We start from the raw sequence: 112,416 nt of genomic DNA, 5'->3' as shown, positions 1-112,416 counted from the left end.
CGGCCGGTGCGGGCTACTGGCTGTGGCGCGAGCGCACGAAGCCGGCGCCGCCCCCCAAGTCGTGGTTCGACGCTCTCGTCACACGTGGCGCGCCTTCTTGGCGGCTACGACTGCCAGCACGATGAGGGCGATGACGAGGATCCGCTTCTTCATGGTCGCGCAGCGTAGGCCGCGGTCCTGACGGGCCTGTAGGTTCGGCCTCCCCCGGGAGGTGTCCGAGTACCTGGTGGGCTCCGCCGCCTTCAAAGCGGTTGGGACGGGCGATCCCCGTCCGGCGGGTTCGATTCCCGTCCACCTCCGCCACTCTCCTCGCCGTCCACGCGGCCTGCGGACCTCCTAGTGTGGGTCCATGAAGAAGATCCTGCTGATCGTCGTCGCAGCGGCGCTGATCGCCCTCCTCGTCCGCAAGGTCACAGAGGTCTGATCCGCCGACCACGGCCCCTGCTTCCCCTCCGCAACTGACGCTTCCCCGCGACCAGCCAACGGAGAGGAGGCGACCGTGTTCGCCTGCTTCACAACGAAGGGAGGGTCGGGTTGCACCGTCTTCTCGGCCCTGACTGCACTCGCGCTCGCCCGTACCGGCGACGGTCCCGGCGTCCTGGCGGTGGATCTCGGCGGTGATCTACCCGCCGCCCTGGGCATCGCCGATCCGGCCGGCCCCGGCCTCGCTGAGTGGCTGGGGGCAGAGGAGGACCCACCTCCGGACGCACTGGCCCGCCTCGAGGTCTCCGCCCGCCCGGGTCTGTCCCTGCTGCCCCGCGGCGCCGTCGCCATCACGGTGTCGTCGCGCGCCGCGCTGCTCACCCGCCACCTCCTTTCCGATCCGCGCCCCGTGGTCGTCGATGTCGGCAACATCGCGTCGGCGGACCTGGCCGATGCCGCCGCCGCGCTACGGCGGGCCTTCGTGGCCGCCGCGTCCCGGGCCTGGCTGGTCACCCGACCCTGCTATCTGGCGCTGAGGGCCTCGCGGGGATCGGGGGCGGTCCCCGACGGTGTCGTGGTGATGTCCGAACCCGGTCGGGCGCTCGGCGCCGCCGATGTCGCCGATGTCATCGGCGCGCCGGTGGTCCTCGAACTCGACGTGGATCCGGCCATCGCCCGCGCCGTCGATGCCGGACTCCTGGGCACCCGCATCCCCCACGGGGCGCGACGCGTGCTCGAGCGGGCACTGGCGACGACATGAACGCGTCCATCGTCGCCGAGTTGCACGACGACCTCGCCGCCGAGCACGCGCCCGTGGACCCCGAACGGCTCATCTCGGAGGTTGCCCGGCGCCGTCCGCTGCTGGGAGAGGACGAACGGGCCCGAGTCGTGGCCGACGTCCTCGCCCGGGTGGGAGGTCTGGGCCCCCTCGAGGTCCTGCTCGCCGCGCCCGACGTGAGTGAGGTGATGGTCAATGGTCCGGGCCCGGTGTGGGTCGAGCGGGCCGGGCGGGTCGAGCGCACGTCGATCGAGCTCGACGCCGCGACGATCGGGATCGTGATCGAGCGGATCGTGGGACCGCTCGGGTTGCGCGTGGACCGCTCCGTCCCCATCGTCGACGCCCGCCTCGGTGACGGTTCGCGCGTGTGCGTCGTCGTGCCGCCGCTCGCCGTGGACGGGCCCTACGTGACCATCAGACGTTTCGCCCCGCTCCCGCTCACCGTGGCCGACTTCACCGGACCGGAGGTGGCCGCGCAACTCGGTCGGGCCGTGGCCCGACACCGCAACATCGTGGTGACCGGAGGGACCGGTGCCGGCAAGACCTCACTGCTGAACGCCCTCGCCGCGGAGGTCGACGACGGCGAACGCATCGTCACGGTGGAGGACGCGGCCGAACTCGCGCTGGACCACCCTCATGTCGTGCGACTCGAGGCCCGGCCGGCCAACGTGGATGGCGTCGGCGAGGTCTCCATCCGTCGCCTCGTGCGGACGGCGCTGCGCATGCGGCCCGACCGCTTCGTCGTGGGTGAGGTCCGCGGCCCGGAGGCGCTGGACATGGTCCAGGCGATGAACACCGGTCATGAGGGTTCGCTCACCACCTGCCACGCCAACAGTCCCACCGATGCCCTCCGTCGCCTGGTGACGATGATCGTCGCGGCCGACGCCAACCTGACCGTGGAACTCGCGACCGAGCACGTGCTCGCGTCGCTGGACCTGTTCGTCCACGTCGAGCGGCGCGGCGACGGGGCGCGCCGGGTGAGCGCCGTCGCCGAGGCGTCCCGGGAGCGGGGCATCCACGTCGTGTGGAAGGCCGACGGGTGAGAGCGCCCACCCCGCAGGTGCTGAGGGCGCACGTACGGGCCGGCTCCCTGGTCGACACTCTGCGCCCGGGTGCCGCCCGGGCGTCCACGCCGCGCACCGTGCTGCACCGGCTCGGGATCGAGACGGAACCACGCGAAGTGATCGTGACGGCCGGGGCCGCACTCGCCGCCGCCGGAGTGGTCGGCGCCGGCATCGCCGGCGTCCCGGGCGCGCTCGGCGGCGTCTTGCTCCTCATGGTCGCCGCCGTCATCACAGCCTGGACGCTGCGGGACAGGGGTGAGCGGCTGTCGGCGGCGGCGATCCCCGACCTCGTCGAGGCGATGGCGCGGTCACTGCGGTCGGGGGCCTCACCGCCGACCGCGCTCGTCGAGGCGCGCGCGGCGGTGTCTGCGCCGCTCCGCCGGGACCTCGACCCGGTCGTGACCGAGCTACGCGCAGGGGTTTCGTTCGCGGAGGCGCTCGCCCGGTGGCGTGACCGCCGACCGGGTGCGGAGGTCCGTCTCGCCGTCGCCGCGCTGACGCTCGGTTCGAGCGGCGGCGGTGATCGTGCCCGCGGTCTGGACGGTGTCGCCGCGACGCTGCGGGAACGCCAGGCGATCGATGGGGAGATCGGGGCCTCCTCCGCGCAGGCCAAGGCATCGGCCGCTGTGGTCGCGCTGTTGCCCCTCGCGTTCGCAGTGTTGGGATCGGTCGGCGGTTCCGGTGTCGCCGACACGCTGTTGGGCACCGCGGTCGGCAGGGTCTGTCTCGTCGCAGGTCTCGCTCTGGACGCGGCCGGGGCGGTGTGGATGCACCGGATCGTGCGGGACGCGCGGTGATCCCGTGGATCGCCCTGGTGGTGGTCGGGTGCGGCGCCGTGGTGGGCGTGCGCACCCGACCCGCCCCGGGACGCCGCCCCCCGCAGCGAACCGCGAGCGGCCCGACACCACCGAGGCCGGGTCTGGCGGCGGGACTCGGCCGCCGCTGTCGGCGCGTCGCCGGTCGTCCCCCGGATCCGGATGGGGACCGGCGGACCGGGAGGTCGGTGCTCGCCGGTGTCCTCGTCGCGCCGCTCGGCCTGCCCGCCGGCGCCGCTGCGGCGCTGGGGGTCTACGGGCTCGACGTCCGACGGCGCAGGCGCGAGGCGCGGCGCGCCGCCGACACCGTGCGCGCGGAACTACCCGACGTGGTGGACCTGCTCCTCGCTGCCGTCTCGGCGGGGCTGTCGGTCACGGCGGCCATCGAGGTGGTGGCCGGTCTCGCGGAAGGTCCCGTGTCGCGCGCGCTGGGGGAGACGGTGTCACGATCCCGGCACGGCGACGTGGTCTCCGCGCTCGAGGCGATCCCCGACCTCCTCGGCGAGTCCGTCCGCCCGCTCGCACGTGTCCTCGTCGACGGCCTGCGCCACGGGGCACCGGTCATCGCCGGTCTCGAGCGCCTCAGCCGTGACGGTCGCGCGGAGCGCCGCCGCCGCGGCGAGATCCGGGCCCGCCGTACGAGCGTGCGTCTCGTCTTCCCGCTGGTCGTGTGCCTGCTCCCCGCGTTCGCGCTCCTCACCGTCGTGCCGGCCCTCGTCGCCTCGCTCGAGGTCCTCGGCGCTTGAAGCCCTCGGCGCCCCCACTTCCCCGCGAACTCTCACAGCGAAGGGAAACACCTCGTCATGACAACCGAAGACTCACCTGCAATCCCGGACCGCCTGCGGCGCCTGCTCACATCGCTGCGGTCGACGTCGGCGCAGACCACCGCGGAGTACGCCCTCGTGCTTCTCGGTGCTGCCACCGTCGCGATGCTCCTCGTCGCGTGGGCGGGCGAGAGCAACCGCATCGGCGCGCTCTTCGATGCGGTGATGCGGTCCATCACCGGGCTCGTCGCGTGAGGCATCGGCGGGGAGGCGAGCGGGGGCAGTCCACCGTGGAGTTCGCGCTCGTTCTCCCCGTCGTGGCCCTGGCGGCGCTGCTCGTGGTGCAGGTCGGGCTGGTCGTCCACGCCCGGATCATGACCACTCACGCCGCGCGGGAGGCGGCCCGGGTGGTGGCGATCCACAATGATGCGGGCGCCGCCCGTTCCGCTGCGCTGGGTGCGGCGGACCTCGACCCTGCCCGGCTGACGGTGTCGGTCTCGGGTTCGGCCTCGCCCGGTTCGGACGTGACGGTGACGGTCACCTACCGGGCCCCCACCGAGGTGCCCCTCGTCGGAGCGCTGCTCGACGACGTCGTCCTCACCGACTCGGTGACGATGCTGGCCGAGGGGTGAGCCGGACCGCCTCAGTCGAGGATCCGGGCGAGTAGCGCGAGCGCGCCCGCCTTGTCCAACGGGTCGTTCCCATTTCCGCACTTCGGTGACTGAACACAGGAGGGGCAGCCGTCGTCACAGCCACAGGCGGCGATGACGTCGCGGGCCGCGGCGAGGTGGCGGTCTGCCGCCTCGTACCCCAACTCGGCGATCCCCGCTCCGCCCGGGTAGCCGTCGTAGACGAAGATCGTCGGGAGTCCCGTGTCGGGATGCAGGGCGATCGAGACGCCACCCACGTCCCAACGGTCACAGATCGTGAACAGGGGCAGGATGCCGATCGCCGCGTGTTCGATCGCGTGGAGGGTGCCGCCCAGGGCGCCGTCGCCCAAACCCGCCGCCTCCACGAGGTCGTCGTCGACCGTGTACCAGAACGCCCGCGTCGCCAGGCGCTGCAGGGGCAGATCGAGAACGTGGTTGCCGAGGATTCTGCGGCTGCGGACCTCGCGACGCTGATAGCCGGTGACATGGGTGCGGACCTCGACCGAGCCGAGGCAGAGTTCCGCCCGGCCCGCACGTCGGGTGGACTCGGTACCCGTCACGACGATGGTCGTGTCCGACCGTGCCTGGGTGTACTCGTCGCCGTCGCACGGTTCGACGACGGCCTCGCGCCCGTCGAGGTCGAGGGTCTGGACGCGGTATGTCGCTCCGCGGTGGAGGTAGATGGCACCGTCGTGCACCGAGGTGTGCGAGCGCGCCTCGTCGACGGTGCCGATCAGCGTCCCGTCGCTTGTGACGATCCTCACTTCGCCCGCGGAGCCGCTGCGCAGGCTCAGGTTGGTCCCCGGTCGGCCGTGTCCCGTCCACACGGCGAAGGGGCCGGCGGCGCGTCGCCTGGTCCGTAGCTGGTCGTCGCACACCAGGCGGCGCACGCCGTCGTCGAGCATGCCGGGCCACCAGCGTTCGTCGTCGTGGCTGAGCGGTGCCTCGAACGCGGCGCAGGCGAGGTGGGGATCGAGGACGAAGGGATTGGCGAGGTTGACGACCGCCGGCTCGGGTGGCCGTGAGAAGACCTCGTGGGGGTGCTCGACGAGCCACCGGTCCAGCTGGTCCTCGCCGGCGACGAGCACGGCGATGGACTCGCCGCTGGACCTGCCGGCACGACCGGCCTGTTGCCACATGGCGGCGATGGTCCCGGGGAATCCGTTGAGGACGCACGCGTCGAGGCCGCCGATGTCGACGCCGAGCTCGAGCGCGCTCGTTGCGACCACCGCGGAGACCGTGCCGGCGGCGAGTTCGTCTTCGATCGCCCGGCGCTCCTCGGCGAGGTAGCCACTGCGGTACGAGCGGACCTCGTCGGCGCGGCCGGGGATGCGACGCCGGATGTCGGCCGCAACGAGTTCCGTGCCCTTGCGGCTGCGACAGAAGGCGATGGTCCTGTGGCCGGCGTCGACCAGGTCCGCCACGGCGGCACCCGTCTCGCTGTTGGCCGAAGACCGCACGCCGCTGGCGGGGTCGAGGACCGGCGGGTCGAGCAGGGCGAACATCCGGGGTCCACGCGGCGAGCCGTCGCCGTCGACGGACGTGACCGCGTTCCCGCAGAGGTCGGCCGCGAGCCGGGCGGGTTCGCCGATGGTCGCGGAGGTGAACGCGAAGGTGGGCTCGGTGCCGTGCAGGGCGCAGATGCGGGCGAGCCGGCGCAGGACGTGTGCCGTGTGGGTCCCGAAGACGCCCCGCAGGACGTGGAGCTCGTCGACGATGACGTAGCGCAGCCGTGCGAGGAAACGCCCCCAGCGGGGGTGGTTCGGCAGTATCGACGAGTGGAGCATCTCGGGGTTCGTCAACACGACGTCGGCGTTGGTGCGCAGCCAACCCCGTTGTTCGCCGGCGGTGTCGCCGTCGTAGGTGGCCACCACGGATCGGGACGGCAGGATCCGGGCGAAGGACCGCAGCTGGTCCTGGGCCAGGGCCTTCGTCGGGTAGATCGCCAGAGCCGTACCGGGGTCGTCAGCGCCGACCGCCTCGGCCACGGGGATCTGGTAACACAGCGACTTGCCCGACGCCGTGCCCGTGGCGACGACGACCGAGGTTCCCGCGCGCAACAGGTCGACCGCCTCGGCCTGGTGGCTCCACAGCTCGTCGACACCGGCCCGGGCGAGCAGCGCGGGGTCGACCGGAGTCTCGGGGCGTCCGTGGCGCGCCGGTCGCGCGGGGAGGTGCTCGACGTGCACGAGACGCCCGTCGTCGGCGAGCCGGCCGATGACGTCGTCGAGGGTGCTCGTGGTGAGAGCCACCGGCCCTCCAGTCGCCGCGGGAAGTTCCGTCAGCGTAATTACATTCCCGGGGTTCCGCCCAGCCCGGCCCGCCTCCCCGGAGCCGGTACGGTTGTGCGGGCGCACATCGCGGCGCTGCCGGACACGGAGGACGGAGTGGACCCGACGTTCAGGATCTCGGAGAGTGGGCCGTGGACCGTCCTCCACGTCCACGGTGAGATCGACATGGCCAGTGCCCCCGCCGTGCGACGCGCGGTCGTCGACCTGGTCGGCGGCGGCATCCGGTGGCTCGTGCTCGATCTCGGCGACGTCGGTTTCGTGGATTCCACCGGCCTGGGCGTGCTCGTGGGTGCGCTCAAGCGGGTGACATCGGCCGCAGGGGAGATGACGGTCGTCTGTGGCCGCGAGAACATCCTCGAGTTGTTCCGCATGACCCGGCTCACCGCTGTCTTCGCCATCTACGACGACGTCGCCTCGGCCTGCGAGCGGGTTCCGAGCTCGCCCGACGCGGAGGTGCCACCGCGTTGAGTCACGTAGAGTTGCATGTTCCCGCCCGTCCCGAATACCTGTCGCTCGTGCGCGCCGTGGTGGCTGCCGCCGCGGATCTCGAACCGATGCGCCGCGACGAGCGCGTCGACGACCTGCGTCTGATCGTCTCGGAGGCCACGACGAACGCGATGGAGGCCCACACCCGGGTGGACAGCGACGAGCGGGTGCTGATCCGCCTCGACCTCGGTGAGGACCGGATCGAGGTGGAGGTCACCGATCGGGGGGCGGGCTTCGAGCCCGACGCCCTGGAGACCCTTCCCCACGTCAGCTCGCCGGACCGTCTGGACTTCGAACGCGGCCTCGGCATCCCGCTCATGCGGGTGCTCGCGGACCATCACGAGATCCGCAGCTCGGAGAAGGGGACGGCGGTTCGTCTCGTCGTCTACACCTCGCGGCACCGCCCTGAGCCGTCGACGATCGTCGATGGATGACGCGGCGCGCCCGGCGGCGCAACCGAAACCCGACGAGTTGCTGGCCCTCGACGGGGTGACCACAGAGCTCTTCGAACTCCTCCGTGACTGGTTCGCCGTGGAGTCCGTGGTGTCACTCGATCTGACGTCGATCGATTCGGCCGTGGCCGAGCTCGGCGATCCACAGATGATCGCCGCCATGGCGATGCGCAAACTGCAGGCTCTGAACCTGATCGCCACCCCCGGCGTGAGGACCTCCACCGACGTCGTCATCGCCATCATCCAGGACCTGGACCGGGCCCTGCTCCAGGCGCCGTCGATGGCGCTGAGCGTCCAGGCGTCCTCGACCGACTGGGACCGGGCCCTCGCTGACCTCGCCGATCTCGATGACGCGATGCCGGAGGCGCCGGGCGACGGAGATTCCGACGACAGCTCCGACGTGGACGACTTCGACCTGGCAGTGGTGCACTTCCGGGAACTGCACCATGCGGTGCACCTCGCGCTGGAGGCGGTGGTCAGGGGCTCGGACGGAGAGATCCGCTACTTCGAGTGAGACCGGTACCGTGTCGTGTCGACGCTGAGCGAGGCATGGATTGGCTGGCGAGACCCCACTTTCTGATCTGACGTTCCTCGGGCGCGACAGCGCGCTGGCCCGCTACATCGGGCGACCGGTCAATCGCTTCCTGGCTGTCGAGGCGGCCGGCGGCATCCTTCTCCTGGTGGCGACCGTGGCCGCGCTCGTGTGGGTCAACTCGCCCGCCCAGGGTTCCTACTTCGACTTCTGGGGAGCGTCGGTCGACATCGCCGTCGGCGGCGTCGAGGTCTTCGCCGATCCGCTCGGAGCGCTCGTCAACGACGCGCTCATGGCTCTGTTCTTCTTCGTCGTCGGACTCGAGATCAAACGCGAGCTCGTCACCGGTCAGCTCCGCAACCCCCGGGCCGCGGCACTCCCGGCCATCGCCGCAGTGGGCGGGATGATCGTCCCCGCGCTGATCTACACCGGCTTCAACATCGGGGGCGACTTCGCCGACGGCTGGGGCATCCCCGTCGCGACCGACATCGCGTTCGCTGTCGGGGTGGTGTCGCTACTCGGGACGCGGATCCCCCGGGCCCTGAAGCTGTTCCTGCTGACCCTCGCGATCGTCGACGACGTCCTCGCGATCCTCGTCATCGCCGTCTTCTACACGGACAACCTCGCGTTCGGCTGGCTGGCGACCGCGGCGGGTCTGCTGGTCCTTGTGCAGATCATGAAGCGCCTGCGCATCTGGGCCATCCCGGCCTACGTGCTCGTCGGCGCGTTCGTGTGGTGGGCGACGCTCAAGTCCGGCGTCGAGGCCACCATCGCCGGCGTCTCTCTCGGCCTCATGACCCCGGCTCGACCTCTGCAGACCGAGGACGAGGCCCGACGGGTGGCGGAGTGGCTGAGGGACAAGGCCGAGGTGTTCCTCGTCGACGTGAGGTGGGCGAACTTCAACATCGTCGAGTCACGATCGGTGGCCGAGCGACTCGAGACCGCTCTGCATCCCTTCACGGCCTACGTGATCATCCCGCTGTTCGCGCTCGCCAACGCGGGTGTCGTGCTCTCCAACGACGTGCTGCGGGGAGCGGTGTCCTCGCGGGTCACTCTCGGCGTGGCCTTCGGACTCGTGATCGGCAAGACCATCGGCGTCACCGCGTTCACGCTGCTCGCCGAGCGTCTCCGTATCGCCACCAGGCCTCGCTCGATGACCCGAATCCATCTCCTCGGTCTGGCCATCGTGGCGGGGATCGGCTTCACGGTCTCCATCTTCGTCACCACGCTCGCCTTCGAGGGCGACAGGGAGCCGATCGAGGCGGAGGTGGCCGCGGGCGAGGTCTTCGAGGTCGCCCGGGACCTCCCCGAAGGCGGGGAGGTCGCGGCGGGCGAAGAGGCCGAGCTGGCCCGCGCCGCCGACGAGGCGAAGATCGGGATCCTCGCGGCATCGACGGTCGCCGCGGTGGTCGGTCTCGGGGTGCTGGCGCAGGCGGCGAAGCGGCACGGCCACGCCGATCGTGAGGACCGCTGACCGCCACGCCTTGACATTTTCGTCCGGGTGCCTCATACCCTTCGACTCGTGCCAACCTCCCTCGTCATCGTCGAGTCCCCCGCCAAGGCCCGCACCATCGCGGGCTACCTCGGCGACGGTTTCGTCGTCGAGTCGTCGATCGGACACGTCCGTGATCTGCCCGGTAGCGCAGCGGAGGTCCCCGCCAGCCACAAGGGCGAGACGTGGGCGCGGCTGGGGATCGACACGGAGAACGACTTCAAGCCGCTCTACGTCGTCAACGCCGACAAGAAGGACCAGATCCGCAAGCTGAAGAAGCTGCTCGCCGACGCCGACGAGCTCTACCTCGCGACTGATGAGGACCGCGAGGGTGAGGCGATCGCGTGGCATCTCCTCGAGGTGCTCTCGCCGCCGGAGAAGGTCGTCGTCAAACGCATGGTGTTCCACGAGATCACCCCGGCGGCCATCCAGGAGGCCATCGCCTCCCCACGCGAGATCGACCGCCGCCTCGTCGACGCCCAGGAGGCCCGCCGGCTCCTCGACCGCCTCTACGGCTACGAGGTCTCGCCGGTGCTGTGGAAGAAGGTCCTGCCGGGGCTGTCCGCCGGCCGCGTGCAGAGCGTCGCCACGCGCATCGTCGTCGAGCGCGAACGAGAGCGCATGGCCTTCGTCTCGGCGTCCTACTGGGATCTCGATGTGACCCTCGACGCTGGAGAGAACCACGAGCCCCGCAGCTTCGCCGCGTCGCTGCAGGCCGTCGACGGGACCCGGGTCGCGAGCGGCCGTGACTTCGCTCAGGACGGTCAGCTCCGCAGCGACGACGTCGTCGTCCTCGACGAGGCGGCCGTGCGGTCGCTCGCCGAGGGTCTCGCCGACGCAACCGCCGTGGTCACGTCCGTGGAGGCCAAGCCCTACCGCCGTCGGCCCGCCGCCCCCTTCATGACGTCGACCTTCCAGCAGGAAGCCGGCCGCAAGTTGCGGCTCTCGTCGGCGATGGCGATGCGCTCGGCCCAGTCTCTCTACGAGAAGGGCTACATCACCTACATGCGGACCGACTCGACGACGCTGTCGGAGACCGCGGTCAAGGCCGCCCGGGCGACCATCGCCGACCGGTACGGCCGGGACCACATGCCCGACGCCCCACGCGTCTACAACCGCAAGGTCCGCAACGCCCAGGAGGCCCACGAGGCGATCCGCCCGGCGGGTGACTCGTTCCGGGACCCCGACGCGGTGCGCGCCGAGGTGCCCAGGTCCGAGGCCGACGTCTACGAGTTGATCTGGAAGCGCACGATCGCCTCACAGATGACGGACGCCACCGGTGAGACCGTCCAGGTGCGCGCCGACGCCCCCGCCACCACGGGGCAGGTCGCCACCGTGTCGGCGTCGGGCACGGTGATCAGCCACCAGGGATTCCGGCGTGTGTATGTCGAGGACGTGGACGGCGACGCCCCTGACGAGAACGAGCGGGCGCTGCCTGCACTCGTCGAGGGTGACACCGCCGGAGTCGGCGATGTCACCGTCGACGGTCACGAGACCCAGCCACCGGCGCGCTACACGGAGGCGTCGCTGGTGAAGCGGCTCGAGGAACTCGGCGTCGGTCGTCCGTCCACCTACGCCTCGATCATGGGAACCATCCAGAACCGTGGCTACGTGTGGAAGAAGGGCTCCGCCCTCGTGCCGACGTTCACGGCGTTCAGCGTGGTGACCCTGCTCGAACGCCACTTCCCCGATCTCATCGACTACGAGTTCACGGCGCGGATGGAGGATGACCTCGACGGCATCGCCGGTGGCCTGACCCAGGCCATCCCGTGGTTGCGCCTCTTCTACTTCGGCGAGAACGACGGTCCCGGTCTCAAGGCGATGGTGTCCGAGCGCCTCGGCGAGATCGATGCCCGCGACATCAACTCCATCCCGCTCGGCCTGGACGCCGAGGGGCGGCCGGTGGTGGCGCGGGTCGGTCGGTACGGCCCCTATGTGCAGCGCGGTGAGGACACGGCGTCGGTACCCGACGAGATCCCCCCCGACGAGTTGACGATCGCCCGGGCCGTCGAGTTCATCGAGGCCCCCTCTGACGAACGCGTCCTCGGAAACGACCCCGAGACGGACCTTCCGGTGATCGCGAAGGCGGGCCGCTTCGGACCGTATGTCCAACTGGGCGAGATGACCGACGACGGCCCCAAACCGAAGACCGCGTCGCTGCTGTCGTCCATGGAACTGCCGACGGTGACCTTCGAGGACGCGATGAAACTGCTGTCGCTTCCGAGGGTCGTCGGCGTGGACCCCGCGGACGGTGAGGAGATCACGGCCCAGAACGGCCGCTACGGGCCCTACATCAAGAAGGCGAAGGACAGCCGTTCCCTCGAGACCGAGGACCAATTGTTCACGGTCACGCTCGAGGAGGCGCTCGCGCTCTACGCCCAGCCGAAGCGCCGCCGTGGCCAGACCACCAAGCCACCGCTGCGCGAGCTCGGCGAGGACGGCGTCAGCGGCAAGAAGATGGTGGTCAAGGACGGCCGATTCGGCCCCTATGTCACCGACGGAGAGGTGAACGCCTCGCTGCGCAAGGGCGACACCGTCGAGGAGCTGACCGACGAGCGCGCCTCAGAGCTCCTCCAGATGCGGCGTGACAAGGAGGCGGCGGGCGGGGGCAAGAAGAAGCCTGCCGCGAAGCGCAAGCCAGCCGCGAAGAAGAAGCCGGCCGCCAAGAAGAAGCCGGCTGCCAAGAAGCCGGCTGCCAGGAAGAAGCCCGCGGCGGACAAGGCGCCCGCGGCGGACAAGGCGCAGGAATCCTCCTAGCCTGAGCGGGTGACGTCGGCCCACCCAGACGGCGCAGAGCCCCCGGTACCGCCCGACACGGGCGGCGCCGTTCCCCTCGACCCGGACGGGCTCTGGAGCAACATCGAGCGGCGTCTCTTCGCGACGAACGCGTTCTTCCGCCTCTGGGCGGCGCAGTTCACCACCGGCCTCGGCGACTGGCTCGGGTTCCTGGCCATCACGGTCACCGCTGCGCGCGTCGGCGGTGGGAGCCCGGAGACCGCCGTCGGGATCGTCATGGCCGCCCGCCTGATCCCCGGGTTCTTCTTCGCGCAGGTGGCGGGGGTGCTCGCCGACCGCTGGGACAAGCGCCGTCTGATGGTCGTGTGCGACATCTCGCGGGCGGCCGTGCTGCTCGTGCTGCCCTTCGTCGACACTGTGTGGCAACTCGTCCTCGTCTCGCTCGCGCTCGAGGCCTTCACGCTGCTGTGGATCCCGGCGAAGGAGTCGATGGTTCCCAGCATCGTCCCGCGTGAGCACCTGACGACGGCCAACTCGCTGTCGATGGTCGCCACCTACGGCACCTTTCCCATTGCGGCGCTCGTCTTCGTCGGACTCGCCCGGGGAGCCGACGCCATCGCCGATGTCGAGGCGTTGGACTTCCTGCGGATCGACCAGGAGTCGCTCGGCTTCTACGTCGACGCGCTCACCTTCGCCCTGTCGGCGGTGCTGGTGGCCTCGATCCCCTTCCACCACAGTGGCCGGGTCGACGATGGTGAGACACGCCGACTGGACTTCGTCGGCACCTTCCGCGAGATGGGGGAGGGCGTGCGTTTCATCGTGATCAACCCGACTGTGCGGGCGGTCAACATCGGTCTCGCCACCGCGCTGTTGGGCGGCGGGATGATGGTTCCGCTCGGGATCGTCTACTCCGAAGAGGTCCTGGGTGCCGGCCCGGCGGGATTCGCCGGGATGCAGGTCGCTCTCGGCGTGGGACTCGGGCTCGGCGTGCTGGTCCTCACACTGCTGAAGAAGCACGTCTCCAAACACCGCCTCTTCGCCGGGTCGGTGGTCGGCGCGGGGGCCGCGCTGCTCGTGGCGGCGTCGCTGGGCACACTCGCTCTCGTGATCATCGCAATCGGCGTCCTGGGCATGTTCGCCGGTGGCGTCTACGTACTGGGCTTCACACTGCTGCACGAGGAGGTGGACGAGGACCTACGGGGTCGTGTCTTCGCTGCGCTCTACAGCGTCGTGCGCCTGTGTGTCGTGGCAGCGTTCGTCATCGGGCCGCTGCTGGCGGCGGGACTCGACGGCGCCTCGCACCGGCTCGTCGACAGGGGAGTCGACGTGCTCGGTCTCGATGTCTATCTGCCCGGCGTGCGCCTCACCCTGTGGCTCGCCGGTCTGATCATCATGGGAGCGGGTGTCGGTGCCGCATGGTCACTGCGGTCCGGGCGTCCGGCTTCGTTGAGGGCGGTGCGGTGACGCGGGGGCACTTCGTGGTCTTCGAGGGGCCCGACGGGGGCGGCAAGTCCACCCAGGCCCGCCGACTGGCCGAGCGGCGCGGTGCCGTGTCCACCCGGGAGCCGGGCGGGACCGCTCTGGGGCTGGCACTTCGGGAACTGCTCCTCGATGCCGACGTGGACATCGCCGAGACCACCGAGGCGTTGTTGATGGCTGCCGACAGGGCCCAGCACGTCGCGGAGATCGTCGAGCCGGCGCTCGCTGCCGGGAGTGACGTCGTGAGTGACCGCCACACCGGGTCGTCGCTGGCCTACCAGGGCCACGGCCGGGAACTCGGCGTCGAGCCCGTGGCGGCTCTGTCGGCGTTCGCGACGGTCGGCCTCCGCCCGGACCTCGTCATCCTCCTCGACGTGGACCCCGGCGTGCGCGCGGTCCGCTCGGGGGCGGACCCGGACCGCCTCGAGGCCGAGTCCCGGGCCTTTCACGAGCGGGTGCGGGCGGGGTACCTCGCCCTGGCCGCGGGGGATCCGAGCTGGGTCGTGGTCGACGGGGCGGGATCCATCGACGAGGTCGCCGCACGCGTCGACGCGATCGTTGCCGAGAGGCTGGGCTGGTGACGGTCGCCGACGACGTGTGGGGCGCGGTCCCGGGGCAGACCGCCGCTCTGGCCGTGCTCCGCGGCGCCGTCGCCGCGCCGGTGCACGCCTACCTCCTCGTCGGGCCCCACGGTTCGGGGCGCACGGCCGCGGCGCGCGCCTTCGCCGGCGCGCTGTTCGCATCGGAGGCGGCGGACCCGGGCGCGGCCCGAAGGCACGTCGAGCTGACACGAGAGGGTCACCATCCCGACCTCGTGGAGGTAGAGCCCCAGGGCGCGCAGCTGCGAGATGTGGACGCGTCGGTCGTCATCTCCGAACTCTCCCGCTCGCCCACCGAGGCGAGCCGCCGGGTGGTCGTGTGTCACCGGTTCCACACCGCCAACCCGACGGCGATCGGGAAGCTGCTGAAGGTCGTGGAGGAACCACCCCGGACCGGCATCGTCCTGATTCTCGCCGAGGAGGTCCCGCCGGAGCTCACAACGATCGCATCGCGTTGTGTCCGGGTGCCGTTCGGGCCCGTCCCCGACGGGTTCGTGGTCGACCACCTCGTCGCGATCGGCGTCGATGCCGCGCGTGCCGAGGCGGTGGCGCCCGCGTCACTCGGTGACCTGCGCCGGGCGGAGCTCCTCGCCGCCGACGAACGTTTCGGCGCACGGGCCGATGCGTGGCGCAGCGTCCCGCGTCGCCTCGACGGGTCCGGTGCGACGGTCATGAAGGTGGTCGACGAGATCCGGGGTCTGATCGACGAGGCCCAGGGCCCCCTGGACGCCCGCCACGCGCAGGAGCGCGAGGATCTGGCCGAACGCGAGGAGAGACTCGGCACGCGGGGGTCGGGCCGCGCCGACATCGAGGCCCGCCACAAGCGCGAGACGCGACGCCTCCGTGGCGACGAACTGCGCTACGGGCTGAGGGTTCTGGCCAGCGAGTACCGCACGGCCCTCGACGGGCCCGGCGCGGTTGCGGCGGCCGCTGCGATCGACGAGTTGCGTGCCGCCAACGAGGCGATGGTGAGGAATCCGAACGAGGCGCTGCTGTTGGAGGCGCTGCTTCTAAGGCTGCCGTCAGTAGAACACCCGAGTTGAAATGCCGGGCGTAGGCATCGGATCACCAGTGGTGCGCTCCGCCTCTGTTTGAATCATCGTCGGGGTAGGTCGCCGGCGCTCGCGTCGGGGACAACGGGCGGATGATGTTCCGTTTTCCGATCGGAGTCCCGTGCCTGCCCGCGTTGTCGCCCTCATCGTGTCCGCTGCTCTTCTTGCCGTCGTGGCGGGTGTTTCCATGTCGCCCGCAGGCGCGACGGAACCATCGGTCGGCAAGGCGGTGTCTCTCGTCAACGCGGACCGTAACGGCGACGGGACATTCCCCTCGGGCGGCGAGGTCAACTTCGACGTCACTCCCAGCTGCAGCTTCACCACCGGTGGGCCCTCGGACTGCAACTCCTTCGACCTGCGCGACACGATTCCGACCTTCACCGACATCGACGGCGCAACCGCCAAGATGGTCTTCGTGGGGGCGACCAACGGTGGGGTTCCTGTCGCCGCCGCCGACGATGGGACCTATGTGACCATCGACGACTGGGTGGCGGTGTTCGGTGACGACAGCTTCGATGCCGGTGACAGCGCACTCCTGCGGCTCACCTTTCGCTTTCCGCCCGGAATCACTCCGGACAACACGATCGTCACCAACCAGGCGCAGTTCGGGGTCTTCGACGGGGGTCCGGTCAGTGCGGTCGCGGAGGTCGTCGCCACCGCGAGGGCCAAGACGGCTTTCGACACCCGCAAGACCGGGCCCGCGAGCGTGGAGCAGGACACCGACGCCACGTACACGGTGCAGATCTGCAACGTCGCCCCGGCGGACCCCTACTTCGGTCCCCTCGACGGTGATCTTCTAGGGGCGACGCTCACTGACACACTGCCGCCCGAGGCCCAGTTCGTGAGTGCCAGCGCGAACAACGCAACACCGACCACGCCGGCGGTGGGTTCGTCCGGAACGGTCTCGTGGGACTTCGGGGACGTCACCATCCCGGCTGCGACCTGTTTGTCCGAGACGGTCACCATCCGGTTCACCGGTATCGACCCGGCCGACCTCGTGCCACCCCTCGAGACGTCCAACGACGTCGAGGCGGGTGGCACGCCGCCGGCCGGGTCGGAATTCGACACGACTGCCTCCCGCTCCATCGAGGTCGTCAACCCGACGCCCGGTGTCGCGGACGTTGCGAAGTCGGCGTCGCGGGGCTACGTCGACCTCGACGACGCCGACGGGGAGGGCGACAGCGTCGTCACGTACTCGATCACGCCGGCGAACACGGGTGGAGGAACGATCCTCGACGCGACCCTGACCGACACCATCCCCGACCACTTTGCGGTGACGAGCATTTCGCTCGGCACCTGGGCGTCGGGCCCCACCGGACCTTCGAACGACGGCGACGTCCGCTTCACCTTCGATCTCGAGAGCGGCGGATCGCTCGTCCGCACATCCGACGGGACGGCGCCGACAACGGTGACGACGCCCGACATCGACCCCACATCGGCGGCCACCACGGTCGTCGACGTCACGGTCGAGTACGGCGATGTGCCTGCCGACTGGGATCCGACCACGGCGATCACCCTCACGGGCTACTTCATCGACCCGGGTCGCTCCGGAGGCACCTTCGACCTGGCGACCAACTCCAACGAGGCGGTTCCCAACACGGCCTGCTTCGGGGGGACCACCGTCGACGCGCTGGGCGACACGATCGACACCGATGACTGCGCCACCGTGACGGTGCGGGTGGAGGACCCCCAGCCCCACGTCTCGATCACCAAGGCTGTGACGAGCGTCGGGAACCGCATCGACAACGACACCGTGCGTCCGTCCAGCGCCGACGTCACCACCACGCTCACGTGGGCCATCACGATTCGCAATCTCGCCGGAGGAGCCAACGGGGGTACCGCCGTCCTGCCCGACCCGGTGATCGCCGACCTCGTCCCCGTCCTGACGGGCGCCGGCCTGAGTGCCCCGTACAACTTCACGGCAACGGCGCCCGCGGGGGTGAACCTCGACGTCGGGGCGACTCCCGGCACGGACGTGACCGACGACACGCAGGATCGCGGCGGCGAGCAGCTTCTCTTGTGGGAGTTCAGCGGTGACCTGGCGCTCGGCGAGGCGATAACCGTCACATTCGACACCGACGTGGCGGAGTTCACGCCGCCCCAGTCGTTCACGAACGACGCCTGGGTCACCACCAACGCGCTGGACGGAACGAGTCAGGGACAGCGGTTCACATCCACAGCGGGCAGTGGGACCTGGCAGACCGACGTCGACGACGTCGATGACGACACAGCGACCGACGACCAGGTGCGCAGGGCGTCCCGAACCGCCGAGATCGTCGACTTCGTCGTGATGAGCTCCGAGAAGCTCGTTGCCGGCCCGAATCTCCCCTCGGAGCCGACCTGTGAGATCTACGGCGACGCTCTCGTCGACAACGTCAGCTTCGGACTCGATCGCTGCACCCGACCGGGCGATCGCGTGGACTACCGGGTCGTGCTCACCAACGACGGGAATGTGCCTCTCGAGGACATCGTCGTGATCGATCTGTTCCCCCGGGTCGGCGACACGTTCATCGTCCCCAACCAGACGACGGGCGCCGTGTCCGCACGGGGGTCAGAGTTCGACGTGAACCTGGTCGGGGAGATCGATCCCGGTACCGACCCGCTCATCATCGAGTACACGACGGTCGACGAGCCATGTCGCGGCGAGGACTTCTATCCGACTGCCCCGCAGCCGCCGTTGCCCTCCCCGCCGGGCTGCCAGCCCGCCGGCTGGACCACGGACTTCCCGACGCCATCCACCGACATCACAGGTGTGAGGATCACCTATGACGGGATCCTCGCGGTCAACGACTCCTTCGACTTCACGTGGCCGATGCGCGCCACCACCAGTGCAGCGCCGCTGGACATCGCAACCAACGCTTTCGGGTGGGCGGCCAAGTCGACGGTGTCGGACGCCCGGAACCGCTCGGCGCCGCCACCGGTCGACGTTCAGGTGCAGGAGCTCCTCCCGCTGACGCTCGGCGACTTCGTCTGGTTCGACTACGACTACGCAGGCGATCAGGACCTCGAAGAGGACGGCGTCGCCGGCGTGCCTGTCGGGCTGTTCGTCGACGAGGACGCCAGCGGCGGGTATACCGCTGGCGACACGCTCGTCAGCTGGACCGTCACCGACGACCCGGGTGGTGACCTCGGTCGCTATATCTTCAACAACCTCCCCGAGGGGAAGTACGTCCTTGTTTTCGCGCCGCCGACCTCCTATGTGGTCTCGCCGAAGGACGCGACCGACGACGCCTCCGACAGCGACATCGCTCCGCTTTCGCCGATCGGGACTACCCTTGGCGACCTCGGTGACTTCGGTGACTTCGTCACAGCGCTCGGCAGCGAGTACGAGGAGCTGTGGGAGGTGCCGGTGGACCTCACCGAGTCAGACATCACCTTCGACGCCGGGTTGTGGCGGCCCGATCCGGCGATCGACATCACGAAGTTCGTCAACGGTGAGGACGCCAACGTCGCGCCGGGCGTCTACGTGCCGTTCGGGCTGGACGTTGGCTGGACCTTCGATGTCACGAACACCGGCAACGTCGTCCTCGAGAACGTCACGCTGAACGACGGCGACCTGGAAACGGAGTTCCCGGGCCTCGTTGCCATCGACTGCCCCGAGACGACTCTCTATCCCGCGAGCCAGGACACCGCCGACACGCCCCAGACCATGACGTGTCTTGCACTCGTCGACGGAGCCGAGACCGTCCCGACTCCCACCGAGGGCGTCTTCACCAACGTGGCCGACGTCACGGCCGACCCGGTGCTGCCTGAGATCCCCTGGGACGAGCGCACCTACGACCAACTCGTCCGGATCGACGGCTCGCCGTATTTCGACGGCGACGGTAACCCGATCCCGGTGACCGATTCGGACCCGGCCAACGTCTTCGGGGCGGTCGCCGACATCGACATCGAGAAGGCCACGAACGGGGTAGACGCCGACACCGCACCCGGCTTCTACGTGGAGCCGGGCGAGACGATCACGTGGACCTACGTCGTGACGATCCCCGCAGGCGCCAATGTCGGTCTCGATGACATCGTGATCGTCGACGACGCCGGCACACCGGGGGACACCGGCGACGATCTCTCCACGGGAGCGGGCACGATCATGCCCGTCACTTCCGGCGGCTTCAACGTCGGCGACACCGACACCGACGGGATCCTCGATCTCGACGAGACCTGGCAGTACGAGGCCGGCTCGACGGCGTCCGCGCAGGAAGGCCAGTACTCGAACGAGGCCGACGTCTCGGGCCGTCCCGTGACTCCCGACGGTGTCCCGATCGAGAACCCCGACTCGACGCTCATGGAGCGCCCGACCGACGCCGACCCCTCGAACTACTTCGGCGCTGCCACCTCCATCGACGTGGAGAAGGCGACGAACGACACCGATGCTGATGATGCGCCCGGCCCGTTCGTGGCGCCTGGTTCGACTGTGACCTGGACCTATGTGGTGACGAACACCGGCAACGTCGACCTGGCGGACGTCGCCGTGACCGACGACCGGCTCGACGACACGGACATCAGCTGCGACGCATCGGCACTCGGCGACACCGACGACGACAATCTCGTCGACCTCCTCGGCCCGGACGAGTCGGTGACGTGCACCGCCACCGCCGACGCCGTCGAGGGGGTCTACGAGAACCTCGCCGGCGCGACCGGTGATCCCGTGGATCCCGACGGCGCGCCGATTGGCATCCTCGAGGCACCCACCGACGAGGATCCGTCGCATTACTTCGGGTACACGCCGTCGGTCGACATCGAGAAGGCGACCAACGGCACCGATGCCGACGGCCGTTGGGAGGCGCCGATCGCCCGCGAGGGTTCGACGGTGACGTGGACCTATGTGGTGACGAACACGGGCAATGTGGCGTTGACCGGTGTGGTCGTGTCCGACGATGTGATCGCTGAGGGTGACATCTCCTGTGCTGCGGTGAACGACGACGCCGGTGGCGACAACGTGGTGGATCTGCTCGTGCCGGGCCAGTCGGTGACGTGTTCGGCGACGGGGATCGCGGTGGAGGGGCTCTATGAGAACCTCTCCGATGTCGAGGGTCAGCCGGCGTATCCGTCTGCTCCCGGTGAGGGGTTCGATCCGGCTGATCCGGGGACCTATCCGAGTGATCCGGCCGATTACGGCGACATCGTCGATGACGATTCCGGCGAGGTGTCCGAACCCGTTGTCGACGACGATCCGTCGCACTACTTCACTCCGGTGGCGTCTATCGACATCGAGAAGTCGACCAACGGTGAGGACGCGGACAACCCGTCCGGGCCCGTCGTCGCCCCCGGTTCCTCAGTGACCTGGACCTATGTGGTGACGAACACGGGGAATGTGGCGTTGAGCGCTGTCGTCGTGTCCGATGATCGACTCGACGGAGCGGCCATCTCGTGTGACCCGGTGAACGGCGACGCGGGTGGCGACAACGTGGTGGATCTGCTCCTGCCCGGCCAGTCGGTGATCTGCACGGCGAGCGCTCCTGCGGTGGTCGGCTCGTACGAGAACCTCGCCGACGTGATCGGATCACCCGCGCTGCCGACCGAGCCCGATCCCTCCTTTGACCCTTCGGACCCCGCGACGTACCCGACCGACCCCGGTTCCTACGGGCCGATCATCGACCCCGAGACGGAGACACCATTCGACGACGTCACCGACGAAGACCCCTCTCACTACTTCGGCGGATCCCCTGCCATCGACATCGAGAAGTCGACCAACGGTGAAGACGCGGACTCGCCGACCGGTCCCGAACTCGTCGTCGGTGAAACTGTGACGTGGACCTACGTCGTCACCAACACAGGCAACACGAATCTCTTCTCGGTGACCGTCACGGACAACCAGATCCCCGACGAGGACATCTCGTGCGATCCGCTCAACGATGATGACGACGGCGACAACGTGATCGCCGTCATGACCCCGGGTGAGACGGTGACCTGCGTCGCGACCGGCGTCGTCGTCGAGGGCCAGTACGCAAACATGGCCACGGTCGGCGCGATGGCGAGGTTCCCGCTGCTCCCTGTGCGTGACTCGGACCCGAGTCATTACGTGGGCGTGGTTGCCGACGAGCCCGCGCCGACTCCCTCACCCGAACCCGACGACGCCGTCGGGCCCGCCACCGACACCCCCGATGACCCGCAGGTCGCGCCGGGACCCGACGGCGACGTCGGCGGTGGCCTCGCCTTCACCGGCGCCTCGCCGCTGGCGGCCGTTACGCTCGCGGCGATTCTCATCGCCACCGGGCTCGCACTGTTCGCGCTCGGTCGACGTCGTAGGAGGCTCTTCGGCTAGCCCCACGCGAGCGGTTCCAGGTGGCCGTCGACGTGGCCGTGTCGTTCAGACTGCCGTCAGCCGGCGCAGCTGGCATCGGTGCTGCGTTGTAGGTTCGGGGCCTTGCAACTCCTCGTCGCGTCAGACCTGCACTACACGCTGCCCCAACTCGACTGGATCCTGGCCCAGGCCCCCGAGTTCGACGCGGTCGTCTTGGCCGGGGACCATCTCGACCTGTCGTCGTCGGTTCCGCTCGAATCCCAGATCGTGGTCATCCGGACCTATCTGGAGAAGATGGCGGCGGTGACCGATGTGATCGCCTGTTCGGGCAACCACGATCTCACGGCGCGCAACTCCCACGACGAGAAGAGCGCACCGTGGATCGAGACGGCCGACGAGGTGGGCGCCCACGTGGACTGGGGTCGCCTGGACCGCGGCGACGTCAGGGTCACGATCTGTCCGTGGTGGGACGGTCCGGCGACCCGGGCCGACGTCGACGCCCAGTTCGACAAGGACGCCGTCGACCGGCCACCCGTGTGGATCTGGGTCTACCACTACCCGCCCGACGAGTCCCCCGTGTCCTGGATCGGCAAACGCCATATCGGCGACAAGGACTTGAACGCCTGGATCGACAAGCACCAGCCGGATCTCGTTCTCACCGGGCACATCCACGACTCACCCTTCAAGGAGGGCGGGGACTGGGTCGGGCGGATCGGCGAGACCTGGGTCATGAACGCCGGTCGCCAGATGGGCCCACTGCCGGCGCACGTCGTGGTGGACACCGACGCGGGGTCCGCGGAGTGGTTCTCGTTCGAACGGCAGGGGACCGAACAGCTCTGGCCGCCGCGGGTGCCCGCCGGGGCCTGAGCCGGTTCAGTAGAGCGGGTCCGGGTCGCGCTCGGAGCCGGGCTCGACGGTGGCCTGCTCGCCGAAGGTGAGCTGCGACAGGACCTCGTCCACCAGACCGAGGTGGCCGTCCTCGCCGCCGTACTGGGCTTTGACGTCGGCGAGGTAGCCGACGAGACGGTTGAGACGTCGGGCGAGCACGCGTGAGATCTCGAGCAGGATCTCGCGGTCGCTGAGCAGGAACTCCGCGGCGTCCTCCACCACGTGGACCTTCGACGGTCGTGCGGCGGTGACCGTGGCCCCGTGCGGAGTGTCCAACAGGATCGACATTTCGGCGATGGGGGTACCGGCCTCGGTGATCATGGCGATCCGTGACCCGGCGAAGGAGACCTCGAAGGTGCCGTCGACCACGACGAACAGACGCCCCGTGCGGCCGCCCTCGGTCACGAGGGTCTCGCCTTCGGCGAGCTCGAGAACCGGAAGGCCCTGACAGCGTTGCAGCAGCGGCGAGGTCATCGCGGCGACGCTAGCGGTTCGCCCGTTCCACGACTGTCGAAGCTGACCCGAAGCTGTCGGCGGGCCCGCTCTTTGTCGCGTGTGAACGGGAGGGTCGGGCCGTGCGCGCGGCTTGGTAACGTGAGTCGCCGTCGCCCGAGTAGCTCAGTCGGCAGAGCAATTCACTCGTAATGAATAGGTCGTCGGTTCGATTCCGACCTCGGGCTCTCGACTCGACAGCTGTGTACCCTCCGGGACCGTCCGCCTGCCAGTTCCCCGGCGATCCGGCCGGGAATGGGGGTGCCCCGCTCAGCGGGGTGGGCGGCCGTGCCTCCCAGAGTTGCGATCCCGGGCTCGACGCTGAGCCCGGTTGGGGCCTGGAGTGGTGACCGGTCGCGGGTCGTCGAGGCGTCGTGCGGCCCTGGCGTGGCACGCGCAGAAGTGGGACGAACCCGGCAGCACCTGGAGGAAGTCTCCCTCGCCCGGTCTGCGCCGATAGCGCTCCGCCCAGAGATTCACGAGGTCACCGTCGAGGTGTCGGGGGTGGACCTGCACCAGCTCGACATCCAGCTGGGCGAGCGACCGGGCATCCGGTGGGGATCCCGTTTCCACGACCGTCGCGGCGATGGCCTGCACGAGCCTCTGTTGGAAGTCGGGCTCGACGTCGATGCATACCAGGTCGGGCTGGCCGCAGTTCTCGGCGAGGCCGATGGTGTAGGTCCACCCGGTGCCGTCGGGGTTCTCGACGCCGACCCGTGTGAAGCCGTGGACCCGGATGGCCAGGTCGAGTTCCCGCGTGAGTTCTTCATCGGAGTAGCCGTCACAGATTCTGCACATGAGGCCATGGTGTCGCCGGGGTGTGACGGTGTGCCGGGTGTCTGGCGACGGGCGGGGGACCTTGGCCCTTGCGGAAGTCACGACGCGGGTGGAGGATCGTCGCCATGGAACTCCTCCCCGACAGACTCGAGTGGTACATCACGGGACCGCTCCTCGGCCTACTTGTGGTTGGACTGTTCGTCGTGGCGAACCAGCCGCTCGGCGCCAGCGGCGCCTATCTCCAGACGATCAAGGCGGCCCGCCATGACGTCGACACCGTGTCGTGGCGGGTGTGGTATTTCGGGGGGATCTTCGCCGGGGGAATGCTGGCGGCGGCACTGGGTGCGGGCGTGGACGCCCGCACCGGCTACGACGCGATGAAGGAGGCAGGCTGGTCGAAACCGGTCATCGCCATCGTCGTCTTCCTCGCCGCCATCGTGATGGGGTACGGCGCCCGGATGGCCGGAGGTTGCACCTCGGGCCACGGGATCTGCGGCACGGCCCAGCGGTCACCGGCGAGTTGGGCCGCCACCGCGACGTTCGTCGGAACGGCCGTCGTCGTGACGTTCATCCTCACGTCGCTCACGAGCCTCGGCGATCTGGACCTCGTCGACGGTGTGTTGGTGAAGTCATGAAGCTGCGCATGAACCTCGTCGGTGGGGTCTTCGGCGCCGCATTCGGATTCGTCCTCGTCGCAGCCCAACTCCATGAGTACGACACCATCCACAAGACGCTGCGGCTCGACGAGCCCGACGTCTTCCTCCTCATGGGGCTCGCGATCGGCGTGTCCCTGCCGCTGCTGATGATCCTCGACCGGCGGTCCCTCAGGACGATCTATGGCGGGCAACTCAAGCTCTCGCGCTCGAAGGTCGAACGGCACCACATCATCGGCGGCGCCCTGTTCGGGACGGGATGGGCGCTCGCGGGGACGTGCCCCGCTCCGGCGCTGGCCATGCTCGCGTCCGGTGCGTTCTACGGCGGAATCGCGGTCGTCGGGTTGTTCGTCGGGCTGTACATCCGCGACGTCCAGACCTCGGCGGGGCTCGCTCCTGCCGGCGACGGGGAGCACCGCGAGATCGTCGCCTCGGGTCGCTGAGGGGGTCGCCGTCGTCGGTCAGCGCGTGTCCATGTCCTCCAGGAAGGAACCGATCGTGGCGGCCACCTCGACGGGATGGGTGAGCGTGGGGATGTGGGCCGCCCCGGGGATGGTGACGAGGGGACCAGCGCCTGTGAGCCCGTCGGCGAGTTCCGTGGCGCGTTCGGCGGAAATCCATCCGTCGTTCTCACCCCGGATGACGAGAGCGGGAGCTCTGACCCGCCGGAGATCCGCCCGACGATCCGGGCGGTTGAACAGTGCTTCGAACGCCTCGATGTAGAGACTGCCGTCGCGGGCCATCCAGTACTCGACCCAGGCCGGGTTGCCGGGGTGATCGGCCCCGAAGTTCATTTCGGCCATCCAGTGGGCGTGTGCGTGGTCGAGCCCCTCCGCCGCCCATCGCCGGACCGCCGCGCGTTGCGGCGGGATCACCTCCGGCGGTTCGGTCGCGGCCTGGCACGCGATGAGGACGAGGCCGGCGACCCGCTCGGCGTGGGCGAGGCCGAGTTCCAGCGCGACGAACGCCCCCTGGCTGACACCGCCCACCACCGCGGACTCGATTTCGAAGTGGTCGAGCACGGCGAGCAGGTCCCCAGCGAGGTCCGCGTAGGAGAATCCGCCCTCGGGGGCAGATCGTCCCCCGTGGCCGCGTGCATCCCAGGTCAGGACGTGGCGATCTCTCCCAAGGAGGACGGCGGTCGGTTCGACGGTGGAACGGTCTGTGGTCACAGCGTGGCCGAGGACGACGGGTGGGGCCCCGTTCCGCTCGCCGAACAGGGTGACGTGGTCGATCGCGTCGGTCATCGCCGCTCCGTTCGTTCACCTGTCAGGGCCCCCAGACGGTACCCGACCGCCCGGTCCGGAGATCCCGGGACCGGCTCCACACGCCGCCGTCAGGTCTCTGCGGTCCAGTCGGTCCAGTCCACGCCTGTCTCGGCCACGTACGCGCTGACCGCGGTGCCGATCGTCGGATGGAGTCTGTCCGGTCCGAGCTGGTCGATGACCCCGAACGCTGCGAGCTTGTCCTTGGCCGGTCCCTTGAGTTCGGCGAACGCGAAACCGACACCGATTCCCGTCAGGTGGTCGATCAGGTCGTTGAGGATCTCGGCGCCGCTCGAGTCGATGTCGGTGATGGGTTCCGCGGCGATGACGACGCGTCGGACCTCTGAGTCGGCATCGTCGACGATCCCGCGGATCCTCTCGTCGAAGTACTCGGCGTTGCCGAAGAAGAGAGGGCCGTCGAACCTGTAGAGAACCAGACCGGGAACCCGGCGGGCCTCCGGATGGCGGTCGACGTCGTGGTAGCCCTTCCGGCCCCGGATACGACCGAGGACGGCGTCGTAGGGCCGCCACGCCCGCCGTACGAAGGCGGCCAGTGACAGGCCCACCGCGATGACGATTCCCTCGAGGACACCCACGAACGCGACGCCGGCGGTGGCGGCGAGGGACAGCGCCGCCTCGGAGGGGCTGACGCGTGCGAGCCACCGCAGGGTGCCGACGTCGATGAGCGACACGGCCGCCACCATCACGACGGCGGCGAGGGCGGCCGAGGGGATGTCGGCCACCAGGTCGGCGCCGAACAGGAGCACAGCGGCCACGAGGAGCGCACCGACGAGGCCGGCCATCTGGCTGCGGGCCCCGGCCGCGGCGGCGACGGCGGTGCGCGACGAACTGGCGCTTGTGGGAAATCCTCCGAAGACTCCTGAGGCGATGTCGGCGATCCCGATGGCGACGATCTCGTCGTCGGTGTCGGTGCGTTCACCGACCTTCGGCCCGATCGAACGCGACAGCGCCGCGGTGTCCGCGATGGTCACGAACGCGATCCCGATGGCGGCGATGGCGAGGTCCCGTGCCTGTCCGCCGGAGACGTCGGGCCAGGCGGGCGTCGGTAGACCCGACGGGACGTCGCCGATCACCGACACGCCGCGGTCGGCGAGGTCGGCGCTCGAGACGACGAGCGTCGCTGTCACGATGCTCACGGCGAAGCCGACGGCGATGGTCCCCAGCGCCCGGGCTGCCTCGATCGCCGCGATGCAGCCGACCCCGATCACCGCCGATTCCCACACGACGCCGCCGTCGCGGAGTCCGTCGATCAGGCCGTCGATCAGTTCGGGCAGCACCTCCCCGCTGGTTCCGAAGCCGAGGAGCTTCGGCAGCTGCCCTGCGAGGACGACGAGCGCGATCCCGTTGAGGTAGCCGGTGCGCACGGGTCGCGAGAGAACCCCGGCGATGATCCCAACGCCGGCCAGGCCCGCGATCACACACAGCGCACCGGCGAACAGAGCGAGCATCGCCGCGAGCGCGACGGCCTCGGCGGGGCTCGCGTCGATCGCGACCAGGGGGAGGACAGCGGCCGCGATCAGCGGGGCGAGCGAGGAGTCGGGACCGATGACAAGGACCCTCGACGGCCCGAACACCGCGTAGGCCACGAGCCCGACGACGGTCGTGTACAGCCCTGTCACGGCAGGGAGCCCGGCGAGCTCGGCGTAGGCCACGCCCTGGGGGATCAACAGCGCGGCGAGCGCCAGGCCGGCGAGCGCGTCGCGGGGCGAGCCCCGGCCCTCCCTGCCGGCGAGGATGGCGAGACCGGGGAACCACCGGGTGGCACTTCGGCGCATCGGTGACCCGCTCATGGGCGCGTCAGGACCTCGGCACGACGATCCCCAGTGCGTCGCGGTCGGCCGTCTCGTCGGTGACGCCGTCGGCGCGCAGGAGGTGCTTCTGGACCCTGTGCGTCGGCGTCTTGGGCAGCGAGTCCATGACCCGGATGTAGCGGGGCACCGTGAAGCGCGGCATCGTCTCGATGCAGAACGCGAACAGTTCTGCGGCATCGAAACCGGTGGTGCTTTCCAGGACGACCGCGACCATGACGTCGTCTTCGGCGAGATCGGACTCCACGGCGTAGGCGGCGCACTCCGCCACGTTCGGGTGCGCACCGACAGCGGCTTCCACCTCGAAGCTCGAGATGTTCTCGCCCCGGCGTCGCAGTGAGTCCTTGATCCGGTCGACGAAGATCAGGTCGCCCTCGTCGGTGAGGTAGCCCCGGTCACCGCTGTGGAACCAGAGGTTCCGGAACGCGTTGATCGTGGCGTCGGGCATCTCCCAGTAGCCCGAGAAGATGCCGGACGCGACCGCTGGCCGCGCCACGATCTCACCGCTCACGCCGGGGGGGCACGGGTCGTCGTTCTCGTCGTGGATGGCGATCTCTACGTGGGGAAGTGCCGTGCCGTTCGTGCCGGCCTTGCGGTTGCCGGGTTCGGTCGCCGTTGCGATGCCGAGTTCGGTCGACCCGTACCCCTGGATCAACTCGAGTCCGAAGCGCTTCTCGAAGGCTTCCATGAGGTGTTCGACCGGTGCTGCGCCGAACAGGCGCGTCATCGGGTTGTCCAGGTCGTTCGGCTTCTCGTCCGCCGCCATCAGTACATGCAGCAGGGCACCCATGTAGATGCTCCACGTGGCGCCCTCGGAGCGCACGTCGTCCCACCACGACCCCGCCGAGAACGTCTCGCGGATGGCGACCTTTCCGCCCGTTGCGAAGGCCGTTGCTCCGATCACGTTGCGGGCGACGATGTGGAACATCGGGAACGGCGAGTAGGCCACGTCGCCGGGACCGACGCCCATCAGGTGGATCGCCGTGTTGACGGCCGCCTGGAAGATGGTCCGACTCGACTGCATGACGCCCTTGGAGGGCCCGGTGGTGCCCGATGTGAACAGTATGTAGGCGAGGTCGGTGGGGGTCCGTTCGATGCGGCCGGTCGGGTCCGAGGCGACGATCTCCGAGAACGGGGTCACGGGCCAGTCGAGGTCGACCCCGTCCGTGTCGCCGACGACGATGACGTTCTCGAGGGACGGCAGGTCGAGACCCGCGAGGCGATCGGCCCAACGGTCACGGACCACCATCGCTTTCGCCCCCGAGTTCGTCAGGATGTGGCGGAGGAACTCGCCCTTGTAGTCGGTGTTGACCGGCACCTCGGTGCCGGCCGCCCAGGCGATGCCGAACCACGACTCGAAGGTGTGCAGTGCCGGTTCGAGCATGGTGGCGACGCGGTCGCCCGGCTGGATGCCCAGTTCGCCCAGGGATCGGGCCACGCGCGCGGCCTTGTCACGCAACTCCCCGTACGTCAGCTCGCCGCTCTCGCTGTGGAGCGCCACCTCCTCACCCATCGAGGTGCCGCGATCGTCGATCAGGGCGGCGAGTTCGGGCGGTCCTCCATAGACGTGTCGCATGGCCCACTTACTAGTCGCTACCGGCGGCGTCCCGCTCGCCATCGGCCCGATACCGACTGCGATCAGGCGGAGGTCGCCGCTGTGGGCGAGGCTTGTGCCATGGACCGGAGGACTCGGTGAGGACGCTGTGGACGGGCCGTGACATCGCCGCACCGGCGTCGACGTTGTGGGACCTGCTCACCGATCTCGACGCATGGGCGCGGTGGGGACCGTCGGTGCGGTCCGCGACCCTCGTCGGTTCCGGGACGTTGCGGTCGGGCGCGCGCGGCACGGTGACCACCGCACTGGGCGTGTCGCTGCCCTTCGAGGTGACGGCGTGGGATCCGCCGTGGCGGTGGGCGTGGAGGGTCGCCGGAATCGGCGCGACCGATCATGTCGTCTCCGAGGTCCATGCCGGGTCGTGCAATGTCCGCTTCGGCGTGCCGTTCGTCGCGGCGCCCTACCTGGCGGTCTGCCGGGTCGCCCTCGGCCGACTCGAGAGTATGGCGCTCGAATCCTGACGGACCGACGCGACCTCAGCCGTCGCCGGGAGTCCCCGGCCCGACGCGTTCTCAGTCGTCGTCGGCCGTCGTCTCGGCGGTGTCGGCGGCGATGGTCTCGCGTCCTGTGTCGGTGACGGTGTCGCGGTCGGCCTCGGGGTCCATTCCCGGCATGACGGTGTCGCGGGTGGCCCGGTTCTCGTCGATGGTCGGGCGCACTGCTTCCGGGTCGTCCGGCCCGATGGTCTCGCGGCCTGTGTCGGTGACGGTGTCGCGGTCGGCCTCGGGATCCATTCCCGGCATGACGGTGTCGCGGGTCGCCCGGTTCTCGTCGATGGTCGGGCGCAGTGCCTCCGGGTCCATGGACTTCGTCGGCTCGTCGCGCTCGCCGTCGAGGACGACCGTGGCTCGGTCCCGCTCGGGATCCAGGTCGTCGCGTTCGTCTTCGTCGAGGTCCTTCGGCGCGAGCGTGAGGAAGTAGCCGACGCCGAAACCGATGAGCGCGGCGATGATCACGAGGGGTATCCACTGGGCGCCGGACATGGCGCGGAAGCGGAACAGCGACGAGGCGATAGCCAGCACCACGCCGACCTGGAGGCCGACGATCCCCAGACGCGTCGCCCTGACGAGGCGGTTGACCTCGAGACGTCGCCGGAGGATCGCGATGAGATTGCGCAGGACGACGACGGCGGCGAACACGATCAGCAGGTAGAAGACCGTGTTGGCCGCCGCGAACGCGTCGCCGCGGATGTCGAGTGTGAAGTCGCGGCTCGCGAGCGTGGAGTTCTCGCCGTCGAGGAGGCGCATCTCGGCCCGGAAGTACCCGGACGCCTGCCCCTCGACGCCGACGAAGTCGACCGGGAGGGTGACGGACTCGGACTCCCCCGGCTCCACGACGATCTGGGTGCGCAGCGCCTGGGTGAGGAACGTGAACGACAGGAGCTTCGACTCGATCCGGATCTGGCCCACCTCGACCGACTCGTCGCCGTCATTGGTGACCGTCAGTTCCAGGTCGATGATGTCGGCGGAGTCGACCCTCAGCGGGCTGGCGCTGTCGACGTCGTCGAGGGACCGATCCCCGAAGACGGCATCGAAGGTGACGTCGCCGTTCTGGGCGGCCGCGGGCGCGCTGGTCGCCAGCAGGCCGGCCGAAACGATGACGATGGCCGCGACGGCCGGGACCCAACGGCCCGCGGATGTCTGCTGCTGCCGCTGTTCTATCGGTGTCTTCAAGGAACTGAACATTATCTGACCGGCTCTGGCGGGGCGCTGTGCGCGGTCGGCTTCACGTCAGCGAAATCGGCGACACGAATCGAGGCTCGGGTCCTGCGCGGCGGCTAACGTCGCCGGGTAGGGGGCAACGTCCGCCCCCGGGGACCGTGGAGGCCTGTCGATGAGCCAGAACCTGCGCCGTTTCGTTCGTTGCGTCTACGCCCTCGACGCAGTGGTCAACCGCGTCGAGGTGGAGGCGTGGGACAACCCGTCACCGTGTCCCGAGTGGACCGCTCGGGAGGTCCTCGGACACGCCCTCACCGTCGTTCGGCTGGTCGGGGATACCGCTGCGGGCGCGCAGGCCCGGGGTCCGGGGCCCACCGAGACGGCGGGCGACGACCCGCTGTCCACCTGGGCGGCAGCTCGCGATCACACCCTCGAGGCGCTGGACACCCAGGGGGTTCTGCGGACGGAGCGTGACACGCCGTTCGGCCACATCTCCGTCGACAGCTTCCTCGCCGGAATCTACGTCGACCCGCTCACACACACGTGGGATCTCGCGGTGGCCACAGGTCAACCCCATGGCATCGCAGCGGACCTGGCGGCCGAGGCGCAGGCCACCGTCGTGAAGATCGGCGACGCCATCCGCGGCCCGGGACGGATGGCCGATCCGGTGCCGGGGGACTGGCACGATCCCGTGGCGAGCTTCGCCGCTTTCACCGGTCGTCGCCCCTGAGGGCTTCACGCCGTCGGCTTGGTCTGCCTACAGTGCGGCGCCGTGGACGTGGGGCGCAGGACGATCACTCACCGCCTTCTCGGTGGTGTCGCCGCGTGGGTCCTCGTCGCGGTCGTGCTGCGCGCCTTCGTCGTGCAGCCCGAGATGTGTCCGGTGGTGACGCCGGCCGAGGTCACCGCAGCGGTGGTCGAGACGGTGGGATGGTTCGAGCGCAACCAACTCGACGACGGCACCTGGCTCTACCGCTACGACAAGGACGACGACGTCGACCTCGGCGGCTACAACCTCACCCGGCATGCCGGCGTGACAATGTCGCTCTACCAGGCTGACGCCGCCGGGGTGTCGGGCGCCCGGTCCATCGCAGACGCAGGGACGGCCTTCGCCCTCGACAATCTGATCACCGCCGGCGACGGGCTCGCGTTCCATCGGGGCAGCGCCGACGTGCGGGTCGGGGCGACGGCGCTGCTCGTCGCCGGGCTGGTCATCCGGCGCGACACGACCGGGGCCGCCACCTACGACGAGGAGATGGTGGAGATGGGCGAGTTCCTGATCGGTCAGATCGAGGCCAATGGTGCCGTGCTCGCGGGGTGGGACCCCGACACGGGTCTACCGGTCCCTGACAGCTACTCGAAGTTCTTCACCGGTGAGGTCTTCTGGGCGCTGGCGAGTCTGGCCCGGGTCGAGCCGGACGGGCCGTGGCGCGACGCGGCTGAGTCGATCGGCATGTACATCGTGGAGGAACGTGACGAGGCCGAGGAGGTCTGGCCACCGTTGCCGGACCACTGGGCAAGCTACGCCTTCGTCGAGCTCGGGGGAGGAGACGCCGACTACATCGAACGCCAACAGGCGCTCTTCGGCGGCCAGGTCCGCTACGAGTCCCAACGCGACACGGACTGGTGGACCTATCTGACCCGCGGGCGAAGGGCCCTGGGTGCCGGCGTCGGCACCCTGGGCGAGGCGCTCGGGAACCTCTGGCAGGTGGCCCCCGACGACGATGTCGCAGCGCGCGGCGCCTGTCTGGCGGGGATGCTCGTCGAGCGTCAGGTCGATGCCGACGAGGCGCTCTCCGAGCGTGACCCGGGTCGCACCGCCGGGGCGTGGTTCCAGTTCGGCGTCACCCAGATGGACGACCAGCAACACGCCATGTCAGCGTTGCTCTTGACGATGCCGATCCTGGAGAGCCTGTCGTGAGTACCGCCGTCGCCGTTCTCGCACTCGCGTTCGGTCTCAACGCCTTCCGGCGTCGTCGCGAACTGCCCGGGACACCGTTGTACGTCGCCGTCGGAGCTGTTCTCGCGCTGGCCGGCTACCTGGTGCTCGCTGCGGTCGCGGATCCGCTCCTCGACGGTCTCGACATCTCCGCGCCCAACGCCCGTATCGGCGCAGGTCTCACGCTCGGCCTGGCCGCCGTGTTCGACCTCTTCCGACGGGCGCCGGATCCGGCATCGGTCCCTTCCGGCCCGCTCGCCTCTCTCGCGCCGGCGTTCTTCCCGGTGCTCTTCCGTCCCGATGTCGGGGTGCTCGCAATCAGCGCAGGCGCCGACAGGGGCGTCGGCGCCGTCGTTGTCGGTGCAGCGATCGGTCTCGCGGCGTGTGTCGGATGGGCGGCTGTCGTGGACGACGAAGCAGGTCCCGTCACGTTGCGCCTCGAGCGGGGGCTCGGTCACCTGGCGACGGCGTTCACGCTGTGGCTCGCAGTCGACGTGACCGTCGACGGTGTCATCGACGTGTGAAGGCCGCCTCCGCGCGCCACCGGGTCGGGAAGTCGCGGGTGACGGAGGGGTTTGCGCGCAACTATGTTACTGTTGTGTTCCGAAGTAGCTGATCCGTAACATCGGTGATTGTCGATCGAGGAGGTCGTCGGGTGGGCCCCGACGCAGCGCGACGGTGGTGGAGGGGCGCATCCGCAGCATCGCTGGGGCTGGTCCTGTTGACCATCGCGGTCGCAGTGGGAGTCTCCGCTGCGGGCGGAGACTCGGGCGCAGACGGCGACGCAACGCCCACCGTACTACCCCGGCTCGCCGCTGTGGCCAATGAGCCGACCGCGCCGACGACACCCACGCCTACGGCGTCTCCCTCACCGGATCCAACCGTGTCCGCGACGGCCACCCCCACGGCCACTGCAACGCTGACACCTACGCCGACCCCCACAGTGCCGGCGACCGTCGAGCCAACTGCGACCGCGCAGTCCACGCCACTGCCAACCGTCGAGGTGTCCACCCCGACGCCGATTCCCATGCCGACACCGCCACCGCCTCCGGTGACGGCGCAGACTCTGGCCGTGCCGACCGCCGCGCCGACGGCCCCGCCGCCCACCCCCACGCCGACGGCCCCGCCGCCCCCGCCACCCACCCCCACGCCGACACCTACGCCTTCGCCTCCGTCGAACGCGGGGTCCGAAGCTGCACTCGTCGCGCGCACGAACGCGGTACGTTCATCGGCCGGCCTCGGTCCGCTGACCGTCGACGGTTCGCTGACGGCCCATGCGAGGGCATGGGCGGCGCATATGGCCACGACAGGGGTCCTGGGGCACTCCGGCGGCGTCGCCTGGCCCAACTGGGGCGAGAACGTCGGCTACGCCTTCGACTCGGTGAACACGGTGTTCGACCTGTGGCTTGCGAGCCCCGGTCACCTCGACAACATGTTGCATCCCGGCGTGACCCATATCGGCATCGGTGTCGTCGTGGACGCATCCGGCCAGATCTGGGTCAGCCAGATCATGGGCGGCTGAGGGAACGGCGCTCCGGACCGTCGCAGCGGTGCCCACAGTCGCCGCTACCGTGAAGGTCATGGCTGATCCCACGACTTTCGCGGCGCAGGCGACGCCGTTCACCGATCAGCTCTACTCGACGGCGTTGCGGATGACCCGTAACCCCAGCGATGCCGAAGACCTGGTCCAGGAGACCTTCCTGCGCGGCTACCGGGGATTCGAGCGGTTCGAGGAGGGCACGAATCTGCGTGCCTGGCTGTTCCGCATCCTCACGAACACGTTCATCAACACCTACCGGCGCAAGCAGCGGCGTCCGGACGAGACCGACCTCGCGGACCTCCCCGACCTCTATCTGTACCGCCAACTCGACGATGGCGAGCGCGGCCGCAGTGCCGAGGACGAGCTGCTCGACCACCTCACCGAGGGCGAGATCGTCGACGCGCTCGAGGCTCTACCGGACCAGTACCGCCTCGCGGTACTGCTCGCCGACGTGGAGGGATTCGCCTACAAGGAGATCGCCGAGATCCTCGACATCCCGATCGGCACCGTCATGAGTCGCCTGCATCGTGGAAGAAAGCGCCTCCAGGAGCAGTTGTACGAGTTCGGCCGACGACGTGGACTCGTCGACGAACCGGTCGAAGCAACCGAGGACGACCCCCGACGCGATCGGGACGGCGCCGTGGCGGGTTCCGCGGCGACCAGCGTGACGGGAGGAGCGGAGTGACACACGAAGACTGCCCAGGCGTGCCCTACGACTGCGACGGGGCCATGAAGCGGATCACCGCGGCCCTCGACGGCAGGGTGACCGACCAGCGCATCAGCGAACTGCTCGCCGAGTTCGACGACTGTGCGCCGTGCGTCAGGGCCTTTCGTCTCGAGGTCCGGATCCAGCACACGCTGTCGGAGTCGTGCCATGAGCAGGCACCGCCCGAACTGCGGGCGAGGATCTCCGACGCGTTGACGCGTATCGACCTCAGCGGCATCGAGGTCACAGACCTCTGAGCTCCGGGTCCGTCCGGGTACCCGGGCGCGCCGCGCCGGCGACGCAACCGCGACGGAATAGCCGGACACCCCGGCTGGTTCCGCATCCGTGGCCTACGAAGCTGTGCGGGGCGAGCGCCCCACGAGCGAGACCAGAACGGCACCGCGTTCGGCGAAAGGTCGGGTGTGTGTCGAGGAGGACTGCGGCACCAGGTTGTCGATCTACAACGACCTGGACTACTGCGCCCATCACCAGCCGATGGTCGTCCAGCGGATGCGTGGACGGGTCATCGACGAATGAGATCGAGCCCGGGGCCGTGTGGGTGTGACGGCGCACGACGGCGACCCTAGGATGTCGCCCATGCTGATCGCAGTCATCTGGCACTGGTGGATCGCCCCTCTCCTCGCGGCGGGTGCCGTGCTGGCCGTCCTCGGGACGATCGTGGGCTATCTGAAGTCCGTGTCGTCGCAGCGGTATCCGAACCGGCGACAGCGAGCGGCCCGTAAGTCGTGACGACACCCGTCGACTGGGATTTCGCACAACGCGTCGCCGAGCGCTTCTCCCGCAGGGAGCAGGCCACCGACGCCTACCACCACGAGACGCTCGTCGCCGACTTCCACGAGCTGACGGCCGAGGCCGAGCAACTCGTCGCAGCGGAGACAGGCCTTGTGTCCAACGCGGGCCCGGCCCGTGCGAGGGTCGCCGACCGCTCCATGTGGATCGGAGCGAACATCGCTTCGTTCCAGCGTCTCCTGCGTCCGCTGACCGACAAGATGGCCGAGAAGTTCGACAAGCAGGGCCCTCTCGCCGGTCTGACCCGACGTGCGGGCGGTGCCGAGGTCGGCATCGTCCTGGGCTGGATGTCGACGCGGGTCCTCGGACAGTACGACCTGCTCATCATCGAAGAAGAACGGCCCGACGACCAGGACATCGTCTACTACGTCGGTCCGAACATCCTGGCTCTCGAACGCAAGCACGGGTTCCCGCCCCGTGAGTTCCGTCTCTGGTTGGCCCTGCACGAGACCACCCACCGCGCCCAGTTCACCGGGGTGCCGTGGCTACGGGGATATTTCCTCTCCCTCGTGGAGGAGACCCTCGACGAGATCGACCCTGACCCGCAACGACTTCTCGACGCCGCGAAGAAGATTCTCGAGGCACGCCGGCGGGGAGAGGACGCTCTCGACGGCGGTCTCGCCGTCCTTCTCGCAACCGAGCGCCAACGCGAGGTGCTCGACCGGATCTCGGGGATGATGAGCCTTCTGGAGGGCCACGGTGACGTCACGATGGATCGTGCGGGTGAAGGTCGCGTCCCCAACGCCGAACGTTTCGCATCGGTCCTGCGCCGTCGCCGCAACTCCGCCCGCGGAGTGAGTCGCCTGTTCCAGAAGCTCATCGGGATCGAGGCGAAGCTCAACCAGTACGCCGCCGGTGAGGCGTTCATCGCCGCCGTCGAGGAAGCCGGCGGGCCCGAGCTGCTCAACCGTGCGTGGGAGGGCCCCGAGAACCTCCCCTCGATGAGCGAGATCCGTGAGCCGGCGCTGTGGATCGAGCGGATTCGCACCGGGGCGGATCCCGCAGCCCTGGCGGGTTGACCCCGGCGGCGCTGAGGGCCGCCTGCGGCGACCTCGCGTCCCGTTGCCATTTCCCGGCACCCGGTTCGAGGGTGGTGTGTGCCGTCTCCGGCGGAGCCGACTCGGTCTCGCTCGCCATCCTCGCGGTGGCGTCCGGCCTCACCGTCACGATCGCCCACGTCGACCACGGGCTGCGCGCCGACTCGGGTGACGATGCGGCCGCGGTTCGTAGCCTCGCCGAGGACCTCGATGTCGCGTTCGTCGTGCACCGGGCGAACGTCGAACCCGGACCCGACCTCGAGGCGCGTGCCCGTGCGGCCCGGCACGCCGCCGTGGGGCCCGACGCGCTCTTCGGCCACACGGCCGACGACGTCGCCGAGACCGTGCTGTGGAATCTCCTGCGGGGAGCGGGACCCGCCGGTACGTCACCGATGATCGGGTCGGCGCGTCATCCGCTCATCGGACTACGCAGGTCCCAGACACGCGCCCTGTGTGCGGAGCTCGGCATAGAACCCCGGCACGACCCGACCAACGACGACCCGGCCTTCACCCGCAACAGGGTCCGCCACGAGGTGTTGCCCCTTCTCGACGACGTCGCAGGTCGTGACGTCGTCGCAGCGATCGTGCGCCATGCCGAGCTCAGTGCCGAACTGGCGGCGCTCGCCGATCACCTCGGCGGCGCGGTCGACCCGACCGACGCCGCGGCCCTGACCTGCGAGCCCCGGGCGGTCGCGCGCGCTGCGGTGCGTCGCTGGATCATGGAGACCACAGCTGACGGCTACGGACCCGACCTCGCCACTGTGGACCGGGTTCTCGACGTCGCCCGCGGGACCTGGCGGGCGACCGAGATCGGTGACGGCCGCAGCGTGGCGCGCACGGCGGGGGAACTCCGGATCATCGAGACCCGGACCGGTAGGCTCGTCGATCCGTGAACACCTCACATCCCCCACCCGACCCCGGACCCGTCCTGTTGCCCGCCGAGGTGATCAGCGGCCGGATCAGCGAACTCGGCGAGGAGATCACCCGCGACTATTCCGGGCGGGCCCCGCTGCTGGTTGGTGTCCTCAAGGGCGCCTTCATGTTCATGGCCGACCTCGCGCGGGCGATCGACCTGCCCGTCGAGATGGACTTCATGGCGGTGTCGTCCTACGGCGAGTCGACGAAGAGCTCGGGCGTCGTACGGATCGTCAAGGATCTCGATCTCGACCTCGGCGATCGCGACGTGATCCTCGTGGAGGACATCGTGGACAGCGGACTGACGCTCGCCTATGTCCGCCGCAACCTCTGGGCCCGCAACCCGGCGTCGCTCGAGATCTGTGCGCTGCTCGTGCGCGAGGGCCGACAGGAGACGAGCAACGAGCTCGCCTACGTCGGCTTCGAGGTCCCGCCGGACTTCGTCGTCGGGTACGGCCTCGACGTGGCGGAACGGTTCCGGAATCTCCCGGATATCCGCTCGTACGACCCGCTGTGAAGTCGATCCGGCCATCCTGCGAGCCGGGTCGTCCGAGCGACCCATTCGGCGGCCACCGCCGGGGTTCGGTCACGGCCGACCGGTAGCCTCGCGACCGTGAAGCTCCTCCGGCCACGCACCCGCGGCCAGGTCTGGACCGTCATCGCGGTCTGCCTGGTGATCGCAGGCGGTCTCTGGTGGTTCGGATTCCGCGACGGCGGGGTCGACCGGACCCCGTTGACCCTCAACGAGTTCCGGACCGCCATAGCCGACGCCGACGTGGATGCCGTCACGATCGACGACCGGGCCAGCGTGATCACGGGGGAGCTGGACGACGGCACCCTGTTCCGCGTCACCTACCCCCGGGAGTTCGGCGACGAGCTGACGGAGGACCTCATCGACGCCGGGGTCGAGACCCGCATCAGCAACGCCGGTGGGTCACTGCTGCTGGGGGTGTTCCTGTCCCTGCTGCCCGTCCTCGTCTTGTTGACGGTCTTCCTGGTGATCTTCAAGAAGATGCAGAGCAGCGGCGGCGGGCTGTTCCGCATGGGCAAGACCCAGGCGCGCAAGATCTCCGCCGACGAACCGACGGTCGGTTTCAGCGACGTCGCCGGCGCGGACGAAGCGGTCGAGGAGCTCCAGGAGATCAAGGACTTCCTGTCGAACCCGCAGCGGTTCCTCGCCATGGGCGCCAAGATCCCCAAGGGTGTTCTTCTCTACGGTCCGCCCGGCACGGGTAAGACCCTGCTCGCACGTGCGGTGGCCGGAGAGGCCGGTGTTCCGTTCTTCTCGCTGAGCGGCTCGGACTTCGTCGAGATGTTCGTCGGTGTCGGCGCGAGCCGGGTCAGGGACCTCTTCGCCCAGGCGAAGGAGGCCGCGCCCGCCATCGTCTTCGTCGACGAGATCGACGCTGTCGGCCGTCATCGTGGCGCCGGCGTCGGCGGCGGTCACGACGAACGCGAACAGACGCTCAACCAGCTCCTCGTCGAGATGGACGGTTTCGACGTCGCAACGGGTGTCATCCTCATCGCAGCGACGAACCGCCCGGACATCTTGGACCCCGCGCTGCTGCGTCCGGGCCGCTTCGATCGCCAGATCGTCGTCGACCGTCCCGACCTTCTGGGGCGTCGGTCGATTCTCGACGTGCACGGCGCGACCAAGCCTCTGGGCGACGACGTCGATCTGGAGACCGTCGCGCGGCGCACGCCCGGTTTCACCGGCGCCGACCTCGCGAATCTCATGAACGAATCAGCGCTCCTCGCCGCTCGGCGCGGCAGCCAGATCATCGAGACCGTCGACCTCGAGGCCGCAATCGACAGGGTCATCGCCGGTCCCGAGCGCAAGAACCGGGTGATGTCGGAACGCGAGCGGCGCATCGTCGCGTTCCACGAGGCCGGACACGCGCTCGTCGGCCACATCCTCCAGAACACCGACCCGATCCACAAGGTGTCGATCGTCTCGCGGGGCCGGGCGCTGGGCTGGACGCTTTCGTTGCCGGTAGAGGACAGGTACCTCAAGTCACGGTCCGAGCTCCGCGACGAGATGGCGATGCTCCTCGGCGGCCGGGCGGCTGAGGAGATGGTGTTCGGTGACCCGACGACGGGCGCCGCCGACGACATCGACCGGGTGACGAAGCTCGCCCGGACCATGGTCGCCGAACACGGCATGTCCGAGAGGATCGGCCCCCGCAGACTCGGGGCCCGCCGTGACGAGGTGTTCCTCGGCAAGGAGGTCGGTCACGACCGCGACTACTCCGAGGAGGTCGCGTCGGTGATCGATTCCGAGGTCGCCGAACTCGTGGACATCGCGCATCGTGAGGCGCGGGCCATCCTCGTGACCCACCGGGGCGCGCTGAACGACCTCGCCGCGGCGCTCATCGAGCACGAGACCCTCGACGAGGAGGATCTGGCGGAGATATTCGAGGGTCTCGAGTCCTGGGACCGTCAGACCCTCGGCGATCACCACCGTTCCGGCGTGCCCGAGGAGTCAACCGCGATCCTCGACACATCGCCGATGCTCTCGGAGGACATCGGTCACTCCGACCGGGGTGAGCGACCGACCAACCGGGGTTGATCCCACCGCCGTATCTCTTTGCGGCGGTCACGGGAGCCGAGCCACCGAAGCGGTAGAATCCGCCGCGTGACGGCCCCTGTACTGCGCCTCGACGCCTGCCAGAGCCGCGCGGGCGCCCTCGTGGCACCCGCCGCGGAACCGGGTGGCGAAGATGTTCTCCTCGTAGCGCCGGTGGGCGTGTCGACGCTGGCGGCCCTACCCCAGACCGTCGTGGGGATCTCGCAGCGGGTCGTGGTCGATCTCGTCGCCGTGGACCCGAGGGCACCGGGAGATGTCGTCGAACGCGTGGTCGACGGCGTGTGGTCGCTGGCGTGTGGCGCCGAGGTCCGGACCGATCTCCCCGACGACCTCGCTGCTGCGGCGTCGGTTCTGACGCCAGACGGTGGAGGGGTTGCGCGATGGTGAAGGGAAAGTGGGCCGAAGGGATCGTGCCCCGCAACTTCCACTGGGTGATCAAGGATCGCCTGGCGGTCTGTGAACGTCCGGGGGGCTACGGCGAGAGCCACCGCCGGGTGCGTCGTACCGAGGAGATCATCTGGATCCGCGAGAACGGCTTCGACCCCGTCGTCTCCCTCATCAACGCGCCATCCAACCTCCACAACTATTCCGAGCTCGACGTGGGTGCGATCCACTGTCCGGTGCCGATGCCGGAACCGTCCACCGAGACGCTGCGCCGCTTCTTCACGCTGGTCGGTGAGAACCTGCATCAGGGACGCCGCGTCCTCGTGCACCGTCAGTCGGTCGACGACGGCCTCGCTGGTCTGCTGGCCGGCCTGCTCGTCTGGCACGGGATCGTAAAGGTCGAGCACGAGGCGATCACGATCGTGGAGCGCCTGCTGGAACGACAGATGGGTCCGACCGGGCGGGCGATCGTCTCGCGCAGCTCCCGGCTGATCGCCCGCGCGGGCGACTGACCTCCTGTTTGTGATGGGCGACGCCATCCTCATACGGGACCTGCGGGTCCTCGCCCGTTGCGGCGCCCTCCCCGAGGAGCACGAACGGCCTCAGCCCTTCGACATCGACCTCGACGTGTTCACGGACATGGCCCGAGCGTCGGAGACCGACGATCTGGCGGACACGATCGATTACGGGGAACTCACCGCCGCAGTGGTGGAGCGGGTGACGACAGGCCACGTCACGCTCCTCGAGCGGTTGGCCGCGGTGATCGCCGAGGTCGTCCTTGTCGATGAGCGCGTGAGCGAGGTCACCGTCGAGGTGCGCAAGGTCCGGCCCCCGCTGCCCCACGACGTGGCGACGACCGGTGTGAGGATCACCCGGGACCGACCGTGACGAGGGCCCTTCTCGCTCTCGGCTCGAATCTCGGTGACAGGCGCGGGCATCTGGCCGACGCCCTCGCGTCGATGCCCGACGTGGTCGCCACCTCCGACGTCTTCGAGACGGCCCCCGTCGGTGGGCCCGACCGCCAGGGCCCCTACCTCAACATGGTCGCCCTGTTGGAGACCGACCTGTCGGCGCGTGAACTCCTCGGTGTCGCCCGCCGTCTCGAGCAGGCCGCGAGCCGCCGCCGTGAGGTCCACTGGGGGCCACGTACCCTCGATGTCGACATCTTGTGGGTCGACGGCGAGACCGTCGACTCCGACGATCTCGTCGTCCCGCATCCCCGGATGACCGAGCGGGCCTTCGTCATGATCCCCGTGCGCGATGTCGCCCCCGATCTCGCCACCGACTGGCCCTCCGAGTCCGCGGCCGTCGTGAGATTGGGGCCGCTGGAATCGCTCGCTCACGGGTGAGACGTCGCGTACGCATCGTCGGGGGCGGTCGTGCGGGCGGCGCGTTCGCGCTGGCTCTCGGATCGGTGGGCTGGAGCGTCGTCGGCGTCCTCGGTAGGGACGACGACCCGCGAGATGCCGCGAGCGACGTCGATCTCGTGCTGATCGCCACGCCTGACGCGGCGGTCGCGGTCACGGCGGCCACGATCGAGCCGGACCCCGAGACGGTCGTCGCCCACGTGGCAGGTTCACTGGGTCTCGGCGTCCTCGCCGGCCACCCGCGGCGGGGAGCGCTCCACCCGCTGATGAGTCTCCCGGATCCAGAGGCGGGCGCGCGCCTGTTGCTCGGAGGCGGCATCTTCGCCGTGGCGGGGGACCCCCTGGCGGGTGCGGTCGTCGATGATCTGGGCGGACGCACCGTCGAGGTCTCCGATGAGCATCGTGTCCTCTACCACGCCGCCGCGTGTGTCGCGTCGAATCATCTGGTGGCGCTCCTCGGTCAGGTCGAGAGGCTGGCCGAAATCGTCGGCGTCCCGTTCGAGGCCTACCTGGACCTCGTCGCCGGGACGGTGGCGAACGTGGGCGAAGTCGGTCCGGCCGCGGCGCTCACGGGGCCAGCCGCGCGCGGTGATGTCGATACGATCCGACGTCATCTCGCGGCTCTGCCCTTCGACGAACGGCCCGGCTACGAGGCGATGGTCGCCGAGGCCCGACGACTGGCGGGCGGCACCTCCGGAGGGGAGCGAGGATGAGGACCTTCGAGACGAAGCAGGCGCTGCGCGTCTGGCTCGACGAGGCGCGTGCGGACGGTGCGACGATCGGTGTGGTCCCGACGATGGGCTACCTGCACGACGGACACATCAGCCTGGTGCGACGGTCCGTGCGGGAATGCAACCTCACCGTCGTGACGATCTTCGTCAACCCGCTGCAGTTCGCCCCTGACGACGATCTCGAGGCCTATCCCCGGGACCTCGATCGCGACCGGGCCGCCTGCGCCGCGGCGGGCGCCAACGCCGTGTTCGCCCCTTCGGTCTCGGAGATGTACCCCCGCCCGATCGAGACGACGGTGAGCGTCGGTGGCGTGTCGGGGCCGCTGGAAGGCGAGTACCGGCCCGGGCATTTCGACGGGGTCGCGACGGTCGTGACCAAGTTGTTGTCGATCGCCGGGAGCTGTCGGGCCTACTTCGGCGAGAAGGACTGGCAACAGCTCGCGGTGATACGGCGGATGGCCACCGACCTGGACCTCCCCGCCACGATCGTCGGCTGTCCGATCGTGCGGGAAGCCGACGGGCTCGCGATGTCGAGCCGCAACGTCTATCTCGACGCCCCACAGCGGCGCGCGGCGGCCGTTCTCAACCGGGCGCTCGCCGCGGGAGTGGCGGCGGTCGAAGCCGGTGAGCGAGACCCCGGGGCCGTGCGCGCGGTCGTCGACTCGGTTCTCGCGACGGAGCCACTCGTCGACACGCCCGACTACGTGGCCGTGGTCGACGCGACCACGTTGCGGGAGCCGGCGACCCTGTCGGGATCGGTGCGGCTCCTCGTCGCGGCCAGGGTCGGCCGCGCCCGCCTCATCGACAACATGGGTGTGGTGCTCTCCGGAGACTCCTGAAGGCAAAGGGGAGAGCCGCGCGGCGGGCCGGTGACCGTGGGTCGCGCACCGTTATCCTTGCGCCCATGTCGAACCCGGCGGGATGGTTCCCCGACCCTTATGGTCGCCACGAGCTGCGGTACTGGAACGGAACGGAGTGGACCGAGCACGTGTCCTCGCACGGCCGCCAGAGCGTCGATGCACCTTCGGGCGTGCCGCCGGCCGTCACCGGTACCGCCACACCGGATCGCATCGCCGATCAACTCCGGCGCCACGAGGCGGCCACCGCCAGGGCGGGCGGGACGGCGGCCACATGGCAGGGGAGCGGACACCTCCTCGATGAGCCGGTGCTCGTGGTGAACCAGAAGGCCAAGATCATCGAGGTCAACGCGGAGTACGCCGTCTACGACGGAACCGGCACCCAGATCGGGGCGGTGCGCCAAGTCGGTCAGAGCGCCCTGAAGAAGTTCGTCCGGGTCGTCTCGAGCGCCGACCAGTTCATGACGCACACCTACCAGGTGGTCGACGCCGCCGGGAACGTCGTGATGGGGATCACCCGGCCCCGGAAGTTCGTCAAGTCCCGGGTCGTGGTCACCGACGGTCTCGGCGAGGTGGTCGGTGAGGCCCGGCAGGAGAACGCCATCGGCAAGATCCGCTTCGGGCTCTACGGCGCCGACGACGAACGCGTCGGGACCATCCGCGCCGAGAACTGGCGGGCCTGGAACTTCGACGTGGTGGATGCCGCAGACGAGTCGGTGGCACGGATGACCAAGACCTGGGAGGGTCTCGCCAAGACGCTGTTCACCACGGCGGACAACTACGTGGTGCAGATCCACCGTCCGTTGGCGGATCCGCTACGGACACTCGTCGTGGCGGCGGCACTCACCGTCGACACGGCACTCAAGCAGGACTCGCGGGGCTTCTCGTGAGAAGCCCGACACCCTTCGACCCTCCCGCAGGCGTGGTCGCCGATCGCGTCGCACTCGCTCTGGCGGAAGACCTCGAACCGCTCGGCGACGTGTCGGCAGCGCTTTTGGATCCGATGCGCCGTGTCACGGCGACCATCGCGTCCCGCGCCACAGGCGTCCTCGCCGGGGTGGCCTGCGCAGACGAGACCTTCGCACGCGTGGATCCCGCCATCGCCGTGACATGGCACGCGGTCGACGGCGACGCGGTCGAGCCCGGGACGCGCTGTGCCACCGTCGCAGGGTCGCTCGCGTCGATTGCGACCGCGGAGCGGACGGCGCTCAACTTCCTCGGTCACCTCTCGGGTATCGCCACCTCCACGCGGCTACACGTCAGCGAGGCTCTCGGGCAGGTCACCGTGTGGGACACTCGCAAGACGACACCGGGGCTGCGTGCGCTCGAGAAGGCTGCGGTACGAGCCGGTGGCGGTCGTAATCACCGGGGCAATCTGTCCGAGTGGGTGATGATCAAGGACACCCATCTGTCGGTGACGTCCATCGCCGACGCTGTGGCCGCGGCCCGTGACCGCTGGCCCGGCAAGACGGTTGAGGTCGAGTGCGACTCACTCGACCAGGTCCGGGAGGCGCTCGACGCCGGGGTCGACCTCGTCCTCCTGGACAACATGACTCCCGTGGAGACGCGTGAATGCGTGTTGGCTGCGGAGGAACACGCGGCCGGCCACGACCGTCGTCCACTGCTCGAGGCATCAGGTGGGATCAGCCTCGAGGTCGTACGGGCCTACGCCGCCACCGGGGTCGACCTCGTCTCGATCGGGGCTCTCACGAATTCGGCGCCCATCCTCGACCTCGGCCTCGACATCGACACGGACGAGGGGAGCCAGCCGTGCTCCTCGTAGTCGATGTCGGGAACACACAGACGGTGGTCGGTCTGTACGAGATCGACGGTGAGACGCCGCCGGAGCCGTCGGCCTCGGCGGGGCTCGTGGGGCACTGGCGGGCCGCCACCGAGCACCACCGCACCGACGACCAGTTGATGGTCCTGCTGAGCGGCATGCTCGAACTCGAGGACTGGGACATCACGTCGGACATCGAGGGCGTGGCCGTGTCCTCGGGTGTTCCCCGCGTCACCACCGCGCTGCGGGAGATGTCGGTGCGCCACCTCAACGTCGACCCCATCGTCCTGGGACCCGGCGTCAAGACCGGGATGCCCGTTCGCTATGAGAACCCCCGTGAGGTCGGCGCGGACAGGATCGCGAACGCCGTCGGTGCCTTCGACCTGTTCGGGGGACCGACCATCGTCGTGGACTTCGGGACCGGGACGACCTTCGACGCGATCTCCGGCGACGGCGAGTATCTCGGGGGTGCCATCGCCCCCGGCGTCGAGATCAGCCTGGAGGCCCTGTTCGAGCGCGCCGCGGCCCTGCGCGCCGTGGAACTCGTCGAGCCACAGAGCGTGATCGGGCGTTCGACGATGGAGTCTCTGCAGTCCGGTGCCGTGTACGGCTACGCCGCTCAGGTGGACGGGTTGGTCCGACGGATAGAGGCCGAGCTCGGAGAGGCCGCCGTACCCGCGACCGGTGGCCTCGCACCTCTCATCGCCCCACACTGCGAGACGGTGGAACGTGTCGAGCCGTGGCTCACGCTGCACGGTCTGCGACTCATCTGGGCGAAGAACGCATGACCCAGCCGTTCCGCTACGAGGTCGATGCGAGCGCGGCCTCACTTATCGAACGCCACGGTGGCATCGACGACGGTTCCGAGACCGGCGAGACAGCGACGATCGCCGGCCGGGTCGTGCTGCGCCGGGTTCAGGGGAAGCTCGCATTCGCGACCCTGCAGGACTCTTCGGGCCGTGTCCAGCTGTTCGCGCCGCAGAAGACCACCCCGGACTACGAGGCCTTCTGTGATCTGAACCTGGGCGACTGGATCGGGGTCACCGGCGAGGTGATGAAGACCAGACGGGGGGAGCTGTCGGTACGTGTCGACGCCTGGACCCGCCTCGCTGAGGCACGGCGCCCGTTCCCGGACAAGTGGCACGGGCTGACCGACGTCGACACCCGCTACCGCCAACGTGAGGTGGACCTGTGGGTGACGCCGGAGGCCGCTGAGGCCTTCCGTGTGCGCAGCCGCGTGCTGTCGCTGCTGCGGGCCGAGCTCGACCGTCGGGGATTCATCGAGGTCGAGACCCCTGTGTTCCATCCGATCCCGGGTGGCGCGCTCGCGAAGCCCTTCATCACCCACCACAACGCGCTGGACGTGGACCTGTACCTGCGGATCGCGCCGGAGCTCTACCTGAAGCGCCTGGTGATCGGTGGCATGGAGAGGGTCTTCGAGATCGCCCGCGTCTTCCGCAACGAGGGTCTGTCGACGCGCCACAACCCCGAGTTCACGATGCTCGAGCTCTACCAGGCCTACGCCGACTACACCGACATGATGGCGCTGACCGAGGAGGTGGTCGCCGGGCTCGCCACCGCCATCCACGGCACGACGACCATCACCTACGGGGGACGTGAGATCGACCTGGCTCCGCCGTGGCGCAGGGCGACGCTGGTCGAGTTGATCGCGGAGACCACGGGTCACGAGCTCTCGCTGGACATGGGCGTGGACCAGCTCTCGGCCATAGCCGGTCAGGTCGGGATCGAGCCGTCACAGCACTGGGGGCCCGGCAAGCTCCTCCTGGAGATCTACGAGAAGACCACCGAGGCAACGCTGTGGGGCCCGGTCTTCGTCACCGACTATCCGACCGAGGTGTCGCCCCTCGCCCGCGATCACCGCTCCGAGCCCGGCTTCGTCGAGCGCTTCGAGGGGATCGTCGCCGGACGGGAGCTCTGCAATGCGTTCTCCGAGCTCACCGATCCCGACGTCCAGCGGGCCCGCTTCGAGGCCCAGGAGCGCGACCGCGCCACGGGCGACGACGAGGCGATGGTCGTCGACGAGGACTACCTGCGGGCACTCGAGTACGGCCTCCCGCCGACGGGTGGTCTGGGTATCGGGATCGACCGTCTCGTCATGTTGCTCGCCGACGCCGGCTCGATCCGCGACGTCGTTCTGTTCCCCACCCTGCGCCCAGAGGCGGACTGAGCGTGGAGCGCGTCTTCGTGACCGGTCTCGGCGGCGAGATCGGGACGAGGGTCGCGCGCCGCCTGGAAGCTCTCGCCGAGGTCGATGCCATCTGCGGTGTGGATCTGGAGCCGCCCCGCCGTCGGCTCCAACGCACGGAGTTCCATCTGGTTCGTCCCGGTGATGCCGACGGCCTCGTGTCGCTCGTGCACGAGTTCGCGCCGACCGCCGTCGTGCACTTCGGCATCTACGAACCGAACGCCCGCTCGACGCCCGGCGAGGCAGTGCAACGGACAGCCGCTCTGACCGACGCGCTCATGGGCGCGGTGATCGGTGTGCGCACGGTGCAACGGATCGTCGTGCGTTCGGGACTGGAGGTGTACGGCCGCGGCGGGGGTCGTGCCGACGTCCCCGACGAGACGGCGCCCCGTGACCCGACCTCGGGTTTCGGCCGGATCGTGGCCGCCGCCGAGGCCGAGTGCGAGAAGGTCGCCGGGCGGATGGGTGCACCCCTCGCCATTCTGCGTTTCGCCCCCATCGCGGGTGCACACATGCCGAGCCCGCTGGCGCGCTACCTCCGTCTGCCCGTCGTCCCGGTCACGCTGCGGCGGCCGCTGTTCCAACTGGTGCACCTCGACGACGTCGCACGTGCGACGGAGTCGGCCCTCCTGCGGGGATTCGACGGTCCCGTGAACATCGCCGCAGCGGATGCGGTCGACCCCTGGTATGCCACCTGGTCCGCGCGCCGGTTGCCGGTCCCGCTGCCGGCGGCCGGGTTGCTGCTGACCCGATCGGTGACGGAGATCGTCGGGAGTCCACTGCCGGACCACGTGCGTGAGCTCCTGCGACGGGGTCGTCGCGCGACGACCGCGCACGCGACGAGCCACCTCGGTTTCACGGCCCGGTACTCGACCCGCGAGATCGTGGCGGATCTGCATGCGTGGGAGAGCCGCGACCACGTCTCCGCCCCCTGATGGCGACGGCGCGGGCAGCGGACGGAACCGAGATCTCCTACCGGGTCTTCGGGGCGGCCGATGGCGAGCCCCTGGTCCTGATCATGGGCCTCGGGGCGGACCGGTGGGGTTGGGTGCGCCAGTGGCCCGCCCTTCGCCGCCGGTTCAGGTTGGTCGCGCTGGACAACCGTGGCTCGGGTGCGAGCGGCGTCCCGGCAGGCCCCTACGACCTCGAGGTCATGGCGGCGGACGTCATCGCCGTGATGGACGCCGAGGGGATCGGTTCCGCGCACGTGATGGGGGCGTCGCTCGGCGGGGTGCTCGCCCAGATCGTCGCCATCCGACATCCCGCACGGGTTCGTTCCCTGGTCCTGGCGTGCACGGCCTCTCGGATGAAGTCCTGGAGGCGCGCGCTGTTCACCGAGTGGATCGAGATCGCGCTGACCGAGGGTTCGCGGGCCCTTGCGCAGGAGAACATCCGCTGGGTGGTGGCGGCGCGGCACCTGCGGCGCCTGTGGCCGATCTCGCCCGTGGTGGCGCCCCTGATCATCCGTGCGCCGGTGCCCGGCGTGGTGGCCCAGTTGCAGGCGTTGGTCGACGCCCCTGAAGCGGTCGGCGGGTATCTCGGTGAGATCGCCGTGCCGACCTTCGTGATCGTCGGCAGCCAGGACATCCTCACGCCGGTCGCCGACTCCGAGGAGTTGGCCGAGGCGATCCCCGACGCGCGTCTGGAGGTCATCTCGTCGGCTGCGCACGGGTTCATGGTCATGCGTGCGGGTCGCTACAACGACGCGGTGGGCGGGTTCTACGACGAGATCCTCGGGTCCGCTGCAGCGGCGAAGCCATGATCAGCGTTCGTCGCTGGGTGGATCGCGTCGAGGCGACCGAGCGGGCCCGGGCATTCCGGCAACAAGTACCACCGCGCCCGTCTGGCACTCCTGGATGTACTCGGGGGGCATTGAGATTGCGGCCGGTCTCCGCGGGTCGGCCGAATAGCCCCAGTCGCGAAACGGCCCTGATGTACGCAATCGCGTACATCAGGGCCTGCGGTCGGAGACGAAGAGTGCCGCCGGTGTTCGTGCGGCGTCACCGCTGCGAGTGCAGAGGTGAAGTCAGACCGGCGAGGTGAGGGGGATGCCGTTGGCTTCGGCCGCTTCGGAGAGTCGGGAGTCATAGGCGACGAGACCCTCGAGGTCGTCGCCCAGGTCGAGCGCTGCCGCGATGTGGACCGCATCGAGCGTCCGCAGGGAGGTCGGATCGACGCGGCCTGCCCGGTCGAACGTGGGCGAAGGCACCTCGAGGACCGTGACGGCGTCGAGCACCAGTCGGGCGCGCACCATCGCCTCCGGTGCGCGGCGACGTACGGCCCGCATCAACTCGGTGCGGGCCAGTTCGCAGGTCACCGGGTTCCGTTCGGCGGCGGCCAGCCATTCGCGGAGCGCCTCGGTTTCGGCTTCGGCGACGACGAGTTTCACGAGGGCGGAGGTGTCGAGATAGAAGGCCACTCAGTACCTGTCGTCGGTCCGCATGCGATCGAGTTCTTCGGACAGAGCCGGGCCGGGTGCCGGGCCTGGCAGAGCTGTGATGTCACCCCGTGCCATTCGTGCTCGTCCGGCATCGACCAGCGACTGCAGCCGGGAGGTCGGAATCGCTGTCATCTGCGCCACGGGACGGCCCCGATGTGTGATCGTGACGGTCTCCCCGGCGGCGGCCCGGTCGACGACGGCCGACGCGTTCTGCTTCAGGGCGCGGATCCCGACCTCACTCATGTGCTACAAAGTAGCACATCACGATCCGATCTCAGATGATCGGTGCCGACACCCGTTCGACGAGGTGATCGCCCGCGGCCCGCAGTGCGTTCGCGGCGTCGTTGTCGGGCAGCGACGTCAGTGACCCGGCCGCTTTGTCCGCCCACGCCTGGGCCGTCTCGAGCGCCTCGGCCACGCCGCCATCGGAACGGACGATCTCGCGTGCCCGGGCCCACTGCTCGTCGGTGAGCGGGCCACCCAGGATCGCCCGGAGCTTGTCACCACCGGGGTTCCGCATCGTGTTGATGACGGGAAGCGTGTAGTTGCCCTCGGCGAGGTCGTTGCCCGAGGGCTTTCCGAGTTGCTCGTCGGTGGCGACGACGTCGAGGATGTCGTCGACGATCTGGAACGCCATGCCGTAGCTGTGCCCGAACTCGGTGAGCGCCTCGACGCCCGCCCGGTCGACGCCACCGGTGAGTGCCCCGATCCGACACGATGCCGCGAGCAGCGACGCCGTCTTGCCGGTGATTGACGCCTCGTAGTCGCGCACGGTGCGGTCGACGTTGTAGTTGTCCTGGAGTTCGCGTATCTGGCCCTCGCACAGGGCGGCGATCGTCGACGCGAGGATCTGGGAGACCTCGGTGCCGAGGCCGGCCGCGATCTCGGACGCGCGGGCCAGTAGGAAGTCCCCGGCGAGGATGGCCCGGTGGTTCCCCCAGGCCGCGTTCACACTCGCGACGTTGCGCCGGGTGGTGGCGTCGTCCATGACGTCGTCGTGATAGAGCGATCCGAGGTGCACCAGTTCCACAGCGGATGCCCCGCCGATCACGTCGTCGTGGACGGGCCGCGTCGGCGTGTAGGCGGTGGCTGCGGCGGCGATGGCGAATCCCGGCCTGATGCGTTTGCCCCCGGCGGTTATCAGATGGGCCGCGACCTCGGTGAGGAATGGCAGGTCACTGCCGACCTCGGCGTGGAGGCGGTCTTCGACGCGGGCGAGGTCGTCGGTGAGGTCCGGTAGGAGCCGCAGTGGGTCGGCCTGTTGCACGTCCCTGAGGATAGGTGCCACCCGGGTCCGCGCCGAGTCCAACGGTCGGGGCGGTGCGATGACGGCCTGGGAACAACGTGTCGTCCCGGTGCGTTGGTTCTTTCACGCGCCACCCCCCAGGACGGCACCCCCATCGAGATGCGCCGATCCGCGAGTGAGCCGTCGGGCCCCCGGCCCGTGGGCAAAACCCCCTCGGGGTTACACTCGGAAGCCACCGTCTGCGGCGCCGGAGGTCCAGCGATGTTCGAGAGATTCACCGACCGGGCGAGGCGGGTGGTCGTCCTTGCACAGGAGGAGGCCCGCCTCCTCAACCACAACTACATCGGCACCGAGCACATCCTGCTCGGGCTCATCCACGAGGGCGAAGGCGTCGCCGCGAAGGCGCTCGAGTCGCTCGGCATCTCCCTGGAGGCCGTGCGTAACCAGGTCGAGGAGATCATCGGCCAGGGTGGTTCGTCGCCCAGTGGGCACATCCCGTTCACGCCACGTGCCAAGAAGGTGCTGGAGCTGTCCCTGCGGGAGGCGCTCCAGCTCGGTCACAACTACATCGGCACCGAGCACATCCTGCTCGGGCTCATCCGCGAGGGCGAGGGTGTCGCCGCGCAGGTCCTCGTCAAGTTGGGCGCGGATCTCTCCCGTGTGCGTCAGCAGGTCATCCAGCTCCTGTCGGGCTACAGCGGCCCCGGCGGCCAGTCCTCCGGTGACCGGCCCGAGAAGGCGGGCGCCACATCGGGCGGCTCCGGGGACTCCGGCCCCAGTGGTTCGCTCGTGTTGGACCAGTTCGGTCGGAACCTCACCCAGCTGGCCCGCGAGAAGAAGCTGGACCCGGTCATCGGGCGTCAGCGCGAGACCGAGCGGGTGATGCAGGTCCTCTCACGCCGCACCAAGAACAACCCGGTCCTGATCGGCGAACCCGGCGTGGGCAAGACGGCGATCGTGGAGGGCCTCGCCCAGCGCATCGCGGACAACGACGTCCCAGAGACGATCACCGACAAGCAGCTCTACACGTTGGACCTCGGGGCGCTCGTGGCCGGTAGCCGGTACCGCGGTGACTTCGAGGAACGCCTCAAGAAGGTCCTCAAGGAGATCAAGACCCGCGGCGACATCATCTTGTTCATCGACGAGCTCCACACCCTGGTGGGTGCCGGCGCCGCCGAGGGCGCGATCGACGCCGCGTCGATCCTCAAGCCCATGCTCGCGCGCGGTGAGCTCCAGACGATCGGTGCCACCACGCTCGACGAGTACCGCAAGCACCTCGAAAAGGACGCCGCTCTCGAGCGCCGTTTCCAGCCGATCAAGGTCGAGGAGCCCACGGTGGCCCACACGATCGAGATCCTCAAGGGCCTGCGGGACCGCTACGAGTCGCACCACCGCGTGACGATCACGGACCAAGCCCTGGTCGCCGCCGCCAATCTGGCCGACCGCTACATCTCGGACAGGCACCTGCCGGACAAGGCCATCGACCTCATCGACGAGGCGGGCTCGCGTCTGCGCATCAAGCGCATGGAGACGCCTGCGGAGTACAAGGAGATCGAGGCTCAGATCTCCGAGGTCGTGGACCGCAAGAACGCGGCGGTCGAGTCCCAGGACTTCGAGGAGGCCGGTCGCCTGCGCGATCGCGAGAAGGAGCTCCTCGCCAACCGCGAGCAGATGGAGAGTGACATCCGCGCCACCGGCGTGGACCTCTTCGACGAGGTGGACGAGGAAGCGGTCGCCGAGGTCCTGTCGATCTGGACCGGTATCCCCGTCTACAAGCTCACCGAGGAGGAGACAGCCAAGCTCCTGCGGATGGAGGACGAACTCCACAAGCGGGTGATCGGCCAGGAGGACTCGATCAAGGCCGTCAGCCAGGCCATCCGCCGCACACGTGCCGGGCTCAAGGACCCCAAGCGTCCCAGTGGTTCGTTCATCTTCCTCGGCCCGTCCGGTGTCGGTAAGACGGAGCTCGCGAAGACGCTCGCGGAGTTCCTCTTCGGCGACGAGCAGGCCCTCATCAGCCTCGACATGTCCGAGTACATGGAGAAGCACACGGTCAGTCGCCTGGTCGGTTCGCCTCCGGGTTACGTCGGCTACGAGGAGGGCGGCCAGCTCACCGAAGCGGTGCGGCGCAAGCCGTTCTCGGTCGTGCTGTTCGACGAGATCGAAAAGGCCCACCCCGACGTGTTCAACACGCTGCTGCAGATCCTCGAGGAGGGCCGGCTCACCGACAGCCAGGGCCGCTCGGTGGACTTCCGCAACACGGTGCTGATCATGACGTCCAACCTCGGTACCGAGAACCTCCGCAAGGCCAATCTCGGCTTCGCCAAGACCGACGAGGCAATCACCTACGAGCGGATGAAGGAAAAGGTCAACGACGCTCTCAAGGCGCACTTCCGGCCTGAGTTCCTCAACCGCATCGATGATGTCATCGTCTTCCACGAGCTCACCAAGGCCGAGGTCACCCAGATCGTCGACCTGATGATCAAGCGGGTCGCGTCCCAGCTCGAGAGCCAGGGAATCGGCCTGGAGTTGACGCCTTCGTCCAAGGTCCTCCTCGCCGACAGGGGTTACGACCCGTCGCTGGGTGCACGGCCGCTGCGCCGGGCGATCCAGCGTCTCGTGGAGGATCCGCTCTCCGAGCGGCTCCTCTGGAAGGAATTCCGAGCTGGTGAGCTGATCACCGTCGACACCGAGCCCGACCCGGACAACCCGGGTCAGGACCGCATCGTCTTCACGGCGAAGGAGGGGTTCACGCCCCCGCCCGTCGAGGAGATGGTGACAGCCGACTGACCGTCGATTCCGAGCCGCCGCGGGCGTCAGCCCGCGGCGGCCTATCGTGTCCGGCCGTGACCGGCCGGATCCGTCTCCTCCTACTCGGGCTCCTCGTCGCCATCGTGGCGGCGGGGTGCAACGTGACGACGACGGTCGACATCCGGGTGGACGAGGACGGCTCCGGTGGTGTCGCCGTGGGCGTCGGTCTCGACGACGAGGCCCTCGCCGTCGTCCCCGACATCGGCTCACAGTTGCGGATCGACGATCTCACCGCCGTGGGGTGGGTGGTCTCGGGCCCCGAGGTCGAGTCCGACGGGCTCACCTGGATCAGGGCGGCCAAGGAGTTCTCCACCCCCGAGCAACTCCAGGACGTCCTCGACGAGGTGACCGGGCCCGACGGGGCCTTCCGTGACTTCGTCATCGTGCGCGAGGAGGTCTTCGCCGAGCTGAGGTGGCGCGTCGACGGTGTCGTGGACCTGTCGGCGGGTGAGGACCTCTTCAGCGATCAGATGCTCGCCGACGTCCTGGGCGGTTCCGCCTTCGGACCTGTCGGGGAGGACCTCTCCGGCGACCTCGGCCCGCTCGCCGACGCCGTCGATCTGAACGTCTCTGTGCGACTCCCCGCGGACACCCGGGGGGTGACGACGTACTCGCCCTCGTTCGACGACGAGGCTCCGACCACGATCTCGGTCACGTCGGTACGTGAGGACCTGGGTCCCACCCTGTGGCGCTGGGTGGGCCGGGCCGCGCTGGCACTGTTCGTCCTCGCGGTCGTCCTCGCCGTGGGGTCCACCCTCTACGAGCGGCGCGTCCGCGCCCGACGTCCCGCTGTGCGGACGCCCGAGCCTCTGCGCGCGCCGACGCCGGCGGGCGTCGCGGCGTCGGCCGGCGCTGCCCGAGCCGGTGGAGCCGGAGCGGCGCCGCATCCGCGAACGGCGTCCCGCGGCGCATCCGCGCGCGGGCCCGAACGCCGACTACGTCTCGTCGTCGTGGACGCCCTGACGGTGTTGCACCGCGTCGGGGACGAACCAGCCGATGCACTCGTGCCGTTCGCGCGCGAACAGGGGTCCGAGGTGTCCGAGGTCGACATCGCAGAGGCGCACCGCCAGGCGACCCTGGGGCGGATCGGTACGGCCCAACTCTGGGAGGCCTGCGGTGTGGCCGGGGACCCGAGCGTCCTCGACGGCCAGTATCTGTCGCGCATCCCGATGACGCCCGGGGTGCGTGACTTCCTCAGCCAACTCCACCGCATGGGTATCCCGGTCGCCGCGGTCACCAACGACGTAGCCGACTGGTCGCGGCGGCTCCGGGATCGCAGCGGCCTCAGCCAGGTCCACCCGTGGATCGTCAGCGCCGAGGTCGGCGTGCGGAAGCCCGATCCCGGCATCTACGAGGCCCTCCGCCGTTCGACCGGGGTCCCGTTCGAGAGTTGCCTGATGATCGACGGCCGCACCGCCAGCCTCGACGCGGCCGCCACCCTCGGGATGTCGACGGCGTGGTTCACCACAGACGAGTCCGCGGACGACGGCGGTGGACACACCCCGGTCGTCGGCTTCGCCGGTTTCTTCAAGCGCAGGCGCTGAGGTCCATCGCCGCCACTGTCACCGCCGCTGTCTAGGGTGGAGGTCGTGTCGAACGCCTGTTCGGCGCCGTGCGCCGAGGCACGGAGACCAGCGTGAGAGGAAGGGTGGGGAGGTTGGCCAAATCGGGTCCCGGATTCGAGTGCGTCTCGTGTGGGGCGCTTCTCGCCAAGTGGGAGGGTCGCTGTCCCCGTTGTGAGGAGTGGAACACCGTCGTGGAGGTGGCGTCGGGAGCCCAAGGCCGGCCCGCCGCAGGTTCGGCGGCGGCGGTCGAGTCGCTGGCCTCCGCGAGCACGAAGGGCGATCGCGCGACACCCACGGGATTCGGTGAGGTGGACCGCGTGCTCGGTGGTGGTCTCGTCGACGGGTCCGTGACCCTCGTGGGCGGCGAGCCCGGGGTCGGCAAGTCCACCCTGCTGGTGCAGCTCGCCGCCTCGCTGTCCGGGCCGGACCGCCCGGTCCTCTACATGGCGGGGGAGGAGTCGGCCGCGCAGGTCGCGGCGCGGGCCCGGCGCGTCGGAGCGGACGGCACCCACGTCCTGTTGGCGGCGGAGACGGATCTGGCGGCGGTCGTGGCGACCATCGCAGAGCACCGTCCCGGCCTGGTCGTCATCGACTCCATCCAGACCATGGTCGACGCAGATCTCGGGTCCGCTCCCGGTTCGGTGGCCCAGGTGCGCCACTGTGCGCAGGTCCTGACGGCGGTGGCCAAGGCCACCGGTGTCGCGATGGTGCTCGTCGGCCATGTCACCAAGGACGGCGCGGTCGCGGGCCCGAAGATTCTCGAGCACGTCGTCGACACCGTGGTCCTCTTCGAGGGGGACGGCCGTGACGGTCTGCGGATTCTGCGGGCGGTGAAGCACCGCTTCGGCCCCACCGGTGAGATCGGCCTGTTCGAGATGCGCGAGAGCGGACTCGTCGCAGTGGAGAGTCCCTCCGAAACCCTCCTCGGCGGCCGGCGCTGCGGCGTGAGTGGGTCGGTCGTCGCCGTCACCCGGGAGGGCCGGCGGCCGGTTCTGGTGGAGATCCAGGCGCTCGTGGTCGGAACCACGGCGCCGTCGCCGCGGCGCTCGACGCGTGGCCTCGACGCTCCCCGCCTCGCGCAGATCCTCGCGGTGCTCGAACGCCACGGTGGGATCGCCCTGTCGAAGTCGGACGTCTACTGTTCGGCGGTCGGCGGAGTCCGCCTCGTGGACCCGGGGGCTGATCTCGCGCTCGCGGTCGCCCTCGCCTCTGCGGCGGATGAACGGGTCGTCGCCGACCATGTGGCGGTATGCGGTGAAGTGGGGCTCGCAGGTGAGATCCGCGGCATCCGAGACCCGGACCAGAGGGTCGCGGAGGCCGCCAGGCTGGGCTTCACCCGGGTCGTCGGGCCGCTCGCCGGTGCCCGCCGGCCGCCGGGGGTGGAGGTGGTCGTCGTGGAGACCGTGGCCGAGGCCCTTGCCGCCACCGGTGTCGGAGCGGTCGCTGCACACAAGCCGCGTGCGGGGGCCGATGCCCGTCAGCGTCACCGGCCCACGCGTCCGATCGGCTAGAACGACGTCGTGGCGACACGACCGGAACGACGAAAGCCATGACCACCCCGCAGGTCGCCGTCGTGGTCGTCGCCGCCGGGTCGGGGACGCGTTTCGGCGGCCCGAAGCAACTCGAGATCCTCGGCGACGAACGCGTCGTCGACCGCTCGGTGCGCGTGGCGGCGGCCGATGGACGCTCTGTGGTGGTGGTCGTTCCTGCAGGGCGCGAGGACCTCGCGGCGGAATTCGTGGCCCGTGGACACGATGCCGTCACCGGCGAGGCGACCAGGTCCGGCTCGGTGAGGGCCGGGCTCGCCGCGGTGGGCGCGGGGGTCGAGATCATCGTGGTCCATGACGCCGCCCGGCCACTGGCCACCGAGGCACTGTTCTGCGCCGTCACCGATGCGGTCGTGGCCGGCGCCGACGGGGCGATTCCCGTGATTCCCGTGACGGACACGATCCGTCACGTCGACGGACACGCCGTCGACCGGGCCACACTGAGGGCGGTGCAGACACCCCAGGCGTTCAGAGCCGACATGTTGCGGGCGGCCCACGCCGCCGGCGGTGAGGCCACCGATGACGCATCTCTGGTGGAATCGGTGGGTGGTGTGGTCGTGGTGGTGGACGGGGAGACCCGCAACATCAAGATCACGACCCCCGACGATCTCGCCGTCGTGCGGACGATGGCGTCGTCATGAGGGTCGGCTTCGGCTTCGACGTCCACGCCTTCGACGCGGCTGGGTCCACCCGGCCTCTGGTCCTGGGTGGGGTGGTCTTCCCCGGTGAGGTCCCCCTCGTCGGCCACAGCGACGCCGACGCGGTGGCCCACGCCGTGGCCGACGCACTGCTCGGCGCGGCCGACCTGGGTGACATCGGCGGCCTCTTCGCCGACGACGACCCCCGCTGGAAGGGTGCGGACTCCATCGTGTTGTTGGCCGACGTCGCTCGCCGAGTCACCGACGCCGGCTACCGCATCGGTAACGTCGACTGCACCGTGGTCGCGCAGAAGCCCCGTATCGCGCCCCGGCGCGACGAGATGAGGGCCCGGCTGTCGGAGGCCGTCGGCGCACCGGTCAGTGTCAAGGCGACCACCTCGGAGGGTCTCGGGGCCATCGGACGCGTCGAAGGGCTCGCCTGTTGGGCGATCGCCGCAATCACGACAGAGGAGATCGGGTGAGTCGACCAGGTGGTGGCGGACGTGACCGCGGACGCGGCGGTGGACGCGGCGGCGGATCCCGGTCCGGCCCGAAGCGGGGCGGACGTGGTCCGGGCGGCCCGCAGCGGGGTCGGCGCGACGCCGGCGGCCAGCGCGGGACCACACCCGTGCGCCGCTCGAGCGAGGACGGCCTCGGCGGCGATCAGGTGGAAGGGCGCCACGCCGTCCACGAACTGCTCCTGGCGGGGAACCGCCGGGTGCGCGAGGTGATCCTCGAGGCCGGTCTCGACGATGCGCCGATCCTCGAGCAGATCATCGACCTCGCGGACGAGGCGAAGGTGCCTCTCAAGGAGTTGTCAGGAAGTCGTTTCGACGCGATCGCCCGCACAGGCGCCCCTCAGGGGGTGGTCGCCCTCGCCGCACCCATTCCCGAGACGTCGCTCGCCCGGATGGTGTCGAGCCGGCCCAACCCGTTCCTACTGGTCGTCGACGGGGTCACCGATCCCGGCAATCTCGGCGCCCTGCTGAGGACCGCCGAGTGCGCCGGGGTCGACGGTGTGGTCCTCGCCCGTCACCGCGCCGCGCGGATAACGCCGACGGTGACGAAGGCCGCCGCAGGCGCGATCGAGCACCTCCCGATGTGTCGCGTCCCGGGGATCCCGAACGCCATCTCCGACCTGATCGAACGCGGGGTCTGGACCGTCGGCCTCGACGTCGTGGCCGACACCGATGTCGGGGACCTCGCGGTGGCTGCCGACCCCATCGCTCTGGTCGTCGGCGACGAGGGGCGGGGGCTGTCGCGTCTGGTTGCCGAGCGCTGCGACGTCGTCGCCACCATTCCGATGTACGGGCGTCTCAACTCCCTCAACGTCGCCGCGGCGACGGCGATCGCGTGTTTCGCGATCGCCCGCCGCCGCGGAGTGACGGAGAACCCGTCGTGACGAGCCGGCAGTGGGATTCGAACCCACGACCTGCTGTTTACAAGACAGCTGCTCTGGCCAACTGAGCTATACCGGCGAGGCCCTCAAGACTACGGCCTCATTCAGGGTGCTTCAGTACAGATAACGGCCACAGACCGGCCAGTGGCCCGGCCCGCCGACGGCGTAGAGCGTGTAGGCCATGAAGTCCTGATCGGCCGGCGAGGCCGCTGCGGGGTCGACGCCCACCAGTTGGGGCGCGTGGTCGGCGGCGATCCAGTTCCAGGTCTGCTGGGAGAACTGGTAGGCGCCCCGGAAGGTGCCGGTGGGGTTCACGACGGAGTAGTTGCCGCTGGACTCGCAGAAGCGCAGGGCTGCCCACTGCTCGGCGCTGGGGCCGGCCGCGGGTGCCACGGGTGCCACGGGGGCTGTCTCCGCGGGCGCAGGAGCAGCATCGGGGGCGGCGGGTTCGGGTGCGGGAGCGACCTCGACCTGGGCGGCGACGGGCGCTGATTCGACCAGCGGCGGCGCCGCGGGGGCCGCGGCGGTGGCGGTGGGGCCCGACGGGACCGTCTCCCCGGGGCTCGTGGCGGCCGGGTCCTGGCCGAGCTCCACGAGGGCGGCCCGGTGCGCAACCGCGGTGGCCGGTCCGTACAGGCCGTCGACGAGGTCGACGTCGATCATCGTCTGGAGCAGCGCGACGTCGGCTGAGGTCTCACCCCATTCGCGGGGCTGGACGAGGCGGCTCGCCGCGTGGATCCCGTCGGCGAGCGCGTTGCGGACCTCTGCCGTGGTCACCAGGATCATGCGGCTCACGACGTCAGGAGACGTGAGGATCGCCGCGATCGTCGGGTTCGTGTCGATTGCCGGTTCCGTCTCGACCGACGGTGGTGCGGGGTCGGTCTGGGCGGCTGCGGGAGCCACGGTCGTGGCGAGAGCGGAGGCAACGATGAGTGTGGTCACGAGCGCGACGAGCGCGCGTCGAACGGGATTGGTCTGCATGGTGTCTCCTCAAACGTCGGCCCATGGGGCTGCGACGGTCGGAGTCGGGGAAAGGGGGTCTGATCGGCATCTGTGGCCGACCGGGGAGAAAGGGTAACGGTCGCCGGGCGAAAACGTGACAAACACGTTACGAACTTCATCCATGTCGTTCGTCGGGTCCGGCACCGCACCCGCGTCCGGGTGGGTGCCCGACCGGGGAGCAAAGGCACCTGTAGGGTGAGGGTCCTTGAATCCGACCCCCGGGTCGGGAAACCTGTACCCGATGTCGCTGAGTGAACGTGAGCGATCGATACTCGATTTCGAGAGAACGTGGTGGACCCAGCCGGGGCCCAAGGCCGAGGCGATCCGCGCGCGCTTCGACCTGTCGAGCACGCGTTACTACGAGCTCCTCGGGCGGCTTCTCGATTCTCCTCACGCCGTGGCGTACGACCCCCTCGTCGTCCGCCGTCTCCGCCGTCACCGCGCGCGCCGTCGCCGGGCCCGTTACGAGGGGCCCGCAGTCGGCGGACGTCCCGTGCGATGAAGTGTCGGTGATCCGGTGAACAACACAGCGGTTCGCGGTGCGGTGCTCGTCGTCGTGATCGTCCTGATCGGCGTTCTCGTACTCGACCAGGGCCTCGACGACGCGACGATCGACCCGTCCGATCTGACCACGACCACCACCGCACCCCCGGCCGGGGGTGACGACGGAGGTGGCGACGACGCGGCCGTGACCGACGACGGCGCCACCGGCGACGACGGGTCCACCGCCGATGACGGCTCGGCCACCGATGCCGGTTCGGCCGACGGTGGCGACGACTCCGCCGCCGGCGACGGTTCCACCACCACCACGGTGCCACCGGCCACGCAGGTCACGAGCCCGCCCAACGAGGTGGCGGTACTCGTCCTCAACGCAGGTTCGGGCGTGAACGGCGCCGCCGGCACCCTCACGACCAACCTCGCCGCGCTCGGCTACGCCACGCTCCCGGCCGCCAACGGTCCTGAGCAGACCCGGTCCTTCGTCTACTACGAACCCGGTTTCCAGGCCGATGCCGAGGCCATCGCGGCCGCGCTGGGCGCGCCCGAAGGATCGGTTGCGCCCATGCCCTCACCGGCGCCCGCCGAACTGCAGGGCGCCGACATCCTGATCCTCATCGGCCCGGACTCGCTCGCCCAGTCGGGCTGACCTTCGCCCACGTCGGCCCACGCCGATAGCCGGCGGGCCGGACGTGCGTGAGACCATGACTCCGTGACGACCGCCGTCATCGCCGTCGACAAGTTCCGCGGAACCGCGACCGCGACCGAAGCCGTCGACGCGCTCGCCGCGGGTCTCGAAGCGCTCGGTGTCACCTGCCACCGTGCACCGATGGCCGATGGTGGCGAGGGCACGGTCGAGGCCTTCGGAGGGCCGAATCGCACGACCACCGTCACGGGGCCGCTCGGCGATCCCGTCGTGGCCGCCTGGCGCCTGGACGGTCGTCTCGCCGTCATCGAGATGGCGGCGGCCTCGGGCCTGGCTCTCGTCGGTGAGGCGAATGACGCCGTCGCCGCGTCGACGGAGGGGACCGGAGAGCTGATCGATGCGGCCGTCGGGCGTGGCGCGCGTCACGTGATCGTCGGGCTGGGTGGATCGGCGACCACCGACGGGGGTCTCGGCGCTGTCAGGGCGCTCTACCCCCATCACCGTCTGCGGGGCGTTCGCCTCGACGTCGCCTGTGACGTCGAGACGACCTTCGTCGAGGCGGCGGCGGTCTTCGCCCCGCAGAAGGGGGCGACGCCCGCCCAGGTGGAGCTGCTGCGGCGCCGCCTCGAGCGCCTGGTGGACGTCTATGAGCGCGACTACGGCGTCGACGTTCGCGACCTGTCGGGTTCCGGCGCCGCGGGAGGGCTCGGTGGGGGACTGGCGGCGCTCGGAGGCAACCTCGTCTCGGGGGTCGAGTTGATCGCTGACGAGACCGGCCTGCCGGAGCTGGTGGAGGCCGCCGACATCGTCGTGACCGGCGAGGGTCGTCTCGACCGTGAATCCTTCGAGGGCAAGGTCGTCGGAGGGGTGGCGCAGATCGCCGAGGACGCCGGTGTGCCCGTGATGGCGGTGGTCGGAGAGGTCGCCGACGGCGTCTCGGCGCCCTTCCCGGTGTTCTCGCTCTCGGACCGTTACGGACGCGAGCGGGCGGTCACCGAGACGTTGTGGTGCCTGCGTGACCTCGCGGCGACGCTGGTGGGCTGAGAGTGGGTCCGCTCACGCCGACAACGTGGTGGGCGGTCGGTGACGAAGCGCCACGAGGGCCTCGGCCACGGCACCCAGGGCACGATCGGGATCGGTGGGGGGTCGACGGCGGAGTTGGGGCGCCGCGGCCGCGACGCTGGGCCCGGGTAGGCCGGTGAGTTCGCTCACGAGCTCGACGAGGCGCTCCTCGGGGGGAGTATCGGAAACTGACGACATCGACTCTGTTGCGTCGGCGATGACCACTACCTCCGATTTCCGCCGTGGTCCCAACATCGGCACTCTCAGCGGTTGCTTGAACAGAAAATCCCACCCGTTGTGATACCAGCGAGCGGCGGTGCCGGGGGTGATGGTGCCCGTTAGCCTTGAGACCATGAGTGTCACCGTTCGAGTCCCCACCACCCTGCGCACGTTGACCGGCGGCGCCGCCGAGGTCGCGGTCGAAGGCGACACGGTTGGTGCCGTGCTCGCGAACCTCGACGACGCACACCCGGGTTTCCGAGATCGGATCCTCGACGACGACGGCAATCTGCGCCGCTTCGTGAACGTGTTCGTCGCCGATGATGACGTGCGTTTCATGGATGGAATGGGCACCGCCGTCCCGGACGGGGAGACGTTGTCGATCATCCCGGCGGTCGCCGGGGGCTGATCAGCCGCTGCGGTGCCGACGCGTCGGGTCGATAGGCCCGGTCCGGGGGTTGTGTCCGGGGCCCTCGCGGACGTACGATCTAGCAGTCTCACATCGAGAGTGCTAGCTCACGGAGGGCACCAGCAATATGGCCAAGACGATCAGCTTCGACGAGAAGGCCCGTCGCTCGCTCGAGGCGGGCATGAACCAGCTCGCCGATGCCGTGCGTGTGACGCTCGGACCCAAGGGCCGCAACGTCGTTCTGGAGAAGAAGTGGGGCGCGCCCACCATCACCAACGACGGCGTCTCGATCGCGAAGGAGATCGATCTCGAGGATCCGGTCGAGCGCATCGGCGCCGAGCTGGTCAAGGAGGTCGCGAAGAAGACCGACGACGTCGCCGGTGACGGCACCACCACAGCCACCGTCCTCGCGTGGGCGATGGTCCGAGAGGGCCTGCGCAACGTGGCGGCCGGTGCGAACCCCATGTCGCTCAAGCGCGGCATCGAGTCCGCCGTCGAGGTCGCGGTGGAGGCCATCCGGGACCAGGCCGTCGAGGTCGACTCCAAGGATCAGGTCGCCCAGGTCGCGGCCATCTCCGCCGCCGACACCGAGATCGGTCAGCTCATCTCCGAGGCGATCGACAAGGTCGGCAAGGACGGTGTGATCACCGTCGAGGAGTCCCAGACCTTCGGCATGGACATGGACCTCGTCGAGGGCATGCGCTTCGACAAGGGCTACATCTCGCCCTACTTCGTGACCGACACCGACCGGATGGAGGCCGTCCTCGACGACCCCTACATCCTGCTCGTCGGCTCCAAGATCACCGCCGTACGCGACATCGTCCCGTTGCTCGAGAAGGTCATGCAGTCGGGCAAGCCGCTGCTGATCATCTCCGAGGACGTCGAAGGTGAGGCGCTGGCCACCCTCGTCGTGAACAAGATCCGGGGCACCTTCGCCTCCGTGTCCGTCAAGGCTCCCGGCTTCGGCGACCGCCGCAAGGCAATGCTGCAGGACATGGCCATTCTCACCGGTGGCCAGGTCATCAGCGAAGAGGTCGGCCTCAAGCTGGAGAACACGACCCTCGACCTTCTGGGCAAGGCCCGCAAGGTCGTCGTGACCAAGGACGAGACGACCATCGTCGAAGGCGCCGGCGACCACGCCGACGTCGAGGGCCGCATCTCCCAGATCAAGTCCGAGATCGAGAACACCGACTCCGACTACGACCGTGAAAAGCTCCAGGAGCGCCTCGCCAAGCTCTCCGGCGGCGTCGCGGTCCTCAAGGTCGGCGCAGCCACCGAGGTGGAGCTCAAGGAGAAGAAGCACCGCATCGAAGATGCCGTCTCCACCACCAAGGCCGCCATCGAAGAGGGCGTCGTCGCAGGTGGCGGCGTCACCCTGCTGCGGGCCCAGGCCAAGGTCTTCGCCGCCGCCGACGCGCTTGGTGACACCGACGAGGCCACCGGCGCACGTCTGGTCGGCAAGGCACTGGCCGCTCCGCTCACCCAGATCGCGGTGAACGCCGGTCTCGAGGGCGGCGTCGTCGTCGAGAAGGTCCGGAACCTGCCGGGCAGCGAGGGTCTCAACGCCGCGACGGGCGAGTACATGGACCTGGTCGCCGCCGGCATCATCGATGCCGCCAAGGTGACCCGCTCGGCGCTGCAGAACGCCGCGTCGATCGCAGCCCTGTTCCTGACCACCGAGGCAGTCGTCGCCGATACGCCCGATGATCACGGTGACGGTGGCATGGGGGACATGGACTTCTGATCCGAAGTCGACAGCCGCAGCGCCTCCCGGTGCCACGGTTCTGAACCTGCGAGCGGGTGGCACCGGACCGGTGCCACCCGCTTCGTGGTTTTCAACCATCTCCCGGGAAGCCATGCTGGTCGCATGTCCGACGTCCTGCATCCGCAATGTGAACCCCTCGCGATGCTTCTCGGGACATGGCGTGGTCGGGGCCGGGGCGACTATCCGACCATCGCACCGTTCTCCTACCTCGAGGTCGTGACCTTCGGTCACGTCGGGAAACCGTTCCTCACCTACACCCAGCGGACCCGCGACGCCCTCGACGGCACTCCCCGCCATTCCGAAACCGGCTACTGGCGCTGCGTCGGCGCCGGGCGCCTCGAGGTGGTCCTGGCCCACCCGACCGGCGTCACGACCGTCGAGGACGGGCGTATCGACGGCGCGGAGATCCGGTTCGTCACGACGGCGATCGGCCTGACATCGACCGCGAAGCCCGTGGAACGACTCGAGCGGGTCTTCCGGGTCGACGGCGACCGGCTGACCTACTCCGTCGACATGGCGGCGATGGGGCGTCCACTCACGCGCCACCTCGACGCAGAGCTGGAACGGGCCTGACATGCGGGCCCGTACCACGTCGGTCTTCGCGCAGAGCCACGACGCCGCGGGCGCGGCGCGCACGCCGGTGGAGTTGATCGTCGAGGAACCGATGACGATCCGCCTCGACGGGGTCGACATCGCGACCACGATGCGCACCCCCGGTGACGACTTCGATCTGGCCGTCGGGTTCTGTCACGCGGAGGGCGTCCTCGGCGGCGCACCGGTGGAGCGGATCCGGTACTGCGCGACGGGCTCCGCGGTCGACACCCTTTTCAACGTCGTCTCGGTCGAGACGGGTGGGCGGGCCCCCGAACCCCGCCCGAGGTTGGGAACCACCACCTCGGCTTGCGGCCTGTGCGGCGCCGAGGCGATCGAGGCGCTCTGCGACCGCCTCAGTCCGCTGGTGGATCCCCCACGGTTCGCCGCCGATCTCCTCGCGGCCATGCCAGAGCGCCTGCGTCCGTATCAGAAGCTCTTCGATGTGACGGGCGCCCTGCACGGCGCGGCGGCCTTCGACGCCGCCGGCGAGATCGTGGTGGTGCGCGAGGACGTCGGACGCCACAACGCCGTCGACAAAGTGGTCGGTCACCTTCTGTTGGAGCGTGCTCTTCCCGCGACGTCGCTCGGGTTGTGCGTCTCGGGCCGGGCCAGCTTCGAGATGGTGCAGAAGGCGTGGGCGGCGGGCTTCGGGGCGGTCGTCGCCGTGAGTGCACCGACCGCCCTGGCGGTCGAGACGGCGCGCGTCGCGGGCCTGCAGCTGGCGGCCTTCGCCCGGGGCGACAGGGTCACGGTGTACTCGCCCGCTCCCGGTTGAGCCGCCCGGGGTCGCGGCGCGCCCGGGTCGGCCACGTCGGGCGGCCGTAGACTGCGGCCCGTGACCGAACCTGTGACCCCCTCCGTCGGACTCGGCGTCGTCCATCTGTTCTGGAAGGTCGGTCCCCTCAGCGACCGCGCGGAGATCGAGGCGGCGTTCGGTGCCGCCGAGGAGGCCGGTGCCCAGGTGATAGCGGTGGCGGTTCTCGGCCACAAGGCCGACCTCGCGGTCATGGCGCTCGCCGAGGACCTGTGGGTCCTGCGGGACCTCCAGAGTGCGCTCGTCGCCGCGGGACTCGACCTCGTCGACAGCTACGTCTCGCTCACCGAGATCTCCGAGTACGCCGCGGGGGTTCCCGAGGAGATGCGCCAGGCCCGTCTGTACCCTCAGCTGCCGCCGGCCGACAAACCCGCGTGGTGCTTCTACCCGATGTCGAAGCGGCGTGACGTCGGGCAGAACTGGTACACCGAAGACTTCGAACGCCGTCGGGACATGATGTACGAGCACGGAGCGTCCGGCCGGAAGTTCTCAGGGCGGGTGCTGCAGGTCATCACCGGCTCCACGGGGATCGACGACTTCGAATGGGGCGTGACGCTGTTCTGCGTGCGACCCGACGACCTCAAGGAGGTCGTGTACACGATGCGCTACGACGAGGCGTCCGCTGTCTACGCGGAGTTCGGTCCCTTCTACACCGGCATGGTGGCGACTCTCGGGGAGATCTGTGACCGTCTCGGGATCGGTTGACCTCGACGGCCGTAGCGTGGCGCCGGCCCTCGCGTCGCTGCGGGAGCTCCTCGCCGACCTCGGCTCGGTGATCGTCGGGTTCAGCGGTGGTGCCGACTCGGCATTGCTCGCCTACGTGGCCCATGACGTGCTCGGACCCGATCGGGCGACGGCGGTCACGGCGGTCTCCCCGTCGCTGCCCGCCGACGAACGTGACCACTGCGCCCGGCTCGCATCGGCGTGGGGTCTGTCGTGGGTGGAGGTCGAGACCCACGAGATGCTCGAGGCGGCCTACCGACGCAACGACCTCGACCGCTGCGCCCACTGCAAGGACGCGCTGATGGACGCCGTCGCCCCCCTCGCCGGGCCGGAAACCACCGTGACCCTCGGGGTCAACCTCGACGATCTCGGCGATCACCGGCCCGGCCAGAGTGCGGCCGCCGCACGAGGCGCGCAGTTCCCGCTCGTGCTCGCGGGGTTCACCAAGGAAATGGTCCGCGCGACGTCCCGGGAGCTCGGACTGTCGACGTGGGACCGCCCGGCGGCAGCGTGTCTCGCCTCACGCCTCCCCTACGGGACCCCGGTGACCATCGAGCGGCTCGGGCGCGTCGAATCGGCCGAAGCGGCCCTGCGCGCACTCGGCTTCGAGTCGTTGCGTGTGCGCGACTACGGCGACACGGCGCGCATCGAGGTCCCCCTCGACCGTCTCGGTGGCGTCGTCGCGCGCCGCGGCGACGTGGTGGAGGCTGTACGGGGAGCGGGCTTCGGCTACGTCACGCTGGACCTCGAGGGGTTGCGGTCCGGCAATCTCAACCCGTGAGTGGCGCTTCGCCGCCGGACCCGACGGGCGCCGAGACCTTCGCCCGCATCGGCGAGGAACTCGCCGCTGCAGCCGAGGCCGTCGTCGCCGACTGGATCGTCGGTTGCGTCATGCGCCGCCACCCCGGGCCGCCTCCGCCCGACCTGATCGTCGCGGCACGTGAGGCGGGTGCCGCCGCCGCGGTCGAGGTCGGTCGCGAACTCCGGGCGCTCGCCGGCCTCGACGTGGACGAGCAGGCCACGACACCGCTCGCGATTCTGCGCCGGGCATCCCGACACGCCACGGCGGTCCTCGCCGGGGCGGGCGTGGTCCATGTCCCGAGGGACCCGGTCGATGCCGCCAACCTCCCCGCCGACGTCTACGCCATCGCCCCCGCGCACTTCGCCGATGTCGACGAGTCCCTGGTCGGGCCGGGGATCTCGTGGGGCGCCGCCAAGGCGCACCTTCATCTTCGTCGACACGGCCCGTCGGGCCGGACGTGACCGTCCTCGTCGAGTCCCACCTCCAGGCCGACTGACGTTAGGTTTAACGACATCCCCGCCACACTCGACCGCCAGCAACTGTTCGCCGACCGCTCGCTCGTCGGCACGGTGTTCTGCCGCGCCTACAGCCGCCGGGTCGACGAGTGGCTCGAGGCGGTCTTCAACGACGCGGTGGGCAATACCGACGGCCTCGCCCTGGTTGCGGTGGGTGGATACGGACGCAACATCCTCAGCCCCCAGAGCGACCTCGACCTGTTGTTGATCTGCGAGGACCGTGACGACATCGCCGAGGTCGCCGAGAAGCTCTGGTACCCGATCTGGGACGAGGGCATCAAGCTCGGTCACGCCGTCCGCACCATCCGCGAGGGCCTCACGCTCGCGAAGACCGATCTCGACACGGCGACGTCGCTGTTGCACCTGCGCCACATCGCCGGCGACGACACCGTCTCGGCCCGGTTGCGCGAAGGCGCCCGCAATCAGTGGCGGCGCAGCGCCAAGCGTTGGCTACCCCGACTCGCCGAGGCCTCGGGAGAGCGGCGCGAACGCCACGGCGAGGTCGCCTTCCTCCTCGAGCCCGATCTGAAGCAGTCCTTCGGCGGCCTGCGTGACGTCCATGCCATGCAGTGGGCCGCCGTGGCCGACCCCGACCTCGTCGAACCCGACGACGGTGTCATCCGCGACGCGTCGGAGATCCTCACCGCCACGAGGGTGGAGCTGCACCGGGTCACCGGTCGGATCGGCGACACCTTGCGCCTCGACACCCAGGACGAGGTCGCCGCGGCGCTCGGGATCGGTGATGCCGACGAGTTGATGGCCCGGGTGGCCGCGGCCGGCCGGTCCATCGCCTGGTTCGGTGGTGAGACCTGGGCGCGTGTGCGTAACTCGACCGGTGCGCGTTGGTGGAACCTGTCGTCGCGGCTCGGGGACGGTAGGGAGGTCGCCGAAGGGGTCCTCCTCGACGGCGAGACCATCCGCCTGGCCCACTCTGCCGATCTCACGGACCCGCTGACGGTGCTGAGGGTCGCCGCCGTGGCGGCGGAGAACAGCGCGCGGATCGATCGCGGGACACTCGAGGCGCTGTGCCTCGAGACGGTGCCACTGCCCGATCCGTGGCCGGCGGAGGCCCGGAGTCTCTTCGTGCGACTGCTGGCCACGGGCCATGACGCCATCGACGTCATCGAGACACTGGATCAGACCGGTCTGTTCGTCGGGATCCTTCCGGAGTGGGAGCCCAACCGTTCGCGCCCCCAGCGCAACGCATACCACACCTTCACCGTCGACCGGCACCTGATGGAGACGGCTGCGCTCGCCGCCGGACTGGTCGACCGCGTCGAGCGGCGGGACCTCCTCCTCGTCGGCGCGCTCCTCCACGACATCGGCAAGGGCTACCCGGGTGACCACACAGAGGTCGGGATCGACCTCGTCACCACCATCGGTCGGCGCATGGGGTTCGACGAGGCCGAGGTCGCCACTCTGACCGCACTCGTCGAGTTCCACCTGTTGCTGCCCGACGTCGCCACCCGCCGTGACATCGAAGACGACGAGACGATCTCGGCGGTGGCCGTCAAGGTCGGGGACGTCGGCACCCTCCGCCTTCTCCACGCACTGACAGAGGCCGACTCGATCGCCACCGGCCCCGCGGCGTGGAGCTCGTGGAAGGCCTCACTGGTGGAGGACCTCGTCCGGCGCGCCGAGCACCTCATCGCGGGCGGTGCTGTGGCAGAGCTCGAGTCGACGTTCCCGACGGCGGAGCACCTCGCAGCCATGGAGGCCGGTCTCAGCAGCGTCGATGGCAGCGGGGACACCCTCACCGTCATCACGCCGGACAGCCCCGGGATTCTCAGTCGTGTCGCGGGCGCGCTCGCGCTCAACGGACTCGATGTTCTCCAGGCCGCCGGACACTCCGAGTTCGACATGGCGGTCGAGCGGTTCGAGGTCACATCATCGTTCGGGACGATCGACTGGAGGACGGTCGTCGCCGACGTGGAACAGGCCCTCGCCGGACGGCTCGCGCTGGAGGCCCGACTCGCGGACCGGTTGGTGACCTACCGCCAGGCCGCCGATCCGCCCGCGCCCCAGCCGGTCGTCGAGACCTACGTGAAGTTCGACAACGAATCGTCCTCGGTGGCGACGGTCGTCGAGCTCGGCGCGGCCGACTCCATCGGTCTTCTCTACAGGGTGACGGCGGCGCTCGCCGCGCTGGGTCTCGACGTCAGTCGCACCAAGGTCCAGACTCTCGGCGATCACGTGGTCGACAGTTTCTATGTCCGCGACGGGAACGGCGAGAAGATCGTCGACCCGGAGTTCCTCGAAGAGGTCCGGCGCTCGGTACGCCACGCCATCCCGCCCCCGGTGGTGGTCCGATGACCGGCGGAGAGGAGCGCGTCGATCGCGCGCACGAGGCCGATCTGCTCCGTTGGAGCGAGGCGCTCGCGGGCGTCGCCCGTACGGGCCTCGGGTTCACCGACAGCCTCTACGAGCGGGAGCGCTTCGAGGAGATCCTCCACATCGCCGCGGACATCCGGGCGTCTGTGACCGACGACTCCGACAACGCCGACTGGGTCGAGGAGTGGGTCGACGGGATCGGCGAGGGTGTGGCGGGCTATGCGACGCCGAAGGTGACGGTGGGAGCCGTCGTCGGCAACGACGCCGGGGAGCTGCTGCTCGTTCAGCGTGCCGACTCCGGCGTCTGGCTCTACCCGACCGGTTGGGCCGACATCGGCTATTCCGCATCGGAGGTCGCCGTCAAGGAGGTGTTCGAGGAGACGGGCATCCACTGCGAGCCGGTGCGGCTCATCTCACTGCTCGACGGCATGCGCCTGGGTTTCACGCGTATTCCCCTCTACTCGGTGATCTTCCACTGCCGCGCGATCGGCGGCGAGTTGCGCGCCCACCCTCTCGAGTGCACCGAGGTGGGCTTCTTCGCGCGGGACGCGCTGCCGTCACCTCTGACCGGTGCCGACAACTGGGTCGATCACGCCTTCGCCGCGATCCGCGGGGAGCCCATGGCCACCCGGTTCGATCCGCCGCGGGACCCGACCTGGCGGGGAGATGCCGGGTCAGTGTCGTGAGCGACCCGATCATCGACTTCGGGACCACGCGTGACGGTCTGACCCAGCTCCGGCGTCGCTGGGAGGCCGACACGACGGCACGCGGTGCGGTGCTGATCGTCCACGGGATGTCCGAGCACAGCGGCCGCTACGATCACGTCGCCCGCAGGCTCAACGCTGACGCTTTCCACGTCGTGGCCTTCGACCACCGTGGGCACGGTCGTTCGTCGGGGGCGCGCACTCATGTGGAACGTTTCGGGGAGTATGTCGACGACGTCGCCGATCATCTCGCCGCTGTCGTCGGGCTCGGTCTCCCGACGGCGGTCATCGGGCACTCGCTGGGCGGTCTCATCACGCTGTGTCATGCGGTGTCGGACCGCCCCCAGCCTGGTGCCTATGTCCTCAGCGGTCCGGCGCTGGGTCACGGTCGTCCCGTCTGGGAGACGGCGATCACGCCGCTCGCGGATCTCGTGGCACCCCGGTTGTTCCTGCCCACCGCCTTCGACGCTTCGATGCTGTCCCATGACCCGGAGGTGGTCCGCGCCTACGAGCAGGATCCACTCATCCGGTCCGGTGCAACTCCGCGTTTCGGTGCGGAGGTCCTCGCTGCCATGGACGAGGTCCGGAGTCGACTCGACCACCTTCGACGCCCCCTCCTGGTGCTCCACGGCGCCGACGACGAGATCGTGCCGGCGGCCTCCACGCGGGTTCTCGAGCAGAGCCCGTTCGTCGACCGACTGGAACTGCCGGGCATGCGCCACGAGATCTTCAACGAGGTCGGCGGCGCCGCTGTGCTCGACAGGGTCGTCAGCTTCCTGGAGCTCGAGTTGTTCTGAGCGGTCGGGCGTGGCCTATTCGCGCATGTCGCGCAGGAACCGCTCCACCTCTTCGACGAGTCGGCCGGGATCGTCCATCTCGACGTGGTCGCCGGCGTCGTAGCGGCGCTCGAGTTCGGCCACGAAGTCGGCCGTCTCGTCGTCCTCCGCCACCAGAGCGCTGACCTCGGCGTCGTACTCCCGCGTCTCTTCGAGCAGGTCCCGGGTCGTGACGTCGACTTCGAGGAGCCGCCCGATCCGCTCGACGAGCGCGAGCGCGGCCTTCGGCGAGGTGGCGCCGGGTACGTAGGTGGGTACAGCCGCCCACAGCGATGCCGAGGCGATGCCGGCGTCGCGCAGCGCGGCGTGCAGAACACCGACGATGCCGGTCGGACCCTGATAGGTGGACGCCTGCATGTCGAGTCGTTCCCGCACGTCCGGGTCCTCGCTCGCGCCGTAGATCACGACGGGACGGCTGTGAGGCACGTCGGCGAGCAGTGCGCCGAGGGTGAGGACCATCGAGGCGTCGAGAGAACGGACGGTCCCGACGATCTCCTCTGCGAACCTGCGCCACCGCATCTGTGGTTCGATCCCCGAAAGGGTCACGATCTCGACAGGGGCGCTGCGACATACCGAGAACGTCGACGTCGGCCAGACGATCCTACGACGGCCGTCGGGTCCGAACTCCACCGAGGGCCGCGTGACGTTGAAGTCGTGGAACTCCTCGGGGTCGATGGTCGCGAAGGCCTCGCCGTGCCAGAGCTCCTCGAGGTGTCGCAGGGCGGAGGTGGCGGCGTCGCCTGCGTCGTTCCAGCCCTCGAAGGCGATCACGACGACCGGGTGCTCGACACCTGGGTCGCCGTGGACGCGCACGTGAGTCCGATCCCGGTCCATCGCCACCCACGCTACCGGCGTCGTCGGGTGGCTCTAACCTGCCGTCATGGTCGCAGTACGTGAGATCACATCGCCCTCGGAGGTCGACGACGCGCTGGTCGCAGCTTTCGCCCGCCTGATCCCCCAACTCTCGTCTTCGGCTCCCCCGCCCGGGGAGGCGGAGTTGACGGCCATCGTCGCGTCGGATGCTTCCGTGCTGTTCGTCGCCGAGGTGGACGGCGAGGTCTCCGGGAGCCTCACGCTCGTGCTGTTCCGGATCCCGACCGGTGTCCGGGCCTGGATCGAAGACGTCGTGGTGGACGAGGCGGCACGCGGCGGGGGCGTGGGAGCGGCGCTGAACCGCGCGGCGCTGGAGCGCGCCGCCGCAGCCGGCGCGACGACCGTCGACCTCACGTCACGACCGAGCCGTGAGGCCGCCAATCGGCTGTACCGACGGCTCGGTTTCGAGGTCCGAGAGACGAACGTGTACCGCTACCGGGTGTCGTGAGGATCGGTCACCCGGCGACTATCCGGTGGATCCGGCCGTCGCTGCCGAGGGTGAGCAGCTCGCCGTCGCGATCGAGGCCGAACGAGATGAGCGACGCGCCGAGGGCCCGGAGGTTCAGGGGCGCCACACCGAGACCGGGCGCGTAGCCGCGGACGACCCCGTCGCAGAGGTCCCCGAACACGTAGACCCCGTCGAGCGCGGGGATGGCTTCGCCCCGGTAGACGAACCCACCGGTCACCGAGCACCGTCCGGCACTGTGGTCGTAGACCACGACCGGAGCGATGTGGTCCTCCGGTGCGGTCTCGGCCGCGAACGGCTGATCACCCTCGAGGTCGTTCCAGCCGAGGTTGGCGCCCCGTCCGCCGCCGTCGGCAGCAGGTAGCAGGTCGATCTCCTCGTACAGGTTCTGCCCGACATCGCCGATCCAGAGGTCGGCGGTGGCGGAGTCGAAGGAGAAGCGCCAGGGATTGCGCAGGCCGTAGGCCCAGACCTGGGGGGCGCCGCCTCCCGCGACGAAAGGGTTGTCGGGCGGGATCGAGTAGGCACGGTCGTCGTCAGGGGTGGGGTCGATCCGCAGGAGGGTGCCCAGCAGAGTCGTCGGGTTCTGACCGTTGCGCTCCGGGTCCCCACTACCGCCACCGTCGCCGAGCCCGATGTAGAGGTGGCCGTCGGGTCCCCGGTGCACGTCGCCACCGTTGTGGTTTGAGAACGGCTGGTCGACCCGCAGGAGCTCCCGTCTCGTCGGCAGGTCGACGAGGCCGTCATCGTCCAGTGCCCATTCGGTGACGACCGACGTGCCGTCGAGGTCGTTGTGCATCGTCCACACGAGGGCGCCGTCGGTGGAGAAGTCGAAGCCGAGGAAGCCGCGTTCGCCGTCGGTCGAGACCTCTCCGGAGATGTCGAGAACCGGTGTGGTCCGGGGAACGAGGTCGTCACCGGCCAGCTCGACCAGTCGCCCGGCCCGTTCGGCCACGTACAGCGAGGTGGACCCGGTGCGGGTGCGGACCGCGGTGGGGGCGTCCAGGCGGGCGACCTCGACGAAGCTCAACGCGATCGCCGGCAACTCCGTGGGGACCGCCACCGGCTCCGCCGTGGTCGACGGCGTGGGGGTGGGCTGGTCCGCCTCTCCGTCTGGTCCATCCGGCGTGGGCTGGTCCGCCTCTCCGTCCCCTCCATCCGGGGTGGGTGGGTCCGCCGCAGGCGGCGAGGACACAGCAGGCGGCGAGGACACAGCAGGCGGCGACAACACCGTGAAGCCCTCTTCGGGAACGGCCGGAGCGGCTCCGTCGTCGCCGGAGCATGCAGCCGCCATGAGTGCGCCTGCGAGGACGAGCGGTGCGTAGCGCCTCATCGGTCCTCGACAGGGCGGATGAGTCCCTCCTGCACGACCGAGACGACGAGGTCGCCCTCCCGGGTGAAGACGGATCCGGTGGCCAGGCCCCGGGCGCCCGATGCCGACGGGGACCGTTGGTCGTAGAGCAGCCAGTCGTCCATCCGGAACGGTCGGTGGAACCACATGGCGTGATCCAGGCTGGCCATCTGTACGGACGGGTCGAAGGCGCCGCGGCAGTGGGGGAGCGTCGTCGTGTCGAGCAGGGTGAGGTCGGAGGCGTATGTGAACAGGCACGTGTGCAGGACCGGGTCGTCGCCCAGTTCCCCGTCGGCGCGCAGCCAGACCTGGACGTGCGGCTCGTGCGGTTCGTCGCGTGCGGTCATCGACCCCTTTGCGTACCGCACGTCGATCGCGAGGTCCCTGTCGTAGAGCGCCCCGAGTTGGTCGCGGTAGGGCTTCCATTCCTCCTTGAAGGTCGGCACCTCCTCCGGTGGGGGAGCTCCGGGCATCGGATCCTGGTGGGTGAAGCCCTCCTCGTCGCGGTGGAACGACGCCGACATCGTGAAGATGGCCCGGCCGTGCTGGATCGCGGTCACCCGGCGGGTGGTGAACGAGCGGCCATCGCGGGTGCGCTCGACCTCGTAGAGGATCGGGACGGCCGGGTCGCCGGCCCGCAGGAAATAGGCGTGTAGCGAATGGACGAGGGAGTCCTCGACGGTGCGCGCCGCCGCGACCAGCGCCTGACCGGCCACCTGCCCCCCGAAGACACGTTGTCGGTTCTCGTCGGGGCTCACACCACGGAAGATGTTGACCTCGATCGCTTCGAGGTCGAGCAGGGCGATGACAGCGTCCAGAGCGGGTTGCACACCGGGGATCCTATGGAATCCGGGCGGACGGTAGTGTCGCGGTCCGGGCAACGACGGACCACCGGGGAGACATGCCAGATGAGTGACGCCACGATCGGGACGTTCGAGGACGAACGCCGGGAGTTCCCGCCCCCCGCGGACTTCGCGTCCTCGGCGCTGGTGTCGGACCGGTCGCTCTACGAGGAGGCGACCGCCGACTTCGAGGCCTTCTGGGCACGTCAGGCTCGCGAACTGGTCAGCTGGTACGACGACTTCTCGACCGTGCTGGAGTGGGACTGTCCCGACGCGCGCTGGTTCGCCGACGGGACGCTGAACATGTCCTACAACTGCCTGGACCGCCACGTCGAGGCCGGTGGGGGCGACCGGGTCGCCTTCCACTGGGAGGGCGAGCCGGGTGACACCCGCACGATCACGTACTCAGGCCTTCTCGCCGACGTCTGCCGATTCGCCAACGCGCTGAAGGGGCTCGGCCTGGTTCGCGGGGACCGGGTCGCGATCTACATGCCGATGATCCCCGAGTTGCCCGTCGCGATGCTCGCCTGCAGCCGGATCGGCGTGGCTCACTCGGTGATCTTCGGCGGATTCTCGCCCGATGCGATCGTCGACCGCTGCGCCGACGCGCAGGCCAGGCTGATCATCACCGCAGACGCCGGCTACCGCCGCGGCGCCCCGTCGGCGCTCAAGGTGAACGTCGACGAGGCACTGGCCTCGGGCGGCGCGCCTTCGGTGGAACACGTCGTCGTGGTGGACCGGTGCGGCACCGCCCCGACGATGGTGGAGGGCCGTGACGTGTGGTGGCACGACGTCGTCGCCGACGCGGCGGAGACGTGCGAGCCGGAGCGCATGGGCGCCGAGGACCTGCTCTACCTGCTCTACACCTCGGGAACCACGGCGTCTCCCAAGGGCATCATGCACACAACCGGTGGCTACCTGACCCAGGTCGCCTTCACCCACCGCTACGTGTTCGACCTGCGCCCCGACACCGACGTCTACTGGTGTGCCGCCGACATCGGCTGGGTGACCGGCCACAGCTACATCGTCTACGGTCCGCTCGCCAACGGTGCGACCTCGGTGATGTACGAGGGCACCCCGGACACCCCGCGGACCGAGATGCGCGACGGCTCCGACCGCGGGGAGTGGGCCAAGGACCGGCTGTGGGACATCGTCGAGCGGTACGGCGTCACACAGCTCTACACCGCGCCGACCGCCATCCGGACGTTCATGCGCTGGGGCGCGCACTGGCCGGCGGGTCGTGACCTCTCCTCCCTGCGGGTCCTCGGCACGGTCGGCGAACCGATCAATCCGGAGGCGTGGATGTGGTACCACGCCAACATCGGTGGTGAATCGTGCCCGATCGTCGACACGTGGTGGCAGACCGAGACCGGCGGTCACATGATCACCCCCCTCCCCGGTGTCACCACGACTCGGCCCGGTTCGGCGTGTGAACCCATCCCGGGGGTCTTCGTCGAGGTCGTCGACGAGTTGGGTGAGAAGGTCGAACGCGGTGGTGGCTACCTGACGATCACGAAGCCGTGGCCGTCGATGCTGCGCGGCATCTGGGGTGACCCGGCCCGGTACCGCCAGACCTACTGGTCACGCTACGAGGGCCGCTACTTCGCCGGTGACGGGGCGAAGATCGACTCCGACGGGTACCTCTGGCTGCTCGGACGCGTCGACGACGTCATGAACGTCTCCGGTCACCGCATCTCGACGACGGAGGTCGAGTCGGCGCTCGTCGACCACCCCGCTGTCGCAGAGGCGGCCGTCGTGGGCGCCAGCGACGCCCGGACCGGCCAGGCCATCGTCGGATACGTGATCCTGCGCGGCGGCAACGAACCGTCCGATGAACTCGGTGAGGAGATCCGGTCCCACGTGGCCCACAAGCTCGGTGCGATCGCCCGGCCCCGCACGGTCGTGATCGTTCCGGACCTCCCCAAGACCCGCTCCGGCAAGATCATGCGACGGCTCTTGCGCGACGTCGTCGAGGACCGTGACCTCGGTGACACGACGACCCTCGCCGACAGCGGTGTCGTCGACGAGATCCGGCGGCGGGCCTCCTCACCCGGGGACGGCGGATCCTGAGCCCCGACACTCCGGACCACTGGATCTGGGCCGACGGGGCTCTCCGAGGTGGGCCCGCGATCGTCGTCGACATCGACGGCGTCGTTGCCGATGCCACCCACCGGCAGTGGTATCTGCGCGCGGATCGCCGCGACTGGGACGGGTTCTTCGCGGCGTGCCGTGACGATCCACCCATCGACGCGACGGTGTCGTTCCTGTCGGTGGTCGATGCCGATGTCGCGGTCCTGTTGTTGACCGCGCGGCCGCACTGGGTCGCCTCGATGACCGCCGACTGGCTCGTTCGCCACCACATCCGCTGGGACCTGCTCGTCACCCGCTCACCTGCGCAGGCCTTCATGCGCTCGTCGCAGTTCAAGCGTGACGAGGTGGCCGCGATGCGGGCGCGGGACTTCGACCTTCTCCTCGCGATCGACGACGACGAACGCAACGTGGAGATGTTCCGGGCTGAGGGCCTGCCGACGATGTACCACCACTCCGGCTACTACGACTGAGGTCGGCGCCGGGACGGACGACAGTTGCGATTCCGGGCGCGACCGGGAACAACACCGGTCTCGGTTAGCGTTGTAGAGGTCCGAAGGAGGACCCCCGACCGACCATGAAGAACACGTTCAAGACCTTCGTCCTACTGGCGGCCCTCGGTGGCCTCTTCATCGCACTAGGCGGCGCGATCGGCGGCTCCAGCGGCCTCGTCATCGGTGCCGGCCTCGGTCTGGTGCTGGTGGGCGGCTCCTACTGGTTTTCGGACAAGTTGGCCATCCGCTCCGCCCGCGCGCGTCCCGTCGAGCGTGCCGAGATGCCCGAGTACTACGAGATCATGGAGGAGTTGACCGCCAAGGCGGACCTCCCCATGCCCAAGCTCTACGTGGCGCCGGGAGATCAGCCCAATGCCTTCGCCACCGGCCGCAACCCGTCGCATGCGGCGGTCGCCATCACCGAGGGGCTGGTCCGCCACCTCGAATGGAGCGAGATCCGCGGCGTACTCGCCCACGAGCTGATGCACATCCGCAATCGCGACATCCTCATCGGGTCGGTTGCGGCGGCCATCGCCATGGCCCTCACGCTGCTCGCCCGGATGGCGATGTGGGGGGCGATGTTCGGCAACAGCCGCAACCGTGACCAGAACCCCATCGTGATGCTCGTCACCATCATCGTGGCGCCGCTCGCCGCGATGGTGCTGCAGTCGGCCATCAGCCGGACACGTGAGTACAAGGCGGACCGCACCGCCGCGCGGCTCATCGGCGACGGCGAACCGCTCGCCCGTGCGCTCGAGAAGCTGGGCTACCTGTCGGGCCGCATCCCCGCTGCCGTGGCGAGCGAGCAGGCCTCGCACTACATCGTGAACCCTCTGGCCGGCCGCCGCGTGCAGTTCGCGAACTGGTTCAGCACGCACCCGCCGCTCGAAGACCGGGTGGCCCGGCTCCGCTCGGGTGAGTGGGCCCGCAGCATCTGACCGGTCGCGCTCCGGTGGGACTCAGGACGTCGAGGCGGCGTCGTAGACCGGTGCGAGAGTGCTGACCACTTCGTCGATCTCGTCGGGGTACGCCGCCACGGCGATCACGGTGTCGTCGCCGATCGCGATGTCCCATGTGGCGCCGGGCGCTTCGACCCGCCAGCGGTCATAGGTCTGACCGTCCGGGGTTGTCAGCGGTGTCCGGGGCCGCGGCTCGCCGTCGACGCCGAACGACGAGAGCGTCAACTCCAACGTGGCCTCCCGGTCGATGGCGAACGGGAACGCGAACTGGGCCAGCAGGGACGGATCGGCGAGTGAGTCCGAGCGGGCCCACACGCCGAGTCCCTGGTTGTCCCACTCGACCGGTGCCAGCGTCTCGAGGGTCGCCAGCCCCGCCCCCGACACGACGACGGGTTCGAGGGTCAGCTCGCCGACGGGTCGCCGGACGAAGACGGGTGGTTCCGCGTCCGCACACTGCGCTGACGGAGCCGACGTCGGGGCGTCGAAGAACTCTCTGATGATCGATGAACCGCATTCGTCCGCGCCGGGTCCGTGACCCTCCCACCGGAACCGCACACCGAAGCTCCGCGAGAATCCCTCGGCGACGTCGTCGATGGCACTCGGCGGCGTGATGGGATCCAGCGCACCGCCCATCAGCAGGGTCGGTACGTCGCTCGTCACCGGCTCGTTCTCGACCGCGGGCGCGCTGCCGGCCGGCCACCGTTCGCACGTCTCGTAGAAGGGGCGGGCGTTGGCGCTGTCGGCGAAGCGGTCGTAGTAGGGGTCCCCGGTGAGCGCGGTCTCGATGTCGGCGGGGTCGCCGAAGGAGATCTCTTCGTGGCATTCGACACTGATGAGCATGCCGACCGATGTGAAGCCGAGGTTGGTGACCTCGATCGACAGGAACGACGACAACAGATCGGTGGTTCCCTCCTCGAGTTCCGCGACGAGTTGGGGTATCGCCGCGAAGAGAACGGGGGAGTAGAGAGCGCCGAATGTGATCTGGAGGAGCGACTCGCCGTCGACCACCACGAGCGGGTACGTCTGGCCCGTCAGGTTGTCGGTGGCCGGTGCGCCCACCGGGTCCGCGTCGAGAGCGTCCACCAGCGCGAAGAAGCGGTTTCGCAGGTCGGCGTAGGTCCGGGCACAGTCGGCGAGGGCCTCGCAGGCGTCGAACAGCGCCTCGAAGGCGCGCGCGGCGTTCGGGGTGAAGACGGATGCCGTGTCGGCGGCGACCGGGAGGATCGAATCGAGAACGAGCGCCCGCGCAGCGTCGGGGTACATCCGTACATAGGTCTGTCCCAGCCGGGTCCCGTACGAGATGCCCAACACGTTCCACGGCCCGTAGCCGAGCGCCAGGCGCATGGCCTCGAGATCGTGGGCGCTCGCGACGCTGTGGTAGCTGGTGAGATCCACCCCGTCGTCGAGGAGTCTGTCGCGACACGCGGTCTCGGCCGCCGTGTCACGTTCGGTCAGTTCGTCCTCGTCGACGTCCTCGTCGAGGAGGTCGCGTGCGAGTTCCAGGGCCTCGTCGCACTGAAGCGACGGGTTCGACAGACCGGCCCCCCGCTGGTCGTAGATGATGACGTCGCGGGTGTCGCGGTAGGGCGCCACGAGGACGTCGTAGGAGAATGCGATCGTCTCGACCGCATGCCCTCCCGGGCCTCCTTCGAGATACACGACCGGGTCGTCGAGGGCTGTGCCGGTGGCGTCGAAGACCACCACGGGAATAGTGACGGTGGCGTCGGCGTCAGGGTCCTCCCACGTCTCGGGAACGGTGAACAGGCCACATGACGGCGGCGGTCCCGTCGCCAGATCGGCGAGGTCGAAGGACGCGCAGTCGACCCGGTCGAACTCTCCGAGGTCGGTCAGGAGCTCAGCGGACGCCGCCTCGCCCGGCACGGGTCGCGTGCGGTCGGCGGGCTCGGGGGTGCCTCCGCTCGCGTCGGGTGTCGGGGTGGGGGTGGGGATGGGGTCTTCAGCCGAGGGTGTCGGCGTCGCGTCGGCGGGAGGGTTCGCCTGTTCGGCGAGGTCGATCCCGGGGTCCACCGTGCACCCCGCGGCGACGAGTCCGACGACGACGGCCATCGCCGCCAGCGATCTTCTCACGAGGCCACCTTGGCAGAGGTGACGGGGCAGAGGCGCGCGGTCGGTGAGGTCGGTGGGGAGTTCGGGGCCACTCAGTCCCTGAAGTTCCCGAACTGCAGCGGAATGCCGAAGTCGGCTTCCTTGAGCGCGGCGATGACGTCCTGGAGCTGGTCGCGCTTCTTGCCGGTGACCCGCAACTGGTCGCCCTGTGCCTGGGACTGGATCCCCTTCATCTTGAGGTCCTTGATGAAGCGGTTGAGCTCGCGTGCCTTGTCGGAGGAGATCCCGGCAGCGAGGGTGGCTTTCTGGCGGACGGTGCCGCCCGAGGCCTCTTCGACGGTCTCGTAGTCGATCGCCTTGAGCGAGACCTTGCGCTTGACGAGCTTCTCTTCGAGAACCTGGCGCAGAGCGCTCAGGCGGTCCTCGTTGGCTGTCGCCATCAGGATCTCGCCGTCGCCGAGTTCGATCGTGGTGCCGGTGTTCTTGAAGTCGAACCGGTTGACGACCTCACGGCTCGCCTGGTCCACGGCGTTGCGGACCTCCTGGAGGTCGACCTCGGATGTGACGTCGAAACTCGGCACGGTCTCTCCTTCTCGTCGGAGTCGGCGTCGTATCGCCGATCCTACCTGCGGCGCGGACCACGGCCCGCGTGCGATCCTGGGAGGGCCGCCGAGTCAGGGGACACGATGCGACCCGCCAACGATCAGCCCATGCCCGCCATCACGGTGTTCGACCAGGAGGGTGCGCCGGTGACGATTCCCGACGCGGTGGCGGGCCGCTGGGCCGCCGTCCTCATCTACCGTGGCCACTGGTGATCGTTCTGCCGTCGGCAGTTGGTCGACTTCGCTGAACACGCGGCACTTCTCGACTCACTCGACGTCGGCATCATCGCGGCGTCGGTCGACGACGCGGCGACCACCGCCGACCTCGTCGCAGGGCTGCGGTTGACCGGCTACCCGGTGCTGCACGGCCTCGACCCGGAGGCCGCCGCGTCGACTCTCGGGGCGCACCTGGCGCCGGATCGCAGTTTCGTGCACGCGACCGGGTTGCTGTTGCGACCCGATTCCACGATCTATCTGAGCGTGTACTCGACGGGACCGCTGGGGCGGCTGGTCGCAGCCGACGTCGCCCGCACGGTCGAGTTCCGCCGGCGCACGTCCTAGCGCACGCTTCGTCGAGTTCCGCCGTCGAAGGCCCCAGCGCACGCTTCGGTGTCGGCATGCGCCCGGCCGACGATCCGGGCGCTACGCTGCGTCGCTGCGGGTCGGTGCCCGAGCGGCCAAAGGGAGCAGACTGTAAATCTGCCGGCATTGCCTTCGGAGGTTCAAATCCTCCCCGGCCCACGCTCGTTTTCCTGTCATCACGTCCCCGGGTCGCAGGGTCCCGCCTCAGCGGGGCGGCGCGGGGGCGTGACCCAGCATGTGTTGCATCTCGACGACGTCGAGCCACCGGCCGAACTTCCGGCCCACTTCGCGTTCGATCCCGACGTGCTCGAATCCACATGCCTCGTGCAGCCTCACCGAGCCCGCGTTGGAACCGGCGATGCGCGCGATGACCGTGTGGAAGCCGTGATCGGCGGCCACGCGCAGCAGCTCGTCGAGCAGCGCCTTGCCGACGCCGCCGCCACGGTGGTCCCGGTGGACGTATACCGAGTTCTCCACCGTCGTGTTGTAGGCGGGGCGGTCCCTGTAGGGCGACAGCGAGGCGAAGCCGATGACGGAGCCGTCGAACTCCGCGACGAGCACGGCGTGGGCGCCGGAACGATCGACGATCCAGCGTCGTTGGGCATCGAGGTCCCGGGGGCGGATGTCGAAGACGGCGACTCCGCCGGTCACCTCGTCGTTGTAGATGGCGCGGATGGCCTCGGCGTCGTCGACGTCGGCCCTACGGATCAACATGCCGGGAACGGTAGCGGTCGTCCCGGCACCGCCGGAGGGGGTTGGGAGACTGCCACCGGTCGTGGCATCATCTCCTTCCCCGCACGACACACCGGGCGGGGTCCCGCTCCCTTAGCTCAGTCGGCAGAGCGTCTCCATGGTAAGGAGAAGGTCGAGAGTTCGATTCTCTCAGGGAGCTCGGCCGGACTGATCCGGCGCACCCGGTCAACCGGGTGTTCGGGGCGGCGTAGCTCAGTTGGTGAGAGCGCTCGACTCATAATCGAGAGGTCGCCAGTTCGAGTCTGGCCGCCGCTACCAGACGACGCGGGGATGTAACCCGAACTGTGAATCACAGGTCCGATATTCCGACAGAGGGCGACACCGGTGCGGCCTGACCGCGTCGGGCGTTCCGCTCGCGGAGACGACGAGGCCGACCTCGTCGCGGCCGCCAAGGCGGGTGACCGGTCGGCCTTCGACGAACTCGTCAGGAGGACCTACCGCGACGTGTACACCCTCGCCCACCGTCTCAGCGGGAACGTCCACGATGCTTCGGACATCACCCAGGACGTGTACCTGCGGGCTTACCGGAGTCTGGGTCGGTTCCGCGGCGACTCCCGCTTCTCGACGTGGCTCTACAGGATCGCCGCCAACTGCGGATCGACGCACCTGACCCGGCGCCGGCGCCGGCGCGCCGAGGAGATCGACGAGGACAGCTCACCCGTGGTGGACGACCGTCCCGGGTCCGATCCGGCTCTGCGGGCCGAGGCGTCGCACACGTTGGGCCAGATCGAGGCGGCGGTCGCCCGACTGCCCGAACGACTGCGCTCGGTCGTCGTCCTGCGCGACGTCCACGAGTTGCCGCACCGGGAGGTGGCCGATGCGCTGGGCATCACCGAGTCGGCTGCGAAGGTGCGGCTCCACCGCGCGCGGCGCAAGCTGACCGAGTACCTCTCGACCGACGACGAAGAAGTCGTACGGTCCGCCGGAGGCGGCGAGGATGAAGCCCGTGCTGTTTGAGACGGTGGGACGGTCCGCCGGAGGCGGCGAGGATGAAGCCCGTGCTGTTTGACACCGGTGGGACGGTCGTCGACGGCGGCGAGGATGAAGCCCGTGCTGTTTGACACCGGTGGGACGGTCGTCGACATGGCGGACCTGTTCGGCGCGCGCGCCGGTGGTCCGTCCCCCGAGTTGCGCCGGGCCATCGCCACGTTGCGCAACGGCGGGGCCGAGCCGCCGGACTGGCTGCTCGAGGCGATCCTGGACCGTATCGACGCCGCCGAGCGTGGCTTCCTGCCGCCGATGGGTCGTATCGCGGCCTACGCGGGGGGTCTCGCCGCCGGAGCGGCCGGGGCGCTGATGATCGCCAATCGCGCCAGGATCCGTCATACCGGGTCCTGAGCCCGCGCGAAACCGCGGGTCGGGCCGCCGGGGTCGGGTGGTATCCTCGCCGTGCCATCGGGCTCGCCCCGATGTCTAGGGCAGTGGCTCAATTGGTAGAGCACCGGTCTCCAAAACCGGCGGTTGGGGGTTCGAGTCCCTCCTGCCCTGCCGCCTCCATGGGCCCCGACGCGCGGTCGCGGTGACTGGACGCGCAGGCGTCCCCCTAGGCTGGACGTCTCTCGGGCGCCGAAACCGCCGGTGCCGACGAAACGAAGCGATCAGGACGTAGGTGCCGACATGGCGATGAACCGACAGTACAGGCGCATGGCACAGCGCTCTGGCGAGGTCGACGCCGATGGCGCGCCCATCGCGCAGCGCCGCCAACAGCCGAACCAGCGCCAACGTGAAGACCGTGCCACGCCGGCGGAGTTCATGCGCGAGGTGCGCGGGGAACTCCGCAAGGTCGCATGGCCCTCGCGCTCGGAGGTCATCAGCTACTCGACGATCGTGTTCGTGCTCGTCGTGGCGCTGACGCTGTTTATCGCCGGTCTCGACTGGGGCTTCGGCGAAGCCATCCTGAAGCTGTTCGAACGATGAGTGACGTGACCGATACCGACACCGACACCGACGCCACAACCGACTCCGGTACCGACGAGGAGACCGCGCAGGACGCCGTCGAGTCGTCGGCAGCGGAGGCCCTCCCGACGGGCCCTGTCGATCCCACCGAGGTCGAGCCCCATCCGGTGGATGCCGCCGAGGCGGTCCAGGCTCAACAGTCGCGTGAGGAGGCGATCGCGCAGGAAGCCGCGTCAAAGACCAGCGGTGACGACGCCGACGAGGAAGAAGCGGACGTCGACGGCCTCGTCTACGAGCACGACGCCGAGACCGACGAGGACGTCGAGGCGCCGGCGCCCGTCGAGAGCCCCTATGACCGACCGGGTCGCTGGTATGTCGTGCACACCCAGTCCGGCTACGAGAAGCGCGTCAAGCAGAACCTCGAGGCCCGCACCCAGTCGATGAACATGGAGGGGCGGATCCACGAGATCGTCATCCCCATGGAAGACGTCGTGGAGTTCAAGAACGGCAAGAAGGTCGTCGTACAGAAGAAGGTCTTCCCCGGTTACCTGCTCGTGCGCTGCTACCTCGACGACGACTCCTGGTACGTGATCCGCAACACCCCCGGTGTGACGGGTTTCGTCGGTGCGGGCTCCAAGCCGACCCCGTTGCCTCGGCGAGACGTGGAGGCGTTCCTTCAGGTCAAGCCCGAGGGCGACGAGGTCCAGAAGCGCAGCCGTCCGCGTCTGCAGTACGAGATGGGCGAGACGGTCCGCGTCAAGGAGGGCCCGTTCGCGGACTTCTCCGGCGAGGTGATCGAGATCAACCCCGACCAGCTCAAGGTCAAGGTTCTCGTCAACATCTTCGGCCGCGAGACTCCGGTCGAGTTGGAGTTCGCGCAGGTCGCCAAGCTCTGACATCGCCCGCAGGGGTCCGCGGCGTTGCCGCCGGGCTCCGGCGGCGGCACACTGTTTCGTCGCCTGCGCGCGCTACGCGCACGGCCCACTGTTCACCCACCCACTGATATCGAGGCGTTGCGAGATGGCAAAGAAGAAGGTCTCCGCCGTCGTGAAGATCCAGATCCCCGCGGGCCAGGCCTCTCCTGCGCCGCCCGTCGGCACCGCTCTGGGCCCCCACGGCGTGGCGATCATGGACTTCTGCAAGGAGTACAACGCCCGCACCGAGGATCAGCGCGGGCAGATCGTGCCTGTGGACATCACGATCTTCGAGGATCGGTCCTTCACCTTTGTGACGAAGACGCCTCCGACGGCGTTCCTCATCCGTCAGGCCGCAGGCCTGGAGAAGGGTTCCGGCGAGGTCGGCCGTGTCGAGGCCGGCACGATCACCGACGCCCAGGTCACCGAGATCGCAACCACGAAGCTCCCCGACCTCAACACCGACGACATCGACATGGCCAAGCGTCAGGTCGCCGGCACCGCCCGTTCCATGGGCGTCAAGGTCGTCTGAGCGACTGAGCATCACGCGGGAGACCTCCCGCACCGACCTCCGTCAGGGGTACCTCACCGCGGGGTCGGCCGAATCACGAGACGAGGGAGCCGAAATGGCGAAGAACGGTAAGCGCTATCTGGACGCATCGCGACGGTTCGACCCCGAGCGACTCCACCCTGCCGGCGAGGCACTCGACCTGGTTCGTACGCTCGCCACGGCCAAGTTCGACGAGACGGTCGAGCTCGTCGTGCGGCTGGGCGTCGACCCCCGCCGTGCCGAGGAGATGCTCCGTGGCACCGTCGCGCTGCCCGCAGGCACCGGCAAGGACGTCAGGATCGCTGTCTTCGCCGAGGGCGATGCTGCGGCGGCCGCCCGTGATGCAGGCGCCGACTTCGTCGGCGGTGACGACCTGGCTGCCGAGATCGACGGCGGGATGATGGACTTCGACGTCGCCATAGCGACGCCCGACATGATGCCGACCGTGGGTCGCCTCGGGCGGGTGCTGGGCCCCCGTGGGCTCATGCCGAACCCCAAGACGGGCACCGTGACCGACGACGTCGCGAAGGCCGTCGAGGAGTTCAAGGGCGGTCGCGTCGAGTACCGCACCGACAAGCAGGCCAACGTCCACGTCCCGATCGGCAAGGTGAGCTTCGAACCGGCCGACCTCGACCGCAACCTGCGGGCGGTCATGGACGAACTCGTGCGGGTTCGTCCCGCAGCGGCCAAGGGTCGCTACGTGAAGAAGATGGCGCTCAGCTCGACGATGGGTCCCGGTGTCAACGTGGATCCCGGCGAGTTCGCGGTGGCCTGAGCGCGACGAGTGGTTGGTCCGTGGTCCCGGGCCGCTAGCCTCGGGCCCACAACAGATCTGATCGCCGCAGACATCCGGTGCTCGAAGAGCTGAAAGGGCCGATGGCCCGCCCGACGAGGTGACGAGGCAGAGCCCCACCGGCTCTCGTCGTGTCCCCGTGGGCGTCGCCATCGCGACGCCTTCTGCGCTTTTCGCCCACCACGGGTGACGGTGCGATCGCAATGACGACACACGACACGAGACGAGAGGAGGTGGGCATGGAGAATCCACGACCGGAGAAGGTCGCAGCGGTGCAGGAGGTGCGTGAGCGCCTGTCCGAAGCGAGCGCGGTGGTCCTCACGGAGTACCGCGGTCTCGACGTGCCATCGATGGCGACGCTGCGTAAGTCGCTCGCTGAAGCCGGTGCCACCTACAAGGTCTACAAGAACACCCTGGTGCGCCTGGCTGCGCGTGAGTTGGGCCTCGACATCGAGGAGATGCTCACGGGTCCGACGGCACTCGCCTTTGCGATGCCGGCCGAAGAGGGCGGTCGCGGTGACGCGGTCGGGATGGCCAAGGCTCTGCGTGAGTTCGCGGACGGCAACGACCTGCTCATCATCAAGGGTGGCCTCCTCGACGACAAGTTCCTGAGCACCGAAGAGATCATCGCTCTGTCGAAGCTCGCGTCCCGCGACGAACTGCTCGCGCGGCTCGCCGGTGGGCTCGCCGCACCGATGCAGCAGTTCGCTGCGCTTCTGGCGGCGGTGCCGTCGAAGTTCGCGTACGCGCTGCAGGCCCTCATCGACGCGGGTGGCGCCCCCGGTGCCCCGGTCGATGTTCCCGTAGCCGAAGGCGGCGACGACTCTGCCTCCGGCAGCGACGACACAGCCGAAGGCGGCGACGACTCTGCCTCCGGCAGCGACGACACAGCCACGACGGGTTCTGACGAGCCCGAAGAGAACGACCAGACCGAAGAAGACCAGGAGTGACAGAGATGGCGACCAAGGAAGAAATTCTCGACGCGATCGGTTCGATGACCGTTCTCGAGCTGAGCGAACTCCTCTCGGAGTTCGAGGAGAAGTTCGGTGTGACCGCAGCCGCCCCGGTGGCCGCCGCGGCCGCCGCTCCGGCCGGTGACGCCGCCGCAGCCGAAGAGGAGAAGGACAACTTCGACGTCGTTCTCACCTCGGCCGGCGACAAGAAGATCCAGGTCATCAAGGAGGTGCGTGGTCTCACGAGCCTCGGTCTCAAGGAGGCCAAGGAGCTCGTCGAGTCCGCGCCGAAGGCCGTGATCGAAGGGGCGTCCAAGGAGGACGCGGAGAAGGCGAAGGAGGCCCTCGAGGCCGCCGGCGCCACCGTCGAGCTCTCCTGAGCCGACGTCATCGCCACATCAGTTCGTTGCGGGACCCGCGCCGGTCGAAACCTTGACCACGCGGGTCCCGTCCCGTACTCTGCTGCGCATCCGACCCGGGGTCGGCGATTCGTCGCTGCCCGAGGTTTGATCGTCGCGGCCCTGACGCCTACACTGCGTCCTGTCGTGTCGCTCGCGTTGTCCTCCGTCTCCGTACGGCTGTTTCCGCGCCCGCGCACGTCCCCACTGTCCGTCGGTGCCCCCGACTGGATCGACCCCGGCCGACCCCTGCCCAGGAGTACGACGTGTCTTCACGCTCCGCCGTCCGCGAGCGCTACTCGTTCGGCAACCTCGACGATGTTCTCGAGCTTCCCGACCTCATCGCGATCCAGCGAAAGTCCTTCGACTGGCTGTTGGCGGAGGGCCTGAGCGAGGCCTTCCGCGACATCAGTCCGATCAAGGACTTCTCCGAGACGCTCCAGCTGGAGCTGGAGTTCGACCCCACCGATGAGGATCTGCGCCCGCCGCCGAAGTTCTCGGTGGAGGAGTGCAAAGAGAAGGACATGACCTACTCCGCGCCCATCTTCGTGCGGGCCCGGTTCATGAACCAGGCCACCGGGGAGATCAAGGAGCAGACGGTCTTCATGGGGGACTTCCCGATGATGACCGACAAGGGCACGTTCATCATCAACGGCACCGAGCGTGTGGTCGTGTCCCAGCTCGTACGGTCACCGGGCGTCATCTTCCAGCCCGGTGAGCGGTACCGGCTGCGTAACCTCACCAAGCACCAGCTCGTGACCGGCACCATCCACCCCTACCGGGGTGAGTGGATGGAGTTCGACGTCGAGCAGAAGCCCGGTAAGGACGTGACCGCCGGTACCCGTGTGGCCCGCAAGCGTCGCCTCAGCATCTTCGTGCTGTTGCGGGCGCTCGGCCTGGACGAGGAGAACGAGCCCGGTTTCCTGCAGCGCTTCGTGGATCACTTCGACTTCCTCGAAGGCCAGTGGGAGAAGGACCGTGACCTCGCTCCCACCCAGGACGAGGCGCTGCTCGAGATCTACAAGCGTGCGCGTCCCGGTGAGCCGCCGTCGACGGAGTCCGCACGGTCGTACTTCAAGAACGCCTTCTTCGAGTCGCGTCGCTACGACCTGTCACGGGTCGGCCGCTACAAGCTGAACCGCAAACTCAAACCCGAACTCGAAAAGATCGAGAAGCTCTTCGGCATCGAGGTCGACCGTCCCGAGTCGGACCAGTCGGTGCTGTCGACGGGCGAGGTCCTCGCGACCTGTACCTACCTGCTCCATCTCGCCAAGGGCGAGCCGGGCTACCGCCTCGACGACCAGGATCACTTCGCGAACCGCCGCATCCGCTCGGTCGGCGAGCTCATCCAGAACCAGGTCCGCATCGGCCTGTCGCGCATGGAGCGGGTCGTGCGTGAGCGCATGACCACCCAGGACGTCGAGGCCATCACGCCCCAGACCCTGATCAACATCCGCCCGGTGGTCGCCGCCATCAAGGAGTTCTTCGGGACCAGCCAGCTGTCGCAGTTCATGGACCAGGTGAACCCGCTGTCGGGGCTCACCCACCGTCGTCGTCTCTCGGCGCTCGGCCCGGGCGGCCTGTCGCGTGAGCGCGCCGGCTTCGAGGTCCGTGACGTCCACTTCTCGCACTACGGGCGCATGTGTCCGATCGAGACGCCCGAGGGTCCCAACATCGGGCTCATCGGAGCACTCGCGACCTATGCCCGGGTCAACAGCTTCGGGTTCATCGAGTCGCCGTACCGAACGGTGCGCGACGGCAAGGTCACCAACGAGATCGTGTATCTCGCGGCCGATGAGGAGGAGGAGTACGTCGTCGCGCAGGCGAACGCCCCCCTCGACGACGAGGGTGACTTCATCAACGACCGGGTGCTGGTGCGCCGTTCGCCCCAGGCTGCGTCGCTGTCGGATCTGAAGCTCCAGCTCGAACAGGACGTCTTCTTCGGAGCCACGACCGAGATCTCCTACGCGCCGCCGGCCGAGGTCCAGTTGATGGACGTCTCGCCCAAGCAGATCGTGTCGATCGCCACGGCGCTGATCCCGTTCCTCGAGCACGATGACGCCAACCGGGCGCTCATGGGCGCCAACATGCAGCGTCAGGCGGTGCCGCTGCTGCGGGCCGAGGCCCCCTACGTGGGCACCGGTGTCGAGTCACGGGCGGCCTCCGACGCCGCCGACATGGTGATCGCCGATGACGACGGTGTCGTCACCGACGTCGACGGCACGTCCATAAAGGTGACCTACGACAACGGCACCAAGCGGGTCTACCGCCTCTTGAAGTTCGAGCGTTCGAACCAGGACACCTCGATCAACCAGAAGGTGCGGGTCTCCGAAGGCGACAAGGTGAAGAAGGGCCAGGTCCTCGCGGACGGCCCCAGCACCGACAACGGCGAACTCGCGCTCGGCAAGAACCTGCTCGTGGCATTCATGCCCTGGGAGGGCTACAACTTCGAGGACGCGATCATCCTGTCGGAGCGTCTCGTGCGCGACGACGTTCTGACCTCGATCCACATCCACGAGCACGAGGTCGACGCCCGCGACACGAAGCTCGGCCCCGAGGAGATCACCCGGGACATCCCGAACCTCTCCGACGAGATCCTCGCGGATCTCGACGAGCGGGGGATCATCCGGGTGGGCGCCGAGGTCGGCCCCGGCGACGTGCTGGTCGGCAAGGTGACGCCCAAGGGCGAGACCGAGCTGACCCCCGAGGAACGCCTCCTGCGGGCGATCTTCGGTGAGAAGGCCCGCGAGGTCCGCGACACCTCGCTGAAGGTCCCCCACGGCGAGACCGGCAAGGTAATCGACGTCAAGGTCTTCAACCGCGACGAGGCCCACGAGCTCCCGCCCGGCGTGAACCAGCTGGTGCGGGTCTATGTGGCCCAGAAGCGCAAGATCTCGGTGGGCGACAAGCTCGCCGGGCGCCACGGGAACAAGGGCGTCATCTCGAAGATCCTGCCGCTGGAGGACATGCCCTTCACCGCGGACGGCAATCAGGTCGACATCATCTTGAACCCGTTGGGCGTTCCCTCACGGATGAACGTGGGCCAGGTCCTCGAGGCGCACCTCGGCTACGCGGCGCGCTGGGGCTGGGAGGTCGACGGCGAGAACGTCGGCCACGACCCCATCCGCAACACCGAGACCAAGACGCGTCCGACCACCACTCCCTCGACGCTCGTCGGTACACCCGTGTTCGACGGTGCGCACTGGGACGAGACGGAACGGTCCGGTAAGCACCCCACGATTCAGAAGATCCTGGAGAACCTCCACCCCGAGACGGTGGACGGTGAGCGCCTGATCGGTCGTGACGGCAAGACCCAGCTCTACAACGGACGTACCGGCGAGCCCTACGACAACAGGGTCATGGTCGGCTACATGTACATCTTGAAGCTGGCCCACCTCGTGGACGACAAGATCCACGCCCGCTCGACGGGCCCGTACTCGATGATCACCCAGCAGCCCCTGGGCGGTAAGGCCCAGTTCGGTGGGCAGCGCTTCGGGGAGATGGAGGTGTGGGCCCTCGAGGCCTACGGCGCCGCGTACTGCCTCCAGGAGCTGCTGACGATCAAGTCCGACGATGTTCTCGGCCGGGTCAAGGTCTACGAGGCCATCGTCAAGGGCGACAACATCCCCGAGCCGGGTATCCCCGAGTCCTTCAAGGTGCTCATCAAGGAGATGCAGGCTCTGTGCATCAACGTCGAGGTCCTGTCCGTGGACGGTCAGGAGATCGAGATGCGTGAGCTCGACGAGGACATTTTCCGAACCGCCGAGGAACTCGGTATCGATCTGTCCCGACCCGAGCGTGGGTCGGACGAAGAAGACGCCCGCCGCGCGGCTCAGCGCAGCGGTGTCTGAGGAGGCGACCCAGCACATGCTCGACGTCAACGACTTCAGCCAGCTACGGATCGGCCTCGCCACCGCGGACTCGATCCGCACGTGGTCCAACGGTGAGGTCCGCAAGCCGGAGACCATCAACTACCGCACCCTCAAGCCCGAGAAGGACGGACTCTTCTGCGAGAAGATCTTCGGTCCGACCAAGGACTGGGAGTGCGCGTGTGGCAAGTACAAGCGCATCCGCTTCAAGGGCATCATCTGTGAGCGCTGCGGCGTGGAGGTCACCCGCTCCAAGGTCCGCCGCGAGCGGATGGGCCACATCGAACTCGCCGCTCCCGCGGTGCACATCTGGTACCTGCGCGGTACCCGGTCGTGGCTCGCCTACCTGCTCATGGGCACCGAGCCCCGCGAGGAGCTCAAGGCCAAGCAGCTCGAGAAGGTCATCTACTTCGCCGCCAACCTGGTCACCTGGGTCGACGACGACAAGCGCGACGAGGATCTCGCGAACCTCGAGGCGGAGATGCTCGAGGAGCGCGACGCCATCGTCGACGAGCGCGAGCTGCGACTAGCGCAGCGCATGGAGGAGCTCGAGACCGAGCTCGCCGAGCTCGAGTCCGACGACGCCAAGGAGTCCGAGCTGAAGGCGCGCCGCAAGGCCGCCGAGAAGGACCTCGAGTCCATCCGTGAGCAGTACGAGTCCGAGATCGATCTCGTGGGTCGCGCCTTCGAGGAGTTCAAGGGCCTGTTCTCGCGTCAGATCATCGAAGACGAGATGCTGTGGCGGGAGCTCTACGACCGCTACGGCGAGTACTTCGAAGGTGGCATGGGTGCCGCCGCTATCGCGCAGCTGATCGAGCGGATCGACTTCGACGAGGAGGAGATCAAGCTCCGCGAGGCGATCGACCCGACCGAGGGTCAGCGCCCCCTGTCGGCCCAGCGCCGCCAGAAGGCGATCAAGCGCCTGAAGATCGTGAGCGCGTTCAACCGCCGCGACGAGAACGGCCGTCGGGTCAACGACCCGCGCGCCATGATCCTCGACGTCGTGCCTGTCATCCCGCCGGAGCTTCGTCCGATGGTCCAGCTCGACGGTGGCCGGTTCGCCACGTCGGACCTCAACGACCTCTACCGCCGCGTGATCAACCGCAACAACCGCCTGAAGCGGCTCCTCGACCTCGGGGCTCCCGAGATCATCGTGAACAACGAGAAGCGGATGCTCCAGGAGGCCGTGGACGCCCTCTTCGACAACGGCCGACGTGGTCGTCCCGTGACCGGTCCGGGCAACCGCCCGCTCAAGTCGCTGTCGGACATGTTGAAGGGCAAGCAGGGCCGGTTCCGCCAGAACCTGCTCGGCAAGCGCGTCGACTACTCGGGTCGTTCGGTCATCGTGGTCGGCCCGACCCTCAAGTTCCACCAGTGCGGCCTTCCCAAGATCATGGCGCTCGAGCTCTTCAAACCGTTCGTGATGAAGAAGCTCGTGGAGCACGAGTACGCGCAGAACATCAAGTCGGCCAAGCGCATGGTCGAGCGGCGTCGCCCCCAGGTCTGGAACGTCCTCGGAGAGGTCATCCAGGAGCATCCCGTGATGCTGAACCGGGCGCCGACCCTGCACCGCCTGGGCATCCAGGCCTTCGAGCCGGTGCTCGTCGAGGGCAAGGCCATCCAGATCCACCCGCTCGTGTGCACGGCTTTCAACGCCGACTTCGACGGCGACCAGATGGCCGTCCACCTTCCGCTGTCCGCCGAGGCCCAGGCCGAGGCCCGCGTGCTGATGCTGTCGGCGAACAACGTGTTGTCGCCGGCTCACGGTCGCCCGCTCGTCACCCCCACCCAGGACATGATCATCGGTGCGTACTACCTCACCGAACTGGACGAGGACGTCGAGGGCGCCGGCCGGGTCTTCCGCGATCTCGACCATCTGAACCGTGCCCTGGAGTCCGGCGTCGTCAAGTTGCACGCACGGATCACCTACCGCGACGTGAAGCGGTTCCCGGATCTTCTGGCCGCTCCCGCGAACGGCGCGGCGGCCCAGTACGTCGACACGACGCCGGGCCGGATCCTGTTCAACTCGGCACTGCCCGAGGACTTCCACTTCGTCAACGAGGTCGTGGGCAAGCGCCAGATGGGCGACCTCGTCGACCTCCTGGCGAGCAACTGGCCCAAGGCCGAGGTCGCCCGCACCCTCGACGCTCTCAAGGACCTCTGCTTCCACTACGCGATGCGGTCGGGTCTGACGGTGTCGATCGACGACGTGAAGACGCCGTCCAACAAGCGTGCGCTCCTCGACGAGTACGAGGCCCAGGCCGACAAGGTCGAGACCCAGTTCCGTCGCGGCGTCATCACCGACGGTGAGCGCCGCCAGATGGAGGTCGAGATCTGGACGGAGGCCACCGAGCAGGTCAAGCAGGCCATGGAGCGCGAGCTGAAGGCCGAGAAGTTCAACCCCATCGACATGATGGTCGCATCGGGTGCCCGAGGGAACATGATGCAGGTCCGTCAGATCGCCGGTATGCGTGGTCTGGTGGCCAACCCCCGTGGTGACATGATCCCCCGTCCGATCAAGTCGAACTTCCGCGAGGGCCTCGCGATGCTCGAGTACTTCATCGCCACGCCGGGCGCCCGTAAGGGGCTCGTCGACACGGCGCTGAGGACCGCCGACTCCGGCTATCTGACGCGGCGTCTCGTCGATGTGGCCCAGGAGGTCATCATCAACGAGGAGGACCCCTTCGCCACCGACGGTCCCGTCCCCTCGGTGATCATCGAGAACGTCAAGCCCGACGAGTCCGGTCGCCGGTACTACCTCGAGACCAAGCTCTACAGCCGGACCCTGGCCGAGGACGTCACCTTGTCCGACGGCACGGTGCTCGAGCGCGGGACCGTCGTGCGTGAAGACGAGCTCGCGCTGCTGCGAGACGACCCCGCCGTCGAGCGCGTGCGCTGTCTGTCGCCGTTGACCGACGACTCCGAGCTCGGAATCTCCGGTGCGGCCTACGGCATGTCACTCGCCACGGGCAAGGCCATCGAGGTCGGCGAGGCGGTCGGTGTCATCGCCGCCCAGTCGATCGGTGAGCCCGGTACCCAGCTGACGATGCGTACCTTCCACACCGGTGGTGTGGCGGGCAAGGACATCGCAGGCGGTCTGCCCCGCGTCGTGGAACTCTTCGAGGCCCGCAGCCCGAAGGGCAAGGCGACTCTCGCCCGCGCGTCGGGCGTCGTACGCATCGGCGAGGACGACGGCCGCGGCCGTACGGTCACCATCGTCGACGACGACGGTGAAGAGGAGAACTACCTCATCCCGTCCATCGCCCGCCTCGAGGTGGCCGACGGTGACGAGATCACCGCCGGCGAGCCCCTCGTCGAGGGTCCCCGTGACCCCAAGGAGCTCCTCGAGATCAAGGGCATCCGTGAGACCCAGAAGTACCTCGTCGACGAGGTCCAGAAGGTCTACCGCGACCAGGGCGTGTCGATCCACGACAAGCACATCGAGCTGATCGTGCGGCAGATGACGCGTCGGATCGCGGTCCACGAGGCAGGCGACTCGCCGTTCCTGCCCGGCGAACGCGTCGACGCGCGGATCTATCGCGACGTCAACCGTGAGCTGGTCAAGGAGAACAAGAAGCCCGCCGAGGGTCGCCCGGAGCTGATGGGTATCACCAAGGCGTCGCTGGCGACCGAGTCGTGGCTCTCCGCGGCGTCGTTCCAGGAGACCACCCGTGTTCTCACCGAAGCCGCGATCGAGTCCAAGAGCGACTCGCTGCGTGGCCTCAAGGAGAACATCAGCATCGGCAAGCTGATCCCGGCCGGCACCGGTCTGGCCCGCTACCGCGACATCGAGACCCACGCACCGGACTACACCCCGATGGCCTTCTACTCCTCCGACGACGAGGAGCAGGATCTTGCCGAATGGCTGGCGACCGGGACCGACCTGGGTGGCGCCGACGCGGATGTCATCGACCTCCCCGCCGGTGACGGCGCGGTCGGTGGTTGACGTGCGCGGTTGTAGCCACACCGTGCCGGCCCTAGGCTTTGCAGTCGGCCCGGCGTCGCCGGGTTCTGTCCGGTGCCGCCTGGAATTCCCCGAAACATCTGAGAAGTAGGTTCGCGTGCCCACGATCCAGCAACTCGTCCGCAAGGGACGGAAGTCGAAGTTCCGCAAGGAGAAGACACCCGCCCTCAAGGGCGCGCCCCAGCGTCGGGGTGTGTGCACCCGCGTCTACACGACGACGCCGAAGAAGCCGAACTCGGCGCTGCGCAAGGTGGCCCGTGTGCGACTGACCAGCGGTGTCGAGATCACGGCCTACATTCCCGGGGAGGGTCACAACCTCCAGGAGCACTCCATCGTGTTGGTACGCGGTGGTCGTGTGAAGGATCTCCCGGGTGTGCGTTACAAGGTCGTCCGCGGAACTCTGGACGCGGCCGGTGTCGACACCCGCCGCCAGGCTCGCAGCCGCTACGGCTCGAAGAAGGGCTGACGATGCCGCGCAAGGGAGCTCCACCGCGTCGCGAGGTCCCGGCTGATCCGGTCTACCGGTCGGTCGTGGTCACCCAGTTGATCAACAAGGTCCTCGAGCGCGGCAAGCGTTCGACCGCCGAGCGCATCGTGTACGACGCGCTCGAGATCGTCGGCGAGCGCACCGGTGACGACGCCATCGGCACCCTCAAGCGGGCGCTCGACAACGTGCGCCCCGCGCTCGAGGTCCGCAGCCGCCGCGTCGGCGGCGCCACCTACCAGGTTCCCGTCGAGGTCCGGCCGCGTCGCTCGACCACGCTCGCCATCCGCTGGGTCGTCGAGCACTCCCGTTCGCGTCGCGAGCGCACCATGCGTGACCGCCTCGCCAACGAGATCCTCGATGCCGCCAACGGTGTCGGCGCATCGGTGAAGCGTCGCGAGGACCTCCACAAGATGGCCGACTCGAACAAGGCGTTCGCCCACTACCGCTGGTGAACCAGACCGGTCATGATCCGGTGCCCCGGATCGTGGCCCGTGCGTCGGTGTGAACCGACGACGAACCGACAGCACCCCCCTGTTCTGCGAGAAGGTACGACGATGGCACGAAAAGGACTCGAGCGGACCCGCAACATCGGGATCATGGCTCACATCGACGCGGGTAAGACCACGACGACCGAGCGGATTCTCTACTACACCGGTGTCAACTACAAGATCGGTGAGGTCCACGACGGCGCGGCCACGATGGACTGGATGGAGCAGGAGCAGGAGCGCGGGATCACGATCACCTCCGCCGCCACGCACTGCATGTGGAAAGACCACCGGATCAACATCATCGACACGCCCGGCCACGTCGATTTCACGGTCGAGGTCGAGCGCTCGCTGCGTGTCCTCGACGGTGCCGTCGCCGTTTTCGACGGCGTCGCGGGTGTGGAGCCCCAGACGGAGACGGTGTGGCGCCAGGCCGACAAGTACCGGGTCCCGCGGATGTGCTTCATCAACAAGATGGACCGCACTGGTGCCGACTTCTATTTCTGCGTCGACTCGATCCGCGAGCGCCTCGGCGCCAACATCGCGATCCTGCAGCTGCCGATCGGCCGTGAGGCCGACTACGCGGGCGTGATCGATCTGATCAACATGAAGGCGCTCATCTGGCAGGGTGAAGATCTCGGCGCGTCGTGGGACGTCGTCGACATCCCCGAGGACCTCGTCGAGGAGGCCGAGACATACCACGCGGAACTCATCGACGTCCTGTCGAGTTTCGACGAGACGATCCTCGAGAAGTATGTCGGCGAGGAGGAGATCACCGCTGACGACATCCGCTCCGCCATTCGCTCGGGAACCGTCGCCAACCAGATCGTGCCGGTGCTGAACGGCACGGCCTTCAAGAACAAGGGCGTTCAGCCGCTACTCGACGCCGTCGTCGACTTCCTGCCGTCCCCGCTGGACCTTCCGCCGGTCGAGGGCATCGACCCCAAGACGGGCGAAACCCTCACCCGGGCGCCATCCGACGACGAGCCGTTCGCTGCCCTCGCCTTCAAGATCGTCGCGGACCCCCACGGCAAGCTCGCCTACTTCCGCGTCTACAGCGGCAAGCTCGCCAAGGGTGATCAGGTCCTCAACACCCGGACCTCGAACAAGGAGCGCTTCGGGCGCATCCTCGAGATGCACGCCAACGACCGCGTGGATCGCGACGAGGTCGCCACGGGCGACATCATGGCCGCGGTCGGGGCGAAGGACGTCCGTACGGGCGACACGCTGTGCGACCCGGGCCATCCGATCACGCTCGAGGAACTGGTCTTCCCCGATCCCGTCATCCACGTCGCCGTCGAGCCCGCCTCGAAGGCGGATCAGGACAAGCTCGCCAAGGCTCTCATGTCCCTCGCCGAGGAGGACCCGACCTTCCAGGTCCGCTCCGACGAGGAGACGGGCCAGACGATCATCGCCGGCATGGGTGAGCTCCACCTCGAGGTCCTCGTGGACAGGATGATGCGCGAGTTCCGCGTGGATGCCACGGTCGGCAAGCCCCAGGTCGCCTACCGCGAGACCATCACCGCCCCGGTGGTCGAGTACACCTACACCCACAAGAAGCAGACAGGTGGTTCCGGCCAGTTCGCCGTCGTGACTCTCACCCTCGAGCCCAACGAGGTCGGCAAGGGCTATGAGTTCGAGTCCAAGATCAGCGGTGGTGCCATCCCGCGCGAGTACATCCCGGCCGTGGGCAAGGGTGTCGAAGAGGCGCTGACGAGCGGCGTCCTCGCAGGATTCCCCACAGTCGACGTGAAGGTCACGCTGACCGACGGCAAGACGCACGACGTCGACTCGTCGGACATGGCCTTCAAGATCGCCGGCAACGCCTGGTACCGCGAGGCGGCCACCAAGGCGCGTCCGGTGATCCTCGAGCCGATCATGGCCGTGGAGGTCGTCACCCCCGACGACTATCTCGGCGACGTGGTCGGTGACATCAACAGCCGTCGCGGGCAGGTGCAGGGAACCGAGCAGCGCAGCGGAAATCAGGTCATCACCGCTCTCGTGCCGCTGTCGGAGATGTTCGGATACGCTACCGACCTGCGGTCACGCACCCAGGGACGGGCGAACTACACGATGCAGTTCGACTCGTACCAGCAGGCGCCGGGCAGCGTCCAAGAAGAGATCGTCGCCCGTATCCGCGGCGTCTGATCCCGTTTCGAGTCCAAAAACCAACACGTCCATCCGAGGAAGAGAGCAATGTCGAAGGCGACTTTCGAGCGCACCAAGCCGCACGTGAACGTCGGCACCATGGGTCACATCGATCATGGCAAGACAACCCTGACCGCGGCCATCACGAAGGTCCTGTCGGACAGGAATCCGGACTCCACCTCGTTCACGGAGTTCGCGAACATCGACAAGGCTCCCGAGGAACGCGAGCGTGGTATCACGATCAACGTGAGCCACGTCGAGTACGAGACCGACGCACGCCACTATGCGCACGTCGACATGCCGGGTCACGCCGACTACATCAAGAACATGATCACGGGCGCGGCCCAGGTCGACGGTGCGATCCTCGTGGTCTCGGCGGCCGACGGTCCGATGCCCCAGACCCGTGAGCACGTTCTGCTCGCCCGTCAGGTCGGCGTCCCCAAGATCATCGTGGCGCTGAACAAGGTGGACATGGTCGACGACGAGGAGCTCATCGAGCTCGTCGAACTCGAGGTGCGCGAGCTTCTCAGTGAGTACGACTTCCCCGGCGACGACACGCCGATCATCCCGGTGTCGGCGCTGAAGGCACTCGAAGGTGACGAGGCTGCCGCCGAGCAGATCGTGACCCTCATGAACGAGGTCGACTCCTACATCCCCGAGCCCGAGCGTGAGATCGACAAGCCGTTCCTCATGCCGATCGAGGACGTCTTCTCCATCACCGGACGCGGCACCGTCGTCACCGGCAAGATCGAGCAGGGCATCGTCCACACCGGCGACGAGATCGAGATCGTGTGCATCAAGCCCACGCAGACCACGACGTGTACCGGCGTCGCGATGTTCCGCAAGCTGCTGGACCAGGGCCAGGCCGGCGACAACGTCGGAACCCTGCTCCGTGGTATCGACAAGGAGCAGGTGCAGCGTGGCCAGGTCCTCGCCAAGCCCGGCTCGATCACGCCGCACACCAAGTTCGAGGCCGAGGTCTACGTCCTCAACAAGGAAGAGGGCGGCCGTCACAAGCCGTTCTTCTCCAACTACCGACCCCAGTTCTACTTCCGGACCACCGACATCACCGGCACGATCGACCTGCCCGAGGGCACCGAGATGTGCATGCCCGGTGACAACACCCAGATGACGGTCGAGCTGATCGCTCCGATCGCCATGGACGAGGGTCTGCGTTTCGCCATCCGCGAAGGCGGCCGCACCGTGGGTGCCGGCGCCGTCACGAAGATCCTCGAGTAGTCGGAGACACGACGAACATGGCAACCGGCCAGAAGATCCGCATCCGCCTGAAGGCGTACGATCACGAGATCATCGACCAGTCGACGAAGAAGATCGTCGAGACGGTCAAGCGCACCCAGGCGATCGTCAAGGGGCCGGTGCCGCTGCCCACCGACAAGCACCGTTTCACGGTGATCCGGGGGCCGTTCAAGGACAAGGACAGCCGCGAGCACTTCGAGATGCGGGTGCACAAGCGTCTGTTGGACATCCTCGAGCCGTCGCCCAAGACGGTCGATTCACTCCAGCGGCTCGATCTGCCTGCCGGCGTCGACATCGAGATCAAGATCCAGCAGGCCTAGCTTGTCGCACACATTCTGATGTGAAGGGCGTCGCCTCCGGGCGGCGCCCTTCGCCGTTCTGTCGCCGCCTTCGGCGGACCGTCCCGCCCCGACGGCGCCATGCCGGGCGAGGTTCTGTCGCCGGTTGGTGTGGCGGGGCCCGGGCGCTACAGTGAACCGGTCCACCGGGCGAGCCGCTCAATCGGCAACCTGCGTCCGGACGACGAAGCGTCCAACCGACGTCCGTGCAGGCCTCCGGGCACCACACGGCACAACCGATAAGCGCTCCGCCAGGCATGCCTGTGCGGAGCGTTCGCGTGAGCGGGTTCCAATCAGCCCGCCCGAGTCAACTTCGAACGAGGAAGAGCCCGAGATGGCGACCAGAGCGATCGTCGGCGAGAAGCTGGGGATGACACAGATCTGGGACGACGAGAACCGCGTCGTCCCGGTGACGGTTCTCCGCGTCTCGCCCTGCCGCATCGTCCAGATCAAGCGCCCCGAGACCGACGGCTACAGCGCCGTGCAGGTCACCTGGGGCGAACGTGATCCGGGCAAGTTCAACAAGCCCGAGATGGGCCACTTCGACAAGGCGGGCGTCGACCCCGGCGTCGGCCTGGTGGAGCTCCGTCTCGATGACGTCGGTGGCTTCGAGGTCGGTCAGTCTCTCTCGGTCGACGTACTCTCCGACGGCGATCTCGTCGACGTGACCGCGGTTAGTCGCGGTAAGGGCTTCACCGGTGCGATGAAGCGTCACGGCTTCAGCGGCGTAGGCGCCTCCCATGGCGTCCACAAGACCCACCGCAAGCCCGGCGCCGTCGGCCAGTGCGCCACCCCCGCCCGCGTCTTCCGTGGCAAGAAGATGCCTGGTCGTTCCGGTGGCGAGAAGGTGACCACGCTGAACCTGACCGTGGCCCGCTCCGATGCCGAGAACAGCCTCCTGCTGGTCAAGGGGTCGGTCCCCGGCCCCCGTGGTGGCACCGTCGTGGTCCGCGATGCGATCAAGGGAGTCCGCTGACATGCCCAGCGTCGCCGTGAAGTCCGCCAGCGGTTCCGACGTCGGCACCGTCGATCTCGATGAGGAGATCTTCGGCATCGAGCCGAACATCCCCGTGATGCACCAGGTGGTCACCGCTCAACTCGCCGCCAAGCGCAGCGGTACCCAGTCCACCAAGACCCGCGCCGAGGTGCGTGGTGGTGGGGCGAAGCCCTGGAAGCAGAAGGGCACCGGTCGGGCCCGTCAGGGTTCGATCCGGTCGCCGCAGTGGCGTGGTGGTGGCGTGGCCCTCGGGCCCAAGCCCCGCAGCTACGCCCAGAAGACTCCCAAGAAGATGAAGCGCCTCGCGCTGCGCAGCGCCCTGTCGGACCGTGCCGCCGACGGCAAGGTCGTGATCATCGACGACTGGGGCTTCGACTCGCCGAAGACGGGCGAGGCGCGCAAGAAGCTCGCGGCGATCGGCGCCGAGGGTCGTGTGCTCGTGGTGATCGACCGCAGCGACGAGACCGCGTGGCTGAGCTTCCGCAACATCCCCGAGGTCCATGTCCTCACGGCCGACCAGTTGAACACCTACGACGTCCTCGTGAGCGACGTCGTCGTGTTCACCCGGGCGGCGCTACCGACCTCGGATGTCGCTGCCACTGCTGCGCCGGCTGTGGCGGAAGCGGTGATCGAGGAGTCCCCCGACCGAGGGGAGACCGGTGGTGACGACACCGCCGATGCCGAAGGTGACGACGAGTTGGGCGGGTCTGCCTCCGGCAGCGACACCGCCGATGCCGAAGGTGACGACGAGTTGGGCGGGTCTGCCGAAGGCGGCGAGGACACCGGGGATTCCAGCGACAGTGAGGATGACGAAGAGTGAGAGACCCACGCGACGTCATCCAGGAGCCGGTCGTCTCCGAGAAGTCCTACGGGCTGCTCGAGGCCAACGTCTACACGTTCCTCGTCCACCCCGACGCATCCAAGCCCGAGATCCGCGACGCCGTCGAGACGGTGTTCGGCGTGTCCGTCGTCAAGGTGAACACGGCCAACCGCAAGGGCAAGCGAATCCGCAACCGGCGCGACGGCACCTTCGGCAAGCGCCGGGACACCAAGCGCGCCATGGTCACCCTCGTCGAGGGTGACTCGATCGAACTGTTCGAGGTGTAGTGATGGCCATCCGACGGCGTAAGCCGACCAGCCCGGGTCGCCGGTTCCAGACCGGTCACGACTTCTCCGATGTGACCCGGGACAAGCCCGAGCGTGGACTTCTGGAGCCGCGCCACCGCACCGGTGGTCGCAACAACAAGGGTCGCAAGACCGCCCGCCACCGTGGCGGCGGACACAAGCGTCAGTACCGCCAGGTGGATTTCCGTCGTAACAAGGACGGCGTGCCGGCGTCGGTCGCTGCCATCGAGTACGACCCGAACCGCACCTGTCGGATCGCGCTCCTGCACTACCACGACGGCGAGAAGCGCTACATCCTCGCCCCGGCCAACATCACCGTCGGCGACGTGCTCGAGAACGGCCCCGCCGCCGAGGTGAAGCCCGGTAACGCGCTGCCGCTGCGCTACATCCCCGTGGGTACCGTCATCCACGCCGTCGAACTCAAGCCGGGAGCGGGCGCCAAGATGGCCCGCAGCGCCGGTGTCAGCGTCCAGCTCGTGGCCAAGGAGGGCGATCACGCCACCTTGCGCCTCCCCTCGTCGGAGATGCGTCGCGTTCCGATCGACTGTCGCGCCACCGTCGGTGTCGTCGGCAACTCCGAGCACGAGCTCGTCAAGATCGGTAAGGCCGGCCGCAACCGCTGGAAGGGCAAGCGCCCCCAGACACGCGGCGTGGCCATGAACCCGGTCGACCACCCCCATGGCGGTGGCGAAGGCAAGACGTCCGGTGGTCGTCACCCGGTCTCGCCGTGGGGCCAGCCCGAGGGCCGGACCCGCAACCGCAAGAAGCAGTCCGAGAAGATGATCGTCCGTCGTCGCCGTTCGCGCGGCAAGCGCCGGTAGGAGTCGAGCCGATGCCACGCAGCCTCAAGAAGGGTCCGTTCGTCGACGGGCACCTGCTGAAGAAGATCGACGCACTCAACGAGTCGGGCGAGAAGCGGGTCGTCAAGACCTGGTCGCGCCGTTCGACGATCATCCCCGACATGGTCGGGCACACCCTCGCCGTCCACGACGGACGCAAGCACGTGCCCGTCTACATTACCGAGTCGATGGTCGGTCACAAGCTCGGTGAGTTCGCCCCGACGCGGACCTTCAAGTTCCACGCCGGCCAGGAGCGAGGGGGTCGGCGCTGATGACCGGTCCCAAGACCAATGAGCGACCGGGCACCCGCTCCGTCGTACGCCACGCGCGGGTGTCGGCCTACAAGGCCCGTGAGATTCTGGACCTCATCCGTGGGGAGTCCTACGGACGGGCCAGCGAGATCCTGACCTTCTCGGAGCGCCGGGTCTCCGATGTGATCGGCAAGTGCCTGGACTCAGCCGTCGCGAACGCCGAGCACAACGACGGGATCCCCGCGGAGGAACTGTTCGTCGCGGCGTGCTACGCCGACGAAGGACCGACCCTCAAGCGCTGGCGTCCCCGTGCCCGCGGCCGCGCCACCCGCATCCGCAAGCGGACCTGTCACATCACGATCATCGTCGCCCGCTACACGCCCGAGCAGCTCGAAGCGCTCTCCGAACGTGAAGGCAGCAGAGGTGCGAGCGTCGCGGCCGCCGAGGCGCGACGTCAGCGCGTCGCCCGTAGCCGCAAGCGTGACGAAGATCGCGAAGCGGCGGCTCACGACCACGACCACGACGACGAGGCGGACGAGTCCGCCGAGGACGCCGAGGTGGATGTCGAGGCGCAGGCCCAGGAACTCGCGAAGGAACTCGTCGAGGACCGGGTGACCGAGGAACGCAAGGCGACACTCGCGGAGATCGACGACATCGACGTGAACCTCGACGACGACACAGTCGACGAGGAGGGTGAGACCGAGGCGGGCGGCTCCGCCGAAGGCGAAGCCGACGTCGAGGCCTCCGCCGAAGCCGAATCCGAGGCCACTGAGGACGACACCGAGGACGAGAAGTAATGGGACAGAAGGTCAATCCGTACGGCTTCCGCCTCGGTGTCACCACGGACTGGAAGTCGCGGTGGTTCGCCACCCGGCAGGAGTACCAGGACTTCGTGATCGAGGACTGGAAGATCCGCGACTACCTGATGACGCAGCTTCCGCACGCCGCGATCAGCCGTATCGAGGTGGAGCGAACCCGTGACCGGCTCCGGATCGACGTGCACACAGCGCGTCCGGGCATCGTCATCGGTCGCCGTGGCAGCGAGGCCGACCGCCTGCGTGCCGGTCTCACCGAGATCACCGGCAACCACCGCGTCCAGCTGAACATCCAGGAGATCAAGCAGCCCGAGCTCGACGCCGCGCTGATCGCCCAGGGGATCGCCGACCAGTTGGCCGGCCGTGTCGCCTTCCGACGTGCCATGAAGCGCGCCGTGCAGAACGCACAGAAGGCCGGCGCCCAGGGCATCCGGGTCCAGTGTTCGGGTCGTCTCGGCGGTTCGGAGATGTCGCGCACCGAGTGGTACCGCGAGGGTCGTGTCCCTCTCCACACGCTGCGCGCCGACATCGACTACGGCCTGCGTGAGGCCCACACGAGCGCCGGTCGCATCGGTGTGAAGGTCTGGATCTACAAGGGTCAGATCCTTCCCTACAAGACCCAGGCCGAGGACAAGATCTCCATGGAGGCCGCGATGGCCGTCGGGGAGACCTCGGGGCAGACCAAGCCGCGCCCGGTCGTGTCCTCGGCGGCGCGTGGGCGCCCCGAGACGAACAAGGACGAGGCCCCCGAGCAGCCCGACGCCCCCACCGAGGAGCCGGAACTCAAGCCGCTCGTCAAAGAAGCCGACGCCGAATTCGAGCGACTCCTCGAGCAGGAAGAGGAGATCGAGCGCGCCTCCAAGGACAAGGGCGAGACGCCGCACTTCCGCCCAGGGGAGGCCGACTGATGCTGATGCCGAAGAAGGTGCGTCACCGCAAGCAGCAGCGCGGTCGCATGAAGGGTGCCTCCAAGGGGGGTACCGAGGTCACGTTCGGCGCCTACGGGATCCAGGCTCTCGAGCCGGGGTGGATCACCGCCCGCCAGATCGAGGCCGCGCGTATCGCCATGACACGTCACATCAAGCGTGGCGGCAAGGTCTGGATCAACGTGTTCCCGGACAAGCCCGTCACCCAGAAGCCCGCCGAGACCCGGATGGGTTCGGGCAAGGGCAACCCGGAGATGTGGGTCGCGGTCGTCAAGCCCGGCCGGATCCTCTTCGAGCTGGACTACAACGACCCCGCGGTGGCTCGCGCCGCAATCGAGCGGGCGATTCAGAAGCTGCCGATCAAGGCCCGTTTCGTCGAACGTCGGGAGGGTTTCTGATGGCACGCTCCAACGCACTCGAGTCGATGTCGGACGCGGATCTCGTCGCCGCACTCGATGAGGCCAAGGACGACCTGTTGAACCTCCGGTTCCAGAACGTGACCGGTCAGCTCGACAACAACGCCCGTCTCGGCCAGGTCCGTCGCCACGTCGCGCGGCTCATGACCGAGCTGCGCGAGCGCGAGATCGAGGCGGCCGAGGCCGTCGAGCACGAGGAGATCAGCTGATGGCTTCCGAAGCCGCCGAGACGCGGCCGAACGCGCGCAAGGTCCGTGAGGGGGTGGTCGTGTCCGTCAAGATGGACAAGACCGTCGTCGTCGCGACCATCGACCGTGTCCGGCACCGTCGTTACAACAAGACAGTCCAGCGCGAGAAGCGTCTCTACGTCCATGACGAGGAGAACACGCTGCGCGAGGGCGATCGTGTCCGTGTCGCCGAGACCCGTCCCTTGTCGAAGAACAAGCGCTGGCGTCTCGTCGAGATCCTCGAAAGGGCACGGTGATCTCCCGATGATCCAACAGGAGACACGCCTGCGCGTCGCCGACAACTCCGGCGCCCGCGAGGTTCTGTGCATCAAGGTTCTCGGTGGCTCCAAGCGCCGGTACGCATCGATCGGTGACATCTTCGTCGCCACGGTCAAAGACGCCCTGCCCGGCGCCGCCGTCAAGCGCGGTGACGTCGTGAAGTGCGTCGTGGTGCGGACCCGCAAGGAACGCCGCCGCCCCGACGGCAGCTACATCCGCTTCGACGACAACGCCGCCGTCCTCATCAACGACCAGAGTCAGCCGCGTGGCACGCGCATCTTCGGCCCGGTCGGTCGTGAGCTGCGTGAGAAGCAGTTCATGCGCATCGTCTCACTCGCTCCGGAGGTGCTCTGATGGCGAAGATCCGCAAGGGTGACCGCGTCATCGTTCTCGCCGGCAAGGACCGTGGCCGCGAAGGCGTCGTGTCCGCGGTCGACCCTCGCGCCGGCACCGTGATCGTCGACGGCGTCAACGTGGTGCGCAAGCACCAGAAGCCGGGCGCCGCCGGAGCACGTGACGCCATGCAGGGCGGGATCATCGACAAGGACATGCCCATGCCCGTCTCGCGGGTGGCGGTCGTGAGCCCCGGTGACGGCAAGGCGACCCGCGTCGGCTTCCGCTTCGACGGCGACGGCACGAAGGTACGCATCTGCAAGCGCACGGGGGTGGACATCCCATGAGCACCGCAACCGAGCGCACGCCGCGCTACAAGGAGCGGTTCGTCAACGAGATCCGTCAGCAACTCAAAGACGATCTCGAGATCGCCAACATCATGCAGGTCCCGACGCTGACGAAGATCGTCATCAACATCGGCGTCGGCGAGGCCACGCAGTCCGCCCGGCTCCTCGAAGGCGCCGTCGCGGATCTGACCAAGATCACCGGCCAACAGCCCATCCAGACCCGGGCAAAGAAGTCGATCGCCGGCTTCCGACTCCGTGAGGGTGTGCCGATCGGTGCCAAGGTCACGATGCGCGGGACACGCATGTGGGAGTTCTACGACCGCCTCGTGACGCTCGCCATTCCCCGTATCCGGGACTTCCGTGGTCTGCCGAACCGGTCATTCGACGGGAACGGCAACTACACCTTCGGTGTCACCGAGCAACTGATCTTCCCCGAGATCGACTACGACGATGTCGACACGACCCGGGGTATGGACATCACTCTCGTGACCACCGCCACGACCGACGACGAGGGCCGGGCTCTGCTCACCGCTCTCGACTTCCCCTTCCGCCGAGACTGAGGACGACGCCCGAGATGGCAAAGAAAGCCCTCATCAACAAGCAGCAGCGCACACCGAAGTTCAAGGTCCGCGCGTACAGCCGGTGTCGCAAGTGCGGCCGGTCACGTGCGGTGTACCGCAAGTTCGGACTGTGCCGGATCTGCCTCCGGGAACTCGCCCACGCGGGCGAATTGCCCGGTGTCACCAAGGCCAGCTGGTGAGGAGGTCGCGCTGATATGTCAATGACTGATCCCGTCGCCGACATGCTGACCCGCATCCGCAACGCCAATGTGGCGATGCACGATGACGTCACCATGCCGTCCTCGAAGCTCAAGGAATCTCTCGCCGAGGTCCTCAAGCGCGAGGGTTACATCACCGACTTCCGCACAGCGGACCGCACCGACGGTCCGGGCAAGACGCTGACCATCGACATGAAGTACTCGCCCGAGCGCGAGCGCGTCATCTCCGGTATCAAGCGGATCTCCAAGCCCGGCCTGCGGGTGTACACCAAGGCCGACGGCGTGCCCCGCGTCCTCGGTGGCATCGGTGTCGCCGTCGTCTCGACCAGCAGAGGACTCATGTCCGACCGCGAGGCGCGCAAGCGCCGCGTGGGCGGCGAAGTCCTCTGTTACGTCTGGTAGGTCGCCATGTCACGCATCGGTAGAGCACCCATCCCCATCCCTTCGGGCGTCAAGGTCGACGTCACGGGCGCGCACGTGAAGGTCGAGGGCCCGAAGGGGTCACTCGATCTGGACGTCGCGCCGACGATCGTCGTGCGCGTCGACGAGGACACCGTCGTCGTCGAGCGCTCGGTGGAGGAGCGCGAGGCACGCGCACTGCACGGCCTGACCCGTGCCCTCGTCGCCAACATGGTCACCGGCGTCTCCGAGGGGTTCACCAAGAACCTCGAGATCCACGGTGTCGGTTACCGGGCGCAGGCCAAGGGTTCCGACGCCCTCGAGCTCCAACTCGGCTTCAGCCATCCGGTGGAGATCAAAGCCCCCGACGGGGTCACCTTCGAGGTCCCCCTCCCGACCCAGATCACCGTGGTCGGCATCGACAAGCAGAAGGTCGGCCAGGTGGCCGCCGAGATCCGTTCGCTGCGCAAGCCCGAGCCCTACAAGGGCAAGGGCATCCGCTACGCAGGCGAGCGGGTCATCCGTAAGGCCGGCAAGGCAGGTAAGTGAGCGTCATGAGTGACATCTCCGCAACCCGACGTCAGAGCCGACTGCGCCGTCACCGCCGTGTCCGCAAGAAGCTGCGGGGCACGCCGGACCGTCCACGTCTGTCGGTCTACCGCTCGAACCGTCACATGGTCGTCCAGATCATCGACGACATCGAGGGTCGGACCCTCGTGTCGGCGTCGACACGTGAGGCCGCCCTGCGCGACGGTCCCACCGCCACCCTCGAGGGAGCGACACAACTCGGCACCCTCGTCGCCGAGCGGGCCAAGGCCGCCGGTATCGAAAAGGTCGTCTTCGACCGGGGCGGCTACCGCTACCACGGCCGTATCGCAGCACTGGCCGACGCGGCCCGTGATGCCGGACTGGAGTTCTGATGAGTAACAGAGACATCCCCAACGAGGGACAGCTCCGCGACTCGCGGGTCATCAACATCAACCGCGTCGCGAAGGTCGTCAAGGGCGGTCGTCGTTTCTCGTTCACGGCGCTGGTCGTGATCGGTGACGGCGCCGGACGCGTCGGCCTCGGTTACGGGAAGGCCAAGGAGGTGCCCCTCGCGATCCAGAAGGGCACCGAGGAGGCCAAGCAGGAGCTGTTCGCGGTTCCGATGGCCGGTTCGACGATCGTGCATCCCGTCATCGGCGAGCTCGGTGCGGGCCGGGTCATGCTCAAGCCCGCCGCACCGGGTACCGGCGTCATCGCCGGTGGTGCGGCCCGCGCCATCCTCGAAGAGGCCGGCATCCACGACGTCCTGTGCAAGTCGCTCGGTTCGGCCAACCACATCAACGTCGCACGTGCGACGATCGCCGGCCTGCGTGCGCTCAAGCGTCCCGACGAGATCGGTCGACTGCGCGGACTCGACCCGGTCGAGTTCATTCCCAAGGGCCTGCTCGACGCCTACCGTGAGTCCGAGCGCGAGGCCCGCGCGGCGCGGGGGGCCTGATCATGGCCCTGCGTGTCACCCAGATCCGGTCGGCGATCGGGACCAAGCCCAAACAGCGCGGCACGCTGCGGGCCCTGGGTCTCGGCCGCATCGGAAAGAACAACACACTGCCCGACCGTCCCGAGATCCGCGGGATGATTCGCAAGGTCCGGCATCTCGTCGAGTCCGAAGAGGTCGAAGACTGATGAAGATCCACGATCTGGTGCCCGCCGAGGGTTCCCGCAAGCGGCCCAAGCGGGTCGCGCGCGGTATCGGCGGAAAGGGCGGCAAGACCGCCGGTCGCGGCCACAAGGGACAGAAGGCGCGTTCGAAGGTGCCCGTCGGCTTCGAGGGCGGCCAGATGCCGCTGTTCAAGCGCGTGCCCAAGCTGCGCGGCTTCACCAACCCGTTCCGCGTCGAGTACCAGGCGATCAACCTGGACACGATCAGCGAGTCGGGCCTCGACGACGTGACGCCCGAGGCGCTGCGTTCCAAGGGCCTGATCGGCAAGGACGTCCTCGTCAAGGTGCTCGGCCGTGGCGAGATCGACCGGGCCGTCACCGTGAAGGCGCATGCGTTCTCCGCGTCGGCCGAATCCGCCATCACCGCGGCGGGGGGTACCGTCGAGGTGCTACCCCTGCCCTGGGGCGATCGCCGTCCGCCAGCCAAGGGAAACGCCCACACCAACCGCTGACCCCGGGGCTTCCGGGACCACAGCAGAGGAGTTCTTCGAGTGCTCACGACCTTGCGCAACGTGGCGAACGTCGGTCGGATCCCCGACCTGCGCAACAAGATCCTGTTCACGGTCGGCGTGATCGTGATGTACCGGATCGGGGCGTTCATCCCTGCGCCGGGTATCAACTTCGACGCGATCCGACCGTTGCAGGAGCAGGCCGAGGACGGCGGGGTGCTCAACTTCCTCCAGCTGTTCTCGGGCGGGGCGCTCACGCAGTTCGCGATCTTCTCGCTGGGGATCTTCCCCTACATCACCGCGTCGATCATCATGCAGATTCTCGGCGTCGTGATCCCCCGCGTGGAGCAGTGGCAACAACAGGGAGCGGTCGGCCAGCGCAAGATCAACCAGTGGACCCGCTACGGCACCATCGGCATCGGGCTCGTGCAGGCGACGGGATTCGCATTCCTCTTCCACGAGGGGGGCGGCGGGCTCGGCGGATCGGGCGGTCTGCCTGACCTCCTGCCCAACTTCACGGCCCCGCGCGTCGCCCTGGTCGTGTTCACGTTGACCGCGGGGACGGCGCTGCTGATGTGGATGGGTGAGCTCGTCACCCAGCGCGGCATCGGCAACGGGATGTCCATCATCATCTTCGCGTCGGTCGTGGCGGTCCTGCCGAGCCAGCTCAGCCTGGTGCAGGCCAACTCCGGTTGGGACGCCCTCGTCGGTGTGCTGGTGATGTATGTCCTGCTGCTCGTGGCCATCGTGTTCGTCGAGCAGGGTCAGCGCCGCATTCCCGTGCAGTTCGCGAAGCGGGTCGTCGGTCGACGGATGACCACCGGTGGTTCCACGTACATCCCGCTCAAGGTCAACCAGTCGGGCGTCATCCCGATCATCTTCGCCAGCTCGGTGCTCTACCTGCCTCAGCTGATCGCAGTGGTCCTTCCCAACGACGGGTGGGGTG

The 112,416-nt window shown here is 68.8% G+C and carries 120 protein-coding genes, 7 tRNA genes and 1 pseudogene; 109 read left to right on the top strand and 19 right to left on the bottom strand.

The features are described from left to right. Positions 1 to 207: 207 nt before the first annotated feature. From RIE08_18235 to RIE08_18205, 7 genes are all read left to right on the top strand, one after another. Positions 208 to 303: transfer RNA gene (locus tag RIE08_18235), tRNA-Sec, on the top strand. 196 nt (positions 304 to 499) lie between these two features. After that, complete coding sequence (locus RIE08_18230; GenBank protein ID MEQ8719545.1) at positions 500 to 1,183, top strand: hypothetical protein; 684 nt, start codon at positions 500 to 502, stop codon at positions 1,181 to 1,183. Further along, positions 1,180 to 2,244, top strand: coding sequence for an ATPase, T2SS/T4P/T4SS family (locus RIE08_18225; protein MEQ8719544.1), 1,065 nt, complete (start codon positions 1,180 to 1,182; stop codon positions 2,242 to 2,244). Before RIE08_18230 ends, RIE08_18225 begins: the two co-directional genes overlap by 4 nt. Beyond that, complete coding sequence (locus RIE08_18220) at positions 2,241 to 3,062, top strand: type II secretion system F family protein (protein MEQ8719543.1); 822 nt, start codon at positions 2,241 to 2,243, stop codon at positions 3,060 to 3,062. Before RIE08_18225 ends, RIE08_18220 begins: the two co-directional genes overlap by 4 nt. Before the next feature lie 206 nt (positions 3,063 to 3,268). After that, complete coding sequence (locus RIE08_18215) at positions 3,269 to 3,826, top strand: type II secretion system F family protein (protein ID MEQ8719542.1); 558 nt, start codon at positions 3,269 to 3,271, stop codon at positions 3,824 to 3,826. Between the two features lie 57 nt (positions 3,827 to 3,883). Beyond that, a complete protein-coding gene (locus RIE08_18210) occupies positions 3,884 to 4,099 on the top strand; it encodes a hypothetical protein (protein MEQ8719541.1) in 216 nt (71 codons plus the stop codon). 35 nt (positions 4,100 to 4,134) lie between these two features. Continuing rightward, positions 4,135 to 4,476 carry a TadE/TadG family type IV pilus assembly protein gene (locus tag RIE08_18205; protein ID MEQ8719540.1) on the top strand — a complete coding sequence of 114 codons (342 nt, stop codon included), beginning with the start codon at positions 4,135 to 4,137 and terminating at the stop codon, positions 4,474 to 4,476. 11 nt (positions 4,477 to 4,487) lie between these two features. Here the strand turns inward: RIE08_18205 and RIE08_18200 are convergent, their stop codons facing one another. Next, complete coding sequence (locus RIE08_18200; GenBank protein MEQ8719539.1) at positions 4,488 to 6,746, bottom strand: DEAD/DEAH box helicase; 2,259 nt, start codon at positions 6,744 to 6,746, stop codon at positions 4,488 to 4,490. A gap of 135 nt (positions 6,747 to 6,881) precedes the next feature. Here RIE08_18200 and RIE08_18195 point away from each other — a divergent pair, with 135 nt between their 5' ends. From RIE08_18195 to RIE08_18150, 10 genes are all read left to right on the top strand, one after another. Then, positions 6,882 to 7,253 (top strand): STAS domain-containing protein, encoded by a 372-nt coding sequence (locus RIE08_18195; protein MEQ8719538.1) that lies wholly within the window; start codon positions 6,882 to 6,884, stop codon positions 7,251 to 7,253. Beyond that, a complete protein-coding gene (locus tag RIE08_18190) occupies positions 7,250 to 7,705 on the top strand; it encodes an ATP-binding protein (protein ID MEQ8719537.1) in 456 nt (151 codons plus the stop codon). The genes RIE08_18195 and RIE08_18190 overlap by 4 nt, the downstream gene beginning before the upstream one ends. Further along, positions 7,698 to 8,237, top strand: a complete 540-nt coding sequence (locus RIE08_18185) for a hypothetical protein (protein MEQ8719536.1) — start codon at positions 7,698 to 7,700, stop codon at positions 8,235 to 8,237. The genes RIE08_18190 and RIE08_18185 overlap by 8 nt, the downstream gene beginning before the upstream one ends. Positions 8,238 to 8,277: 40 nt before the next feature. After that, positions 8,278 to 9,729, top strand: a complete 1,452-nt coding sequence (gene nhaA, locus RIE08_18180) for a Na+/H+ antiporter NhaA (protein MEQ8719535.1) — start codon at positions 8,278 to 8,280, stop codon at positions 9,727 to 9,729. Between the two features lie 48 nt (positions 9,730 to 9,777). Then, positions 9,778 to 12,504, top strand: a complete 2,727-nt coding sequence (topA, locus tag RIE08_18175) for a type I DNA topoisomerase (GenBank protein MEQ8719534.1) — start codon at positions 9,778 to 9,780, stop codon at positions 12,502 to 12,504. Between the two features lie 9 nt (positions 12,505 to 12,513). Next, a complete protein-coding gene (locus RIE08_18170) occupies positions 12,514 to 13,947 on the top strand; it encodes an MFS transporter (GenBank protein ID MEQ8719533.1) in 1,434 nt (477 codons plus the stop codon). Next, entirely contained in the window at positions 13,944 to 14,543 is a 600-nt protein-coding gene (tmk, locus tag RIE08_18165) for a dTMP kinase (protein MEQ8719532.1), read from the top strand. Before RIE08_18170 ends, tmk begins: the two co-directional genes overlap by 4 nt. Then, the gene (locus tag RIE08_18160; protein ID MEQ8719531.1) at positions 14,540 to 15,604 is read left to right on the top strand and encodes a hypothetical protein; all 1,065 of its coding nucleotides are present in this window, start codon (positions 14,540 to 14,542) and stop codon (positions 15,602 to 15,604) included. The genes tmk and RIE08_18160 overlap by 4 nt, the downstream gene beginning before the upstream one ends. A 130-nt stretch (positions 15,605 to 15,734) precedes the next feature. After that, positions 15,735 to 21,875, top strand: coding sequence for an SdrD B-like domain-containing protein (locus RIE08_18155; GenBank protein ID MEQ8719530.1), 6,141 nt, complete (start codon positions 15,735 to 15,737; stop codon positions 21,873 to 21,875). Between the two features lie 102 nt (positions 21,876 to 21,977). Continuing rightward, positions 21,978 to 22,721, top strand: a complete 744-nt coding sequence (locus RIE08_18150; GenBank protein ID MEQ8719529.1) for a metallophosphoesterase family protein — start codon at positions 21,978 to 21,980, stop codon at positions 22,719 to 22,721. 6 nt (positions 22,722 to 22,727) lie between these two features. Here RIE08_18150 and RIE08_18145 read toward each other — a convergent pair whose 3' ends face one another. After that, positions 22,728 to 23,216, bottom strand: coding sequence for a cyclic nucleotide-binding domain-containing protein (locus tag RIE08_18145; GenBank protein ID MEQ8719528.1), 489 nt, complete (start codon positions 23,214 to 23,216; stop codon positions 22,728 to 22,730). 133 nt (positions 23,217 to 23,349) lie between these two features. On the opposite strand from RIE08_18145, the gene RIE08_18140 reads away from it, so the two are divergent. Continuing rightward, positions 23,350 to 23,422, top strand: a tRNA-Thr gene (locus RIE08_18140). An 82-nt stretch (positions 23,423 to 23,504) separates the two neighbouring features. Here the strand turns inward: RIE08_18140 and RIE08_18135 are convergent. Beyond that, positions 23,505 to 24,032, bottom strand: coding sequence for a DUF4262 domain-containing protein (locus RIE08_18135; protein MEQ8719527.1), 528 nt, complete (start codon positions 24,030 to 24,032; stop codon positions 23,505 to 23,507). A 104-nt stretch (positions 24,033 to 24,136) separates the two neighbouring features. Between RIE08_18135 and RIE08_18130 the strand changes: the two genes are divergently transcribed. Continuing rightward, positions 24,137 to 24,646 (top strand): YeeE/YedE thiosulfate transporter family protein, encoded by a 510-nt coding sequence (locus RIE08_18130; GenBank protein MEQ8719526.1) that lies wholly within the window; start codon positions 24,137 to 24,139, stop codon positions 24,644 to 24,646. Further along, a complete protein-coding gene (locus RIE08_18125; protein ID MEQ8719525.1) occupies positions 24,643 to 25,107 on the top strand; it encodes a YeeE/YedE thiosulfate transporter family protein in 465 nt (154 codons plus the stop codon). The genes RIE08_18130 and RIE08_18125 overlap by 4 nt, the downstream gene beginning before the upstream one ends. A gap of 18 nt (positions 25,108 to 25,125) precedes the next feature. Here the strand turns inward: RIE08_18125 and RIE08_18120 are convergent, their stop codons facing one another. The 3 genes from RIE08_18120 to RIE08_18110 form a co-directional block, all read right to left on the bottom strand. Beyond that, positions 25,126 to 25,911 carry an alpha/beta hydrolase gene (locus RIE08_18120; GenBank protein MEQ8719524.1) on the bottom strand — a complete coding sequence of 262 codons (786 nt, stop codon included), beginning with the start codon at positions 25,909 to 25,911 and terminating at the stop codon, positions 25,126 to 25,128. A gap of 89 nt (positions 25,912 to 26,000) precedes the next feature. Continuing rightward, entirely contained in the window at positions 26,001 to 27,725 is a 1,725-nt protein-coding gene (locus tag RIE08_18115; protein ID MEQ8719523.1) for a SulP family inorganic anion transporter, read from the bottom strand. 22 nt (positions 27,726 to 27,747) lie between these two features. Next, positions 27,748 to 29,334 (bottom strand): AMP-binding protein, encoded by a 1,587-nt coding sequence (locus RIE08_18110; protein ID MEQ8719522.1) that lies wholly within the window; start codon positions 29,332 to 29,334, stop codon positions 27,748 to 27,750. A 116-nt stretch (positions 29,335 to 29,450) separates the two neighbouring features. Here RIE08_18110 and RIE08_18105 point away from each other — a divergent pair, with 116 nt between their 5' ends. Continuing rightward, positions 29,451 to 29,834 (top strand): SRPBCC family protein, encoded by a 384-nt coding sequence (locus RIE08_18105; GenBank protein ID MEQ8719521.1) that lies wholly within the window; start codon positions 29,451 to 29,453, stop codon positions 29,832 to 29,834. A 51-nt stretch (positions 29,835 to 29,885) separates the two neighbouring features. Here the strand turns inward: RIE08_18105 and RIE08_18100 are convergent, their stop codons facing one another. Continuing rightward, positions 29,886 to 31,046 (bottom strand): hypothetical protein, encoded by a 1,161-nt coding sequence (locus RIE08_18100; protein MEQ8719520.1) that lies wholly within the window; start codon positions 31,044 to 31,046, stop codon positions 29,886 to 29,888. A gap of 160 nt (positions 31,047 to 31,206) precedes the next feature. On the opposite strand from RIE08_18100, the gene RIE08_18095 reads away from it, so the two are divergent. The 24 genes from RIE08_18095 to RIE08_17980 all read left to right on the top strand — a co-directional run bounded on the left by RIE08_18095 (position 31,207) and on the right by RIE08_17980 (position 49,652). Continuing rightward, positions 31,207 to 31,761: a TIGR03086 family metal-binding protein gene (locus tag RIE08_18095; protein ID MEQ8719519.1), complete on the top strand. Its 555-nt coding sequence runs from the start codon at positions 31,207 to 31,209 to the stop codon at positions 31,759 to 31,761. A 42-nt stretch (positions 31,762 to 31,803) separates the two neighbouring features. Continuing rightward, positions 31,804 to 32,952 (top strand): hypothetical protein, encoded by a 1,149-nt coding sequence (locus RIE08_18090; GenBank protein MEQ8719518.1) that lies wholly within the window; start codon positions 31,804 to 31,806, stop codon positions 32,950 to 32,952. Continuing rightward, positions 32,949 to 33,494, top strand: coding sequence for a hypothetical protein (locus tag RIE08_18085; protein MEQ8719517.1), 546 nt, complete (start codon positions 32,949 to 32,951; stop codon positions 33,492 to 33,494). The genes RIE08_18090 and RIE08_18085 overlap by 4 nt, the downstream gene beginning before the upstream one ends. A 503-nt stretch (positions 33,495 to 33,997) precedes the next feature. Further along, positions 33,998 to 34,492, top strand: coding sequence for a CAP domain-containing protein (locus tag RIE08_18080; GenBank protein ID MEQ8719516.1), 495 nt, complete (start codon positions 33,998 to 34,000; stop codon positions 34,490 to 34,492). Positions 34,493 to 34,550: 58 nt separating this feature from the next. Next, entirely contained in the window at positions 34,551 to 35,195 is a 645-nt protein-coding gene (locus RIE08_18075; GenBank protein MEQ8719515.1) for a sigma-70 family RNA polymerase sigma factor, read from the top strand. Further along, complete coding sequence (locus tag RIE08_18070; protein ID MEQ8719514.1) at positions 35,192 to 35,473, top strand: hypothetical protein; 282 nt, start codon at positions 35,192 to 35,194, stop codon at positions 35,471 to 35,473. The genes RIE08_18075 and RIE08_18070 overlap by 4 nt, the downstream gene beginning before the upstream one ends. 88 nt (positions 35,474 to 35,561) lie before the next feature. Next, the gene (locus tag RIE08_18065; GenBank protein MEQ8719513.1) at positions 35,562 to 35,753 is read left to right on the top strand and encodes a hypothetical protein; all 192 of its coding nucleotides are present in this window, start codon (positions 35,562 to 35,564) and stop codon (positions 35,751 to 35,753) included. Positions 35,754 to 35,813: 60 nt separating this feature from the next. Further along, positions 35,814 to 35,966 carry a hypothetical protein gene (locus tag RIE08_18060; GenBank protein MEQ8719512.1) on the top strand — a complete coding sequence of 51 codons (153 nt, stop codon included), beginning with the start codon at positions 35,814 to 35,816 and terminating at the stop codon, positions 35,964 to 35,966. Then, positions 35,963 to 37,045 carry a zinc-dependent metalloprotease gene (locus RIE08_18055; protein ID MEQ8719511.1) on the top strand — a complete coding sequence of 361 codons (1,083 nt, stop codon included), beginning with the start codon at positions 35,963 to 35,965 and terminating at the stop codon, positions 37,043 to 37,045. Before RIE08_18060 ends, RIE08_18055 begins: the two co-directional genes overlap by 4 nt. Before the next feature lie 71 nt (positions 37,046 to 37,116). Next, entirely contained in the window at positions 37,117 to 37,956 is an 840-nt protein-coding gene (gene tilS, locus RIE08_18050) for a tRNA lysidine(34) synthetase TilS (GenBank protein ID MEQ8719510.1), read from the top strand. Then, positions 37,953 to 38,495 (top strand): hypoxanthine phosphoribosyltransferase, encoded by a 543-nt coding sequence (gene hpt / locus RIE08_18045; GenBank protein MEQ8719509.1) that lies wholly within the window; start codon positions 37,953 to 37,955, stop codon positions 38,493 to 38,495. The genes tilS and hpt overlap by 4 nt, the downstream gene beginning before the upstream one ends. A 96-nt stretch (positions 38,496 to 38,591) precedes the next feature. Next, the gene (gene ftsH / locus RIE08_18040; GenBank protein ID MEQ8719508.1) at positions 38,592 to 40,547 is read left to right on the top strand and encodes an ATP-dependent zinc metalloprotease FtsH; all 1,956 of its coding nucleotides are present in this window, start codon (positions 38,592 to 38,594) and stop codon (positions 40,545 to 40,547) included. A gap of 66 nt (positions 40,548 to 40,613) precedes the next feature. Then, positions 40,614 to 40,952: a hypothetical protein gene (locus tag RIE08_18035; protein ID MEQ8719507.1), complete on the top strand. Its 339-nt coding sequence runs from the start codon at positions 40,614 to 40,616 to the stop codon at positions 40,950 to 40,952. Next, positions 40,946 to 41,461 carry a hypothetical protein gene (locus tag RIE08_18030; protein MEQ8719506.1) on the top strand — a complete coding sequence of 172 codons (516 nt, stop codon included), beginning with the start codon at positions 40,946 to 40,948 and terminating at the stop codon, positions 41,459 to 41,461. The genes RIE08_18035 and RIE08_18030 overlap by 7 nt, the downstream gene beginning before the upstream one ends. Positions 41,462 to 41,474: 13 nt before the next feature. Next, positions 41,475 to 41,837 (top strand): dihydroneopterin aldolase, encoded by a 363-nt coding sequence (gene folB, locus RIE08_18025; protein MEQ8719505.1) that lies wholly within the window; start codon positions 41,475 to 41,477, stop codon positions 41,835 to 41,837. Then, positions 41,834 to 42,298 carry a 2-amino-4-hydroxy-6-hydroxymethyldihydropteridine diphosphokinase gene (folK, locus tag RIE08_18020; protein MEQ8719504.1) on the top strand — a complete coding sequence of 155 codons (465 nt, stop codon included), beginning with the start codon at positions 41,834 to 41,836 and terminating at the stop codon, positions 42,296 to 42,298. The genes folB and folK overlap by 4 nt, the downstream gene beginning before the upstream one ends. Further along, complete coding sequence (locus tag RIE08_18015; protein MEQ8719503.1) at positions 42,295 to 43,029, top strand: DUF2520 domain-containing protein; 735 nt, start codon at positions 42,295 to 42,297, stop codon at positions 43,027 to 43,029. Before folK ends, RIE08_18015 begins: the two co-directional genes overlap by 4 nt. Beyond that, positions 43,026 to 43,886: a pantoate--beta-alanine ligase gene (gene panC / locus RIE08_18010; GenBank protein ID MEQ8719502.1), complete on the top strand. Its 861-nt coding sequence runs from the start codon at positions 43,026 to 43,028 to the stop codon at positions 43,884 to 43,886. Before RIE08_18015 ends, panC begins: the two co-directional genes overlap by 4 nt. Positions 43,887 to 43,951: 65 nt before the next feature. Continuing rightward, complete coding sequence (locus tag RIE08_18005) at positions 43,952 to 44,794, top strand: phospholipid scramblase-related protein (GenBank protein MEQ8719501.1); 843 nt, start codon at positions 43,952 to 43,954, stop codon at positions 44,792 to 44,794. After that, entirely contained in the window at positions 44,791 to 45,687 is an 897-nt protein-coding gene (gene nadC / locus RIE08_18000) for a carboxylating nicotinate-nucleotide diphosphorylase (protein MEQ8719500.1), read from the top strand. The genes RIE08_18005 and nadC overlap by 4 nt, the downstream gene beginning before the upstream one ends. Continuing rightward, the gene (locus RIE08_17995) at positions 45,675 to 46,472 is read left to right on the top strand and encodes a type III pantothenate kinase (GenBank protein MEQ8719499.1); all 798 of its coding nucleotides are present in this window, start codon (positions 45,675 to 45,677) and stop codon (positions 46,470 to 46,472) included. Before nadC ends, RIE08_17995 begins: the two co-directional genes overlap by 13 nt. Further along, a complete protein-coding gene (gene lysS / locus RIE08_17990; GenBank protein ID MEQ8719498.1) occupies positions 46,469 to 47,872 on the top strand; it encodes a lysine--tRNA ligase in 1,404 nt (467 codons plus the stop codon). The genes RIE08_17995 and lysS overlap by 4 nt, the downstream gene beginning before the upstream one ends. Positions 47,873 to 47,874: 2 nt before the next feature. After that, entirely contained in the window at positions 47,875 to 48,825 is a 951-nt protein-coding gene (locus tag RIE08_17985; GenBank protein MEQ8719497.1) for an NAD-dependent epimerase/dehydratase family protein, read from the top strand. Then, on the top strand, positions 48,825 to 49,652 hold the full coding sequence (locus RIE08_17980; GenBank protein ID MEQ8719496.1) for an alpha/beta hydrolase: 828 nt from the start codon (positions 48,825 to 48,827) through the stop codon (positions 49,650 to 49,652). Before RIE08_17985 ends, RIE08_17980 begins: the two co-directional genes overlap by 1 nt. A 264-nt stretch (positions 49,653 to 49,916) precedes the next feature. On the opposite strand, the gene RIE08_17975 is transcribed toward RIE08_17980, so the two are convergent. From RIE08_17975 to RIE08_17965, 3 genes are read right to left on the bottom strand one after another with little or no spacing between them, the layout of a single operon-like run. Next, positions 49,917 to 50,309, bottom strand: coding sequence for a type II toxin-antitoxin system VapC family toxin (locus tag RIE08_17975; GenBank protein MEQ8719495.1), 393 nt, complete (start codon positions 50,307 to 50,309; stop codon positions 49,917 to 49,919). Then, a complete protein-coding gene (locus RIE08_17970; GenBank protein ID MEQ8719494.1) occupies positions 50,310 to 50,573 on the bottom strand; it encodes a type II toxin-antitoxin system prevent-host-death family antitoxin in 264 nt (87 codons plus the stop codon). 31 nt (positions 50,574 to 50,604) lie between these two features. After that, a complete protein-coding gene (locus tag RIE08_17965; protein ID MEQ8719493.1) occupies positions 50,605 to 51,597 on the bottom strand; it encodes a polyprenyl synthetase family protein in 993 nt (330 codons plus the stop codon). Between the two features lie 240 nt (positions 51,598 to 51,837). Between RIE08_17965 and RIE08_17960 the strand changes: the two genes are divergently transcribed. From RIE08_17960 to rlmB, 6 genes are all read left to right on the top strand, one after another. Beyond that, complete coding sequence (locus RIE08_17960; protein MEQ8719492.1) at positions 51,838 to 54,366, top strand: ATP-dependent Clp protease ATP-binding subunit; 2,529 nt, start codon at positions 51,838 to 51,840, stop codon at positions 54,364 to 54,366. A 56-nt stretch (positions 54,367 to 54,422) separates the two neighbouring features. Next, positions 54,423 to 55,931 (top strand): HAD-IA family hydrolase, encoded by a 1,509-nt coding sequence (locus RIE08_17955; protein ID MEQ8719491.1) that lies wholly within the window; start codon positions 54,423 to 54,425, stop codon positions 55,929 to 55,931. 92 nt (positions 55,932 to 56,023) lie between these two features. Beyond that, positions 56,024 to 57,463: a DNA repair protein RadA gene (gene radA / locus RIE08_17950; protein ID MEQ8719490.1), complete on the top strand. Its 1,440-nt coding sequence runs from the start codon at positions 56,024 to 56,026 to the stop codon at positions 57,461 to 57,463. A gap of 38 nt (positions 57,464 to 57,501) precedes the next feature. Continuing rightward, positions 57,502 to 58,140 carry an IspD/TarI family cytidylyltransferase gene (locus RIE08_17945; protein ID MEQ8719489.1) on the top strand — a complete coding sequence of 213 codons (639 nt, stop codon included), beginning with the start codon at positions 57,502 to 57,504 and terminating at the stop codon, positions 58,138 to 58,140. Then, the gene (gene ispF / locus RIE08_17940; GenBank protein MEQ8719488.1) at positions 58,137 to 58,619 is read left to right on the top strand and encodes a 2-C-methyl-D-erythritol 2,4-cyclodiphosphate synthase; all 483 of its coding nucleotides are present in this window, start codon (positions 58,137 to 58,139) and stop codon (positions 58,617 to 58,619) included. Before RIE08_17945 ends, ispF begins: the two co-directional genes overlap by 4 nt. Further along, positions 58,616 to 59,539, top strand: coding sequence for a 23S rRNA (guanosine(2251)-2'-O)-methyltransferase RlmB (gene rlmB, locus RIE08_17935; GenBank protein MEQ8719487.1), 924 nt, complete (start codon positions 58,616 to 58,618; stop codon positions 59,537 to 59,539). The genes ispF and rlmB overlap by 4 nt, the downstream gene beginning before the upstream one ends. 2 nt (positions 59,540 to 59,541) lie before the next feature. On the opposite strand, the gene RIE08_17930 is transcribed toward rlmB, so the two are convergent. Both RIE08_17930 and RIE08_17925 read right to left on the bottom strand, forming a co-directional pair. Beyond that, a tRNA-Thr gene (locus tag RIE08_17930) sits at positions 59,542 to 59,615 on the bottom strand. Positions 59,616 to 59,650: 35 nt separating this feature from the next. Next, positions 59,651 to 60,517 carry a transglycosylase family protein gene (locus tag RIE08_17925; protein ID MEQ8719486.1) on the bottom strand — a complete coding sequence of 289 codons (867 nt, stop codon included), beginning with the start codon at positions 60,515 to 60,517 and terminating at the stop codon, positions 59,651 to 59,653. Between the two features lie 226 nt (positions 60,518 to 60,743). Between RIE08_17925 and RIE08_17920 the strand changes: the two genes are divergently transcribed. From RIE08_17920 to RIE08_17910, 3 genes are all read left to right on the top strand, one after another. Then, complete coding sequence (locus tag RIE08_17920) at positions 60,744 to 61,040, top strand: DUF3263 domain-containing protein (GenBank protein ID MEQ8719485.1); 297 nt, start codon at positions 60,744 to 60,746, stop codon at positions 61,038 to 61,040. Between the two features lie 15 nt (positions 61,041 to 61,055). Beyond that, positions 61,056 to 61,682: a LytR C-terminal domain-containing protein gene (locus RIE08_17915; GenBank protein MEQ8719484.1), complete on the top strand. Its 627-nt coding sequence runs from the start codon at positions 61,056 to 61,058 to the stop codon at positions 61,680 to 61,682. A gap of 63 nt (positions 61,683 to 61,745) precedes the next feature. Continuing rightward, complete coding sequence (locus tag RIE08_17910; GenBank protein MEQ8719483.1) at positions 61,746 to 62,723, top strand: glycerate kinase; 978 nt, start codon at positions 61,746 to 61,748, stop codon at positions 62,721 to 62,723. Between the two features lie 12 nt (positions 62,724 to 62,735). On the opposite strand, the gene RIE08_17905 is transcribed toward RIE08_17910, so the two are convergent. Further along, positions 62,736 to 62,939: a hypothetical protein gene (locus tag RIE08_17905; protein MEQ8719482.1), complete on the bottom strand. Its 204-nt coding sequence runs from the start codon at positions 62,937 to 62,939 to the stop codon at positions 62,736 to 62,738. A 154-nt stretch (positions 62,940 to 63,093) separates the two neighbouring features. Between RIE08_17905 and RIE08_17900 the strand changes: the two genes are divergently transcribed. From RIE08_17900 to RIE08_17855, 10 genes are all read left to right on the top strand, one after another. After that, positions 63,094 to 63,369, top strand: a complete 276-nt coding sequence (locus RIE08_17900) for a ubiquitin-like small modifier protein 1 (protein MEQ8719481.1) — start codon at positions 63,094 to 63,096, stop codon at positions 63,367 to 63,369. 127 nt (positions 63,370 to 63,496) lie between these two features. Continuing rightward, the gene (gene groL, locus RIE08_17895) at positions 63,497 to 65,113 is read left to right on the top strand and encodes a chaperonin GroEL (protein MEQ8719480.1); all 1,617 of its coding nucleotides are present in this window, start codon (positions 63,497 to 63,499) and stop codon (positions 65,111 to 65,113) included. A gap of 123 nt (positions 65,114 to 65,236) precedes the next feature. Then, on the top strand, positions 65,237 to 65,707 hold the full coding sequence (locus RIE08_17890; GenBank protein ID MEQ8719479.1) for an FABP family protein: 471 nt from the start codon (positions 65,237 to 65,239) through the stop codon (positions 65,705 to 65,707). Between the two features lies 1 nt (position 65,708). Then, positions 65,709 to 66,503, top strand: a complete 795-nt coding sequence (locus tag RIE08_17885) for a formate dehydrogenase accessory sulfurtransferase FdhD (GenBank protein ID MEQ8719478.1) — start codon at positions 65,709 to 65,711, stop codon at positions 66,501 to 66,503. A gap of 60 nt (positions 66,504 to 66,563) precedes the next feature. Further along, positions 66,564 to 67,247, top strand: coding sequence for a chlorite dismutase family protein (locus tag RIE08_17880; GenBank protein MEQ8719477.1), 684 nt, complete (start codon positions 66,564 to 66,566; stop codon positions 67,245 to 67,247). Further along, on the top strand, positions 67,225 to 68,046 hold the full coding sequence (gene larE, locus RIE08_17875; GenBank protein ID MEQ8719476.1) for an ATP-dependent sacrificial sulfur transferase LarE: 822 nt from the start codon (positions 67,225 to 67,227) through the stop codon (positions 68,044 to 68,046). The genes RIE08_17880 and larE overlap by 23 nt, the downstream gene beginning before the upstream one ends. Continuing rightward, the gene (locus RIE08_17870) at positions 68,043 to 68,528 is read left to right on the top strand and encodes a hypothetical protein (GenBank protein ID MEQ8719475.1); all 486 of its coding nucleotides are present in this window, start codon (positions 68,043 to 68,045) and stop codon (positions 68,526 to 68,528) included. Before larE ends, RIE08_17870 begins: the two co-directional genes overlap by 4 nt. A 51-nt stretch (positions 68,529 to 68,579) precedes the next feature. Further along, complete coding sequence (locus RIE08_17865) at positions 68,580 to 70,895, top strand: [protein-PII] uridylyltransferase (GenBank protein MEQ8719474.1); 2,316 nt, start codon at positions 68,580 to 68,582, stop codon at positions 70,893 to 70,895. After that, entirely contained in the window at positions 70,892 to 71,599 is a 708-nt protein-coding gene (locus RIE08_17860; GenBank protein ID MEQ8719473.1) for an NUDIX hydrolase N-terminal domain-containing protein, read from the top strand. The genes RIE08_17865 and RIE08_17860 overlap by 4 nt, the downstream gene beginning before the upstream one ends. Next, positions 71,596 to 72,414, top strand: a complete 819-nt coding sequence (locus RIE08_17855) for an alpha/beta hydrolase (GenBank protein ID MEQ8719472.1) — start codon at positions 71,596 to 71,598, stop codon at positions 72,412 to 72,414. Before RIE08_17860 ends, RIE08_17855 begins: the two co-directional genes overlap by 4 nt. A 15-nt stretch (positions 72,415 to 72,429) precedes the next feature. On the opposite strand, the gene RIE08_17850 is transcribed toward RIE08_17855, so the two are convergent. Further along, positions 72,430 to 73,287, bottom strand: a complete 858-nt coding sequence (locus RIE08_17850; GenBank protein MEQ8719471.1) for a PAC2 family protein — start codon at positions 73,285 to 73,287, stop codon at positions 72,430 to 72,432. A 46-nt stretch (positions 73,288 to 73,333) separates the two neighbouring features. Here RIE08_17850 and RIE08_17845 point away from each other — a divergent pair, with 46 nt between their 5' ends. Further along, positions 73,334 to 73,774 (top strand): GNAT family N-acetyltransferase, encoded by a 441-nt coding sequence (locus RIE08_17845; GenBank protein ID MEQ8719470.1) that lies wholly within the window; start codon positions 73,334 to 73,336, stop codon positions 73,772 to 73,774. Between the two features lie 7 nt (positions 73,775 to 73,781). On the opposite strand, the gene RIE08_17840 is transcribed toward RIE08_17845, so the two are convergent. Both RIE08_17840 and tesB read right to left on the bottom strand, forming a co-directional pair. Then, entirely contained in the window at positions 73,782 to 75,125 is a 1,344-nt protein-coding gene (locus tag RIE08_17840; GenBank protein ID MEQ8719469.1) for a PQQ-dependent sugar dehydrogenase, read from the bottom strand. Continuing rightward, positions 75,122 to 75,973 (bottom strand): acyl-CoA thioesterase II, encoded by an 852-nt coding sequence (tesB, locus tag RIE08_17835; GenBank protein MEQ8719468.1) that lies wholly within the window; start codon positions 75,971 to 75,973, stop codon positions 75,122 to 75,124. Before tesB ends, RIE08_17840 begins: the two co-directional genes overlap by 4 nt. 78 nt (positions 75,974 to 76,051) lie before the next feature. On the opposite strand from tesB, the gene acs reads away from it, so the two are divergent. The 3 genes from acs to RIE08_17820 all read left to right on the top strand — a co-directional run bounded on the left by acs (position 76,052) and on the right by RIE08_17820 (position 79,505). Next, positions 76,052 to 78,055, top strand: coding sequence for an acetate--CoA ligase (gene acs, locus RIE08_17830; GenBank protein MEQ8719467.1), 2,004 nt, complete (start codon positions 76,052 to 76,054; stop codon positions 78,053 to 78,055). A 185-nt stretch (positions 78,056 to 78,240) separates the two neighbouring features. Continuing rightward, positions 78,241 to 78,546 (top strand): hypothetical protein, encoded by a 306-nt coding sequence (locus RIE08_17825; protein MEQ8719466.1) that lies wholly within the window; start codon positions 78,241 to 78,243, stop codon positions 78,544 to 78,546. A 104-nt stretch (positions 78,547 to 78,650) separates the two neighbouring features. After that, positions 78,651 to 79,505: a zinc metalloprotease HtpX gene (locus RIE08_17820; GenBank protein ID MEQ8719465.1), complete on the top strand. Its 855-nt coding sequence runs from the start codon at positions 78,651 to 78,653 to the stop codon at positions 79,503 to 79,505. Between the two features lie 21 nt (positions 79,506 to 79,526). Here the strand turns inward: RIE08_17820 and RIE08_17815 are convergent, their stop codons facing one another. Both RIE08_17815 and RIE08_17810 read right to left on the bottom strand, forming a co-directional pair. Continuing rightward, on the bottom strand, positions 79,527 to 81,614 hold the full coding sequence (locus RIE08_17815) for an alpha/beta fold hydrolase (GenBank protein MEQ8719464.1): 2,088 nt from the start codon (positions 81,612 to 81,614) through the stop codon (positions 79,527 to 79,529). A gap of 71 nt (positions 81,615 to 81,685) precedes the next feature. Further along, complete coding sequence (locus RIE08_17810) at positions 81,686 to 82,174, bottom strand: YajQ family cyclic di-GMP-binding protein (protein MEQ8719463.1); 489 nt, start codon at positions 82,172 to 82,174, stop codon at positions 81,686 to 81,688. A gap of 252 nt (positions 82,175 to 82,426) precedes the next feature. Between RIE08_17810 and RIE08_17805 the strand changes: the two genes are divergently transcribed. Continuing rightward, positions 82,427 to 82,756 (top strand): hypothetical protein, encoded by a 330-nt coding sequence (locus RIE08_17805; GenBank protein ID MEQ8719462.1) that lies wholly within the window; start codon positions 82,427 to 82,429, stop codon positions 82,754 to 82,756. Between the two features lie 98 nt (positions 82,757 to 82,854). Then, positions 82,855 to 82,936: transfer RNA gene (locus tag RIE08_17800), tRNA-Tyr, on the top strand. 45 nt (positions 82,937 to 82,981) lie between these two features. On the opposite strand, the gene RIE08_17795 is transcribed toward RIE08_17800, so the two are convergent. After that, the gene (locus RIE08_17795) at positions 82,982 to 83,491 is read right to left on the bottom strand and encodes an N-acetyltransferase family protein (protein MEQ8719461.1); all 510 of its coding nucleotides are present in this window, start codon (positions 83,489 to 83,491) and stop codon (positions 82,982 to 82,984) included. 105 nt (positions 83,492 to 83,596) lie between these two features. Here RIE08_17795 and RIE08_17790 point away from each other — a divergent pair. The 39 genes and pseudogenes from RIE08_17790 to secY all read left to right on the top strand — a co-directional run. After that, a tRNA-Thr gene (locus tag RIE08_17790) sits at positions 83,597 to 83,669 on the top strand. Between the two features lie 42 nt (positions 83,670 to 83,711). After that, positions 83,712 to 83,788: transfer RNA gene (locus tag RIE08_17785), tRNA-Met, on the top strand. Between the two features lie 66 nt (positions 83,789 to 83,854). Continuing rightward, positions 83,855 to 84,487 (top strand): sigma-70 family RNA polymerase sigma factor, encoded by a 633-nt coding sequence (locus RIE08_17780; protein MEQ8719460.1) that lies wholly within the window; start codon positions 83,855 to 83,857, stop codon positions 84,485 to 84,487. 93 nt (positions 84,488 to 84,580) lie between these two features. Next, complete coding sequence (locus RIE08_17775; GenBank protein MEQ8719459.1) at positions 84,581 to 84,868, top strand: hypothetical protein; 288 nt, start codon at positions 84,581 to 84,583, stop codon at positions 84,866 to 84,868. 77 nt (positions 84,869 to 84,945) lie between these two features. After that, a tRNA-Trp gene (locus RIE08_17770) sits at positions 84,946 to 85,018 on the top strand. Positions 85,019 to 85,174: 156 nt separating this feature from the next. Continuing rightward, on the top strand, positions 85,175 to 85,447 hold the full coding sequence (gene secE / locus RIE08_17765) for a preprotein translocase subunit SecE (protein MEQ8719458.1): 273 nt from the start codon (positions 85,175 to 85,177) through the stop codon (positions 85,445 to 85,447). A 356-nt stretch (positions 85,448 to 85,803) separates the two neighbouring features. Further along, complete coding sequence (gene nusG / locus RIE08_17760) at positions 85,804 to 86,322, top strand: transcription termination/antitermination protein NusG (GenBank protein ID MEQ8719457.1); 519 nt, start codon at positions 85,804 to 85,806, stop codon at positions 86,320 to 86,322. A gap of 124 nt (positions 86,323 to 86,446) precedes the next feature. After that, a complete protein-coding gene (rplK, locus tag RIE08_17755; protein MEQ8719456.1) occupies positions 86,447 to 86,872 on the top strand; it encodes a 50S ribosomal protein L11 in 426 nt (141 codons plus the stop codon). 94 nt (positions 86,873 to 86,966) lie between these two features. Further along, complete coding sequence (gene rplA, locus RIE08_17750; GenBank protein ID MEQ8719455.1) at positions 86,967 to 87,665, top strand: 50S ribosomal protein L1; 699 nt, start codon at positions 86,967 to 86,969, stop codon at positions 87,663 to 87,665. A gap of 257 nt (positions 87,666 to 87,922) precedes the next feature. Beyond that, positions 87,923 to 88,633: a 50S ribosomal protein L10 gene (gene rplJ / locus RIE08_17745; protein ID MEQ8719454.1), complete on the top strand. Its 711-nt coding sequence runs from the start codon at positions 87,923 to 87,925 to the stop codon at positions 88,631 to 88,633. Between the two features lie 5 nt (positions 88,634 to 88,638). Beyond that, positions 88,639 to 89,016, top strand: a complete 378-nt coding sequence (gene rplL, locus RIE08_17740; GenBank protein ID MEQ8719453.1) for a 50S ribosomal protein L7/L12 — start codon at positions 88,639 to 88,641, stop codon at positions 89,014 to 89,016. A 284-nt stretch (positions 89,017 to 89,300) separates the two neighbouring features. Next, complete coding sequence (locus RIE08_17735) at positions 89,301 to 92,885, top strand: DNA-directed RNA polymerase subunit beta (GenBank protein MEQ8719452.1); 3,585 nt, start codon at positions 89,301 to 89,303, stop codon at positions 92,883 to 92,885. A 16-nt stretch (positions 92,886 to 92,901) separates the two neighbouring features. Continuing rightward, entirely contained in the window at positions 92,902 to 96,849 is a 3,948-nt protein-coding gene (locus RIE08_17730) for a DNA-directed RNA polymerase subunit beta' (GenBank protein ID MEQ8719451.1), read from the top strand. Positions 96,850 to 96,964: 115 nt separating this feature from the next. Then, positions 96,965 to 97,333: a 30S ribosomal protein S12 gene (gene rpsL, locus RIE08_17725; protein ID MEQ8719450.1), complete on the top strand. Its 369-nt coding sequence runs from the start codon at positions 96,965 to 96,967 to the stop codon at positions 97,331 to 97,333. 2 nt (positions 97,334 to 97,335) lie between these two features. Continuing rightward, the gene (rpsG, locus tag RIE08_17720) at positions 97,336 to 97,806 is read left to right on the top strand and encodes a 30S ribosomal protein S7 (GenBank protein MEQ8719449.1); all 471 of its coding nucleotides are present in this window, start codon (positions 97,336 to 97,338) and stop codon (positions 97,804 to 97,806) included. Positions 97,807 to 97,908: 102 nt separating this feature from the next. Next, a complete protein-coding gene (gene fusA / locus RIE08_17715) occupies positions 97,909 to 99,987 on the top strand; it encodes an elongation factor G (GenBank protein ID MEQ8719448.1) in 2,079 nt (692 codons plus the stop codon). Between the two features lie 48 nt (positions 99,988 to 100,035). Next, entirely contained in the window at positions 100,036 to 101,226 is a 1,191-nt protein-coding gene (gene tuf, locus RIE08_17710) for an elongation factor Tu (GenBank protein MEQ8719447.1), read from the top strand. A gap of 17 nt (positions 101,227 to 101,243) precedes the next feature. Continuing rightward, entirely contained in the window at positions 101,244 to 101,564 is a 321-nt protein-coding gene (rpsJ, locus tag RIE08_17705) for a 30S ribosomal protein S10 (GenBank protein ID MEQ8719446.1), read from the top strand. Between the two features lie 352 nt (positions 101,565 to 101,916). Beyond that, on the top strand, positions 101,917 to 102,558 hold the full coding sequence (gene rplC, locus RIE08_17700) for a 50S ribosomal protein L3 (GenBank protein MEQ8719445.1): 642 nt from the start codon (positions 101,917 to 101,919) through the stop codon (positions 102,556 to 102,558). 1 nt (position 102,559) lies between these two features. Then, entirely contained in the window at positions 102,560 to 103,399 is an 840-nt protein-coding gene (gene rplD / locus RIE08_17695; protein MEQ8719444.1) for a 50S ribosomal protein L4, read from the top strand. Continuing rightward, the gene (gene rplW, locus RIE08_17690) at positions 103,396 to 103,686 is read left to right on the top strand and encodes a 50S ribosomal protein L23 (protein ID MEQ8719443.1); all 291 of its coding nucleotides are present in this window, start codon (positions 103,396 to 103,398) and stop codon (positions 103,684 to 103,686) included. Before rplD ends, rplW begins: the two co-directional genes overlap by 4 nt. A 2-nt stretch (positions 103,687 to 103,688) precedes the next feature. Beyond that, positions 103,689 to 104,525, top strand: coding sequence for a 50S ribosomal protein L2 (rplB, locus tag RIE08_17685; protein ID MEQ8719442.1), 837 nt, complete (start codon positions 103,689 to 103,691; stop codon positions 104,523 to 104,525). An 11-nt stretch (positions 104,526 to 104,536) separates the two neighbouring features. After that, a complete protein-coding gene (rpsS, locus tag RIE08_17680) occupies positions 104,537 to 104,815 on the top strand; it encodes a 30S ribosomal protein S19 (GenBank protein MEQ8719441.1) in 279 nt (92 codons plus the stop codon). Further along, positions 104,815 to 105,165: pseudogene (rplV, locus tag RIE08_17675) on the top strand (50S ribosomal protein L22). The gene rpsS and the pseudogene rplV overlap by 1 nt, the downstream one beginning before the upstream one ends. A gap of 425 nt (positions 105,166 to 105,590) precedes the next feature. Continuing rightward, the gene (gene rpsC / locus RIE08_17670) at positions 105,591 to 106,517 is read left to right on the top strand and encodes a 30S ribosomal protein S3 (GenBank protein ID MEQ8719440.1); all 927 of its coding nucleotides are present in this window, start codon (positions 105,591 to 105,593) and stop codon (positions 106,515 to 106,517) included. Next, positions 106,517 to 106,933: a 50S ribosomal protein L16 gene (gene rplP / locus RIE08_17665; GenBank protein MEQ8719439.1), complete on the top strand. Its 417-nt coding sequence runs from the start codon at positions 106,517 to 106,519 to the stop codon at positions 106,931 to 106,933. The genes rpsC and rplP overlap by 1 nt, the downstream gene beginning before the upstream one ends. Beyond that, complete coding sequence (gene rpmC / locus RIE08_17660) at positions 106,933 to 107,160, top strand: 50S ribosomal protein L29 (protein ID MEQ8719438.1); 228 nt, start codon at positions 106,933 to 106,935, stop codon at positions 107,158 to 107,160. The genes rplP and rpmC overlap by 1 nt, the downstream gene beginning before the upstream one ends. Beyond that, positions 107,160 to 107,435 carry a 30S ribosomal protein S17 gene (rpsQ, locus tag RIE08_17655; protein MEQ8719437.1) on the top strand — a complete coding sequence of 92 codons (276 nt, stop codon included), beginning with the start codon at positions 107,160 to 107,162 and terminating at the stop codon, positions 107,433 to 107,435. The genes rpmC and rpsQ overlap by 1 nt, the downstream gene beginning before the upstream one ends. Before the next feature lie 7 nt (positions 107,436 to 107,442). Further along, on the top strand, positions 107,443 to 107,811 hold the full coding sequence (rplN, locus tag RIE08_17650; protein ID MEQ8719436.1) for a 50S ribosomal protein L14: 369 nt from the start codon (positions 107,443 to 107,445) through the stop codon (positions 107,809 to 107,811). Continuing rightward, complete coding sequence (gene rplX / locus RIE08_17645; protein MEQ8719435.1) at positions 107,808 to 108,137, top strand: 50S ribosomal protein L24; 330 nt, start codon at positions 107,808 to 107,810, stop codon at positions 108,135 to 108,137. Before rplN ends, rplX begins: the two co-directional genes overlap by 4 nt. Beyond that, entirely contained in the window at positions 108,134 to 108,697 is a 564-nt protein-coding gene (rplE, locus tag RIE08_17640; protein ID MEQ8719434.1) for a 50S ribosomal protein L5, read from the top strand. Before rplX ends, rplE begins: the two co-directional genes overlap by 4 nt. 14 nt (positions 108,698 to 108,711) lie before the next feature. Continuing rightward, a complete protein-coding gene (locus RIE08_17635; GenBank protein MEQ8719433.1) occupies positions 108,712 to 108,897 on the top strand; it encodes a type Z 30S ribosomal protein S14 in 186 nt (61 codons plus the stop codon). A gap of 15 nt (positions 108,898 to 108,912) precedes the next feature. Beyond that, positions 108,913 to 109,317 (top strand): 30S ribosomal protein S8, encoded by a 405-nt coding sequence (gene rpsH / locus RIE08_17630; protein MEQ8719432.1) that lies wholly within the window; start codon positions 108,913 to 108,915, stop codon positions 109,315 to 109,317. Between the two features lie 6 nt (positions 109,318 to 109,323). Then, positions 109,324 to 109,863, top strand: coding sequence for a 50S ribosomal protein L6 (gene rplF, locus RIE08_17625; GenBank protein ID MEQ8719431.1), 540 nt, complete (start codon positions 109,324 to 109,326; stop codon positions 109,861 to 109,863). A gap of 5 nt (positions 109,864 to 109,868) precedes the next feature. Beyond that, positions 109,869 to 110,234, top strand: a complete 366-nt coding sequence (rplR, locus tag RIE08_17620; GenBank protein MEQ8719430.1) for a 50S ribosomal protein L18 — start codon at positions 109,869 to 109,871, stop codon at positions 110,232 to 110,234. After that, positions 110,234 to 110,800, top strand: coding sequence for a 30S ribosomal protein S5 (rpsE, locus tag RIE08_17615; GenBank protein ID MEQ8719429.1), 567 nt, complete (start codon positions 110,234 to 110,236; stop codon positions 110,798 to 110,800). The genes rplR and rpsE overlap by 1 nt, the downstream gene beginning before the upstream one ends. Beyond that, positions 110,800 to 110,985 (top strand): 50S ribosomal protein L30, encoded by a 186-nt coding sequence (rpmD, locus tag RIE08_17610; protein ID MEQ8719428.1) that lies wholly within the window; start codon positions 110,800 to 110,802, stop codon positions 110,983 to 110,985. Before rpsE ends, rpmD begins: the two co-directional genes overlap by 1 nt. Beyond that, positions 110,985 to 111,473, top strand: a complete 489-nt coding sequence (rplO, locus tag RIE08_17605; protein ID MEQ8719427.1) for a 50S ribosomal protein L15 — start codon at positions 110,985 to 110,987, stop codon at positions 111,471 to 111,473. Before rpmD ends, rplO begins: the two co-directional genes overlap by 1 nt. Positions 111,474 to 111,512: 39 nt before the next feature. After that, positions 111,513 to 112,416: preprotein translocase subunit SecY (gene secY, locus RIE08_17600; protein ID MEQ8719426.1), on the top strand; the 904-nt coding region annotated here is incomplete at its 3' end.

It is taken from the genome of Acidimicrobiales bacterium, from assembly GCA_040219085.1.
GTDB lineage: Bacteria > Actinomycetota > Acidimicrobiia > Acidimicrobiales > JAVJTC01 > JAVJTC01.
The sequence above is the reverse complement of the archived record's forward strand: the minus strand, read 5'-3'. Positions and strand labels throughout refer to the sequence as shown.

Coding starts and splice junctions, on each gene's coding strand:
- RIE08_18115 (MEQ8719523.1), bottom strand. CDS start 27,725: ATGCGCCGAAGTGCCACCCGGTGGTTCCCCGGTCTCGCCATCCTCGCC.
- rplC (MEQ8719445.1), top strand. CDS start 101,917: ATGGCGACCAGAGCGATCGTCGGCGAGAAGCTGGGGATGACACAGATC.
- RIE08_18060 (MEQ8719512.1), top strand. CDS start 35,814: ATGCTGATCGCAGTCATCTGGCACTGGTGGATCGCCCCTCTCCTCGCG.
- fusA (MEQ8719448.1), top strand. CDS start 97,909: ATGGCACGAAAAGGACTCGAGCGGACCCGCAACATCGGGATCATGGCT.
- secE (MEQ8719458.1), top strand. CDS start 85,175: ATGGCACAGCGCTCTGGCGAGGTCGACGCCGATGGCGCGCCCATCGCG.
- groL (MEQ8719480.1), top strand. CDS start 63,497: ATGGCCAAGACGATCAGCTTCGACGAGAAGGCCCGTCGCTCGCTCGAG.
- ispF (MEQ8719488.1), top strand. CDS start 58,137: ATGAGGGTCGGCTTCGGCTTCGACGTCCACGCCTTCGACGCGGCTGGG.
- rplF (MEQ8719431.1), top strand. CDS start 109,324: ATGTCACGCATCGGTAGAGCACCCATCCCCATCCCTTCGGGCGTCAAG.
- rplA (MEQ8719455.1), top strand. CDS start 86,967: ATGGCGAAGAACGGTAAGCGCTATCTGGACGCATCGCGACGGTTCGAC.
- rplJ (MEQ8719454.1), top strand. CDS start 87,923: ATGGAGAATCCACGACCGGAGAAGGTCGCAGCGGTGCAGGAGGTGCGT.
- rpsE (MEQ8719429.1), top strand. CDS start 110,234: ATGAGTAACAGAGACATCCCCAACGAGGGACAGCTCCGCGACTCGCGG.
- acs (MEQ8719467.1), top strand. CDS start 76,052: ATGAGTGACGCCACGATCGGGACGTTCGAGGACGAACGCCGGGAGTTC.
- RIE08_17820 (MEQ8719465.1), top strand. CDS start 78,651: ATGAAGAACACGTTCAAGACCTTCGTCCTACTGGCGGCCCTCGGTGGC.
- RIE08_17945 (MEQ8719489.1), top strand. CDS start 57,502: ATGACCACCCCGCAGGTCGCCGTCGTGGTCGTCGCCGCCGGGTCGGGG.
- RIE08_18030 (MEQ8719506.1), top strand. CDS start 40,946: ATGGTGAAGGGAAAGTGGGCCGAAGGGATCGTGCCCCGCAACTTCCAC.
- rpmC (MEQ8719438.1), top strand. CDS start 106,933: ATGGCACGCTCCAACGCACTCGAGTCGATGTCGGACGCGGATCTCGTC.
- RIE08_17850 (MEQ8719471.1), bottom strand. CDS start 73,287: ATGGACCGGGATCGGACTCACGTGCGCGTCCACGGCGACCCAGGTGTC.
- RIE08_18130 (MEQ8719526.1), top strand. CDS start 24,137: ATGGAACTCCTCCCCGACAGACTCGAGTGGTACATCACGGGACCGCTC.
- RIE08_17885 (MEQ8719478.1), top strand. CDS start 65,709: ATGCGGGCCCGTACCACGTCGGTCTTCGCGCAGAGCCACGACGCCGCG.
- RIE08_18080 (MEQ8719516.1), top strand. CDS start 33,998: ATGCCGACACCGCCACCGCCTCCGGTGACGGCGCAGACTCTGGCCGTG.
- rpsC (MEQ8719440.1), top strand. CDS start 105,591: ATGGGACAGAAGGTCAATCCGTACGGCTTCCGCCTCGGTGTCACCACG.
- rplN (MEQ8719436.1), top strand. CDS start 107,443: ATGATCCAACAGGAGACACGCCTGCGCGTCGCCGACAACTCCGGCGCC.
- RIE08_17795 (MEQ8719461.1), bottom strand. CDS start 83,491: ATGTTGATCCGTAGGGCCGACGTCGACGACGCCGAGGCCATCCGCGCC.
- RIE08_17900 (MEQ8719481.1), top strand. CDS start 63,094: ATGAGTGTCACCGTTCGAGTCCCCACCACCCTGCGCACGTTGACCGGC.
- rplD (MEQ8719444.1), top strand. CDS start 102,560: ATGCCCAGCGTCGCCGTGAAGTCCGCCAGCGGTTCCGACGTCGGCACC.
- RIE08_17845 (MEQ8719470.1), top strand. CDS start 73,334: ATGGTCGCAGTACGTGAGATCACATCGCCCTCGGAGGTCGACGACGCG.
- folB (MEQ8719505.1), top strand. CDS start 41,475: ATGGGCGACGCCATCCTCATACGGGACCTGCGGGTCCTCGCCCGTTGC.
- RIE08_18075 (MEQ8719515.1), top strand. CDS start 34,551: ATGGCTGATCCCACGACTTTCGCGGCGCAGGCGACGCCGTTCACCGAT.
- rpsH (MEQ8719432.1), top strand. CDS start 108,913: ATGTCAATGACTGATCCCGTCGCCGACATGCTGACCCGCATCCGCAAC.
- RIE08_18145 (MEQ8719528.1), bottom strand. CDS start 23,216: ATGACCTCGCCGCTGCTGCAACGCTGTCAGGGCCTTCCGGTTCTCGAG.
- rplL (MEQ8719453.1), top strand. CDS start 88,639: ATGGCGACCAAGGAAGAAATTCTCGACGCGATCGGTTCGATGACCGTT.
- RIE08_17840 (MEQ8719469.1), bottom strand. CDS start 75,125: ATGAGGCGCTACGCACCGCTCGTCCTCGCAGGCGCACTCATGGCGGCT.
- RIE08_17970 (MEQ8719494.1), bottom strand. CDS start 50,573: ATGAGTGAGGTCGGGATCCGCGCCCTGAAGCAGAACGCGTCGGCCGTC.
- rplO (MEQ8719427.1), top strand. CDS start 110,985: ATGAAGATCCACGATCTGGTGCCCGCCGAGGGTTCCCGCAAGCGGCCC.
- rpsQ (MEQ8719437.1), top strand. CDS start 107,160: ATGGCTTCCGAAGCCGCCGAGACGCGGCCGAACGCGCGCAAGGTCCGT.
- RIE08_17905 (MEQ8719482.1), bottom strand. CDS start 62,939: ATGTCGTCAGTTTCCGATACTCCCCCCGAGGAGCGCCTCGTCGAGCTC.
- RIE08_18110 (MEQ8719522.1), bottom strand. CDS start 29,334: ATGCGACACGTCTATGGAGGACCGCCCGAACTCGCCGCCCTGATCGAC.
- rplR (MEQ8719430.1), top strand. CDS start 109,869: ATGAGTGACATCTCCGCAACCCGACGTCAGAGCCGACTGCGCCGTCAC.
- RIE08_18120 (MEQ8719524.1), bottom strand. CDS start 25,911: ATGACCGACGCGATCGACCACGTCACCCTGTTCGGCGAGCGGAACGGG.
- RIE08_18005 (MEQ8719501.1), top strand. CDS start 43,952: ATGTCGAACCCGGCGGGATGGTTCCCCGACCCTTATGGTCGCCACGAG.
- panC (MEQ8719502.1), top strand. CDS start 43,026: ATGAGGACCTTCGAGACGAAGCAGGCGCTGCGCGTCTGGCTCGACGAG.
- rpsG (MEQ8719449.1), top strand. CDS start 97,336: ATGCCGCGCAAGGGAGCTCCACCGCGTCGCGAGGTCCCGGCTGATCCG.
- RIE08_17890 (MEQ8719479.1), top strand. CDS start 65,237: ATGTCCGACGTCCTGCATCCGCAATGTGAACCCCTCGCGATGCTTCTC.
- RIE08_17730 (MEQ8719451.1), top strand. CDS start 92,902: ATGCTCGACGTCAACGACTTCAGCCAGCTACGGATCGGCCTCGCCACC.
- lysS (MEQ8719498.1), top strand. CDS start 46,469: ATGACCCAGCCGTTCCGCTACGAGGTCGATGCGAGCGCGGCCTCACTT.
- RIE08_17860 (MEQ8719473.1), top strand. CDS start 70,892: ATGACCGGCGGAGAGGAGCGCGTCGATCGCGCGCACGAGGCCGATCTG.
- RIE08_17925 (MEQ8719486.1), bottom strand. CDS start 60,517: ATGCAGACCAATCCCGTTCGACGCGCGCTCGTCGCGCTCGTGACCACA.
- RIE08_17980 (MEQ8719496.1), top strand. CDS start 48,825: ATGGCGACGGCGCGGGCAGCGGACGGAACCGAGATCTCCTACCGGGTC.
- RIE08_17635 (MEQ8719433.1), top strand. CDS start 108,712: ATGGCAAAGAAAGCCCTCATCAACAAGCAGCAGCGCACACCGAAGTTC.
- rpsJ (MEQ8719446.1), top strand. CDS start 101,244: ATGGCAACCGGCCAGAAGATCCGCATCCGCCTGAAGGCGTACGATCAC.
- RIE08_18135 (MEQ8719527.1), bottom strand. CDS start 24,032: ATGTGCAGAATCTGTGACGGCTACTCCGATGAAGAACTCACGCGGGAA.
- RIE08_18185 (MEQ8719536.1), top strand. CDS start 7,698: ATGGATGACGCGGCGCGCCCGGCGGCGCAACCGAAACCCGACGAGTTG.
- rpsS (MEQ8719441.1), top strand. CDS start 104,537: ATGCCACGCAGCCTCAAGAAGGGTCCGTTCGTCGACGGGCACCTGCTG.
- tuf (MEQ8719447.1), top strand. CDS start 100,036: ATGTCGAAGGCGACTTTCGAGCGCACCAAGCCGCACGTGAACGTCGGC.
- rplE (MEQ8719434.1), top strand. CDS start 108,134: ATGAGCACCGCAACCGAGCGCACGCCGCGCTACAAGGAGCGGTTCGTC.
- RIE08_18225 (MEQ8719544.1), top strand. CDS start 1,180: ATGAACGCGTCCATCGTCGCCGAGTTGCACGACGACCTCGCCGCCGAG.
- RIE08_18095 (MEQ8719519.1), top strand. CDS start 31,207: ATGAGCCAGAACCTGCGCCGTTTCGTTCGTTGCGTCTACGCCCTCGAC.
- RIE08_17960 (MEQ8719492.1), top strand. CDS start 51,838: ATGTTCGAGAGATTCACCGACCGGGCGAGGCGGGTGGTCGTCCTTGCA.
- RIE08_18125 (MEQ8719525.1), top strand. CDS start 24,643: ATGAAGCTGCGCATGAACCTCGTCGGTGGGGTCTTCGGCGCCGCATTC.
- rplB (MEQ8719442.1), top strand. CDS start 103,689: ATGGCCATCCGACGGCGTAAGCCGACCAGCCCGGGTCGCCGGTTCCAG.
- RIE08_18210 (MEQ8719541.1), top strand. CDS start 3,884: ATGACAACCGAAGACTCACCTGCAATCCCGGACCGCCTGCGGCGCCTG.
- rplP (MEQ8719439.1), top strand. CDS start 106,517: ATGCTGATGCCGAAGAAGGTGCGTCACCGCAAGCAGCAGCGCGGTCGC.
- rplK (MEQ8719456.1), top strand. CDS start 86,447: ATGGCAAAGAAGAAGGTCTCCGCCGTCGTGAAGATCCAGATCCCCGCG.